The following is a 104,842-nucleotide window of genomic DNA, read 5'->3' on the forward strand; positions in this document are numbered from 1 at the left end:
GTCCTCTTCATGGCAACCCTGGCCGCCACCCGCTGGAACCCCACCATCCAACGCCACTTCCAGCAACTTACCGCCCGAGGCCGACCCAAGAAGGTCGCCCTCGTCGCCTGCATGCGAAAGCTGCTCGGCATCCTCAACGCCATCGTCAGGACCCAACAGCCATGGCGTGCCGCTTGACCCGCAACACGGTCGCTCAGAAGGTGCCGAACAGGCTGTAGAGCACCAGCACCGTCACCAGCCCGAGCAGCGGGATCAGCACCGAGACCATGCCGATATCGGCATAGCTCTCCCGGTGGGTCAGGCCGCAGATCGCCAGCAGGGTGATGACCGCGCCGTTGTGCGGCAGGCTGTCGAAGCCGCCCGAGGCCAGCGCCGAGACGCGGTGCAGGATCTCCGGGCTGATCCCCGCGGCCTGCGCCATCTCGGCATAGGTCGAGCCCAGCGTCTGCAGGGCGATGCTCATGCCGCCCGAGGCCGAGCCGGTGATGCCGGCCAGCACGTTCACCGCGACGGCCAGCGAGATCACCGGATCGCCGCCGCCCGCGCCCAGCACCGCCTCCCGGATGGCGAAGAAGGCCGGCAGGCTGGCGATGACCGCGCCGTAGCCGACCTCGGAGGCGGTGTTGAAGATGGGCAGCAGGGAGCCCATCGTGCCCTCATTCACCGAGCGTTTCACATCGGCAAAGGCGCGCCAGGAGGTCGCCAGGATGAACAGGATGGCGACGACGAGCGCGACGATGATCGACCAGATGCCGCGCACCGAGGCGATGCTGGTCGCGCCGTAGCGCGGCTCAGCGAGGTAGGCCGTGTCCATCGCCGGGATCGCCAGGTTGAGGAAGGCCCAGTTCACCGCGATGACGAGCAGGACGGGCGCGAAGGCCAGCACGATAGGCGGCTCCGGTCGCGCTGCCTCCTCGGCCGGCACGCCGGTCGGCTGGTCGGCGCCTGCCGGCGGCGGCGCCTGCCGCGGCCCGCCGACCTGCGCCGCGCCGACCGTGCTCGGGCCATAGCCATCCCCCGGCGCGGGCCGCGCGGCGAGCGGGCCGGCATAGCCCTCCCCGGCCAGCCGGGCGGAGCGCGCGCGCCAGTTCAGCCAGAGCGTGCCGCCGGCGAACATGATGAGGCCGGCGATGATGCCGAGTCCCGGCGCGGCGAAGGCATCCGTGCCGAAGAAGGGGGAGGGGATGGCGTTCTGGATCGCTGGCGTGCCTGGCAGCGCCGTCATGGTGAAGGTGAAGCTGCCCAGCGCAATGGCGCCCGGGATCAGGCGCTTGGGCGTTCCGCTTTCCCGGAACAGCGCGGCCGCGATCGGGAAGACCGCGAAGGCGACGACGAAGAGGCTGACGCCGCCATAGGTGAGCACGCCGCAGGCCAGCACCACGGCGAGGATCGCGCGCTCCGCCCCCACATGTCCGACGATCCAATGCGAGATGACGCGGGCCGAGCCGCTGTCATCCATCAGCTTGCCGAAGATCGCGCCCAGCATGAAGAGCGGGAAGAACTGCACGACATAGCGGCCGAGCGAGGCCATGAAGACCTGCGTATAGGTGCCGAGGATCGGCAGGTCGCCCTGCGCGAGCACGGCCAGCAGCGCCATCAGGGGCGCAAGCACCAGCACATTGATGCCCCGGTAGGCGAGGTACATCAGCAGGAACAGCGACAGGATGATGCCGGCGAGGCCAATCATCGGCGGAGTCCTCTTGGCAGGAACCGGGCGCCGTCGAGCCTGGGGTCGTCCCCGGCCCATCGGCCCCGGATTGGTGTTGCGCCTTCCCAGGGCACCAGGCCAGAGCGGAAGCGCGGCCGCGCAACGCGCAAGGACGCCCTGGGATGCGTGACGGGACGAGGCAGGGGCAATGTGCCCGAGCCTCGAACCCGGTTCCATCCGCCTTGTGCTGAACCCTTGCCACGAACGAACTGCGGTCTGGCGCGGGTGTTGGGACGAGGTGCTGCCAAACCCCATGGCGCGGCTGCAGCCGCGAGGATGGCGGGCGGCTCCGAAGGCTCACGAGGTATCGAAGCTGAAAATTCCAGGGGAGGGGACGAATGTCCGATTTCTACCCGAACATGTATCGACTGATTGCCGGGATCGTCGTCGTTCTGATTTTCTTCGTCACGGGCAGGCCGTACTTCTCCATGAAGGTGCGAGTTTTCCTGGCCGCCATCACCGCGGGCCTGCTGAATGCCTTTGCCGGCGGCGCGATGCTGGGGACGCCGTTGTCCGACCTCTGGCTGCGTTTCGTCATAGCCTTCGTAGGGGTGGGCGCCGGTGTCGCCCTGCTCGAGATGCTGTTCCCGGAAGGGGGGCGGCGCCGCGGCTGAGCTGCCCGGTCATGGGGACCGGCAGGCGGGTCCGGGGGCGTCCTGCCAGCGATCCCCCGGCCGTCCCGGATACCTCCGCACGGCCCGCCGGAGACCGACCGTCACGGAATTTCCGGCACGGCTTGCCCCGCCACCCAGCCACGGCATGCAGGGCAGCCCGCGTCCGGGTCCTCAGCCCGCGAGGCGGGCCAGCGCCTGCCCGAGATCGGCGATCAGGTCGGCCGGCTCCTCCAGCCCCACATGGATGCGGCACATCGGCCCGCCGAACTCGCCCGTGCCGGCGGTGCGGGTGATGTTGCCGGTGGTGGCGATCGCCAGGCTCTCATAGCCGCCCCAGCTCGCCCCGATGCCGAACAGCGCCAGGCTGTCGATGAAGCGGTAGAGGTCCTGCAAGGCGTATTGCGGCTGGAAGACCACCCCGAAGAGGCTGCAGGCACCGCTGAAGTCGCGCTTCCAGAGGGCGTGCTGCGGGTGCTCCGGCAGCGCCGGATGCAGGACGCGCAGCACTTCAGGCCGGCCGGAGAGCCAGCGCGCGACCTCGAGGCCACTCCGTTCCTGGTGCTTCAGCCGGACCGCCATGGTGCGGACGCCGCGCAGCGCCAGCCAGCAGTCATCGGGGGAGGCATACTGGCCGAGCTGCGAGCCGGCGACGCGCAGGGTCTTCCAGTCCTCCTCGTTGTTCACCGTCACGCTGCCGAGCAGCACGTCGGAATGGCCACCGACATATTTCGTCAGCGCCTGGATGGAGACGTCCACGCCCTTCTCGAAGGGCCGGAAGTGATGGATGCCCCAGGTATTGTCCATCATCACCTTGGCCCCGCGGGCATGCGCGGCGCGGGCGATGGCGGGGATGTCCTGGATCTCGAAGGTGTGGCTGCCGGGACTCTCGGTGTAGACCACCTTGGTGTTGGGGCGGATCAGGGCGGCCATGCCCGCCTCATCCACGCAGGGATCGTAATAGGTCGTCTCGATGCCCCAGCCCTTCAGCAGCCCGTCGCACAGGGTGCGCGCGGGCCCATAGGCGCTGTCCGGCATCAGGCAGTGGTCGCCGGCCTTCAGCCAGGCCATGAGTGGCACCGCAACGGCGGCGAGGCCGGTGCCGAGGATCAGGCAGCGCGTGCCGCCCTCGATCTCGGCGATCACATCCTCCAGCGCGTAGTGGGTCGGCCCGCCCTGCGTGCCGTAGGTCATGTACTGCTCGAAGCGGTGCTTCGCGCCGTCGCGCCGTGCCTCGCAATTGGGAAAGAGCACGGTGGAGCCGCGATGCACGGGCGGGTTCACGAAGCCATGCACATGCGTGCCGGCGCGGCCCGCATGGCTCATCCGCGTGGAGAAGCCGTAGCTCTTCGTCTTGGTAGTCACGTCATCCGGCATCAGCTGTGCACCTTCGGCGTCTCGGGGCGGGAGGCCCATTCGGTCCAGGACCCGTCATACACCGCCGCTTCCGGGAAGCCCGCGCGCTTCAGGCCGAGGGCGAGGATGCAGGCGGTGACGCCGGTGCCGCAGGAGGTGACCACGGGCCTTTCCGCCGTCACGCCCGCCGCGGCGAAAAGGGCGTGCAGCGCGGCCGGGTCCTTCATGGTCTGGTCGGGGTTCAGCAGCTCGGTATACGGCAGGTTCGCCGCGCCCGGCATGTGGCCGGAAGGCAGTCCGGGCCGCGGCTCCGGCGCGGTGCCGTCGAAGCGGCCCTTGGCACGGGCATCGAGAATCAACGCCCCGCCGCCGCCCTGCCGCACGATGCGCTTCACATCGCCGATGCCCTTCACCAGCTCCGCCTGGAAATCGGCGGTGTAGCTGGCCGGCGCCGGAGCAGGAGGCTCGCCCGCCTCGGTCGGGCGGCCCTCCTTGAGCCATTTCGGCAGGCCGCCATCGAGGACGGCGGCGTGATGGTGCCCGAACAGGTGCATCAGCCACCAGCCGCGCGCGGCGCTGGCCAGGCCCTTCTGGTCGTAGAAGACCACGCGCGTGGCATTGGAGACGCCGAGCGCGCCCAGCAGTCTCTCGAACCGCGCCGCGGTAGGGATCATGTGCGGCAGGCTGCTCTCGGGATCCGCCAGCACGTCGATGTCGAAGTAGCGTGCCCCCGGGATATGGGCGCCGGCGTATTTCGCGCGGCCGTCCATATTCTCGTTCGGCAGGTATTTCGTGGCGTCGAAGACGACCAGGTCGGGCTTGCCGAGCTCAGCCGCGAGCCATTCCGTGCTGACCAGATCCTCCATGTCTCACTCCCCTGCCAGCACGAGATACACGCGCCGGTTCTGCTTGCCCTTGTTCTCGAGCCTGGTGACCTCCAGCCGGCCGATCTCCGCGGTGCGGCGCACATGCGTGCCGCCGCAGGGCTGCAGATCGACCGGTGCCTCCTCCGCGCCGATGCGCACCAGGCGGATGCGGCCGGCGCCACGCGGCGGCTGGACCGAGAGGGTGCGGACCAGGCCGGGATTGGCGTCCAGCTCCTCCTCGCTGATCCAGCGCTCGCCGACTGCATGGTCCTCGGCGGCCAGGGCGTTCAGCCTTTCGGTCAGCCATTCCTTGGCGGGCGGCGCGGCCAGGTCGAAGTCGAGCCGGGAGCGATCGGGGCCGATCTGCCCGCCCGTCACGCCGGCGCCGGGGATCAGGCTGCAGAGCAGGTGCAGCGCGGTGTGCATGCGCATGTGGCGGTGGCGCAGGGACCAGTCGAGCGAGGCGGTGACGGTCATGCCGATCGGGGGCAGCGGGGCGCCCTCGGCGGGCAGGTGCAGCACCGTATCGTCGGGCCCCTTCACGGCCTTCAGGATCGGCGTCTCGCCGACCTGCTCCCCCTGGCTCCAGCGCAGCAGCCCGGCATCGCCCGGCTGCCCGCCCGCCTGGGCGTAGAAGGGGGTGCGATCCAGCAGCACGCCGTCCGGCCCGGCGGCCAGCACGGTCGCGCTTGCCTCGCGCAGATAGGCGTCGTCCCGGTACAGCAGGTCGGTCGGCATCAGGCCCATTCCTGGCGCAGCCGGGCGCGGTGGTGGCGCAGCCACCACAGGCACACCATGGCCGTCGCGTTCATGATGCGGTTGGCATCGAGCATGGCGAAGGCTTCCTCCGCCGGCAGGATGATCACGCGGGTGTTCTCGTGCTCTTCCACCAGGCCATGCGTGCCGGCCTTCCCGGGCTCGGGCAGGTGCACGCGCGCGGCGTAGTAGTGCATCAGCTCGTCGCAACCGCCCTGCATCAGCATGGTGCGGCAGATCAGCTCGAAGCGGTCGGGCCGGAGCGAGGTTTCCTCCTGCGTCTCCCGCCGCGCGACATCCTCGGGTGCCTCGCCGATCTCGCGCAGTCCGGCCGGGCACTCGATCATCACGGGATCGAGGCCGGCCGCCAGCGCGGGCAGGCGGAACTGCTCGATGAGGGCAACGGCATCGGCCTTCGGGTCATAGGGCAGCACCGCGACGCCGGCATGTCGGCGCCACAGCTCCCAGGTCAGCGCGCCGGACTGGCTGCCATCGAACCGGGTATAGGTGAAGCGCACGCGCTGCAGCGGGAAGCGGCCGTCCCAGACGACCTCGTCCTCCAGCACCGTCACGCCGGGATGCGCCGGAATCGGCGGCGCCTTCGCTGGTCTGGCTTTCATGCGGGCGGGACCCTACCCTTGGGGCCGAACGCCGTCCATGGACCCCGGAATGCCCGAAGCGCCCGCCGCCACCCCGTCCGGGACGGCGCCGCCCACGACCGACCGCGCCCGCCGCTCCGCCGCCCGCCGGCGGGCGGTGCTGATGATCCTGGGCGCGGCCGGCATCTTCTCGGTGGCCGGTGCCCTGGTGAAGGCGCTGGGCGGGCAGATGCCGCTGGCCCAGGTGGTGCTGTTCCGCAACCTCTTCGCGATCCCGGCGCTGCTGCCCCTGCTCTGGCAGGCCGGCGGGATCACCGCGCTGCGCACCCGCAATCCCGGGCTGCACGCCGCGCGGCTGGCGGGCGGCCTGATGGGGATGGTGGGAGCCTTCTACGGCTATGCGGTGCTGCCATTGGCAACCGTCACCGCGCTCGGCTTCACCATGCCGCTCTTCCTGACGCTGCTCTCCATCCCGCTGCTGGGGGAGAGGGTAGGGCCGCGCCGCGGCGCCGCGGTGCTGGCGGGCTTCGGTGGCGTGCTGCTGATGACCCTGCCGGCCGGGGCGTCGGGGGGCGATCCCCTCGGCATCCTGGCCGTGCTGCTGGGCGCGCTCGGCTGGGCGTTGGCCATGATCACCATCCGCCGCATGGGCGATGCGGGGGAGAGCAATGCGACCATCGTGCTGTGGTTCGCGATCGGTGCCACGCTGGTCTCCGCCCTGGCCAGCCTGCCGGGCTGGGTCTGGCCAAGCCCGGGGCAATGGGCCCTGCTGGCCGGAATCGGCCTGGTCTCCGCCCTGGCGCAGGTGATGATGACGGAGGGCTATCGCCGCGGCGAGGCGACGCTGCTCGCGCCCTTCGAGTACTCGGCAATTCTCTGGACCACCGCGCTGGGGGCCGTTGTCTGGGCGGAACTGCCGGATGGCTGGGACTTCGCCGGCATCGCGGTGCTGGTGGCGAGCGGCCTGTATATCTGGCACCGGGAGGTGACGCTGGGCCTGAAGCGCTGAGCGGAGCCGATCCCGAAGGGGTGGGAATGCCCCGGCGCGCCAACCGGCGCCACGGCCCGACACCGGCCGCGGATGGTCGCTACAGCGGATTGCGTTCACACCTGAACGCCCATCCGCTGGTGCTACTTGTTTTTCGAGCAGCCTCACGCACCTGGGCGTTCACGCCCTCCCGCAATCTGCTCTGGTGCCGAAGGCAATCCGTTCTGAGGCCGGTTCCGGTCAGAGTGTGGCTTCGTGGAGGGATCCGGGGGCGGGCAAGGCCCACCCGGCGCATCAGGCGCTGCCACGCGCGCCCAGCAGCGCCGCGACTTGGTCCGTTAGCTGCGCCCCGGTCACCGGCTTGCGCAGCAGGGTGAAGCTTCCCTCCACCGATTGCCCGACAGCCAGCGCCGCCGCGTCGCCGGCATAGCCCGTGACGAGAATGGCAGGCAGTCCGGGCCGCAGGCGGTGCGCCTCGCGGATCAGGGTGACGCCGTCGATGCCTTCCATGGCGAGGTCGGACACCAGCAGGTCGCAGCCCAGCCCCTGTTCGAGCCGGGCAAGGGCCATTCCGCCATCCGCCAGGTCGGTCACGCTGTAGCCGGCATCCCGGAGCTGGGCGGCCAGCACCTCCCGCACCGCCGGTTCGTCATCCACCAGCAGCACCCGGGCGGATGGTACCGCACTGCCCGGCTCGGCTCTTCGCGGCTGTGGCGCCACCAGGCCGGGCTCGGCTGCCGTGGCCGGCAGCCAGAGGCAGATCCGCGTGCCCTGCCCGGGCTCGCTCTCGATGGTCATCCGGCCGCCCGACCCTTCGGCGAAGCTGCGCGCCATGGCCAGGCCGAGGCCGGTACCCTTGCCGGCCGGCTTGGTGGTGAAGAAGGGTTCGCCGGCGCGGGCCAGCGTCGCGGCATCCATGCCTGTCCCGGTATCGGCCACCATCACGCGGACATAGTCGCCCGGGTGGAGCCCATTGGCCTCTTCGGGCCCGATGGTCACCAACCGGGCCGCGAGGGTGAGCCGGCCACCCTCCTCCATCGCATCGCGCGCATTGGTGGCCAGGTTGACCAGCACCGTCTCCAACTGGCCCCGGTCAGCGAGCACGGGCGGCAGGCCCGCGGGGGCCTCCACCTCCACCCGGATGCGGACGCCGAGCGTCGCCGCCAGCACCTCCCGCAGCCCCGTCAGCAGGGCGCCGACATCCAGCCGGTCCGCCCGCAACTCCTCGCGTCGGGAGAAGGCGAGCAACCGGCGGGTGATGGACTCGCCACGCCGCGCCGCCTCCTCGACCATCCCGGTCAGCCGGGCCACCGCGGCCGGGTCGCCGGCCCGGCGGGAGATCAGGGCGACGCCGCCCAGCACCGCCTGCAGGACATTGTTGAAATCATGCGCGATGCCGCCGGCGAGCTGGCCGACCGCCTGCAGCTTCTGCGCCTGCAGCAGCTGCGCCTCGGTGTTGCGCCGCTCCTGCATCTCGGCCTCCAGCCGCGCATTGGCCTGCCGCAGCGCGCGGGTGCGCTCGGCCACGCGGTGTTCCAGCACCTGGGCATGGTGGCGCAACTCGTCCTCCCGCTGCTGCAGCGCCGAGGCCATGCCGTTGAAGGCGGCGGCAAGCTGGCCGAATTCGGCATGGGCATCCGCGCCGGGCGCGCGGGCCGCCAGATCCCCGCTGCGCCAGCGCCGCGCCGCCGCCAACAGGGCCTTGGTGGGATCGGTGATGAAGCGCCGCGCGATCAGCAGGGTGAGCCCGAAGGCCAGCAGGCTGCCGCTGCCGAGGATCAGCACGCCCTGCAGCAGCGCGCGCTCGATGTCGCGCAGCAGCTCCTTTTCCTCGAAGCCGACCACGGCCGCGATGCGGTGGTTCTCCGCGACCGGCGGCGCATAGCCGATGAGGCGGGTCGCACCGTCGATGCTGCGCAGCCGGAGGGTACCCGGTGCCTCGGCGCCCAGGAGGGGCGCGGCGGCAGGCGGGAAGGAGCGGCCGACGAACTCGTCATGGCGGATATCGCGCGCCAGGATGATGCCCTCGGCATCCGCCAGTGTGAGAACCCCGTTCGCCAGGAAGGGCGAGCCGGCGCGCTTCATGCGGTGGAGCGCCTGTTCGAGCCAGCCGAGCTCGATCGCCGCGACCAGCGTGCTGCCGCTGACCGGCCCGGCTGCCTCCAGCGGCAGGTAGAAAGGCAGCACGCCCGCCGGCGTGGCGGCGGTGCGGGTGTGGCGTCCCGCGACGAAGCGTTGTGCCGCCCGGGCCGCGGTGACCCAGGCAGCGCCGGCTTCCTGGGCAGCGAGACCTGGCTCGGAGGCGCAGGCAATACGCCCTGCCGCATCCACCAGGGCGATGAAGGCATAACCGGGCGCATGACGGCGCAGATCGGCGAGGTGTCGGTCGCAGCCGGGTGCCAGCAGCCGCACCTCCGGGCTTTCGGTGGCGGCGCCGAGCAGGATGCGCGCGCCCTGCGCAATGCCGTCGAGATTGCCGGCCAGGAGCTGCGCCTGCTGGATGGCGAGGTCGTTGAGCTGCGCCTTGCGGTCCGCCCACTGGCTCCAGGCGATCGCGACCTGCATGGCCAGGATCGGCAGGAGGGAGGTGGCGATGATCAACAGCAGCCGCGTTGACAGCCGCACGCCTCCGCGCCGCAAGCACCAGCGCCGGAGCAGCGGGCGGCGCACCGCAGGCCGGGCGGGCACGCCCTGGTCGGTGACGGTGAACGCCTGACGCATGCGGACTCATGACCTTGAAGTTAATAACGGACGACAAACTACCTTTTTCGTTGAGGGATTGGTTTCACGCCGCCGAGAGCCTCGCCCGGGCCCGCACGGCCCGCCTGTCTCTTGCGGGGCATGCAATCGAGTGACGGCCGTGCCGCTTGCCAGAGCACCGGCGGATGTTATGTAATAACGTCATGCCTTGGCCTTTTCCCGATCCGCTCGCCCTCTCCTCGGGCGCCGGTGCCCGCCTGGTGCTGGCCGGGCTGGTTGCGGCCGCGCTCTGGGGGGCCGTGGCCTGGGCAATGGCAGCATGAATCCGGCCGAGATCCGCCTGACCGACCTGACGCTGACCCATGCGCGGCGGCCGGCGGTGCATCACGTCTCCGGCCGCTTCGCGCCGGGCAGCCTGACCGCCGTGGTGGGGCCGAACGGGGCAGGCAAGTCCACCCTCCTGCGGGCCCTGGCCGGCCTGCACCGGCCGGAGACCGGCCGGATCGAGGGGGCGGCCGGCCAGATCGCGCTGCTGCCGCAGGCCGCGGCGGTGGACCGGGCCTTCCCTATCGCCTGCCTTGATGTCGTGCTCTTCGGCCTCTGGGGTGAGACGGGGGCCTTCCGCGCCATCGGCCGGGCGGGGCGGGAGCGGGCGCGGGCGGCGCTGGCTGCGGTCGGCCTTGCGGGCTTCGAGGCCCGGCCGGCCGGCAGCCTTTCCGCCGGGCAGTTCCAGCGGCTGCTCTTCGCCCGCCTGCTGCTGCAGGACGCGCCGGTAATCCTGCTGGACGAGCCCTTTAACGCGCTTGATGCCCGGACCGCCGCCGATCTGCTGGCCATGGTGCATCGCTGGCATGGCGAGGGGCGCACCGTGGTCGCGGTGCTGCACGACCTGGACCTGGTGCGGCGCGAATTCCCGCTGAGCCTGCTGCTGGCGCGCGACTGCCTGGGCTGGGGCCCGACTGCCGAGGTGCTGACCGCGGCCAACCGGCTGCGCGCCCGCATGATGGCGGAGGCCTGGGCCGCGGAGCCCGAGCCCTGCGAACGGCGGGACGCGGCCTGATCCTCGATTTCCTCCTCGGCCCGTTCGTCGATTACGGCTTCCTGCGGCGCGCGCTGGTGGGCTGCCTGGCGCTGGCGGCCGCCGCGCCGCCGCTCGGCCTCTTCCTCATGCTGCGGCGAATGAGCCTGACGGCCGATGTGCTGGCGCATGGCATCCTGCCGGGCGTGGCGGCCGGTTTCCTGCTGGCCGGGCTTTCGCTGCCGGTCATGGCGGCGGGGGGCTTGGTCGCGGGGCTGGCCGTTGCCGTCGGGGCGGGCGCGCTCTCCCGGGCGACGGGCGGGCGGGAAGACGCGTCGCTCGCCGCGCTCTATCTGGTCGCGCTGGCGACAGGCGTCGCGCTGGTCTCCTGGCGGGGCAGCGCGGTCGAGCTCACCACCTTGCTCTTCGGCAGCGTGCTGGGCGTGGACGATGCGGCGCTGCTGCTGATGGCGGGCAGCTCGACCGTGACGCTGGTGGCGCTGGCCTTCGCCTGGCGGCCGCTGGTGCTGGAATGCTTCGACCCCGGCTTCGCCCAGGCGGTCGGCGCGCGCGGCGCCTGGTGGCATGCGGGCTTCCTGGCGCTGGTGGTGCTGAACCTGATCGCGGCCTTCCAGGCGCTGGGGACATTGATGGCCGTCGGGCTGATGATGTTGCCGGCGATCGCGGCGCGGCACTGGGCGCGGCAGGTGGGTGGGATGACCTATGCCGCCGTCGCGATCGCCGCGGCCAGCGCCTATGGCGGCCTGCTGTTTTCCTTCCATGCGGATGTGCCGAGCGGGCCCGCGGTGGTGCTGGCAGCGGGCTTCGCCTGGCTGCTCTCGGTCTTGTGTGGGCCGGTGGACGGGCTGCTGCCGCGGCTGCTGCGCCGGCCGCATCTGGCCGGGTGAAGCGCCGGCGGCGGCTGCGGTAGCCTTTCCCGCCTCGGGAGGAACCGCACATGTCCGAAACCAGCCCCGCCTTCGCCCCCGTCCTGCGTGCGCCCGGGGAGGGAGCGCGGAACCACGCCTTCGGCGAGCGCCTGATCCGCATCCGGAGCGCCGAGACCGCCGGCCGCTTCGCCTTGTGGGAGGAGCCGGTGCCGCCCGGCATGGGCCCGCCCTTGCATGTCCACCACAGGGAAGACGAGTTCTTCCAGGTGCTGTCCGGCCGCTTCCGCTTCCGCTGCGGCGCGACGGTCGGGGAAGGCGGGGAGGGGACCGCCGCCTTCCTGCCACGGGGCGTGCCGCATGCCTTCCGCAATATCGGAACCACGCCCGGACTGCTGCTGATCGGCGTGACGCCCGGTGGGTTCGAGGAGTTCTTCCTGGAGGTGGCGGATGCGGGCGTCACCGACCCTGCCGCCGCGGCGGCGATCGGCGCGCGCTATGGGCTGGACTTCGTCGGCCCGCCGCTGGAGGAGTGAGCGGCGCGGCCGACCGGCATGCACCTTCGCCAGGGCTGACCTGGCTCTCTGCCGCCATCCCCTGGGGCGCGCAGCGGAAAAGGATTGCTCGGCTGAGGGCCGGGCAATCCCCTGCTGTCCGTGTCCGGCGGTGCTTACCGCGCCCGCTCGATGTTCCACATCACGGGGAAGCCGAAATCGATCACGCCCTTCAGCTCGGCACGCCAGACCGCCGGGCTGCGGAACTGGCCGCTGATCGGGAAGGTGACGTTCTCGATCGCCAGCCTCTGCAACTCGGCCGCCAGCGCCTTGCGCTTCGCCGGGTCGCTCTCGGCCGCATAGGCCTCCAGCACCGGCTTCATCGCCTCCACGCAATAGCCCCAGGGCTGGTTGTTGGTGCAGTTGTAGCCGATGCCGACATTGGACAGCGGGTCGGACATGTCGAAGCCGGTATAGACCACTGGCACTAGGTTCCAGCCGCCGCGCTCGATCGGCTCCCGCGCCACCCAGCGGCCGGCGATGGAGGACCAGTCGGAAGCCTGGACATCCAGGTTGATGCCGGCGCGCTTCAGCCGGTCGATCACCACCAGCGCCATCGGGTTGATCAGCGCGGAATCCGCGGGCTGCAGGATGACGACGCGCTCATTGTTGTAGCCGGCTTCCTGCAGGAGGGCCCGGGCGCGCTCCAGGCTGGGCTGGCGGATGATGTCGCCGCCGGCCTCGTTCGTATAGGTCGTGCCGCACATGAAGATGGAGACGCAGTCGGGGGAGGCCATGCCCTCTGGCAGGCCGTGCGCCGCCACGATCTCGGTGCGGTCGAGCGCCGCCTGCACGGCGCGGCGCATGGCGAGATTGTTGAAGGGCGGCAGGTGGTGGTTGATCGAGACGCCGCCCATGATCTGGGAGATGCCGCCGGCCTGGGACAGCACCAGGTTCCGGTCGCGTCGGAAGCGCGGCAGGTAGTCGAAGGGCGCGTATTCCAGGTAATCGACCTCGCCCTGCGTCAGGGCCGCGGCGCGCAGGGAAACGTCTGTCATGGTCAGGAACTCGACGCGCTCGGCCAGCGGCCGCTTGCCGCCGGCGAGCCCGTCCGCCGCTTCCTCCCGCGGCTTGTAGGCGGGGTTGCGGCGGAAATGGGTGCGCTCGCCGGGAACCCAGGCATCCCGGTCGAAGAGGAAGGGGCCGCTGCCCATGATCTCCCGCACCGGCGTGGTGGGCGGCGTCGCATTGGCGATACGCGCCGGCATGACGAAGGGCACATGCACGCTCGGCTTGCCCAGCGCCTCGATGACATGGCCGAAGGGCTGCGAGAGTTCGAGCACGAAGGTGGCGGGATCGACGACCTTGATGTCCCGGGTCGCGGCCATCATGCGGCGGCCGATCGAATCGCGCTGGCCCCAGCGGCGGATGGAGGCGACGGCATCCTCCGCCGTCACCGCCGTGCCGTCATGGAATTCGAGGCCGGAGCGCAGCCGGAAGGTCCAGACCATGCGGTCCGGGCTGGCCTGCCAGGACTCCAGCATCTGCGGCCGGTACTCGCCCTTGCTGTCCATGGCGACGAGCGTGTCGAAGACCATGTAGGCGAAATTGCGCGTGACGAAGCTGGGGCTGGCAATCGGGTCGAGATTCTGCAGCCCGACATTGACCACCAGCCGGATCGGCCGGTCGCGCTGCTGCGCATCGGCATGGCCGGCGGAAAGGGCAAGGCCCAGGGCGAGGGGCGTGGCGGCCAGCAGGCCGCGCCAGATGCGAAGCATGATCGGGTCCCTTCTCAGCGCGTCTCGTGATGAGCCGCCCAGGCCTCGGCGACCTCCGTGCAGGTGGCGAACCAGACGCTCGGGAAATCGCGGATCCAGGCGATCATCTCGCGCAGCAGCGCGATGCGGCTGGGCCGGCCGGAGACCTGCGGGTGCATGACCAGGTTGTAGAGCCCGCCCCAGCGATGGATTTCCTGGAACTCGGTCTGGAAGATCTCCTTGATGTGGCTGTTGGTGAAGATCGGGCGCGGGCTCTTGATGGAGAAGAGCGCATAGGGCGCGTCGTCCAGGCTCCAGTGCCAGGGCAACTCGATCGGCCCCGGCCGGCCATCCGGCATGACGTGCCGGTAGGGGTTGATGTCATCGAGCAGGGAGGAATCGTAGAGGAAGCCGTGCTTGTCGAGCAGGCGGATCAGGTTGTCGCTGGTCTCCCCGGCCGGTGAGCGATAGCCCTTCGGCACCACGCCGAGCACACGCTTCAGGCTGTCCAGCCCGCGCTCCATCTCCTCCACCTCCTTGTCGGGATGGGCGGGGTCGATCCAGGCATGGCTGTAGCTGTGGTGGCCGATCTCATGGCCTTCCTTCAGCACCATCTCGCAGCGATCAGTGTGGTTCTCCACCGTCCAACCGGGGATGAAGAAGGTGGCGGGGACGCCGGCATCCTTCAGGGTCTCGAGGATCTTCGGCACGCCGACCTTCGCGCCGTATTTGCCCTGGCTGAGGATGCCGGGGCGGCGGATGTTGTCCGGATCCCGCGCCATCCAGAGCGTCTCGGCATCGAAGTCGAAGGTCAGCGTGACGGCAACCCTCGCGCCCTCCGGCCAACGCACACGCATGTCGATCATCGGCTCACTCCCCATCCCGTGGCAGGTGTCGTCCCGCCAGCCAGCCGCCATCCACGCCGATCACCTGGCCGGTGACATAGGAGGCATCCTCCGAGGCCAGGAAGGCGATCACCGCCGCCACCTCCTCCGGCTTCGCCGCGCGCCGCAGCGGCGTCGGCTCCAGCACGGCGCGGCGGTAGTAGTCCTTCTGCAGGTGTCCCTCGGTCATCGCCGTCTCGATCACGCCGGGCGCCACGGCATTCACCAGGATGCCTGTCGGGCCGAGCTCGGCGGCGAGCTGGCGGGTGAGTTGGGCGATGCCGGCCTTGGCCACGGCATAGGCGGTGGTGCCCGGCACGCCGGCGATGCCGAAGACGGAGGAGACGGAGACGATCCGCCCGCCCGGCCGCGGAAGGTGCGGCAGCACGGCGCGTGTCACCCGCAGCACCGACGTCAGGTTGGTGTCGATGAAGCGCTCGATCAGCGCGTCATCGGACTCGGCGAGAGCCCGGGAGCCGCCGATGCCGGCATTGTTCACCAGGATGTCGATGCGACCGAAGGAATCGAGCGCAACGCGGGCCAGCCGCTCCCCCGCGCCGCGCTCCGCCAGGTCGATCGCCAGCGCCCTGCCGCCGATCGCGGCCGCGGCGTCCGTGACGGCGGGCAGGCGGTCCGCCAGCAGTACCTGCGCGCCCTCCCGCGCCAGCCGGGCCGCGGTGGCGGCGCCGATGCCGCGCGCCGCGCCTGTCACGATGGCGGCGCGGCCGGTGAAGCGTCCGGGCATGATCCTGGACGCCTGATTCACGGTGCCGGTGCCCGGGCTGGCGCCCTGTGCTCCCTGCCGATCAGGTGTGTCAGGCGCGTCAGGCAAGTCGGCCTCCATCCACGGGCAGGGCGACGCCGGTGATGAAACCGGCGCCATCGGAGAGCAGGAAGAGCACCGTCTCCGCCACCTCCTCGGCCGTGCCGAAGCGGCCCAGCGGGTGGCGGGTGCGGAAGGCCGCCTCCCGTGCCGCCCGTGCCGCCGCGTCGCCGGCCGAGGCGAAGGTCGCTTCCAGCATCGGCGTCTCGATCGAGCCGGGGCAGACGCAGTTGACCCGGATGCCCTCGCCGGCATGGGTCAGCGCCAGGCTGCGCGTCAGCATCACCACCGCGCCCTTGCTGGCGGAATAGGCCGGCAGGGTGGCGGAGCCGGCGAGGCCGGCGGTCGAGGCGAAGAGCACCATGGCGCCGCCGCCCGCGGCCCGCATGGCCGGCAGCACCGCCCGCACCGTCAGCCAGGTCCCCTTCACATTGACCGAGAACAGCCGGTCCCACTCCGCCTCGGTCGCCTGGTCCACCGGTTTGGCCGGGCCGAGCATGCCCGCGGCGGCGACCAGCAGCGAGACGGGGCCGAGCCGTGCTGCCACCCGCGCCGCCTCCTCCAGCGCCGCGGCCGAGGTGACATCGCCCGCGACGGTCAGCGCGCCGGGACAGTGCGATGCCGTCTCCGCCAGGCCCGCTGCGTCCTGGTCAAATAGCAGCAGGCGCGCACCCTCACGCGCCAGCGCCACCGCGCTGGCGCGGCCAAGGCCGGACGCGGCGCCGGTGACGAAGGCGACCCGATCCGCGAACCGGCCAGCCATCCCGTCCTGCGCCATCGCCCGCCTCCGTGCGTCACACCCGCAACCCGCGGAACGGAGTCACGCCTCCGTGCCTTCGTCTCCGCCGATCGGCTTGGGCCGGGATGGTGCGGCGATCCCGCCGGGCCGGCAACCCCGCGCGTCAGTCGCCGCGCGCCGCGGCCCGTTCGCGTGCCCGCACCCGCTCGCGGTGCACGGTATAGAGCCCGCTGCCGATAATCACCGCCGCGCCCAGCACCGTGCCGCCATCCGGCACTGCGGCGAAGATCAGCCAGCCCAGCGTCGTCGAGAAGATGAGTTGCACATAGGAAAAGGGCGCGAGCAGCGAGGCCGCCGCCTGCCGGTAGGCCAGGATCACCAGATACTGCCCGACCGAGGAGCAGACGCCATGCGCAAGGCCGAGGCCGAGCTGCCACAGCGTCGGCATGACGAAGACGAAGGGCACCAGCGCGGTCAGCAGGAGGAGCCCGGTGCCGGCGGACCACAGCACCGTCGTCTCGGTCCGGTCGCCCGCGCCCATCCTGCGGGTGATGACGATGGTCGCAGCCCAGCAGAGGGCAGAGGCAACGGGGAACATCGCCGCGGCGGAAAGCGCGCCGCTTCCGGGCCGGATCACGATCAGGGCGCCCATGAAGCCGACAATGACCGCGGCCCAGCGCCTGATCCCGACCTTCTCGGCGAGGAAGACGATGGAGAGCGCGGTGACGAAGCCCGGCGCGACATAGGTGATGGCGGTCGCTTCGGCGATCGGCAAGAAGCCGAGCCCGGCGACGAAGAGCACGGCGGAGCCGACCAGCGTTAGGCCCCGCAGCAATTGCAGCCGCAGGCGCCTCGGCCGCTGGCGCAGCACCCGGCCGCGTGCTGCGAGGACGAGGGCGAAGGCCATGAAGACGAGGTAGCGCAGCCAGGCGACCTCGACCGCCGGCAGGCCCTCCAGCCGCATCAGCTTCGCCATGGCGTCGGAGACCGAGAAGAGCACGACGGAGGCGAGGATCAGGAGGATGCCCGGCAGCACCCGTTCGGCTGCCGCTTCGGTGGTGGTCGTACTCAACGGGGAATTCCTGCCGGCTTGGCTCCAGCATAGGGGGGCGGGACGGCGGCGTCCCGTGATCATCGCATCACGATGCCTCCCCGCCGGCCCGTGCTATGGCTGCGGTCGGGGAAGGACAACGGCCGCATGACCAGCATCCTGCAGATCTCGGACACGCATCTCTCGCCGCGCACGAGCCTGTTCCGGCGGAACCTGGCGCTGATCGCCGCCTGGGCCGAGGCGGCGCGGCCTGACCTGGTGGTGGTGACGGGCGATCTCTCCCTGGACGGGGCCGACCGGGAGGAGGACCTGGCCTTCGCCATGGGCCTGCTGCGCCCGCTGCCGGCGCCGCTGCTCGTCCTGCCCGGCAACCATGACGTGGGCAGCGATCCGCGCACGATGCCCAAGCAGCCGGTGGATGCGACGCGGCTGGCACGCTTCCGGCGGCTGGCCGGCGAGGATGCCTGGGCGCGGGACCTGCCGGGCTGGCGCCTCATCGGCCTCAACACCGAGATCATGGGCACCGGCCTGCCGGAGGAGGCGGCACAGGCCGGCTTCATCCGCCAGGCTGCCGCCGGTGTCGGGGAGCGGCGGATCGCCCTCTTCCTCCACACCCCCGCCTTCACCAGCATGCCGGAGGATCCGCGTTTCGACTACTGGGCGGTGGCGCCGGAGGCGCGGCCGGCCCTCGCGCCGCTGCTCGGGCATCCCGGCCTGAGCCTGGTCGCGTCCGGCCACCTGCACCTGTACCACCAATTCGCGCGCGGCCCGGTCCGCTATGCCTGGGCGCCGCCCGTCTCCTTCCTCTGCGAGCCGGCGATCCAGCCCGGCATTCCGGGCGAGCGCCTGCCCGGCGCGCTGGTGCACCGGCTGGGCCCGGATGGCGCGGAGACGAGTCTGCTGGCGCCGGACGGGATGGAGCACCACTGGCTGAAATCCGTGGTGCAGGAGATCTATCCGCGCTGAAAGGCGGCGGGTACGAAGAAGGGCGTGCTCTCCAGCTCCGGCTCGGCGAAGGCCTCCAGCCGGCCGCGCATCACGGCGATGTCCTCCCGGAAGAGATGTGCCGCGATGCGCTGCGCCAGCCGCTCCGCCCCGATCGAGGCACCGGGGATGTCGGAAGCGATGGCGCCCAGGCTTGCCATGGCGGCATGGCTGAACAGGTGGATGCGGGAGAGGCCGGGGCAGGCACCGGGCTCGCGCGCCTCCAGCTCGAAGCCCTCGCCCAGCCAGGGGAAGCGCGCCAGTTCGGGCCGCCGCGCCTCGGGCGGCGGGGCATGGCGGTCGCCCCAGCTGGCGATCTGGCCGGCGAGCCCCGCCAGTTCCGGGATGCGCGCGGCATCCACCACGAAGCCGGTGCCGAGGATCAGGAAATCGGCCGAGGCCCTGCCTCCCTCGGGCATGGTCAGCGCCACCGCCCGGCCCTCGCGCCGCGCGCCGGTGATGGGTGTCGAGAAATGAATGCGGAAGCCGTCGTGGCGCAGCGTGCGCAGCACCGTCTCATGCGGCGGCGGCGATTGCAGGTCGGCCATGTAGACCAGCAGCCGCCATTTCTCCTCCGGCGGCAGGCCGGCCCAGCCCTCGAAGAAGCCGGGATGGGCCGAGCCGCGGCCCTTGTTGATCTGCGGCAGGAAGGGCCGGCGGGCATAGATCTCGACGCCGGCCGCGCCCTGTTCCAGCGCCGTCGCGGCATTGTCCCAGGCTGAGGCGCCGGCGCCCAGCACGGCGACGCGCCTGCCGCGCAGCCGGGTGAAGTCGATCGCCTCCGCGCTATGGGCAGCGAGGGCGGGGAAGAGCGACGGGTCGATGCCGGGCGGGATCGCGGCGCCGCCCGTGCCGGCGCGGCCGGTCGCCAGCACCACGCGTCGGGCATGCAGCACCCGCTCGCCTTCCGGCGTCGCCAGCGTCGCGGCGACCATGCCGGCGCCGGGCGACAGGCGCAGGACCGAGACGCCGTTCCGCACCGGCACGTCCAGCATCCGCCGGACCCAGAGGATGTAGTCCTGCCAGTCGGCATTCGGGATCTTGTACAGCCCTTCCCAGGCCGCCATGCCGAAGCGCGCCTCGTACCAGGCGCGGAAGGTCAGGCCGGGGATGCCGAGGGGGATGCCGGGCAGGTGCTTCGGGCTGCGCAGCGTCTCCATCCGCGCATAGGTGATCCAGGGGCCCTCCAGCCCTTCCGGTGCGCGGTCCACCACCTGGATGTTGCGCACGCCCTTTAGCAGCAGCGCCCCGGCCGCCACCACCCCATACATGCCGGCGCCGACGACCAGCACGTCGAGCGCCGGCTCGCCATCCGGGCCCGCGACGGTTGCTGGCCAGTTCGCCGGGGGCAGGCCGAGCAGCGCGAGGTCACGCGCGACGCGGCGCTCATGCACCGCAAGGGAGTCCAGTCCGTCCATGCGGCGCAGCTTGCCAGGGCACGGGCAGGGCGGCCAGCCGGGCTCCGGTGCGGTCGCGGGCGCTTGCCTTGGCCTGTGCCGGCCCGTGCCCACATCCTTTCCGAGAGTCAGGAGGAGCAGGCCGATGACCGCCCTCTCGCCCGTGCTGCCAGGGCCCTTCCTGCCGCCCGCGCCCGTGCCGCGGGAGCAGGACATGTCCTTCTTCGCCCAGCTCCGCGCCTTCCGCAGCGACGTGATCCGCACCTGGCCGCGCCGCGCCTATGAGGAGCCGGTGCTGGAGCGGCTTTTCCTCGGCCGCAACACCCTGCTGGTGAACACGCCCGAGGCGGTGCGGCATGTGCTGGTGGATGCGGCGGAGCGCTATGGCCGCACCCCGGCGACGCTGCGGCTGCTGCGGCCGCTGCTTGGCAACGGGCTGATCCTCAGCGAGGGCGCCGCCTGGAAGCACCAGCGCCGCACCCTCGCGCCGGCCTTCGCCCCGCGCGCCATCGCCCTGCTGGTGCCGCATATGCGGGCGGCGACGGAGGAGGCGCTGGCGGTGCTGCCGACGGACCGGCCGGTGGACCTGCTGGGCTTCGCCCAGGCGCTGGCCCTCGAGATTGCCGGCCGGACCATGGTCTCGCTCGGCATGCGGCGCTACCGCGCCAGCCTGCGCGACCGGCTGGAGCGCTACGGCGCGGCGAGCGGGCTGCATCTGCTCGACCTCATCCTCGCGCCGGATCTGCTGACGCCGCATGACGTGCTGCGCCGCTGGCATGGCCGGCGCTGGATGGCACTGATCGGCCGCATCGTCGCGGCGCGGCAGCGGGAGAGGGGGGCTGGTCAGGCCAGCGCCGTGCCCGGCGGACCGCCGCAGGACCTGCTCGACCTCATCATGGCGGCGCGCGACCCGGAGACGGGGCGCGGCTTCACGCCGGAGGAGGTGGAGGACCAGGTCGCCACCATGCTGCTGGCCGGGCACGAGACCACGGCCCTGACGCTCTTCTGGTCGCTCGTGCTGCTCGCCCAGGCGCCCGCCTGGCAGGAGCGCCTGGCGGAGGAGGCCGGGGCGGCGCAGCAACCGCTGACCCGCGCCGTGCTGGATGAGGCGCTGCGGCTCTACCCGCCCGCCTTCGCCATCGCCCGGCTGGCGCGCGAGCGGGACACCGTTGCCGGAATCAGGCTGAAGCCCGGCGATGCCGTGGTGGTCGCGCCCTGGGTGCTGCACCGCCACAAACGGCTCTGGGAGGCCCCGGAGGCCTTCGATCCGCGCCGCTTCCTGCCCCCCGCGCCACCGCCGGACCGCTTCGCCTATCTGCCCTTCGGCGCCGGGCCGCGGGTCTGCATCGGCGCGCATTTCGCGCTGACCGAGGCGGTACTGGTGCTCTCGGCCCTGTTGCGACGCTTCCGGGTGCAGATGGTCACGCGCCGGCCGGTCCTGCCAGTCGCGGTGATGACGACCGTGCCGGACCATCGGCCGATGTTTCGCCTCGCCCCGCGTTGAGGGCAGGCGGCCAGAAGGGCTGGATGGCGCGGTAGCCGAGCGTCGCCACGCCCGCCTCCCGGCACCAGGCGGCGATCGCACCTTGCTCCAGCAGGGCATGTTCGCGCAGGCGCCAGCCGGCATGGTCCGGTGCGATGGCCTCGATGTCGCCCGGCATGGCGCAGTGCAGGGCGAGATGGGTGACGCCCGGGGGCAGCGTCCCGATCATGCGGTGGTAGCCGGCCTGCGTCTCCTCCGCCGGCACGGCGAGGGTGCCGCGGATCCCGTCCGGCAGCGGCAGCCCGGCCGCCTCCAGCGCCGCGACGGCCCGGGCATAGGCCGCCGGCTCCGGCGCGAAGCCGATCCGGCGGGGCAGGACCGGCACCAGCCCATGCTCGCGCGCGAGGGCGATGTGGCAGCCCAGCAGCTCGGGCAGCATCGCCGCGGCCATATGCGCATCCAGATGCGTCGGCCGCAGCCCGGCGGCCAGCGCGCGCCCGACCTGCGCCCGTAGTTCCGCCTCGGCGGCCTCCGGCACCAGATGCCGGCGGAGCGAAGCGACATCGCGCCAGAGATAACCATCATCGTCGATCAGGCCCGAGGCACGGCTGCGGGTCGAGATGGGACCCCAGCGGTAGTGCCGCCACTCGCTGGTCAGCGTCAGATGGATGCCGAGATCGAGCATGGGGTCGGCCGCGCCGGCCTCGGCGATCTCGCCGAACCAGGGGCAGGGCACCATGACGGAGCCGCAGGTGACCAGACCGCGCGCGGCCAGCGCCAGGAAGGCCTGGTTGCCGGCATGGCACATGCCGAGATCATCCACATGCAGGATGGCGGCGCGCGCGAGGCCGAGCCGCGCCGCCAGCGGCGATGCTTCCGTCATGCTGCCTTATACCACCGCGCCGACATGCCGGCGCATATCGGCGGTCCCAGGCGGCGCCCATTCGGGCGCTCAGCCGCTTTCAGCGGCTGCAGGTCAGGCATGATGCGATCCGGCATCGGATATGGCCGCGGCGCCTCCCCGGAAGCCGCCCTGGCGGAGACGTGCCCGGCATGGCGGCGCCGATGCCGCACCGGTCGCGATCCGCGACGGCGCCGCCGCGTTCCGGGCGCAGGAGGGACCAGCCCATGTCCGACCTGCTTCCCCGCGATGCCGTCCCGCCCGCGAGCGAGGCGGAAATCGGCCAGCTCATCGGCTCGGTCGCCGAGCCGCTGCCGCCGCTGGCAGATCCCGAGGCCTTCGGCGCCGCCTTCGATCGCTTCGCCGGCGCGCGCGTCGTCCTGCTCGGTGAATCGACGCATGGCACCAGTGAGTTCTATCGGGCGCGCGCCGCCATCACCCGTCGCCTGATCGAGCGGCACGGCTTCACCATCATCGCCGTCGAGGCGGACTGGCCCGATGCCGCGCGGATCGACCGCTGGGTGCGCCACCGCGGCCCGCCGCGGGCGGAGGAGGGACCGGCCTTCACCCGCTTCCCCAGCTGGATGTGGCGCAACGCCGAGATGCGCGACTTCGTGCAGTGGCTGCGCGCCCGCAACGCCGGTCTGCCGCTGGAGCGCCGGGCGGAGTTCCGCGGCCTGGATGTCTACAGCCTCGGCGCCTCCATGGCCGCGGTGCTCGCCTATCTCGATGCCCATGACACGGAGGCGGCGAAGGCCGCGCGCCGGCGCTATGCCTGCCTGACGCCCTGGCAGATGGAGCCGGCCGATTACGGCCGCGCCGTGCTGTTCGGCAACCGGGAGCCCTGCGAGGACGCCGCGGTGCAGCAGTTGCAGGACCTGCTGGCGCGGCAGGTGGCGGAGAGGACCGCCGAGGCCGGCGAGGCGCTGTTCGACGCGGCGCAGAATGCCCGCGTGGCGCTGGGCGCGGAACGCTACTACCGGCTGATGTACCGCTCCGGCACCGAGAGCTGGAACCTGCGCGACCGGCACATGTTCGACACGCTGCGCGCCCTGCTGCAGCGGCGCGGGCCGCAGGCCAAGGCCGTGGTCTGGGCCCATAACAGCCATATCGGCAATGCCGCGGCGACCGAGATGGGCTGGTCCGGCGAGTTCAACATCGGCGAGCTCTGCCGCACCGCCTTCGGCGAGGAGGCCGTGCTGATCGGCTTCGGCACCGGTCGCGGCACGGTCGCGGCGGCCGATGACTGGGGCAGCGAGATGCAGATCAAGCGCGTCCGGCCGGTGCGGCCCGACAGCCATGAGGCGCTGTTCCGCGATCATGCCCCGGCCTGCTCCCTGACCGATCTGCGGCCTGCTTCCGCGCCCGAACTCCGCGCGGCCCTGGCCCGGCCGCGTCTGGAACGCGCGATCGGCGTGATCTACCGGCCCGAGACCGAACGGCAGAGCCACTACTTTGAGGCGGTCCTGCCGGAGCAGTTCGACGCTTTCGTCTGGTTCGCGGAGACACAGGCGGTGACGGCCCTGCCGGGTGCCGAGGAGGGCGGCCCCGCCGACGCGGCGGAAACATTCCCCTTCGGCCTGTAGCAGCCATGCCGGCGGATGCGGCGCAACTCGACAGGCCGACCGACTGGTCGGCGGCGGTGCAGCGGATCCTCACGGGCGATGTCCGTCGCGTCCTGGTCCTGGGCGCACGGGATGCCGGCAAGAGCAGCTTCTGCCGCCTGCTGCTGCATCAGGCCGCGGAGGCGGGGCGTGGCGTCGCGCTGCTCGATGTCGATCCGGCGCAGAAGCTGGTGGGGCCGCCTGCCTGCGTCACGCTCGGACAGGGTGTTCCGCTGGCCTGCACCGCGCTTGCGCTGGTCGGCAGCTTCGATCCCCTGCGCGGTTGGGACCGGCTGGTGGCGGGGGCGGGGCGGCTCACCGAGGAGGCTGGCGCGGCGGCGCTGCTGGTGGCGAATACCAGCGGGTTGCTGGCCCGTGCCGGGCGGCGCCTGAAGGCGGCGAAGATCGCCGCGGTGCGGCCGGACCTGCTGGTCGCGCTCGGTGAGGATCCCGGCCTCGACGCGATCCTGGCTGATCATCCCGGGCTTCCGGCGCTGCGGCTCGGCCGCTCGCCGCTGGCCCGGCGCAAGGGGGAGGGGGAGCGGCGCAGCCTGCGCCGCGCAGCCTTCGATGCCTATTTCGCCGGCGCGCCGGTCCGGACGCTCGACCTCTATGGCCTGTGGCGTGAGGGCATGGCGGCCGGCGAGGCGCTGCCCGGGCCGGGGCAGGTCGTGGCTCTGGCCGACATGGCCGGGCGCGACCAGGTCATCGGCCTGGTGCTGGGTGGCGCGCCCGATGGCGGCAGCCTGCTGCTGCGTGCCCCGCCGACGCAGCGGCCGGTCGCCGGGCTGCGCTGGGGCCCGCTGCGGCTGGAGGGCGACCCCGGCACGGCAGCGCTGCAACCGGCTTCGCCGGTTCGCGCTGAGCGCAGGGGCCAGGCTGATCCGGCACGGTCCGATCTCGCAGCGGAAGACCCAGGATGAGCGATTTCGAGCGTCGCCCCTACCCGCAGGCGCTGGCCGCCGATCACGACCAGCCGGCGCCGGGCAGCCAGGCCCGCATGCGGCTGCAGCCGGACAGCGACCTCTCGAACTACCGCCCCGCCGGCAAGCTGCGCGGCAAGGCGGCGCTGATCACCGGCGCCGATTCCGGCATCGGCCGTGCGGTCGCCCTTGCCTATGCCAAGGAAGGGGCCGACATCGCCTTCGCCTTCAACCACAGCGAGGAGGACGCGGCCGCGACGAGGCGCCTGGTCGAGCGCGAGGGGCGCGTCTGCCTCGCCCTCATGGCGGATGTGACGGTCGAGGCGGACCGCGCGCGGCTGGTGGCCGAGACGGTCGGCGCCTTCGGCCGGCTCGACGTGCTGGTGAACAACGCCGCCTATTTCGAGGGCGACGGGACCCTGGAGGAGATCGAGCCCGCCGGCCTGCGCCTGGTCTTCGAGACCAACGTCATCGCCTACATGCTGATGGCCAAGGCCGCGCTGCCGCATCTGGAGAAGGTGGGGGGCTGCATCATCAACACCTCCTCCACCACCTCGATCCGCGGCAAGATGGGGTCGCTCGCCTATTCCAGCAGCAAGGGCGCGGTGAATGTCTTCACCAGATCCCTCGCGCTGGAATTGGCAGAGCGCGGCGTGCGGGTGAATGCCGTGGTGCCGGGGCCCTTCTGGACACCGGCGATCGCCACCTCCTCAGAGGAGACCGTGGCGCGCTTCGGCAGCTTCACCATGCTCGGGCGGGCGGGCCAGCCGGAGGAGATCGCGCCGGCCTATGTCTTCCTCGCCGCGGCCGATGGCAGCTACGTCACCGGCGCGCTGCTGGAGGTGAGCGGCGGGTTCAAGTCCGTGGACTGAACGCCCCCGGCGCTTGCCCGGGCCGTTGCCCGGCCGCTAGACCCGGGGCCAGGGTGACGCCGCGCCGCGCAAAGGGGAGGGGAAGGGCATGGAGAGGGACCTGACGGCACTCGGGGACTGGCTGGCGCGCCATGTCGAAGGTTTCCGGGGGCCCTTCACCCTGAACCGCCTCTCGGGCGGGCAGTCGAACCCGACCTACCGGATCGCCGCGGCTTCGGGCGATTATGTCCTGCGGCGAAAGCCGGACGGCAAGCTGCTGCCCTCCGCCCATGCCGTGGATCGCGAGTTCCGGGTGATCGGCGCGCTGCATGCGGCGGGCCTGCCGGTGCCGCGGGTGCATGGCTATTGCGACGACCCGGCGGTGATGCCGACGCCCTTCTTCGTCATGGAATTCGTCGCCGGCCGCATCTTCTTCGACCCGCGCCTGCCGGAGGTGCGGCGCGAGGAACGCGCCGGGCTGTTCGACGCCATGAACGACACGCTGGCGCGGCTGCACAGTTTGGATCCGGCCGCGATCGGCCTCGGCGACTATGGCCGCCCCGGCAACTACATGGCGCGGCAGATCGAGCGCTGGACGCGGCAGTACCGTGCCTCCGAGACCCAGCGGATCGAGGCCATGGAGCGGCTGATCGCCTGGCTGCCGGAGCGCCTGGCGGCGGCGGACGACCCTTCGGTCTCGGTCGTCCATGGCGATTGCCGGCTGGACAATTTCGTCTTTCACCCGACCGAGCCGCGCGTGGTCGCGGTGCTGGACTGGGAGCTTTCGACCCTCGGCAGCCCCCTGGCGGATTTCGCCTACAACGCCATGACCTGGCGCATCGCGCCGGAGCTGTTCCGTGGCCTCGCGGGCAGCGACCTCGCCGCGCTCGGCATTCCGGCCGAGGCGGACTATGTCGCCGCCTATTGCCGCCGCACCGGGCGCCCCGGTTTCCCGGCGCTCGATTTCTACGTCGCCTTCAACCTTTTCCGGCTGACCGCGATCATGCAGGGGATCGCCAGGCGGGTGCTGGACGGCACGGCGGCGGGCGAGGGCGCCGAGGCGAATGGCCGGCTGGCCGCGCCGATCGCGGAGCTGGGCTGGCAGCAGGCGCAGCGCGCCGGGGGCTGACGGCCCCGCCATGCCGGAGCGGTTCGCCGACGGGCGCGAAGCCGCGCTGCAGTCAATGAAAAGCAGCCGAATCGCGTTCGGCCCTGGCTGGAATTCGCGCTAGGCTGGTGGCCCGGAGCTGCCAGCCGTGACCGCCGCCATCCGCAAGATCTGCCATGTGGACCTCGACGCCTTTTATGCGAGCGTCGAGCAGCGCGACGACCCTTCGCTGCGCGGCCGGCCGGTTGCCGTCGGCGGCTCGCGCGAGCGCGGCGTGGTCGCGGCCGCGAGCTATGAGGCGCGCAAATACGGCGTCCGCTCCGCCATGCCATCGCTGCAGGCGATCCGGCTCTGCCCCGAGCTGGTCTTCGTGCCGCCGCGCTTCGATGCCTACCGCGCCATCTCGCGCCAGATCCGCGCCATCTACGAGGAGTACACGCCGCTGGTCGAGCCGCTCTCGCTCGACGAGGCCTATCTCGATGTCACCGAGAACCTGAAGGGCATCCCCTGGGCCAGCCGGATTGCGACCGAGATCCGGGCAGCGATCCTGGAGCGCACCGGGCTCACCGCCTCGGCCGGGGTGTCCTACAACAAATTCCTCGCCAAGCTCGCCTCGGACCACCGCAAGCCCAACGGGCAGTTCGTCATCACGCCGGAGATGGGGCCGGGCTTCGTCGAGGGGCTGGAGGTCTCCCGCTTCCATGGCATCGGCCCTGCGACCGCGGCCAGGATGCACCAGCTTGGCATCCGGACGGGGCGGGACCTGAAGGCGTGCAGCCTCGGCTTCCTGCAGCAGCATTTCGGCAAGGCCGGGGCGCATTTCCATGCCATCTGCCGCGGCGAGGATGACCGCCCCGTCCGGCCCGACCGGCCACGCAAGTCATCGGGGAGCGAGACGACCTATGCGCGCGACCTGGCGGAGCCGCGGGAGGTCGAGGCGGGGATCGAGGCCCTGGCGGGCGAGGTCTGGGCCTGGTGCGCGCAGCACCGCTGGTTCGGCCGGACCGTGACGGTGAAGCTGCGCTATGCCGATTTCCGTACCCTCACGCGCAGCCGGACACGCGCCGGGCCGGTTGCGAGCCGGGAGGAACTGGCAGGCATCGCACTCGGGCTGGTGCGCGGCCTCTTCCCGCTGGCCAAGCCGGTGCGGTTGCTGGGGGTGACCGTCTCGGGCGGGGAAGCGGCCGGGCCAGGTGACCCGGCGCAGGCGCGGTTCGAGTTCGGGTAGCCAGGCCCGCTTGCGTGCCGGCGGGACGAGGGCTCGGCAAGGCCGCCTGCGCGCTACCCGCCGCGCCGACCGATCACCCGTGCGAGCAGCATCAGCAGCAGGCCCGCCGCGACCACACCATAGGTCTCGGGGTCGCGACGGATCGCCGCGAGGGCGGCCTCCGGAACCCAGAGCAGCGCGTCCCAGCCGAACCAGTGCGCCGCGAGCCCCAGCAGCACCAGCATCGCGCCGATGGCCGAGAGCCAGCGCGCCATGCTCAGCCCGGGCGCCGCGAGCGGTCGCGGGCGAGCGCGTCCTCGACCAGGCGGCGGTCGCGCGCATCCTGCTTCCGGCCGCGCACCACCAGGAAGGCCCAGAGCACGGCAAGCGCCCAGGTCATCAGGCCGGGCACGAAGGGCAGGACCAGCAGCACGAGGCCGGAGAGCCAGAGCAGCGCATTGAAGACCGCCTGGAAGGGGCGGCCGGCGAGCAGGATCGCGAGCGGCGGGACGAGGATGGCGAGCAGATACATCACGCACCGAAACCGTTGGGGCGAAGCATGGTTGCACGTCGCCGGGCACCGCCTGCGCGATATGAAGAAAGCCGCCGGCGCGGGTTGCGCCGGCGGCCCCTCCAGGCCCGGGGGAAGCCCCCGGGCGGCGTCCGAGGCGAAGCCCTCAGACCGAGTAGTACATCTCGAACTCGACGGGGTGCGGGGTGTGCTCGAAACGGTACACCTCGCCCCACTTCAGCTCGATGTAGCTCTCGATCTGGTCCTTCGAGAACACGTCGCCGGCCAGCAGGAACTCGTGGTCGGCCTCGAGCGCGGTCAGCGCCTCGCGGAGCGAGCCGCAGACCGTCGGGATGCCCTTCAGCTCCTCCGGCGGCAGGTCATAAAGGTCCTTATCCATCGGGTCGCCCGGATGGATGCGGTTCTTGATGCCGTCCAGGCCGGCCATCAGCATGGCGGCGAAGGCCAGGTAGGGGTTCGCGCCCGGATCCGGGAAGCGGACCTCGACGCGCTTCGCCTTCGGGCTGGTCGCGTAGGGGATGCGGCAGGAGGCGGAGCGGTTGCGGGCCGAATAGGCCAGCAGCACGGGGGCCTCGAAGCCCGGGATCAGCCGCTTGTAGCTGTTGGTCAGCGGGTTGGTGAAGGCGTTCAGCGCCTTGGCGTGCTTGATGATGCCGCCGATGTAGTAGAGCGCCGTCTCGGACAGGTCGGCATAGCCGTTGCCGGCGAAGACCGGCTTGCCGTCCTTCCAGATGGACTGGTGGACATGCATGCCGCTGCCGTTGTCGCCGTAGATCGGCTTCGGCATGAAGGTCGCGGTCTTGCCGTAGCTGTGCGACACGTTGTGCACGCAGTACTTGTAGATCTGCATGTGGTCGGCCTGCTGCACCAGCGGGCCGAACTTGGTGCCCAGCTCATGCTGCGACTGCGCCACCTCATGGTGGTGCTTCTCGCCAACCACGCCCATCTCGATCATGGTCGAGAGCATCTCGGCGCGCAGGTCCTGCTCGGAATCGACCGGCGGAACCGGGAAGTAGCCGCCCTTGACCACCGGGCGGTGGCCCATATTGCCCTCCGGGTAGTCCTTCAGGCTCGCGCCCGGACCCTCGATGGAGGTCAGCTCGAAGGTGCCGTAATTGCCGCCGGTGCCGAACTTCACGCTGTCGAAGACGAAGAACTCGGCCTCCGGGCCGAAGAACGCCGTGTCACCGATGCCGGTGGCCTTCAGATAGGCCTCGGCGCGCTTCGCGGTGGAGCGCGGGTCACGCGAGTAGAGCTGGCCGGTCGAGGGCTCGACGATGTCGCAGAACAGGATCATCTGCGGCTTCGCGGAGAACGGATCCATGCAGGCCGTCTCGGGGTCCGGCATCAGGATCATGTCCGACTCGTTGATCGCCTTCCAGCCGGCGATGGAGGAGCCGTCGAACATGATGCCGTCGGTGAAGGTGTCCTCCTCGACGGTCGAGACGTGCTGGGCGGTGTGCTGCCACTTGCCACGCGGGTCGGTGAAGCGGAAGTCCACATACTCGACGCTGTGCTCCTTGATCATGTCCATGACCTTGGAGACGGCGGCTGCCTTGTCTGCCATGAGCTGTATCCTGTACCCTGACTGGTCCCGAGATCCCTTGCGGGACCTCCACTTCGCCCCCTAGCGCGGCGCGGGCCGCGACCCGTGCCCCGTGCCGCCTTGCCGGCGGCTTGGAGCACAGGGTTTCCGCCGCGGGCCGTGGGCTCGTCCCGGCCGCGGCGTCATCATCCTGTCCCGCTCCCGGCGGGCACCGCCCTCGGCGGCGACCGGCAGGGCCGGGCAGGCCACTGACACCAGGTCCTAGACCGCGTCCTCGCCCCGTTCGCCGGTGCGGATGCGGATCACCTCCTGGATGTCGGAGATGAAGATCTTGCCGTCGCCGATGCGGCCGGTACGGGCGGCCTGCTGGATCGCCTCCACCGCGCGGTCGACCAGGTCATCGGTGCAGACCACCTCGATCTTCACCTTGGGAAGGAAATCGACGACGTATTCGGCCCCGCGGTAGAGTTCCGTGTGGCCCTTCTGGCGCCCGAAGCCCTTGGCCTCGACCACGGTGAGGCCCTGCAGACCGATCTCATGCAGGGCGTCCTTCACCTCGTCGAGCTTGAAGGGCTTGATGATGGCCTCGATCTTCTTCATCGGCTCCGCTTTGCGTTCCGGGGATGGACTTCGTTCCGAAGCAGTCCCGGCATGACGCTTCCTCCTGACCTTTCCGCCCGTTCCGGCGGTGCCGGCGCGAGGTGTTTTGCACGCCCCGTGCCACGGCTTCAATCGGCCCACGGGGCGAAATCCACGGGATTTTGGCCGAATGCCGCCTGCAGGCTGAGCAATATGTACAAATTGCAGGCAATTCCCGTTCCGTCCCTGGCTTGCGGCGGGGTGAGGTCGAACCCATTATGCGCCCCACCTCCGGGGATTGTTCCGTGGCCTCCGGCCCTGCCGGCACGCGACATCCCGATTCACCGCATCCATCGGGAAGGGCAGGGCGGAATGCAGCCCCAGAACAGCCTGCTGTCGGCCACCGGCACGACCATCTTCACCATCATGAGCGCGCTGGCGCTGGAGCATGGCGCGATCAATCTCGGCCAGGGCTTTCCCGACTATGACGGGCCTGAGGATGTCATCGAGGCCGCGGCGGCCGCGCTGAAGGACGGCCGCAACCAGTACCCGCCGCTGACCGGTGTGCCGGAGCTTCGCCAGGCCGTCTCCGCCCATAACCGCCGCTTCTACGGGATCGAGGCCGATCCGAATGCCGAGGTGGTCGTCACCTCCGGCGCGACGGAAGCGATCACCGCCTGCTTGATGGCCGTCCTGAACCCGGGCGACGAATGCGTGCTGATCGAGCCGCTCTATGACACCTACCTGCCGGTGGTGAAGCTGCTCGGCGCCGTGCCGAAGCTGGTCCGCCTCTCGCCCCCGAAATGGGAGCTGCCGCGGGCCGAACTCGCCGCGGCCTTCGGGCCGAAGACCAAGGCCATCCTCTTCAACACGCCGATGAACCCGACGGGCAAGGTCTTCACCGCCGCCGAGCTCGCCTTCATCGCCGACCTCATAGCGAAGCACGACTGCTACGCCATCTGCGACGAGGTCTATGAGCACCTGACCTTCGATGGCTGGAAGCACATCCCGCTGATGACCCTGCCGGGCATGCGGGAGCGCTGCATGCGCATCGGCAGCGCCGGCAAGACCTTCAGCCTGACCGGCTGGAAGGTCGGCTACATCACCTGCGACCGGTCGCTGGCGCCGAATGTGGCGAAGGCGCACCAGAACCTCACCTTCACCACCGCGCCCAACCTGCAGCGCGGAGTCGCCGTCGGGCTGATGAAGGATGACGACTATTTCGCTGGACTCTCCTCCGGCCTGCAGGCCCGCCGCGACCGGCTGGCCAAGGGGTTGGCCGAGATCGGATTCGGGGTGCTGCCGACCCAGGGCAGCTATTTCATCACCACCGACTTCCGCCCGCTGGGCTTCAACGGCGACGACGTGGCCTTCTGCCGCGCCCTGACCGAGGAGGCGAAGGTCACCGCGATTCCCGTGACGGCCTTCTACGCCTCGGCCGATGCCCCCAGCCACTACGCCCGCTTCGCCTTCTGCAAGGGGGAGGCGGTGATCGACGAGGCGCTGGCCCGGATGCGGAATTGGGTCGCTTCGCGCGGCCGGCAGTTGACGGCGGCCGCCGGGTAGCCCTATCACCCCGCCGCCCGGGCGATGAACCGCCCGGGCCGTGCGGCGGCCATAGCTCAGTTGGTAGAGCGCCAGGTTGTGGTCCTGGATGTCACGGGTTCGAGTCCCGTTGGTCGCCCCACCCTCCCTTTCCCCCGAACCGTCCCGCCGGCAGGATGCGCCCGCAGGAGATGGGGGAAACGACCCGATGCAATTGAGACTGGATGGCCGCGCGGCGCTGATCACTGGCGGCTCGAAGGGGCTGGGCCTGGCCATCGCCAAGGCCTTCGCAGGGGCCGGTGGCCGCGTGGCGATCGTCGCCCGCGATGCCGGGCAACTCGCGAAGGCCGAGGCGGAGATCAAGGCGGCGGCGCCGGAGGCCCGGATCGCCGCCATCCCGGCCGATATCAGCACGGCCGAGGGCTGCGAATCGGCTTTCACCGCCGCCGAGAAGGCCTTCGGGCAGGTGGATATCCTGGTGAACAATGCCGGGACCAGCCAGCGCGGGCCCTTCCTGGAGGTCTCGGACGCACTGTGGCAGAACGACCTCGACCTCAAGCTCTTCGCCGCCATCCGGCTTGGCCGCCTGGTCTGGCCGGGGATGCAGGCGCGGCGCTGGGGGCGGATCATCAACGTGCTCAACACCGGCGCCAAGGCGCCGCCGGCCGAGGGGGCGCCGACCGCGGTGACCCGCGCCGCCGGCATGGCGCTGACCAAGGTGCAGGCGAATGAGGGCGCCAAGCACAACATCCTGGTCAATGCCCTGCTGGTCGGGCTGATCGACAGCGACCAGCACCGCCGCCGCCACGCCGCGAGCGGCACCAATGAGAGCTACGAGGAATGGCTGGCGAAGCTTGGCGCCTCGCTGGCCATGGGCCGTTACGGCCGACCGGAGGAGTTCGCCGCCACCGCCCTGTTCCTCTGCAGCGAGGGCGGCGGCTACATCGCCGGCACGGCGATCAATGTGGATGGCGGCCGCAGCCCGGTCGTCTGAAAACCTCACGGACAGCGAAGGGAGACCGGGGGAGGTGCCTCCCCCGGGCCTTCCCGTCAGCGGTTCCGCGGATTGGCGCCGGAGGTATTGGATCCCGTCGCCCGGTCATAGGCCCTCTCCGCCGCGGTGCCCGGCGGGTTGCCGCGGGTGCCATCGGCCTGGGAGGGATAGGCGCCCGAGGTATTGGTCCCCGCCGTCCGGTCGAGGGCCCGCTCGGCGGCCGTCCCGGACGGGTTGTTGCCGGTGCCGTCGGCGCTGGTGCGCGGGCTCTCGGTCGCCCGGTCATAGGCGCGCTGCAGGGCGGTGCTGGGCGGGTTGCCGCGGGTCCCGTCGCGGGTGTTGTCGCAGGCGGCGAGCGTGGTCAGCACCGCGGCGGCTGCGAGACCGCGCAGCAGGGGGGAGGTGTGCATGAGAGGCGTTCTCCTTCGGACTGTTCCGGGCCTGAGTCAGGGCCGGTCGTTCCGGATAGCGCAGCGGGGCAGCTTGGGTTCCGCCGGGGCCTCGTCCGCGCGCGCGGCATCTGCTAACCGCGGCACTCGGCTCGGATCGGCGGGAGGCAGCGCATGGCGGCGGAAATGAAGGTGGCGATCGGCGGGCTCGGCGCGATCGGCGCGCATCTGGCCCGCGCGCTGGATGCCGGCGTGCAAGGGCTGCGCCTCACGGCGGTCGCGGCGCGGGACCAGGAGAAGGCGAAGCGCACCATCGCCGGCTTCCGCGCGCCGCCGGCAGTGGTGGCGCTGCCCGAACTCGCCGAGCACGCCGATATCGTGGTCGAGGCCGCGCCGGCCGCGGTCTTTGAGCAGATCGCGGAATCGGCCATCGCGCATGGGCGCATCTTCGTGCCGTCCTCGGTGGGCGCGTTGCTGCCGCGCATGCATCTGGTGGATCGGGCACGGGAGACCGGGGCGCGCATCGTGGTGCCGACCGGCGCGCTGCTCGGACTGGATGCGGTGCGCGCCGCGGCCGAGGGCGAGGTCGAGAGCGTGACCATCGAGACCCGCAAGCCGCCGCGCGGGCTGGAGGGCGCGCCCTATCTGATCGAGAACGGGATCGACGTCTTCGCCATCACCGAGCCGAGGATCGTCTTCAAGGGCAATGCCTTCGACGCGGCGCGCGGCTTTCCGGCCAATGTGAACGTCGCCGCCGCGCTGGCGCTGGCCGGGATCGGTCCGGAGCGGACGCAGGTGGAAATCTGGGGCGACCCGACCGTCACCCGCAACACCCACACCATCAAGGTCGAGGCGGCGGCGGCACGCCTGACCATGACCATCGAGAACGTCCCGAGCGAGGAGAATCCGCGCACCGGCAGGATCACCCCGCTTTCGATCCTCGCCTGCCTGCGTGGCCTGACCAGCACGCTGAAGGTCGGCAGCTAGCCCGGCCGGGCGGCGGCCGGTGCCGCTGCTCGTCTTCGCCTATATCGCCTTCATCGGGCTCGGCCTGCCGGACCCGCTGCCTGGCACGCTGTGGCCGGTGCTGCGGCCCGATTATGGCCAGCCGGCGGCGGCGCTGGGTGCGCTGCTGCTTGCGGTCTCGGCCGGGACCATGGCGGCGAGCATCCTCGCCGGGCGCGCCATCGCGACGCTCGGCACGGGCGGTGTGCTGGCGGGCAGCGTGGCGCTGACGGCGATGGCGGCCCTGGGGGCGGCAACGGCGCCGCCCTGGCCCGCGCTGGTCGCGCTGGCGCTGTTGTCGGGCCTCGGCGCCGGGGCGGTGGATGCGGCGATGAATCTCTTCACCTCGGCGCGCTTCGCGCCGCGCCACCTGAACTGGCTGCATGCCTGCTGGGGCGTGGGCGCCACCCTGAGCCCGGCCCTTGCCACCGGCCTGCTGGCCTTCGGCGCCTCCTGGCAGGCGGTCTATCTGACAGTCGGGCTGATGCTGGCGGCGCTCGCGTTGGCCTTCGCGCTGACGCGGGCCCGCTGGGGCGGGCCGGAGAAGGCGGATGGGCCGCGCCTGTCGGCGGTCTCGGTGCTGCGGAACCGGATGGCGCGGCGGCAGATCCTCGCCTTCTTCGTCTATTGCGGGGTGGAGGCTGGCACCGGGCAGTGGCTGGCGACGGTGCTGGTGGAGACGCGCGGCGCCGATCCGGCGATGGCCGGTGCGGCGACCGCGCTGTTCTGGGCGGCGCTGACGCTCGGCCGCGTGGGCCTCGGCTTCGTCGTCGACCGGATGGGGCCGGATCGGCTGCTGCGCCGGGCCGTCCTGGTCGCCGCACTGGCTTCCGTCGGCTTCGCCTTTGCGCCGCCGGGCTTCGACCTGCTGGCGGTCGGGCTGCTCGCCCTTGCGCTTGCGCCACTCTACCCGACGCTGATGGCGCGCACGCCGGCCCGCCTTGGTGCTGCGGCGGCGATACATGCGGTGGGCTTCCAGGTGGCGGCGGCCACCCTCGGGGCCGGGCTGTTGCCCGCCATCCTGGGTCTTGCACCCATTGCTCTGGTGCCCCTGTTGCTGGCAGCCCTGGCCGCTGCGCTGGCGCTGCTGGTGCGCCGCATTGCCGCCTGACAACCCGGGCTGGCAGCACGACCCTGCCTGGGGTCATCATCATCGCCGGTGCGCATAGCTATGGTCGGCAGCGCTGCGGCCCGGCCGGAGCGCCCCGCGCCCGGTGCGGCAGGGTAAAGCCTTGCCTCCCACGCTGCGGGCAGCGGAGGCATGATCCCACCGGGGTGGGGGGGACGAAGCGCCTGGAAGAGGAGTGCTTCCATTCCTCTTCCAGGCGGCAGGTGTCAGCCGCGCGGCAGCAACTGCTCCGCCAGCACCGCCCAGTAGCTGGCGCCGACCGGCAGGATGGCGTCGTTGAAATCGTATTTTGGATGATGGACCTGCGGGTCTGCCGGGCCGCGGCCGGCGCCGAGCATGATGTAGTTCCCATCCTTGGCGTTGAGCATGTAGGAGAAATCCTCGCCGCCCATGGTGGGCACCGGCATCTCCACCACCCGCGCCTCGCCGGCCACGGCCTGCGCCGCCCGGATGGCCAGCTTCGTGCTCTCCGTCTCGTTCACCGTCGCGGGATAGCCGCGGTCGAACACCGCCTCCGCCGTCGCGCCGAAGGCGGCGGCGATGCCGGTGACGAGCGAGGTGAACTTTGCTTCCAGCAGGTCGCCCACCTCCGGCTTGAACCAGCGGGCGGTGCCGCGCAGGGTCACGGTCTGCGGGATGACGTTCCAGGTATCGCCGCCCTGGATATGCCCGATAGTGATGACGCCGGCCTCCACCGGCTCCAGGTTCCGGGCGACGACGCTCTGCAGCGCGGTGACGATCTGGGAGGCGATGACGATCGGGTCATTGCCCTGATGCGGCATGGCGCCATGCGCGCCCTTGCCAGTGATCACGGCCTTGATGTTGGCGGTGGCCGCCATCACCGGGCCGTCGCGCCAGAGGAAGGTGCCCTCCGGCGCGCCCGGCCAATTGTGCATGCCGAAGACGCGCTCCATCGGGAAGCGCTCGAACAGGCCTTCCTGGACCATGACATTGCCGCCGCCGCCGGCCTCCTCGGCCGGCTGGAAGATGACATAGACGGTGCCGTCGAAATTACGGGTCTCGGCCAGGTACTTCGCAGCACCAAGCAGCATGGTGGCATGGCCGTCATGGCCGCAGGCATGCATCTTCCCCGGCACCCTGGAGGCGTGGGGAAGGCCGGTCGCCTCCTCAATCGGCAGGGCGTCGATATCGGCGCGCAGGCCGATGGCGCGGCCGCTCTTGCCCTGGCCGCGGATCACCCCGACGACGCCGGTCCGGGCGATGCCGGTGATCACCTCGTCGCAGCCGAACTCCCGCAGCTTCTCGGCGATGATGCCGCTGGTCCGCACCTCCTCGAAGGCGGTTTCGGGATGGGCGTGAAAGTCCTGCCGCCAGGCGGTGAGCTCGGGGTGGAATTCGGCGATCCGGTTCAGGATGGGCATCGTGCGTGTGTCCGGCTGAGGTTGCCCGGGTATTGGGCGTTGCAGTGCCCGGCGCAAGCCCTGCGCCGACCCGGACCGGTCCAGGGGGCGCCTGCCCCCTGGCGGAGGTGGTCGGAAAAGGGGGCAGCGCCCCCTCCTGCTACTCGCCCTCCGGCCGCAGGAAGGCGAGGTCCGCGCCCTCCGGCGCCTGGAGCACCTGCTCGAACATCAGCTTGTCCCAGCCGCGCTTCGGCTTCTGCGGCGGCTGCCAGGCGGCGCGGCGGCGGGCCAACTCGGCCTCCTCCACCAGCAGGTCGAGCCGGCGTTCCTTCACCGAGAGCCGCACCCGGTCGCCGGTCTCGACCAGGGCAAGCGGCCCGCCGGCCGCGGCTTCCGGCGCGATATGGAGGACGATGGTGCCGAAAGCGGTGCCGGACATGCGGCAATCGCTCATCCGCACCATGTCCTTTACGCCGTGCCGCGCCAGCTTCTTCGGGATCGGCAGGTAGCCGGCCTCCGGCATGCCCGCTGGCGTCAGCGGGCCGGCATTCTTGAGGATGAGGATGTCCTGCGGCGTGACGTCCAGGGTCTCGTCATCTATGCGGTTGGCCAGGTCCTCCAGCCCATCGAAGACCAGGCAGCGCGCCTCGGTCTCGAACAGGGCCGGCGTCGCGGCGCTGCGCTTCAGGATGGCGCCGTCCGGCGCCAGGCTGCCGAAGAGCGAAACCAGGCCGCCGACCGGGCTGACCGGGGCGTTGCGGGCTCGGATATAGGTGCGGTCGACGAAGGGCGTCCCGGCATCGATCTGCTCGGCCAGCGTCTGGCCGTAGAGGTCGATGGTGTCGAGATGGAGCAGGTCGCGCAATTCCCGCAGCAGGGCGACCATGCCGCCGGCGGCGTGGAAATCCTCCATATAACCCTCGCCGGTGGGCTTCAGGTCCACCAGCACCGGCGTCTCCTCCGACAGCGCATCGAGGCGCTTCAGGTCCACCTTCACCCCGGCGCGGCCGGCGATGGCAGCGAGGTGCACGAGCGCATTCGTCGAGCCGCCGAGGGCGAGCAGGACGCGCAGCGCGTTCTCGACGCTCTTCCCGGTGATGAGCTGGCTGGGCTTCACCGGGTGGGTGATGAGGCGGACGGCCAGCGCCCCGGCCTCCTCCGCCATGCGCAGCCGGTCGGAATGCACGGCGGGGGCGGAGGCCGCCATCAGCGGCATGAAGCCGAGGGTCGCGGCGATGCAGGCCATGGTGGAGGCGGTGCCCATGACGCCGCAGGTGCCGCTGGTCGTCGCCAGCTTGCCCTCGATCTCGCCGATCCGCTCCCGGGTGACATCGCCGGCGCGATAGCGGGCCCAGTAGCGGCGGCAATCGGTGCAGGCGGCCAGCCGCTCGCCCTCGAAGCGCTGGGCCAGCATCGGGCCGGTGACCAGCATCACGGAGGGCACGTCGGCGCTGGCGGCGGCCATGAGCTGGGCCGGGACCGTCTTGTCGCAGCCGCCGATCAGCACCGCGGCATCCATGGGCTGGGCCGAGAGCATCGCCTCCGTGTCCAGCGCCATGAGGTTGCGGTAGTGCATGGAGGTCGGCGTCAGCGAGGGCTCGCAGAGACTGACCGTGGGGAAGGCGAGGGGGAGGGCGCCGGCGGCGAGCACGCCGCGCTTCACCGCCTCGACCAGTTCCGGCACGGAGCGATGGCAGTTGTTGTAGTCCGAGGCGGTGTCGGCGATGCCCACAACGGGCTTCTCGAGCATCGTCCGCGAATAGCCCATGGAGGCCGCGAAACTCCGGCGAAGATAGAGCGCGAAGTCGCGGTCGCCGTAATTGGCCGCGTTGCGGCCAAGTCCATGAGGGGGTTTGGTGGTCATCGGGGCGTTCCTCCACGCCTGCCCCGCCATCGCCCGCCCGCCTCAGGCCGGCGGGCGATGGCGGACGCAGCAGGGCTTGTTGCCGTCCAGGTCGCGCATATAGGCGCCGTAATGGTCGGCATGGTAGTGCGGCCGCAGGCCCGGTCCACCCTCCCCCGTCCCGCCGGCAGCGAGCGCCGCGGCATAAGCGGCATCCATCGGGGTGCGGTCGGCGGCCTTGAAGGCAATGGTGACACCGTTCCCGATGCCGTCCGGGCAACCGTCGAGCGGGCGCAGCACCCAGGAATGCGGCGTCGTTCCGGCATGGCCGGCCTGGCCCCGCGCCAGGCCCGCTTCCTGTCGGCCAGGGCCGAGCGGGGCGAGGATGCGGTCGTGGGAGGCGACGGCGCGGGCGATGTCGCTCGTGTCGGAGGTGACGTGGCTGGGCGCGGCAGCGGCTCCCTCCGCTTGCTGGGAAGGCCTCCGTGCCACGGCCGGGCCCGATCCGGGCTGCGGCGCCTGCACGGGCGATGTGGTATCATGATACCGCATCTAAAAAACCCTGCTTTTCCCTTGACCTGCGGCCGATCGGCGGCCATAAGGCGCGCCTCATTCCCAACCGGACCTATCGAGACGATGTCGCTGCAAACGCAGACCCGCTCGCTGAAGCCGGCGGACGTGCAGAAGGCCTGGGTGGTTGTCGATGCGGAGGGCCTCGTGCTCGGCCGGCTCGCCACCATCATCGCCATGCGCCTCCGCGGCAAGCACAAGCCCCAGTTCACCCCGCATGTCGATTGCGGCGACCATGTGATCGTGGTCAACGCCAAGAAGGTGAAGGTGACGGGTCAGAAGGCGGAGCAGTCTGTCTTCTACTGGCACACCGGCTATCCGGGCGGCATCAAGCAGCGCACGGTGCGTGAGCGGCTCGAGGGCAAGCACCCCGAGCGCGTGATCGAGAAGGCGGTGGAGCGGATGATCACCCGCGGCCCGCTCGGCCGGCGGCAGATGAAGAACCTGCACGTCTATGCCGGGCCGGAGCATCCGCATGCCGGCCAGCAGCCCGTCGCGCTCGACGTCGCTGGCATGAACCGCAAGAACAAGGTGGCCTGAGCATGAGCGAGCAGATGACCGGCACGCTCGCCGACCTGAAGACGCTGGTGCAGGGCACGCCCGCCGCCGGCGAGTCGGCCGAGGCCCCGCGCACCCCGAAGCGCGACGAGTTCGGCCGCGCCTATGCCACCGGCCGCCGCAAGGATGCCGTGGCGCGCGTCTGGGTGAAGCCCGGCAAGGGCAATATCGAGGTGAACGGCAAGCCGGTGCTGAAGTATTTCGCCCGGCCGGTGCTGCGGATGCTGCTGAGCCAGCCCTTCCTGGTCGCGGACCGCTACCAGCAGTTCGATGTCTACGCGACCGTCTCCGGCGGCGGCCTCTCCGGCCAGGCCGGCGCGGTGCGCCACGGCATCAGCCGCGCGCTGACGAACTATGAGCCGGAACTGCGGTCGATCCTGAAGAAGGCCGGCTTCCTGACCCGCGATCCGCGCGTGGTCGAGCGGAAGAAGTACGGTAAGGCGAAGGCGCGACGTTCCTTCCAGTTCAGCAAGCGCTGAGCCGGGCGGGCCGGCTCTCGCGCCGGTCCGACAGGACTGTTCATCAGAGAGGGGCGGGCCCGCACAGGGTCCGCCCCTCTTGCTTTTTCGGCCGCCAGATGCGGCAAATGGCACCCAGAGGAGGGCCGAGAGATGGCCAAGGGTAGCATCCCCACCGTGTTCATCGACGGCGAGGCCGGCACCACCGGCCTGCAGATCCGCGAGCGGCTGAACCTGCTGCCGCATGTCGCCGTCCGCAGCATCGACCCCGCCCGCCGCAAGGACCCGGAGGCGCGCCGTGCCCTGATGGCCGAGGTGGACCTGGTCGTCCTCTGCCTGCCCGATGATGCGGCGAAGGAAAGCGCGGCGCTCGCCGCCTCGCTCGGCGCCGATGCCCCGCGGCTGCTCGATGCCAGCACTGCCCACCGGGTGGACCCGGACTGGGCCTATGGCCTCCCGGAACTTTCGTCGGAGCAGGCGAAGCTGATCGCGGCGGCGCCGAGGGTCTCCAACCCCGGCTGCTACCCGACCGGTGCCATCCTCCTGCTGCGGCCGCTGGTCGAGGCGGGGATCCTCCCGGCCGATTGCCCGATCTCGGTGAATGCCGTCTCCGGCTATTCGGGCGGTGGCAACAGCATGATCGCGGCCTATGAGGCCCGCACCGCGCCCGACTTCGAGCTCTATGGGCTCGGCCTCGAGCACAAGCATGTGGCGGAGCTGCAACTCTATGCCGGCCTGACCCGGCGGCCGATCTTCGTGCCCTCCGTCGGCGACTTCCGTCAGGGCATGATCGACAGCATCCCGCTGCATCTCGATCTGCTGCCGGGCAGGCCCTCGCCGGCCGACCTCGAGGCGGCCCTGTCGGCACGCTATGCCGGCAGCGAATACATCCGCGTGGTGAAGGCGGATGCGAAGCTGGAGCCGCAGGCGCTGAACAACACCAACCTGCTGGAACTGCGCGTGCACGGCAACACCGCACGCCACCATGCGGTGCTGACCGCGCGCTACGACAATCTCGGCAAGGGGGCGTCCGGCGCCGCGGTGCAGAATCTCGGCCTGATGCTCGGCGTGCCGGTGGAGACGCGGCTGCCAAACCACCCCGCGGCGGCGGCGGAGTAGGCGGCATGGACCACGACGCGACCGCGGTGCTGCCGCCGCTCTACCCCTTCGAGGGCAAGGTGCCGGTGGTGCATGCCAGCGCCTGGGTTGCGCCCACCGCCGCCATCATCGGCGATGTCGAGATCGGGGAGGGGGTGAATGTCTGGTATCACTGCGTGCTGCGCGGCGACACCAACATCATCCGCATCGGCGCCCGGTCCAACATCCAGGACGGCACGATCGTGCATGTGAATTCCGGCCGTGCCACCTCGGACAATTTCGCCACCATCATCGGCGCGGATGTCACGGTCGGCCATGCCGCCATCATCCATGCCTGCCAGCTCGAGGACCGCGCCTTCGTCGGCATGGGCGCCACGGTGTTGGATGGTGCAGTGATCGAGGAGGGCGGGGTGCTCGCCGCCGGCAGCGTGCTGCCGCCTGGCAAGCGCATCGGCCGGCTGGAGCTCTGGATGGGCAACCCCGCCAAGCTGGTCCGCGTGCTGACGCCCGAGCAACGCGCCGGCTTCGACCGCACTGCGCCGCACTATGTCGAACTGGCCGGGCGGCACCGGGCATCGCTGGGGCGCTGAGGCGACGTGTCGCAGGGGGACACCGTCCCCCTGCCAAGGGCCGAAGGACCCTTGGAACCCAGGCGTCAACGACAACGGGGAGACTCCCGCTGGGGGACTCCCCGTTGTCGTTAAACCCTTACAAGGGCCCGGGGACCGGTTCGGTACCCGGCGGGAGGGTGCAGGGAGGGCAGCGCCCTCCCTGCGAGACCCGGCGTCACGCCGCCCGCGCGCGGCCGAAGCCGCCCGCCAGCGCGCCGCGGGCCCAGGTGAGGACCGGCCAGGCCAGCAGGGCGATGCCGAGGGCCATGATCCCGCCGCTCAGCCAGTTATGGAAGAAGATGCCGATATCGCCGTTGCTGACCAGCAGGGACTGGCGGAAGGCTTCCTCCGTGCGGTCGCCGAGGACGAGGGCCAGCACCAGCGGTGCCAGCGGGTAGTCCAGCTTCTTCATGACATAGCCGATCACGCCGAAGACCAGCATCAGCACGATGTCGAACTCGGCATTGCTGACCGTGTAGGCGCCGATGGCGCAGACCGTCAGGATCAGCGCGGCGATGATCGGGAAGGGCACCCGCAGGATGGCGGCGAACCAGGGCACCGCCACCAGCACCACCAGCAGCCCGGCGACATTGCCGAGATACATGGAGGCGATCAGGCCCCAGACGAACTCCTTCTGTTCGACGAAGAGCATCGGCCCCGGCTGCAGCCCCCACATGATGAGGCCGCCGAGGAGGACGGCAGCGGTGGGGGAGCCGGGCACGCCGAGGGTCAACATGGGCAGCAGGGCGGAGGTGCCGGCGGCATGCGCCGCGGTTTCCGGCGCGACCACCCCCTCCACCTTGCCTCTGCCGAAGCCGTTCGGGTCCTTCGACATGCGCCGGGCGACGCCGTAGGACATGAAGGAGGCCGGGGTCGCGCCCGCCGGGGTGATACCCATCCAGCAGCCGATGACGGCCGAGCGGATCGCCAGGAACCAGTGCTTCGGCAGTTCCGCCCAGGTGCGCAGCACGACCTTGAGGTCGATCTTCGCCCTCTGGCCCTTGAAGCGCAGCCCGTCCTCGATCGAGCAGAGGATCTCGCTGATGCCGAACAGGCCGATGACCGCGACCAGGAAGTCGAAGCCGCGGATCATCTCCTCCGACCCGAAGGTCATGCGGAGCTGGCCGGTGACGGTGTCCATGCCGACGGCGGCCAGCAGGAAGCCGAGCATCATGGCGGCAAGCGTCTTGAGCGGCGAGCCCTTCGCCATGCCGATGAAGCAGGCGAAGGAGAGGAACATCACCGCAAAGAATTCCGGCGGCCCGAAGCGCAGCGCGAAGCCGGCGATGATCGGCGCGACGAAGGTGATCATCACCACCGCGACGAAGGCGCCGAAAAAGGAGGCGGTGAAGGCGGCCGTCAGCGCCTCGCCCGCCTTGCCCTGCTGCGCCATGGGGTAGCCGTCGAAGGTGGTGGCCACGGACCAGGGCTCACCGGGGATGTTGAACAGGATGGAGGTGATGGCCCCGCCGAACAACGCGCCCCAGTAGATGCAGGAGAGCATGATCACCGCCGAGACAGGCGGCATGGCGAAGGTGAGCGGCAGCAGGATGGCGATGCCATTGGCGCCACCGAGGCCGGGGAGCACGCCGATCAGCACGCCAAGCACGACGCCGACCAGCATGAGCAGCATGTTCTCGGGTTGCAGGGCCACGGCGAAGCCCTGCATCAACAGGCCGATTTCTTCCATGGGGGAGGGGGTATCCGGTCAGAAGGTCAGAAACCGAGCAGCTCTTCGACCGGACCCTTGGGCAGACCGACCAGGAACCAGATCTCGAAGGTCATGAAGGCGACCACCGCCGTCGCGGCCGCGGCCGGCAGGGCGCTGCGCCAGGTGAACTCGCCGAGGCGCATCATGAAATAGGCGACCAGCACGGCAGAGGCGGCATAGATGCCACTGACAGGGATGGCGGCGACGTAGAAGACCGTCGGGATCAGCACCGACATCACCAGGCGGAGCTGCGGCCAAGTGACGAACATTTCCTCGGCCGCCGCGCCCTTGGCGCGCAGGACGGGGATGAGGTTGGCAAGGCTGGCGCCGGCCAGGATCATGCCGATCCAGAAGGGGAAATAGCCGGATTGCGGGCCTTCCACGCCCCATCCGGCACCGAGCCGGGCGCTGTCCCATATCGCCGCGGCGCCGACCAGGGCGAGGGTGAGGGAGGTTGCGACTTCCATCGCGGTGCGCCTCACGCCCTGGCTGCTGCGGCCGGCGGCTTGGGCGATGTCGAGAGTCGTCGTGCTCATGATCCCTGTCCCCATCAAGACGGATTTGCCAGGAAGCCGGCTTCCTGCATCAGTGTCCGGTGCCGCTCCTCCTCCCGCGTCAGCCAGCCGCGGAAGGCATCACCAGTCAGGCTGGTCGTGTTGAAGGCGCCCTGCTGCATGAGCTCCTTCCACTCGGGTGTCTCGCGCACCTTCGCCATCAGCCCCTCGTAGAAGGCGACCTGCTCGGGCTTCACGCCGGTCGGCATGAAGATGCCGCGCAGCATCAGGTAATCGACGTCGAGGCCCTGCTCCTTGCAGGTCGGGATGTCCGACCAGGCCTGGGTCTCTGTCATCTTCTCGGTGGCAGTCAGACGCTTCTCGTCGAAGACGCAGAGCGGACGGAGCGCGCCGGAGCGCCAATGGGTGACGGCCTCAATCGGGTTGTTCACCGTGGCATCGATATGGCCGCCGACGAGCTGCACCGCGACCTCTCCGCCGCCGCGGAAGGGCACATAGGTGAAGGGCGCGCCGGTCGCCCTAGTGATGGCGGCGGTGATGATCTGGTCTTCCTGCTTGGAGCCGGTGCCGCCGATCTTCAGGCGCTGCGCCTTCGCCGCCTCGATGAGGTCCTGCGCGGTCTTCCAGGGCGAGTCGGCCTTCACCCACAACACGAACTCGTCCAGCGCCATCATGGTGACCGGGGTGAGATCCTTCCAATTGAAGGGCACGCCGGTGGCGAGCGGGGTCGTAAACAGGTTGGAGAGGGTGATGATGAGCATGTGCGGGTTGCCCCGCGCGCCCTTGGCCTCGAGGAAGCCCTCGGCGCCGGCGCCGCCCGCCTTGTTCACCACCACCATCGGCTGGCGCATCAGGGAGTGCTTCGACACGATGCCCTGGATGACGCGCGCCATCTGGTCGGCGCCGCCGCCGGTGCCGGCCGGAACCACGATCTGGACTGGGCGGTTCGGTTCCCAGCTCCGTGCCTCGGCGCCGCCTGCGATGGTGGCGGCGGCAAGGCCCAGAAGAACCGATCGGCGAGATATCGCTAGCGTCATGCCCTCTCTTCCCGGTGGCGCCAGGGGCGCAAATACCCGCGTCCGAAACACCTCCCGTGCTCCGGCCTTGGCTCGGGCTTCGGACCGAAAGTCACGTAAAGCAACGAAAAGCGTGTAAAACATGCCGAAAATTTCGTGCGGCTTCGCGGCCGGTGGCTTGCCGTCCTGGAATGGCTGATGCAGAGGAACCCCCGCCGAGGCCCGCAAGGGGATAGAGAGTCATGACCGCTGCCAGCACCATCGCCGCATTGCTTGCCGCCGGGGAGGCCGGGCGGCCGGCCATCCGCGCGCCGGAGCGCCCTTCCCTGACCTATGCCGGGCTGCGGGCGCTGGCGGAGCGGACCGTGGGCGCGCTGAATGCCATCGGCATCGGCCGTGGCGACCGGGTTGCCATCGTGCTGCCGAACGGGCCGGAGATGGCGGCGAGCTTCGTCGCGATCGCCTGCGGCGCCACCACCGCGCCGCTGAACCCCGCCTACAAGGATGAGGAGTTCGAGTTCTACCTGACCGACCTGAAGGCCAAGGCGCTGGTCGTGCAGCAGGGCGTGGACAGCCCGGCGCGCGCGGTCGCGGCGCGGCTCGGCGTGCCGGTGGTGGAACTCCTGCCCGGCGAGAAGGCAGGCGAGTTCGCGCTGGTGGGCGGCACGCCCGGCGCGGCCGCACGGCCGGGGATGGCGGAGGCCGAGGATGTCGCGCTGGTGCTGCACACCTCCGGCACCACGGCGCGGCCGAAGATCGTGCCCCTGACCCATACCAATGTCACGGCCTCCGCCGGCAACATCGCGCGCACCCTGCGGCTGACGCCGGAGGATGCCTGCCTCAACGTCATGCCGCTCTTCCACATCCACGGGTTGATCGCGGCGACCCTGGCCTCGCTCGCGGGCGGTGGCGCCGTCATCTGCACGCCGGGCTTCAATGCGCTGAAATTCTACGGCTGGCTCGATGCCGAGCGGCCGAGCTGGTACACGGCGGTGCCGACCATGCACCAGGCGATCCTGCAGCGCGCCGAGCGCAACAAGGAGATCATCGGCCGCGCGCCGCTGCGCTTCATCCGCTCCTCCTCCGCCTCGCTGCCGGCGCAGGCGATGAAGGACCTGGCGGCGGTGTTCGGCGCGCCGGTGATCGAGAGCTACGGCATGACCGAGGCGAGCCATCAGATGTGCAGCAACCCGCTGCCGCCCGGCGCGCAGAAGCCTGGAATCGTCGGCCTGCCGGCGGGCCCCGAGGTCGCCATCATGGACGAGGCGGGCAACATCCTGCCGAAGGGCAGCATCGGCGAGGTGGTGATCCGCGGCCCGAACGTGACCAAGGGCTACGAGGCGAACCCGGAGGCGAACGCCAAGGCCTTCACGAATGGCTGGTTCCGCACCGGCGACCAGGGGATGTTCGACGAGGACGGCTACCTGATGCTGACCGGCCGCCTAAAGGAGCTGATCAAGCGCGGCGGCGAGCAGGTGAGCCCGCTGGAGGTGGATGGCGTGCTCTCCGAGCACCCGGCGGTCGCCCAGGCGCTGACCTTCAGCATCCCGCATCCGATGCTGGGCGAGGAGGTCGGCGCCGCGGTGGTGCTGCGCGAGGGCATGACCTGCACGGAGCGCGAGCTGCGCGACTACGCCGCGAAGCATCTGGCGGATTTCAAGGTGCCGCGGAAGGTGGTCTTCCTGCCGGAGATCCCGAAGGGCGCGACCGGCAAGCTGCAGCGCATCGGCCTCGCCGAGAAGCTGGGCATCACGGCCTGACCTGACTCCCTCCCTCGCCTTGCGGGGGAGGGGACGCATACCGACCGGGACGCTTTCTCATGAAACTCTGCATCTTCGGCGCCGGCGCGATCGGCGGATTGATGGCGGCGAAGCTCGCCGCGAAAGGCGATGTGGACGTCACCGTCATCGCCCGCGGCCCGCACCTGGCCGCCATGCAGGCGAACGGCCTGAAGCTTGTCAGCGACGGGCAGGAGATGGTGGTGCGCCCCCGCTGCGTCGCCAGTGCCGAGGAGGCGGGGCCGCAGGACTACGTCCTCGTCACGCTGAAGGCGCATTCGCTGCCGGGCGCGGCGAAGCAGATGCAGCCGCTGCTCGGCGAGAACACTGCCATCGTCTCCGCCATCAACGGCATTCCCTGGTGGTATTTCCACAAGCTCGCCGGCCCCTACGAGGACCGCCGCGTTGCCAGCGTCGATCCGGATGGCAGCGTGTGGGACCTGCTGCACCCCTCCCGCGTCATCGGCTGCGTCGTCTACCCGGCGGCCGAGGTGCCGGAGCCGGGCGTGATCGAGCACACCTATGGCGACCGCTTCACCCTCGGCGAGCCGGACGGCACCCGCAGTGAGCGGGCGAATGCCCTTTCCGCCGCCCTGGTCGCGGCCGGATTCAAGGCGCCGGTGCGCCCGAAGATCCGCGACGAGATGTGGGTCAAGCTCTGGGGCAACATGGCCTTCAACCCTCTCTCGGCGCTCACCACCGCGACGCTCGACATCATCACCGGCGATCCGGAACTGCGCGCCGTCTGCCGGCAGATGATGCTCGAGGGGCAGGCCATCGCCGAGAGGCTCGGCGTTCGCTTCGCCATCGATGTCGACAAGCGCATCGCCGGCGGCGCGGAGGTGGGGGCGCACAAGACCTCCATGCTGCAGGACCTGGAGCGAGGCCGGCCGATGGAGGTGGATGCGCTGCTCGGCAGCGTGGTCGAACTGGCGGAGATCGTCGAGGTGCCGGCGCCGACCTGCCGCATCGTGCTGGCCTTGCTGCGGACTCGGGCCAGGCTCGCCGGCTGCTACTGAGCCTGCCCGGCGTCCGGGGCCGGGCCCGGACGCCTGCCGCAAGCCGCCGCCGCGTAGCCTGGCCAGGACGAGCTGGTGACGAAACGGACATGCCGGCGCGAATTGTACCGGAAGCCGGAAAAGCCCATTCTCTCCTCCCTGGGAGGCAGGGCGCAGGGATCGGGGTTCGCCCCCGGGCCGGCGCGCTTCGCCGGTACGCCGCATGGAGGTTTCCGCATGACCAAGGCTCTCCTGCCGCTCGCGGCCATTCTGGCGCTCGGCGCCTGCGCACCCTCGGCGTCGCCGGTCAGCGCCAGCCTGCCGCCGGATGCGGTGGTGGGGGCCGGTGATCCGCTGCGCAGCGCCATCGCCAACACCTCCGTTGCCTTCGCCTCCCCGCAGAAGCTCGCCGGCCGGCCCGGCGAGGCGGCGCAGGCAGTGGCGCAGATGGAGTATCTGGCGACCGAATTCCCGAACAATCCGCGCTATCCCGGCCTTTCGCCCACCGTCGCCACGCAGTTCGCGCAGGCTCGCCGGGAGTGGCGCACCGCCCTCGGCATCCCGGAGGCGCTGCCGCCGCAAGCGGTGATCGAGTCGCTCTACGCCGCCTCCCGAGCCTTGCGTGGCGGCCAGACGGAGGCCGCCGCGGCGGCGCTGCCGGCCATGATCTTCCCGCAGGGCGGCCAGACGGCGATGCTGCGCCTGGCCTCGCTGCCCAGCCTGCCGCTCACCAACCAGGCGGCGGTCGCCGCGACCGAGGCCTTGCGGCGGCAGGACGGGACGCCGCTCGGGCGCCTGTGATGCGGCCCGCCATGGTGCTGCTCGCCCTGGCGGCCATCGGCTGCGCGGAGATGAGGCAGGCCCCGCCTGTTGCTCCGCCGGCCGCCCTGGCGCCCGGCACGGCGGACCCGGTGCGTGGTGCGATCGAGGCGCTGGCACCTGCCTTCGCGGACCGCGGCCGGGCGCTGGCCGGCCGGCCTGCCGAGGCGGCACAGGCGGCCGCACAACTGGAATACGTCACCACCGCCATCCCGCGCGACCAGCGCTACGCGCCGATCCCGGAGCCCGTGCGGCGCGAGCTGCTGCTGGCGCGGGAGGAGATGCGCGACGCGCTCGGCGTGGCGGAGGACGCGCCGCCCGAGCGCGTGGTGCCGGCGCTGCTGACCGCCGCCGCGGCGCTGCGGGCGGGCAATGCGGCCCGCGCCGCCGCTGCCCTGCCGGCGCCGCTCTTCCGCCCGGGCGGGCAGCGCAGCGTGGCGCGGCTCGGCGATCTCGGCCCGTTGCCACAGGGCGCGATCGCAACCGCGCTCGCGGCGCAGGAGGTGGCGCGGCTGGATGCGGACGGGCGCTGGCTGGGTGGCCGGCCGGTCGATCCGACCGGCGCGATGTTCACGGTCTTCGGGCTCGAGGGCAGCACCAGCATCGGATACTGAGCCTGTCCGGCATCACGCGGACAGGGGCGAGAAGGGGAGGGGTGGCGCCTGCTGCCCGCTCCGATCAATCGATCGCCATCACCTTCACATAGCTGCCCGGCGCATCCTCGATCGCCGGCAGCCTGCCGCTGCCCGGCATGCGGGCCGGCACCTGTTCCCTGTTGAGCGCCGCCACCCAGCGGTGCCAGTCCGGCCACCAGGATCCGGCGAGTTCGGTCGCGCCGGCGAACCACTCCTCCGGGTCGGGCGGCAGTTGCTCGTTCACCCAGTGGCTGTACTTGCCCGAACCCGGCGGGTTCACCACGCCGGCGATATGGCCGCTGGCAGCCAGCACGAAGCGCACCGGGCCGCTGAAGATCTGCGTCGCGCGATAGGTGCTCTTCCAGGGTGCGATATGGTCCTCCCGCGTCGAGATCAGGTAGCTCGGCACCTTGATCCTGCGCAGGTCGATCTTCTGGCCCAGCAACTCGATCGCGCCCGGCTTCACCAGATCGTTCTGCTGGTACATCCGGCGCAGATAGAAGCTGTGCATGCGCGCGGGCATGCGGGTGGAATCATCGTTCCAGTAGAGCAGGTCGAAGGGAAAGGGCTCCTGCCCCAGCAGGTAGTTGTTCACCACGAAGGACCAGATCAGATCATTGGCGCGGAGCATGTTGAAGGTCGTCGCCATCTCCCGGCCTTCCAGATAGCCGCGCTTCTGCATCGCTTCCTCGAGGCAGTGCAGCTGCTCCTCGTCGATGAAGACGCCGAGCTCGCCTGCCTCCTCGAAATCCGTCATGGTGACGAAGTAGGTCGCGCTCCTGATGCGCGTGTCGCGCCTGGCCGCCATATGGGCCAGAGTCGTCGCCAGCAGCGTCCCGCCCAGGCAGTAGCCGATGGCGTTGACCTGGCGCTCGCCGGTCGCCTTCTCGATGGCGTCGAGGGCGTCGTAGATCCCCTCCTTCATGTAGTCGTCGAAGCCTTTCTGGGCCAGTGTCTCGTCCGGATTGACCCAGGAGACGACGAAGACTGTATGCCCCTGGTCCACCGCCCAGCGGATGAAGGAATTCCGCGGCCTGAGGTCCAGGATGTAGAACTTGTTGATCCAGGGCGGCAGGATCAGCAATGGCCGCATCAGCACCGTCTCGGTGGTCGGGTTGTACTGGATGAGCTGCATCAGGTCGTTCTGGAACACCACCTTGCCCGGCGTCACCGCAATGTTCTCGCCGACCTTGAACTTGCTGTCGTCGCTCATGCGGATGCGGAGCCGCCCCTTGCCCCGCTCGAGATCCGCCAGCAGGTGCGAGAGCCCCTTCAGCAGGTTCTCCCCGCCCGTCTCCGCGGTGCGGCGCAGCACCTCCGGATTGGTCAGCAGGAAGTTGGATGGGCTCATCGCATCGACGAATTGCCGGGTGTAGAAGTCGACCTTCTGGGCGGTCTTCTGGTCCAGCCCCTCCACTCCGCCGACCACGGTCTGGAAGAAGCGCGCGCTCAGCAGATAGGACTGCTTGATGAAGTCGAAGACCTCGTTCTCCCGCCAGGCATCGTCCTTGAAGCGGCGGTCGCGCGGGTCCTCGGCGATCACCGGGGCCGGCGCCTCGCCCAGCATCCGCCGCGCGGTGTTCTGCCAGAGCGTCAGATAGTCCTGCCAGAAGCCGAGCTGCGCCTGCACCAGCCGGGCCGGGTTGGCCATCAACCGGGTGGTCATCTCCAGGAAGGCGCTGCCGATATTCAGCGGATCCGGCGTCGCTTCGGATTCCGCCTGACGCCGGAGGAAGTCCGTGACGATCCGCTGCCCGCGTTCCGCCACCTCCGACATGGTGCGGGTCACCAGCGCCGGGTCTGGCAGGCGGAACTGCGGCTGGTCGGGCGTCTTTTCCTGGTCCATGGGGCATCCTAGACCGCCGGCGCGGCGGCCCTCCAGCCCAGTTCCACCTATGTTCATGTTGAGGCATGCAATAACCCGTGGTGGGGCACGCCTCGATGCGAATTCCCGCCCCGGCGTTTTTGCTCTAACCCTGGAGCGTCAGGGCGGAGTGCGGCGGCCATGCGGGCGAAGCGGCAGGGCGGGGGCGGGGCGGGGCGCCGGGCAGGGGTGATGGCGCCGCTGCTGTGCCTGGCGCTTGCCGCCTGCTCGGTCCCGGACGAGGTGAATCCGGTTTCGATCTACCGGCGGATCTCCGGCGCGGCGGATGCCGACCGCCTCCCGCCGCCCGGCATGGACCGACCGACGCCCAGCCTCCACACCGTGCCGCCACGGCCGGAGCGGCCGGCGCCCGAGGTAAGGGAGGCGATCTCCGCGGCGCTCGCCGATGATCGTGCCCGCTCGCGGGACCCGCTGGTGCTGCGGACCGTCCCGGCTCCTGGCGCCCGCGGCGGCATGACCTTGGGGGAGCCGCCCATGCCCGCCGCCCCGCCACCCCGCCCCGCCCTGGCGGGCGCGCCGCGCATCCCCTGGAACGATGCGCCGGTCGCGCCGCGTGCCCAGCCGCAGGCCGCGCCCGCCGCACCGGGGGCGCCGGCCCCGCCCGCCCTGGCCCCGGCCTTGCCGGAGATGCCCGAGGAGGCGCCGGCGCCTCCGCCGCCCGACCTGCTCGGACCGCCGCCGCGTCCCCGTTAGGCTCCGGGGCAGGAAACCTTCCACGGGCCTGCGCGCCGGCTTCGGGCGGAGGGCAGGGAGTATGTCGCTCGGCCCGAAGAGATGGTTCGCCCAAGGCTTCCAGAGGCCAGTTCATCGACGCGCTGGCGCGACAGGGCGGCGGTCGGCTCGGAGAGGGCGGTACAGGCACGCACGCCGTGCATGGGTTTCTGGTTCGGCTCCCGACGCCCGCCTCGCAGGCCGGCAGGCTGCCGGCCTGCGCCCAAGGCCGCCCGGCGGATTTTCGCGCCCGGACAGCCAGGGCGCTGACACTGCGGTGCAATACGATCTATACCGGCGAGCCGCGCCGCCCCAGCCCGTGAAGCCGCCCTGCCTGCGGACCCCGGGGTGGGAGCGTGGGCCCATGCATACGGACCCGAACCGATGACCGAGGAATTCCACCGCATCCGCCGCCTGCCCCCTTACGTGTTCGCCGAGGTGAACGCGGCGAAGGCGAAGGCACGGGCAGCGGCAGAGGACATCGTGGATCTCGGGATGGGCAACCCGGACAGCCCGACGCCGCCCCATATCGTCGCCAAGCTGGTCGAGGCGGTGCAGGACCCGCGCACCCACCGCTATTCCATGTCGAAGGGCATCCCCGGCCTGCGCCGCGCGCTGGCCAACTATTATGACCGCCGGTTCAAGGTGAAGCTCGACCCGGAGACCGAGGTGGTGGCAACCCTCGGCTCCAAGGAGGGGCTGGCCAATCTGGCGCAGGCCATTGCCTCGCCCGGCGACACCATCCTGGTGCCGAACCCCAGCTACCCCATTCACCAGTTCGGCTTCATCATCGCCGGCGCCACTGCGCGCAGCCTGCCCTGCACGCCGGATGACGAGATGCTGGCGGCGATCGACCGGGCGGTGAAGCATTCCGTGCCGAAGCCGACCGCGGTCATCGTCAACTTTCCCTCCAACCCGACAGCCTATCTCGCCTCGATCGAGTTCTACCGGGAGCTGGTGAAGCTCTGCCGCCGGCACGAGCTCTTCATTCTCTCCGACCTCGCCTATGCCGAGCTCTATTTCGGCGATGTCCCGCCGCCCTCCGTGCTCGAGGTCGAAGGGGCGAAGGACATCACGGTGGAGTTCACCTCGATGTCCAAGACCTACAACATGCCGGGCTGGCGCATGGGCTTCGCCGCGGGCAATCCGCGGCTGATCGCGGCGCTGGCGCGGGTGAAGAGCTATCTGGACTACGGCGCCTTCACGCCGATCCAGGTGGCGGCCGCCGCGGCGCTGAACGGGCCGCAGGACACGGTCGCCGAGATGCGCGTGCTCTACCGGGAGCGCCGCGACCTGCTGGTGAAGGGGCTGCGCCAGGCCGGCTGGGATGTGCCCATGCCGGAAGGCTCCATGTTCCTCTGGGCGCCGATCCCGGAGAAGTTCCGGCATCTCGGCAGCGTCGAGTTCTCCAAGCTGCTGTTGGCACGGGCCAAGGTCGCGGTCGCCCCGGGCCTCGGCTTCGGCGAGCATGGCGACGGCCATGTCCGCATCGCCCTCGTCGAGAACAACCACCGCATCCGCCAGGCGCTGCGCGGCATCCGCGCCTTCCTGCAGGGCGACAATCTCGCGCCCGCCCTGCAGGGCAGTGACACCCGGCCTGGAGTCGAGAACGAGGCTGTTTCCGCATGACCAAGCCCCTTTCCATCGCGGTCGCCGGCCTCGGCACGGTCGGCGGCGGCCTGCTCAAGCTCCTGTCGGAGAATGCCGAGATCGTCGCGGCGAGGGCCGGGCGCCCGGTGGTGGTCGGCGCCGTCTCGGCGCGCGACCGCACGCGGGACCGCGGCGTGCCGCTCTCCACGCTGCGCTGGTACGATGACCCGGTGGCGCTGGCCGCCGACCCTGGCACGGATGTCGTCGTCGAGCTGATCGGCGGCAGCGACGGCCCGGCCCGGGCGCTGGTCGAGGCGGCGCTGAAGGCCGGCAAGCCCGTCGTCACCGCCAACAAGGCGCTGCTCGCGGTGCATGGCGCGGCGATCGCCGAACTGGCCGAGGCGCGCAACCTGCCCCTGGCCTTCGAGGCGGCGGTCGCGGGCGGCATCCCGGCCATCAAGGCGCTGCGCGAGGGGCTGGCGGGCAACCGCATCCGCCGGGTCGCCGGCATCCTGAACGGCACCTGCAACTACATCCTGACCGTGATGCGCGAGCACAAGCGGGAATTCGCCGAGGTGCTGGCGGAGGCGCAAAAGCTCGGCTATGCCGAGGCCGATCCCTCCTTCGACATCGACGGCGTGGATGCCGCCCACAAGCTGGCGATCCTGGCGGCGCTCGCCTTCGGCCGGCCGGTCGATTTCGGCGCGGTGCATGTCGAGGGTATCCGGGAGGTCAGCGCCCTCGACATCGCCCTGGCCGAGGAACTCGGCTATCGCATCAAGCTGCTCGGCCTTGCCGCACGGACCGAGGCGGGCATCTCGGCGCGGGTGCATCCCTGCATGGTGCCGACGGGCGCACCGATCGCGCGCGTCGACGGCGTCTTCAACGCGGTGGTGGCGGAGGGGGACTTCGTCGGCCGCGTGATGCTGGAGGGCCGCGGGGCCGGGGCGGGGCCGACCGCCAGCGCCGTGGTTGCTGACCTGATCGACCTCGCCCGCGGACGGCAAACGCCGGTCTGGGGCGCCGCCGCAGGGTTGCTGGACGGCGCGCCGGCGGTGCCGATGGAGCGGCATGTCGGCGCCTACTACCTGCGCCTCATGGTACTCGACCGGCCGGGCGTGATCGCCGATGTCACGGGGATCCTGCGGGACCACGCCATCAGCCTGGAGGCGATGCTGCAGCGCGGCCGCGCCCCGGGCGAGGCGGTGCCGGTGGTGCTGACCACGCATGATTGCGAGGAGGCGCAGATGCGCGCCGCCCTCGGCCGCATCGCGGCGCTCGATTCGGTGCTGGAGAAGCCGGCGCTGATCCGGATCGAGCCGCTCTGACCCTGGCCGGGCGGCGGCCCCGGCCGCGCCGCCGCCCGCTTCCGGCCGGCGCCTGGCCCGTGTAGTCTGGGGCCCAAGCTCACGGAGGCTCACATGGCGGAGTATGACGCGGCCAGCCTGGTGGTTGACCGTAACCTGGCGCTCGAACTGGTCCGGGTGACGGAGGCGGCGGCGCTGGCCGCCTCCCGCTGGATCGGCCGGGGCGACAAGAACGCGGCGGACGGCGCCGCGGTGGATGCCATGCGCAAGGCCTTCGATACCGTCGCCATCAGCGGCACCGTCGTGATCGGCGAGGGCGAGATGGACGAGGCGCCGATGCTCTATATCGGCGAGAAGATCGGCCTGGGCGGGCCGGAGGTCGATATCGCGGTCGACCCGCTGGAGGGCACCTCCATCACTGCCAAGGGTGGCCCGAACGCCATCGCCACCGTGGCCCTGGCCGAGCGCGGCGGCTTCCTGCATGCGCCCGACATCTACATGGACAAGATCGCGGTGGGCCCCGGCCTGCCGGAGGGCATCGTTCATCTCGACGCCAAGCCGGAGGAGAACCTGCGGGAGCTGGCGCGGGCCAAGAAATGCGATATCGGCGACCTGATGGTCTGCACACTCGACCGCGACCGGCACAAGGAGATGATCGCGGCCTGCCGCAAGGCCGGCGCGCGCATCATGCTGCTGCCGGATGGCGATGTGGCGGGCGTCATCGCCGTCTCCCAGCCGGGCACGGGCGTGGACATCTACATGGGCTCGGGCGGCGCGCCGGAGGGCGTGCTGGCGGCCGCGGCCCTGCGCTGCATTGGCGGCCAGATGCACGGGCGGCTGATGTTCGAGAATGAGGAGCAGGTCGCCCGCGCCCGCGAGATGGGCGTGACCGACCCGAAGAAGATCTACGGCATCTACGAGATGGCGCGCGGCAATGTCATGTTCGCCGCGACCGGAGTGACCGGTGGCCCGATGCTGCACGGCGTGCGGCGCCATGCGGGCGGCGCGACGACGCATTCCATCGTCATGCGCAGCAAGTCCGGCACCGTCCGGTACGTGGAGGGGCACCACAACTTCGCACGCAAGCCTTCGGCCTTCGTGGCCTGACCGCGCCCGGCAGGGACAGGGTGATGGACGCGGGGCCACTGCCCTCGGCCGATGCCGTGCTCGGCGTCGCCCGCAGCGTGACGGGCCGGCGCTGGGTGCGGCGGGAAGGCGATGCGCGCCTCGGCCTCGCCATCGCCCAGCGGGCGGACCTGCCGGAACTGGTGGGGCGCCTCCTTGCCGCCCGCGGCATCGGGCTGGAGGCGGTGACCGACTTCCTGCTCCCGACGCTTCGGGCGCTGCTGCCCGACCCCTCCGTGCTGCGGGACATGGATGTCGCCGCGGCGCGGCTGGCGAGCGCGGTGCGGCAGGGTGAGACGGTTGCCGTCTTCGGCGATTACGACGTGGATGGCGCCTGCGCGGGCGCGCTGATGGTGCGGGTGCTGCGCCAGCTCGGCTGCACCGTCAGCCACTACGTGCCGCACCGGCTGACCGAGGGCTACGGCCCGAACCCTGCCGCCATCCGGGCGCTCTGCGAGCGCGGCGCGACGCTGATCGTCTGCGTCGATTGCGGCATAGCGGCGCATGAGGCGCTGGAAGCGGCACGCGGCGAGGCAGATGTGGTGGTGCTGGACCACCATAAGGCGGAGGGCCCGGTGCCACGCGTCGCGGCGGCGGTCAATCCCAACCGGCTCGATTGCGGCTCCGGTCTCCGGCATCTCTGCGCTGCCGCCGTTGCCTTCCTCGCCTGCATCGCGCTGCATCGCGTTCTGCGGCGGGAGGGCTATTTCCAGCGGCGCCAGGAACCCGCGCTGCTCGATCTGCTGGACCTGGTGGCGCTGGCGACGGTCTGCGACGTGATGCCGCTGACCGGCGTGAACCGTGCCCTGGTCGCGCAGGGGCTGAAGGTGATGGCGCGCCGTGACCATGCCGGTGTTGCCGCCCTGCTGGAGATCGGCCAGGTGCGCGACGTGCCGACCGCGCATTCCCTCGGCTTCGTGCTCGGCCCGCGCATCAACGCGGCGGGGCGGATCGACGAGCCGGATCTCGGCATGCGCCTCCTGCTCTGCGACGACCCGGTCGAGGCGAGGGCGATGGCGGAACGGCTCGATGCGGTGAACCGACGGCGGCAGGAGGTGGAGGCCGAAGTGCTGGGCGCCGCCTTCGCGCAGGCCGAGGCACAGCACGCCACCGGCCATCCGGTGCTGCTGGTGAGCGGGCAGGGCTGGCATCCCGGCGTGGTCGGCATCGTCGCCGGGCGCCTGAAGGAGAAGTTCAACCGCCCGGCCTGCGTCGCCGGCGTGGCGGAGGGGATCGCGAAGGGCTCGGGCCGGTCCGTGCCGGGGCTTGATCTCGGCGGTGCGGTGATCGCGGCCCGGCAGGCCGGGCTGCTGGAGACGGGCGGCGGCCATGCCATGGCGGCCGGCTTCAGCCTGCGCATCGAACGCCTGGCGGAGTTGCACGCCTTCCTCGATGAGCGGCTGTCGCGGGCAGGCGAACTGCCCGGTGCGGCCGACCTGCTGGTGGAGGGCACGGTGATGGTGCCGGCGGCGACCGCCGATCTGGCGAAGCAGGTGGAGCGCCTGGCGCCCTTCGGCGCGGGCAATGAGGAGCCGGTCTTCGCCCTGCCGCGGGCGCGCGTGGTCCGGGCGGACCGTGTGGGCAAGGATGGCAACACGATCCGGGCCTTCATCGAGGGCGAGTCGGGCGGGCGCCTGAAGGCGATCTGCTTCCGTGCGAAGGAAGGGCCGCTGGCCGAGGCGCTGCTGGCCCGCACCGGCGTGCCGCTGCATCTCTGCGGCCAGTTGCGGGCGGAGCGCTGGAATGACGAGGTGAGCGCCTGCCTGCATGTCGTCGACGCCGCAATCGTGCCGCCGGGCGCCGGGGGCTCTTGACCACAAGCGCGCGGACCACTACTCCGCTCCGCGCTGTCCCCATCGTCTAGAGGCCTAGGACACCAGCCTTTCACGTTGGTAACACGGGTTCGAATCCCGTTGGGGACGCCACCGCACCGGCCGCTGTGCCGGTGCCCGCGATACGGTCGGCATCGCGTCGTTGCCTTGCCCGCCACACGCAGGCGGCGCACTCCTCATTCAGGCCTTGGGGCTTTCCGCGCAGCATCCACGAGGCGGGCGCTTCGCAGCCATCCGACAGGATGGGCCGGCAGCGTCAGCTTTCCTCAGCGACTTGGCGCAGGGTCGGCCTGGCCAGCCGGCGGCAGGGGCATGCTCTGGGTCGTTTCGGGGGCCGTGTTGGTGCCGCCGGTGGTCTCGGCTTCCTGCCTGGGCCGGCCATCGCCCAATTCGCTTGGTTGCGGCGCCGGCGGCCCGCCGGGGGTGGTCGGCTGCGGCATCGGCTGGGTAACGCCCTGCGCGGGCGCGGTGCCCTGGGTCAGGGCCGTGCCAGGCAGGGCCAGCAGCCCGGCCAGCGCCATCATGGTTCGGGCAAGCGCCGGCATGGTCGGGCGGATCCTTTTGCGCGGAATGGCCCGGCAACGCCGGCCGGCCGCATCCGGTTGCCACGATTCCTGTGCTCCGCACGCATCCCCGCTGCCGTCCCGCGCGTTGTTGCGGAAGTTTGGGTGGGAAAGGGCTGGCGATGCGGGACAATCCGGACGGCAAGGCGCAGGCGCGCCGGCGGTTCCTCGGCACCTTGGGGTTCGCGGCGGTCGCGGCGCCGGCAGCGGCCTTCGAGGCGGATGGCGGCACGGGCGGCCTGCCGCCCCGGAAGGAAACGGAGGCGGAGCGGCGCGCCCCGCGGTACCGCGAGACTGATCATGTGCGGGCATTCTACCGCACCAACCGCTACTGAGGGCCAGCTGCCATGCTGACCAGGCGCAGCGCGGGGCAGGCGGGCCGCCAGCGGCTCGCCGCCGCCTATCAGGGACTTGCGAGCGGCGGGACGGATCGCCGCGAATTCCTCCGCCAGGCGGGGCTGGGCGGGGTCGGGCTGGCAGCGCTCGGGACGCTCGGGACGCAGGTTGCCCGGGCACAGGTCGCCCATACGGTGCCGGATCGCGCCGTGCCGGCGCGCCGCATCAAGAATGTCTGCACCCATTGCTCCGTCGGCTGTTCGGTCATTGCGGAGGTGCAGAACGGCGTCTGGACCGGGCAGGAGCCGGCCTGGGAATCGCCGATCAACCGCGGCACGCATTGCGCCAAGGGCGCCAGCGTCCGGGAGATCGTGCATGGCGATCGCCGGCTGAAATACCCGATGAAGCTGGCGGGCGGGCAGTGGCAGCGCCTCTCCTGGGACCAGGCACTGGACGAGATCTCGGAGAAATTGCTGCAGATCCGCGAGAAATCCTCGCCCGAGGCGGTGTTCTGGCTCGGTAGCGCCAAATTCACCAATGAAGCCGCCTACCTCTTCCGGAAGTTCGGTGCCTTCTGGGGCACCAACAACATCGATCACCAGGCCCGCATCTGCCACAGCACCACGGTTGCCGGTGTCGCCAATACCTTCGGCTACGGCGCCCAGACCAACAGCTACAACGATATCCGCAATTCCAAGACGATGATCGTGATGGGCGGCAATCCGGCCGAATCCCATCCCATCGCCACCCAGCACCTGCTGGCGGGGCGGGAGCTCAACCGCTCCAATTTCTTCGTCGTCGATCCGCGCTTCACCCGCACGGCGGCCCATGCCACGGATTATGTCCGCATCCGCCCCGGCACCGACATCCCCGTGATCTGGGGTATGCTCTGGCACATCTTCGAGAATGGCTGGGAGGACAAGGAGTTCATCCGCCAGCGCGTCTACGGCATGGACGAGGTCCGGCGCGAGGTGACGAAGTGGAACCCGGAGGAGGTGCTGCGGGTGACCGGCGTGCCGGAGGCGCAGATCAAGCGCATGGCGCAGGTCTTCGCCACGCAGAAGCCGGCGACGCTGATCTGGTGCATGGGCGCGACGCAGAAGACGGTCGGCACCGCCAATGTCCGCGCTTTCTCCATCCTCTGCATGGCGACCGGCAATGTCGGCTCGGCCGGGACCGGCTGCAACATCTTCCGCGGCCATACCAACGTCCAGGGCGCGACCGATCTCGGCCTCGATATCGCGACCCTGCCGGCCTATTACGGGCTGGATGAGGCCGCCTGGCGGCATTGGTGCCGCGTCTGGCAGGTGGACTATGAGTGGATGCAGGGCCGCTTCGCCAGCAAGAAGCTGATGGAGACGCCCGGCATCCCGAGCACCCGCTGGTTCGACGCCGTGGTGCTGCCGCGCGACCAGGTCGACCAGCCTTCGAACTTCAAGGCCATGTTCGTCATGGGGCATGGCGGCAACACCGTCACCCGCATGCCGGAGATGGTGAAGGCGCTCGAGAAGCTGGACCTGCTGGTGGTGTGCGACCCGCACCCGACCACCTATGCGCAGGTCTCCGACCGGCAGGACGGGACCTACCTGCTGCCGATCTGCACGAATTTCGAGACGGTCGGCAGCCGCACCGCCTCCAACCGCTCGCTGCAATGGGGCGAGAAGATCGTCGAGCCGATCTTCGAGAGCCGCAACGACTACGACGTGATGTATGCTCTGGCGAAGCGGCTCGGCTTCGCCGACGAGTTGTTCAAGAACATCGGCGTCAAGGACGGCGTCGTCGTGGTCGAGGACATCCTGCGGGAGATCAACCGCGGCACCTGGGCGCTGGGCTATACTGGCCAGTCGCCGGAGCGGCTCAGGCTGCACATGGCGAACCAGCAGCATTTCGACATCACCACGCTGCGGGGCGCCAAGGGCACGCCGGTGGAGGGCGAGGTCTATGGCCTGCCCTGGCCCTGCTGGGGCACGCCGGAGATGAAGCATCCCGGCACGCACATCCTTTATGACAACTCCCTGCATGTGAAGGAGGGGGGCGGCACCTTCCGCGCCCGTTTCGGGGTGGAGCGGAACGGCGAGACCCTGCTGGCCGAGGGGAGCTACTCCAAGGGCTCGGAGATCCAGGACGGCTATCCGGAATTCACCGTCGCCGTCCTCAAGCGCCTCGGCTGGTTCGACGATCTCTCGGCGCATGAGAAGGAGATCATCGGCCGCGTCGGCGGAGAGAATATCGACCGCGTCTCCTGGTCGACGGACCTCTCGGGCGGCATCATCCGCGTTGCCATGGACCATGGCTGCCTGCCCTACGGCAATGCCAAGGCCCGTGCCCTCGCCTGGAACCTGCCCGATCCGGTGCCGATGCACCGGGAGCCGCTCTATACCCCGCGCACCGACCTGATCCCTTCGCTCGACCAGGCCGCGGTGCTGGCGGCGGACCCGAACGCGCCGGCCCCCGCCGGCACCTACCCGGCGCTGCGCGATCGCCGCGGCTTCCGCATGCCGCATCTCGGCCTCACGGTGCAGATGCGCTCCCACACCGTGGCGCGCGAGTTCCCCATCATCCTGACCAGCGGCCGATTGGTGGAGTACGAGGGCGGCGGCGAGGAGACCCGATCCAACAAGTGGCTGGCCGAGTTGCAGCAGGACATGTTCGTCGAGATCAACCCGGCCGATGCGGCGGAGCGGGGCATCCGGAACGCGCAGTATGTCTGGGTGCTGGGGCCGGAGAACGACGCGCGCGTCAAGGTCAAGGCCATGATCACGGAGCGGGTCGGCAAGGGGGTCGCCTTCATGCCCTTCCACTTCGGCGGCTGGTTCCAGGGCGAGGACCGCCGGCGCTTCTATCCGCCCGGCACCGATCCCGTCGTACTGGGCGAGAGCGTCAATACCGTGACCACCTATGGCTACGACCCCGTGACCTTCATGCAGGAGACCAAGGTCACCCTCTGCCAGATCAGGAGCGCCTGAGCATGGCTGCGATCGAGGAGCGCCGAATGGCGCGGAGCGTGAATCGTAGCCACTCCCGAAGGGAGACACACGCATGGCCCGCCTGAAATTCCTCTGCGACAGCGATCGCTGCATCGAGTGCAATGCCTGCGTCACCGCCTGCAAGAACGAGCACGAGGTGCCCTGGGGCATCAACCGCCGGCGGGTGGTGACGCTGAACGACGGTAAGCCCGGGGAGCGCAGCATCTCCATGGCCTGCATGCACTGCACCGACGCGCCCTGTGCCGCGGTCTGCCCCACCTCCTGCTTCTACGGCACGGCGGATGCGCTCGTGCTGCACGACAAGGACCTGTGCATCGGCTGCGGCTACTGCTTCTACGCCTGCCCCTTCGGCGCGCCGCAATATCCGCGTGTCGGCAATTTCGGCGGGCGCGGCAAGATGGATAAATGCACTTACTGCGCCGGCGGCCCGCAGCAGGACAACACCGCCGTCGAGTACATGCAGTACGGCAGCAACCGCATCGCCGAAGGCAAGCTGCCGCTCTGCGCCGAGATGTGCTCGACCAAGGCGCTGCTCGCCGGCGATGGCGAGATCATCGCCGCGATCTACCGCGAGAGGGTGCAGCAGCGCGGTTTCGGCTCCGGCGCCTGGGGCTGGCGCACCGCCTACAAGCAGGAGCTGACGGTATGAGGGCGCTTCCTGTCGCAGCTTGCGTGCTGGCGCTTTCCCTCGTCGGCACGGCCCTGGCGCAGCAGCAGGAGCAGGCACCCGGCCTGCCCGCCGGCTCGGCCGAGGTGCAGTCCGCCGCGCCGGAGGTCGGCGCCGGCCGCGGCGGGCCGAACAGCACCCAGCCCAATTCCTCCGAACCGTCGCTGCCGACGGGCCAGCCGCGCAGCGCGGCGCCGGAGGGGATCGCGCCCCGGCCGCCCAGGCCGGTCACGCCCATCCCCGCGCCGCCGCCGATGACGGCGCGGGGCGGCCCTGATGCGGCGGAGGTCGAACTGCAGCACGCGCTCCGCGGTGGCGTCATCCAGGGCATGGTCAGCATCCCTAACCAGTCGGCCGGCATCCTGATCCAGCCGGAAGGGCGGGACTGGCGCGGCTTCCGCACCCGGACGCTGACCATCGCCGGCGCCGCCCTCGTGCTCGGCATGGTTGTGCTTCTCGGCATCCTGTACTTCTGGAAGGGGCCGCAGCGCATCGAGGCCGGACGCTCCGGCCGCAGCATCGAGCGCTACGGCCCGCTCGAGCGGGTCAATCACTGGATGGTCGCATCCAGCTTCGTCATCCTCGGCCTCAGCGGGCTCAACATCACCTTCGGCGCCTATGTGCTGCGCCCGGTGATCGGGGCGGAGGCCTTCACCACCTTCACCCTCTGGACCCAGGCGGCGCACCACTTCCTGTCCTTCCCCTTCACCTTCGGCATCATTGTCATGCTGCTGATCTGGGCACGGGACAACCTGCCGGCGCGCGTCGACCTCGCCTGGATCCGCGCGGGCGGACCCTTCGCCAAGGGGCACCCGCCGGCCGGCCGGTTCAACCCCGCGCAGAAGGGGCTCTACTGGTTCACCATCCTCGGCGGGCTGGTGGCGGCGGTCAGCGGCTACCTGCTGATGGCGCCGGCGCTCCTCGACAACATCAGCAGCCAGCAGGTGGCGCATGTCGTCCATGCCGGCATGGCCATGCTGATGATTGCCGCCATCCTGGTGCACATCTATGTCGGCACGATCGGTGCCGAGGGCGCCTTCGAGGCGATGTCCACCGGCCGCGTCGATTTCAACTACGCGCGGGAGCATAACAGCCTCTGGGTGGAGGAACGTCTGACCGAGGCGCGGCGGAGCGTGGCCCCCGCCGATGCCAGGACGGCCGGAGCGGATTGAGAGAGGGCCTCAGCCGGTGGCGTCGCGGATGCGGTCCAGGTGCAGCTCGGCCCTGGCGCCCCAGCCGCTGACGCCTTCCGGCACCTCCGGCCGGAAGGCCTCGTAGAGCCGGAAGCCCGTGCGGTTCAGCTCCTCGGGCGGCAGCCGGGCGGCGAGGCTTTCCATCGCCGCCCGCACCCCCGGGAGCCGCTCGCCGAAGGCGCGTGCGACATAGGCCTGCACGGCACCCGGCCCGGCGGGCCTGCCATCCGGCTCGGCGGCGAGCAACTGGCCATCGCTCTCGGTCACCGGGATCTCGCGCCCGAGCAGGCGCACCGTCCGGCGCGCCTGTGCCAGGCGGCGCGCCTTCGGGTCGGCGTCACCCTCCTCGGCAAGGCCCAGCCGCCTCGCCTTGGCGCGCGCCGCCGTGCCGGCCACCGCGCTGGCCAGGCTGAGCGCCGTGCCGGGCGGGTGGCCGAGCCGCTCGGCAACCACCGCCGCCCAGAGGGTGAGGACAGGGGCGCGGTTCACGCGGATCGGGCGGTTCGTCATGTCGGGGATCTGGGGCTCCGCCGCCGGGCTCGCATCGGCCATGACCCGGCAACGGAATCGCTACTGTTTGAGATGTACCTCCCGGGCCGCTGGCGCTTTGTCATTCCTGGGCGGCCAGGAAGGCCGGAGGATGGTGCGCGACGGCCCCTGGCAGGCCGGCGCCGGAGATGCAGGGGAAAGGTGAAGTCGATGGCGGAGCGGGGTGTGGGTCGGGGCAGGGGCGGCGGAGCCGTGCCGTGCCGGCCGGGCGGGGCAATGGAGAATGGCCGATGATGCCGCTCGTGCTCGCGTCTCGCTCCGTTGCGCCGGCGCCGCTGCACAGCTTCATCTCGGGCATCGGGGAGCGGGCGGCGCCGGAGGACCTGGCCGGCCTGCGGATCGGCCTGCCGCTTCGCCTGCGCTGCGCGGCACGGCCGAGCCGTGGTTGCACGCTGGAGATCCTGGCGCCGTCGGGGCGACCGCTCGGCTGGCTGCCGCGGGAGGATGCGGCGGTGCTGGAGGCGCTCGGCTGCGATCCGGATGCGACCGCGGTGCGGGTCAGTGGCATCGTCCCGGCCTTCCAGCGCCCCCGGGTGCAGATCGAGATCGCATTGCCGGCCTGGCCTGAGGAGGTCGCGCCGGCCGCCTGAGGAGGAGCCTCCGCCCGCTGGCGCCGCAAAGGCTGCGGCCACCGGCGGATCGGGGCTGGCCAGGACGCCAGGGCAGGCTATCACCGCATCCGGCAATGACGGGGAGGATGCGATGGCGATCCGGCGTTTGGCGGAAGAGGGGCGGCTCTCCGGCGCGGTGGTGCATGGCGAGCTGGTCTATCTGGCCGGGCAGGTGGCCGACGACTCGAGCCTGGATGCCGAGGGGCAGACCGCCGACATCCTGGCCCAGATCGACGCGCTGCTGGCCGAGGCCGGTACCTCCAAGCGCAACCTGCTCAGCGTGACCGTGGTCCTGGCCGACATCGCCGATGCGCCGGCGATGAACCGCGCCTGGGACCGCTGGCTCGACCCCTCGGCCAAGCCGGCCCGCATGACCATCCAGGCGCCGCTGGTCGATCCTGCCTGGAAGGTGGAGATCACTGGCATCGCCGCGCTGGACGGGGGAATGCCGGGGGCGTGACTTCACGGGTGCCAGGGCATCGCCCGTCCAGGCGATCCGGCACCGCGGCCGGCCTGCCCTTTGCCCTGCCCCTGCTGCCCTTCGGCTCCGAGGAGATCATGCGGTGCAGGCGGGCCGGACGCGTCGGCGGGCGAGGGTGGGGGCACGTCCGCCCCGCATGCGACGGTCACGCCATCGGCGCTCCGCCCCGGCACCGCCGGCGATTGTGCATGGTTCCGCCGTAATCTTTGGCGATCATTGTTCATGTGGACCGGGCGGCAAGGTTGTGCCCGCTTCCCCTGGAGGATGCAGGATCGATGACCGACGCGGAGCGGGCCGCCTTCTGGCGCGGCAAGCGCGTTCTGGTGACCGGAGGCGCCGGGTTCCTCGGCAGCGCGCTGTGCCACCGCCTGGCCGCGCTCGGGGCGCGTGTCACCGCCATCGATGCGATGGTGGAGGACGGCGGCGCCAATATCGCCAATCTGGAGGGTGCCTCGGTCCTTCTGGTCCGCGGCGACATCCGCGATGTGGAACTCCACTCGCTCGCCAGGGATGCGGACATCCTGTTCAACATGGCGGCGCAGACCAGCCATATGGGCGGCCAGCGCGACCCGGTCGCGGATATCGCGATCAATGCCGTCGCCCAGGTCCGCCTGATCCAGGTGATGCGGGAGGCGGCGCCGAAGGCGACGGTGGTCCATGCCTCCACCCGGCAGTTCTACGGCAAGCCGCTGCGCCTGCCGGTCGATGAGCTGCACCCGGTCCAGCCGCCGGACGCCAATGGCGTCTCGAAATTCGCCGGCGAGCAGTACTGGCTGCTGGAGCAGCGGGTGCATGGCCGGCCGGTCGTCGCGCTCCGGCTGACCAATTGCTACGGCCCGCGGCTGCGCATCCGCGACGCCCGCCAGACCTTCCTCGGCATCTGGATCCGTCAGGTGCTGAAGGGCGAGCCCTTCGAGGTCTGGGGCGGCGAGCAGCTCCGCGACCTCACCTATGTGGACGACGTGGTCCGGGCCTTCCTGCTGGCGGCGGAGAACGCCCCGCAGCCGGGGGTGGCCGGCCGGGTCTTCAATCTTGGCGGTTCGCCGCCGGCCTCCCTGATCGAACTCGCCGACCGGCTGATCGCGGCCAATGGCGGGCAGGGACACTATGTCGTGAAGAGCTTCCCGGCCGATCGTGCCCCCATCGACATCGGCAGCTACCACGCCGATGACCGCGCCTTCCGCGCCGCCACCGGCTGGGCGCCGCTGGTGGGGCTGGATGAGGGCCTGGCGCGTTCGCTGGAATGGTACCGTGCGCGGCTGGCCGACTATACCTGAGGGGGGCGATCCGGGACCGCTGCCATGAATGCTCCACAGACCATGATTCCTCAGGCCAATCCCGGCGCCGGCTACCAGGCGCAGAAGGGGGCCATCGACGCTGCGGTGCAGCGTGCCCTTGGTTCGGGCTGGTATATCCTGGGCCAGGAGGGCGAGGCCTTCGAGCGGGAATTCGCCGCCTGGCTCGGCACCACCCGCGCGGTCGGCTGCGCCAACGGCACGGATGCGCTGGCGCTGATCCTGCGGGGCCTCGGGATCGGGGAGGGGATGGCGGTCGCCACCGTCTCCCACACCGCGGTCGCGACCGTCGCGGCCATCGAGATGGTCGGCGCCGTGCCGCTGCTGCTCGATATCGACCCCGACACCTACACCATGGATGCCGAGGAACTCGCCTCGGTGCTGGAGGACCCGCCGCCCGGCCTGCCGCCGATCCGCGCCGCCATCGCCGTGCATCTCTATGGCCAGGCCTGCGAGCTCGACCCGATGCTGGAGGCCGCCGCGACCGCCGGCGTCGCGCTGATCGAGGATTGCGCGCAATGCCATGGCGCGACCCTGCATGGCCGCAAGCTCGGCACCTTCGGCGCGGCCTCGGCCTTCTCGCTCTACCCCACCAAGAATCTGGGCGCGCTCGGCGATGGCGGGGTGCTGGCGACCGATGATTTCGAACTCGCCGACCGCATCGCCGCCATCCGGCAATATGGCTGGAAGGAGCGCTACATCTCCTCCCTGGTCGGGGTGAACAGCCGGCTCGATGAGGTGCAGGCGGCGATCCTCAGGGTGAAGCTCACGGCGCTCGACGCCGGCAATGCCCGGCGGCGGGAGATCGCGGCGGCCTATGACGCGGCGCTCGCCGGCGGGCCGCTCGCGCCGCCGGTCCGGCGGGAGGATGCCGAGCATGTCTTCCACCAGTATGTGCTGCGCAGCCCGCACCGCAACGATCTGATGGCGCGGCTGAAGGGGATGGGGATTGGCACCGGCATCCATTATCCGGTGCCGGTCCATCTGCAATCCGCCTACAGGGACCGCGTGCCGCTGGGGCCCGCGGGCTGCGCCGAGACGGCGCGGGCCGCGCAGGAGGTCTTCAGCCTGCCGATGTATCCCGAATTGACGGATCCCCAGGTGGAGCAGATCTGCGCGGCCCTGCGGAGCCTGGCGGGGTAGGGCGCGGCCCACGCGTCCTGGATGGCGCGCGCCGGGGGCCTGAGGCCGGGCCGCCCGGCGAGCCTGGCATGATACGCTGGCCGGCGCTGCGCGGCGGGCCCGGCCGCTACCTGTTGCTCTTCCTGGCGCTCTATCTCGGCTGGGGCGTGCTCACCCCCTTCCTGCCGGCGGTTCTGGCGGGGCAGGGGCTCGGGGCCGAGGCGATCGGCCTCATCCTCGGCGCCGGCATGGCCCTGCGGCTGCTGGCGACGCCGCTGGTCGGGGCGCTGGCGGATCGACGGGCCGCGCCGCGGGCGGCGCTGGCCGCCATGCTCCTGCTCGCCGCCCTGGCCGCACCCGGCTTCACGGTTTTCGGCAGCTTTGCCCCGCTGCTGGCAATCGGCCTGCTGCATGCCGCGGCCACCGGGCCGGTCGGCGCCCTGCCGGATGCGCTCGCCCTGCGCGCCGCCGCGCCGGCTGGGCGCCTCGACTACGGCCTGGTGCGCGGGGCCGGGGCGGCCGCCTTCGTGGCCGGCACCGTGCTCGCCGGCCTCGCCGTAGGGGCGGCCGGTGGCCCGGGCGCGGCGATCTGGCTGCACGCCGCCTGCTTCCTGCTGGCAGCTTGCATCACCCTCGCCCTGCCGCCGCCGGTGCTGCCCACGCTCGCGGTCGCGGCGCCCCGCGCCGGCACCCTCCGGCCGCTCCTCGCCCTGCCGGCCTTCCGCCTGCTGCTGCTGGCGACAGCGCTGATCTCGGGCAGCCATGCCCTCCATGCCGGCTATGCCACGCTCTACTGGCAGGCGGCCGGGCTCGGGCCGGAGGCGATCGGCCTGCTCTGGTCCCTGGCGGTGGGGGCGGAGGTGGGGGTCTTCCTCCTGCTCGGCCGCCGCCTGCTGGCGCGGCTGGGACCCGGCGGCCTCTGCGCGCTCGCCGCCGCGGCCGGCCTGCTGCGCTGGTCGATCATGGCGACCACCGCCGCCCTGCCCGCGATGCTGCTTGCCCAGCCGCTGCACGGGCTGACCTTCGCGGCGCAGCACCTGGCGGCCATGGCGGTGATCCAGCGCGTCGTGCCGCCGGCGCTCGGGGCCTCGGCGCAGTCGCTCTATGCCGCGCTCGGCGTAGGATTGTCCGGCGCCTTGCTCACCATTGCCTCCGGCGCGCTTTATGGGAGCTTCGGCGCCGCGGCCTTCTGGGCCATGGCGCTGCTCTGCCTCGCCGCCCTGCCATCGGCATGGGCCTTGCAGAGCCGTCTGGCGTGACCGCGCATCCGGCCGGTCATGCTCCCCCGCTCGCCGGAGGGCGGCCCGAGGAAGGGCTAGCCTCCGGGCTCTTCGCAGGTGCAACATCGCCCCATGCCGGACATCGCGCCCGATCCCCTCCAGGAACTCCTCGCCCGCCTGCGGGAGGCGCGCGACGCCGCCGCGCAGGACCCCTTCGGCGATCCCGTCCTGCTCGTCGCCCTTGCCATCAGCCGGCGGATGGATGACGGGCTGCTCGACCTCGATGGTCTCGCGGACCTGGTCCAGCGCCTCTCCGACCTGGCCGCGACCGACCGCGCCCGGCGCCTCGCCGCCTATGTCGGGCTTGGGGGCGGCGAGCCCTCCCTCCCGGCGCTGGCCGAACGGCTGGTCCGGCCGGATCCGGAGGACAGCCCGATCCCCTTCGCGCGCTACCGCGCCCTGATCGAGACGCCGCGCTTCGCCGCGGTCTTCACCGCCCACCCGACCTTCTCCCTGCCGCCCGAGACCGGCACCGCGCTGGCCGAGGCGGCGAGCGGGGCGGAGTTCCCGGCCGGCCTCACCCACCGCCCATCGCCGCCGACGCTCGCCGAGGAGTTCCGCCAGGCGGTCGCCGCCATCCAGCGCGGGCGCGATGCCCTGGACGGCCTGGCCGCCGCGCTGCTCTCGGCCGCCAGGGGCGTGTGGGGCGATCGCTGGACGACGCTCATCCCGCGCCCGGTCCTGCTCGCCTCCTGGGTCGGCTACGACACGGACGGCCGGACCGATATCGGCTGGTGGGACACGCTCAGGCTCCGCCTGACCATGAAGCGGCTGCAGCTGGAGCGGCTGTCGGGGCAGTTGGCCCCGCTCGGCGACTGCGCCGCCACGCTTGCCGGGCGCGTCGGTGCGGCGCTGGAGGCGGTCGAGGCCCAGATCGCCGCGGTTCCCGACAAGCCGGAGCCGGAGGCCGTGCAGCGCCTCGCGGCCGAGATGCTCGAGCGGCGTGATGCCGCGCTGACCGGCATCGACCCACTGCTGGCGCTGTTCCCCGCTGCCATCGCCGCCGCGCCGGACGATGCGACCCGGCTGGCCCTGGCTGTCGCCCGTGGCGGCCTCGCCGCCCATGGGCTGGCGCTGGCCCATACCCATGTCCGGCTGAACGCCGCGCAGGTGCACAATGCCGCCCGCCAGCGCCTGGGCTTCATGGCCTTGCCGGATGACATGGCGCAGCGGCGCGGGCTGCTCGCCGCCATCAATACCGCGCTCGGCGAGGTCCAGGCGCAGCCGGTCGATTTCGGCGCCCTGCTCGCCGAGCAGGCCTCCGCCGTGCGGCTGATGCTGACCTGCGCGCAGATCTCGAAGCATGTGGACGGCTCCGCCCCCATTCGCTTCCTGATCGCCGAGACCGAGACGGGTTATACGCTGCTCGCCGCGCTCTGGCTGGCCAGGCGCTTCGGCGTGGAGCACGCGGTCGAGCTCTCGCCGCTCTTCGAGACGGCCGAGGCGCTGGACCGGGGCGAGCGGGTGCTGGAGGAGGCGCTGCGCAGCCCGCATTACCGCGACTACCTGCGCCGGCACGGCCGCATCTGCCTGCAATTCGGCTATTCGGATTCCGGGCGCTATGTCGGCCAGCTCGCCGGCAGCTACCTGGCCGAGCGGCTGAAGCTCCGCCTCGTCGAGCTGCTGCGGCGGCACAAGCTCGACGGCATCGAGGTGGTGCTGTTCGACACCCATGGCGAGAGCGTCGGCCGCGGGGGGCATCCGGACAGCCTGGCCGACCGCCTGGCCTATCTCTCCCCGCCGCAGGCGCGCGCCGCGCTCGACGGCGCCGGGCTGAGGCTGCGGGAGGAGACGGCCTTCCAGGGCGGCGATGGCTACCTGCTGTTCGGTACGCCGCAGCTTGCCTCGGCCACCATCGCCGGCATCGCCGCGCATGCTTTCACGCCGATCGGGCCGGTGGATGACCCGGTCTACCACGAGGCCGATTACGTCGCGGATTTCTTCGCGACCGTCCGGCGGGAGATGCAGGCGCTGGTCGCCGACCCCGGCTATGCCGCGCTGCTCGGCGCCTTCGGGCCGGGGCTGCTGGACCGCACCGGCTCCCGCCCCGCGGTTCGGCAGTCGGACGGCATGGGCGGGCCGATGCGCATCACCCATCCCTCCCAGCTCCGCGCCATTCCGAACAACGCCATCCTGCAGCAGCTCGGCTGGATGGCGAATTCCATCCACGGCCTCGGCATGGCGGCGACCGCCAATCCGGATGCCTTCAACGACCTGCGCGACCGCTCGCCGCGATTCAAGCGGGCACTCGCCCTGGCGGGGCGCGCCGCCGCCTGCTCCGATCTAGGCGTGCTGCGGGCGGTGGTGGATACGCTCGATCCCGGTCCTTGGCTGGACCGCGCCGGCTTCACCCGCCGCCCCGGCCGCCGGGAGGAGTTGTTGTCGGTTGCCGGCGCGGTGGAGCGGCTCGACCTTGATGCGCCGACCCGACGGCTGTTCCGCCGCCTGCAGGCCGACCACCTGGCGCTGCGCCATGCCTGGCCGGACCTGCCGACCATGCCGGACCGGCTGGTGCTGCTGCATGCGCTGCGCCTTACCCTGATCCACCGGATCTGGCTGCTGGCCGCCGACCTGCCGGAGTTCAGCCCGCGCCACGGCGCGACGCGGGAGACGCTAGTGCTGCGCATCCTCCAGCTCGACATCGAACCCTCCCTGCGGCTGCTGGACGAGGTCTTCCCGGCCGCGCCGGGTGCCGTGGTCGGGCTCGATTTCCACGAGCCCGCGCCGCCACGCGAGGGGCTGAGCTATGCCAAGGAACACGCGGCGATCTTCCAGCCCATGGCGCGGCTCTTCGCCCTGGTCCGCGGCTGCGGCGCCGCCATCACGCATGAGGTCGGGGCCTTCGGCTGAGGACGAGCACGGACGGGGGCGCCTTCCGGGGCCGGGCGGCGCGGCAGGCGCATCCGGCCGGGGGCAGTGCCTGGCCAACCCAGGCCGGCGATGTGGGCAGCCGGGCTTGCGGCGACCGCGAACCGCGGCACAATCCTGCGGAGATGGAGGCCGGGACCGGCGCGCCAGCGGGGCGGGCGGGCCGAGAGGCCCCGCGGGAGGGACACTCCAGCATGTCGGCGCTGCTCTTCGCCCCCTACACCATGCGGGATCTGCGGCTCGTCAACCGCATCGTTGTCTCGCCGATGGCGCAGTACTCCGCCACGCCGGAGGGCCATGCGACGCCCTGGCACCTGATGCATGTCGGCAACCTCTGTGTCTCGGGCGCCGGGCTCGTCATCATGGAGGCGACGGCGGTGGAGCCGCGCGGCCGCGTCTCGCCGCGCTGCCTCGGCCTCTGGACCGATGCCCAGGCCGAGGCGCTGCGGCCGGTCCTGGCGTTCTGCCGTGCCCATGGCACGGCCGCGCTCGGGATCCAGCTGGCGCATGCCGGGCGCAAGGGCTCGGTCGCCCGCCCCTGGGAAGGGCAGGAGACGGTGGCGCCGGCGGATGGGGGGTGGCAGCCGGTATCCTCCTGCGACCTCGCCTATCCGGGGCGCCCAGCGCCGCACCCGCTCTCGGTCGAGGAACTGGCCGGGATGAAGGAGGCTTTCGTCGCCGCGGCGCGCCGGGCCGATGCGCTGGGCTTCGACCTGATCGAGTTGCATGCCGCACATGGCTATCTGCTGAACAGTTTCCTCTCGCCGCTCGCCAACCGCCGCAACGATGCCTATGGCGGCGACCTGCCGGGCCGCATGCGCTACCCGCTCGAGGTCTTCGCCGCCATCCGGGCCGTCTGGCCGCCGGGGAAGCCGCTCGGCGTGCGGATCTCGGCGACCGACTGGGTGGAAGGCGGCTGGACCGGCGATGACAGCCTGGCCTTCGCCCGGGCGCTGAAAGCGCTGGGCTGCGACTATGTCACCGCCTCTTCCGGCGGGATCAGCCCGTCGCAGACGATCTCGCCTGGCCCGGGCTACCAAGTGCCCTATGCGCGCCGCATCCAGCAGGAGGCCGGGATGCCCGCCATGGCGGTCGGGCTGCTGCATGACCCTGACCTGGCCGAGCAGGTGCTGCAGGATGGCGCGGCGGAGTTGATCGCGCTCGGGCGCGGGATGATGTGGGAGCCGCGCTGGCCCTGGCATGCCGCCGAGACGCTGGGCGCGAGCGCGCCCTTCCCGCCGCAATATGCCCGCAGCCATCCTTCCATGCGGTTCGGCGACCCGGCCAAGCCCTTCCTGGAGCGGCCGGCGGGGTGAGGCCGGCCCCCTCCGGCGGGACCTTCAGCCCTGCGGGCGCCAGGCCGACATGGCCCGCGCGCCCAGCAGGCAGCCGAGCGCGATGCCCGCCCAGTCCTGGCCGGCGAAGAGGCAGGCGGCCAGCCCGGCCACGCCGAGGCCGAGCAGGATGTGGCTGCGCGTCATCCCGACGAGGTGATCGAACCAGAAGCCCATGACGACGCCGCCGATGATGGTGGCCAGGAGGAAAGGGGTCATGCCGCCCATCCTCGCCCCGCATGGTCGCCAGACTCTTGCCGCTCCCGCCTGCCCGGGGGGCCGTCGGGTGGCGCGCGGCGCATCACCGCTGCCGGGCATGGAGCGGCCCTTCCTGCCCTGCGGCCGAAGCGAGGCGCAGGGCCGCCATCCATCGCCCGGGGCGACCTGCCCGGGTGGCCTGCCGTTCGGGACAGCGCGGCTCGTCTCGGCTCCCTCCCATGCCATGCTGCTGCATTGCACCGCGCCGGTGATCCGGCCGATGCCTGCCTCCGGCGGGGCAGGGCGCGGTGCCTTGGGCAGGGTATCAACCCACCGCCGGCGGAATCCCGAGCCGCGCCGTCGCCGCCCCGCGCGCCGCCGGATCCAGCAGGTCCGCCAGCGTCATGCCGTCCAGCACGCCGAGGAAGGCCGCCAGGGCCTGCCCCAGTGCCATCTGCAGCCGGCAGGCGCCGGCGAGCGCGCAGCGCTCCCCGGTGACATCGCCGCAGGGATCGCCGCCGGGGCCGAAGCAGGCGACCAGCCCGAGGTCCTCCTCCATCCGCCGCACCACCTCGCCCAGCCGGATCGCCTCCGGCGGCCGCGCCAGCACCATGCCGCCACCGCGGCCGCGCCGCGTCTCGACGAAGCCGGCAGCCGCCAAGCGCTGCACCACCTTGTCCAGGTGGTTGGCCGAGATCCGCCAGGCGGTGGCGATCTCCTCGGTCTGCACCCGCGCGCCCGGCCGCAGGCCGAGATGCATCAGGGTGCGGAAGGCAAGGTCGGTGTGCAGCGTGAGGCGCATGGCTCATTCGTATACAGGGCATGGCCGGCGGGCCGGCAGGCTGATAAGTGGTGTTTGTTATACCACATTCGGAGACGGCCCATGCCCCTCAGCGATACGACCATCGCCCTGGTGAAGGCCACCATTCCCGCGCTGGAGCAGCACGGGATCGCCATCACCCGCCGGATGTATGAGCGGATGTTCCGGAATGAGGAGATCCGCGACCTCTTCAACCAGTCCCACCATGGCGAGACCGGCGCCCAGCCCAAGGCGCTGGCCGGGGCGGTACTGGCCTATGCGCGGAACATCGACAACCTCGCCGTGCTCGGCGCTGCGGTGGAGCGGATCGCCCAGAAGCATGTCGGCCTGCTGATCCGGCCGGAACACTACCCGCATGTGGCGGAGGCGCTGCTGGGCGCGATCGGCGACGTGCTGGGGGAGGCGGCGACGCCCGAGATCCTGGCCGCCTGGGGAGAGGCCTACTGGGCCCTGGCGGACATCCTGATCGGCCGGGAGGCGCAGATCTACCGCGCCATCGCAACGGCGCCCGGCGGCTGGGAAGGCTGGCGGCGCTTCGTGGTGGCGGAGAAGGTGCGGGAGAGCGACCTCATCACCTCCTTCCATCTCCGGCCCCAGGATGGCGGCCGGGTGCTGCGCCACCGCCCCGGCCAGTACCTGACCTTCCGGCTGTCACTGCCGGGGCATACGCTGCTGAAGCGCAACTACAGCATTTCCTCGGCGCCGGAGGATGCCGGCTACCGGATCAGCGTGAAGCGGGAAGGGCAGGGGGCGGTTTCCAATTGGCTGCACGATCAGGCCGGGCCGGGCACGGTGCTGGACGTGGCGGCGCCGGCCGGTGAATTCGTCCTGCCGGAGCGGCCGGAGCGGCCGGTGGTGCTGCTCTCGGGCGGCGTCGGGCTGACCCCGCTGCTCTCCATGCTGGAGACCATCGGCCGGCTGCATCCGGGGCTGGAGACGCATTGGGTGCATGGCGCCCTGAACGGCGCCACCCAGGCCTTCGGTCCCCGGGTGCGGGAACTGGCCGGGCGGCTGCCCTCCCTCACGGCCACCACCTTCCACGAGGCGCCGCGGCCGGCGGACAATGGCCAGGCGGAGCAGGGCCGGATCACCCCGGACTGGCTGCGCGCCAACACCCCGCTGGACTCGGCGGACTACTTCCTGTGCGGACCGAAGCCCTTCCTGCGCAGCCTGGTCGGCGGCCTGGCCGCGGCGGGCGTGCCGGCCCAGCGGATCCATTACGAGTTCTTCGGCCCGGCCGACGAGATGTTGGCGGCCTGACAGAGTTCTAGGCGGCGGGACCCTGTGTTCGTTGCGCGGCAGACCGGCGTCACGCCTGAGCCTGCGACGCAAGCGCCCGCAGAGTCCTGATGCGGTCACGCATCCGGGCCAGTGGTTTGAGCGGGCCTTGGCATCCCGGCCCATGTCCGGTGTGGGTCAGGCCACCGGCGGAAGCCGGGTCAGGCACGCCCTGGCGTCCAGGCCTCCTGTGGTGCGCGTGGCGGGGAGATGGGGGCAGGGGCGGCGGCAATCCTGTCCCCGCTCCGGCCGGCCTGCTAAACCCCCGCCACCATGACCGACCACGACATCTTCGCCGCGCTCCGCGCCCGGACCATCGCGGCCCTCGCCGAACTTCTGCCCGATCTGCCCGGCGAGACCTTCGCCCGCGTGCTGATGGAGCCGCCGCGCGACCCCAGCCATGGCGACATGGCGACCAACGGCGCGCTGGTGGTGGCGAAGCAGGCCAGGCAGGCGCCGCCGAAGCTGGCTGCCGTGCTGGCCGAGAAGCTGGCGGCGCTGCCTGAGATCGAGAGCGCCACGCCGGCCGGGCCCGGCTTCGTCAACCTCCGGCTGCGCGAATCCGTCCTGCGGGCGCAGGTCCCGGTTATCCTGGCCGAAGGCGAGCGCTACGGCGACGGCCGCACGGGCGGGGGCCGCCGGATCGATGTGGAATACGTCTCCGCCAATCCCACCGGCCCGATGCATGTCGGCCATTGCCGCGGCGCGGTGGTGGGCGATGCGCTGGCGAACCTGCTGGCCAAGGCCGGCTGGGACGTGACCAAGGAATACTACATCAACGATGCCGGGGCGCAGGTGCAGGCGCTCGCCTATGCCGCCTACTGGCGTTACCTGCAGGCCCTCGGCACCACCATGACCGAGGACCAGTACGCGCAGCTCCTCCCTGGCGGGCTGCAGTACCGGGGCGAGTATCTGATCCCGGTCGGCCAGGCGCTGCGCGACCGCTTCGGCACCGCGCTCGCCTCGGAGGATCCCGAGCACAGGCATGGCATGCTCGGCCCCGACCACTGGCTGGAGATCGTGCGCGAATTCACCGTCGAGCGGATGATGGAGGCGATCCGCGAGGATCTCGCGGCGCTCGGCGTGGTGCAGGACGTCTTCGTCTCCGAGGCACAGCTCGTCCGCGAGGGCAAGCTCGAGCAGGCGGAGAAGCTTCTCTTCGACAAGGGGCTGATCTATCGCGGCGTGCTGGAGCCGCCGAAGGGCAAGGCGCCGGAGGACTGGGAGCCGCGCGAGCAGACGCTGTTCCGCGCCACGCAATTCGGCGACGAGGTCGATCGGCCGCTGCGCAAATCCGACGGCTCCGGCACCTACTTCGCCAACGACATCGCCAACCACCTGCACAAGATCGAGCGCGGCTTCGCCGAACTCGTGCATGTCTGGGGCGCCGACCATGGCGGCTATGTCAAGCGCATGCAGGCGGCCGTCGCCGCGCTCTCGGGCAACACCGTGCCGCTCGATGTCGTGCTGGCGCAGATCGTGCACGTGGTGAAGGACGGCCAGCCCGTGCGCATGAGCAAGCGCGCCGGCACCTATGTGACGCTGCGCGACCTGATCGACGAGGTCGGGCGGGATGCCGTGCGCTTCACCATGCTGACGCGCAAGGCCGATGCGCAGATGGAGTTCGACCTGAACAAGGTGGTCGAGCAATCGCGAGACAACCCGGTCTTCTATGTGCAATATGCGCATGCCCGCTGCCGCTCGGTTCTGCGCTCGGCCGGCGACCCGCCGCCGGGCGACCTGGCGCTGGCGCCGCTCGACAGCCTGACCGACCCTGCCGAGCTTGCCCTCCTGCGGCGCCTGACCACCTGGCCGCGCACGGTGGAGGCGGCCGCCCTGGCCCGCGAGCCGCATCGAATCGCGTTTTTTCTCCATGACTTGGCCGGCGACTTTCATGTACTGTGGAACAAGGGTCGCGATGACGCGACCCTGCGATTCATCCGGGCGGATGAGCCGGAGGCGACGCGGGCAAGGCTTGCCCTGGTCGCCGCCACGGGGACGGTCATCCGCTCGGGCCTCGCGGTGATGGGGGTGACACCCGTCGAGGAGATGCGGTGAGCGATCTGGCTGTACCCTCCTGGCGCCTGCGCCCGGAGAAGCAGGCTCCGTCCTGGCGCATGCTCGCGGTGGCCGGGGGGCTGCTGGGCGCGGTGGCCGTGGCCGGCGCCGTGACCTGGGGCCTCTCGCGCATGGGGCCGCGCACGGTCCCGGTGATCGAGCCCGACGCGCGGCCCTTGAAGGTGCGGCCGGAGAATCCCGGCGGCCTCATCGTGCCGAACCAGGACCAGCTGGTGCTGGAGCCGCCGCAGGTGCGGCGCGACGCCGAGCGCCGCAGCGGCAGTGCGCTGCTGGATTCCGGGCCGGAGGCGCCTGCGCTCGACCAGTTGCGGCAGCATGCGGCACCGCCCGCGCCGCCCCAGGTTGCGGCGCCGCCCGTGCCGCCGCAGGCCGCGCCGGCACCGGTGCCGCAGGCGCCCTCCGCCCTGGCGAATGCCGCGCCGCTGGCGCCGCCCGTCGCGGCCCCGGCAGTGGTGGCGGCGCCAGCCGCCGGTCCGGCACCCCCGGCAGCGCCTCCGGCCGCCCTGGCCGGCGCGCCGCGGCCGGTGCCGAATGGCCGCGCCATGGTGCAGCTCGGCGCCCTGGTATCGGAGGAGGCGGCGCGTGCCGAATGGGACCGGCTGGTCCGCCGCGTGCCCGAGCTGGCCGGCTTCCAGCCGCGCGTCTTCCGGCTGGAGCGGGAGGGGCAGGCGCCGCTCTTCCGCCTGCGCACCGGCGGGCTCGCCGATGCCGCCGCGGCCAAGGCGCTCTGCGAGGCCGTGAGGGCCAAGGGCGGGGCCTGCAACCCCGTCGGGGGCTGACGCCGTGGCGGATCGCCCGCGCGCGGCCATCGTCGGGATCTCCGGCCCACGGCTGACGCCGGCGGAGGCGGCGCTGTTCCGCGCCACCCCGCCGCTCGGTGCCATCCTCTTCGCGCGCAACGTTGTGGAGCCCGAGCAGCTCCGCACCCTGACCGGCGAGCTGCGCGAGTTGCTGGGCGCCGAGGCGCCGATCCTGGTGGACCAGGAGGGCGGCCGGGTCGCCCGGCTGCGCCCGCCGCACTGGCCTGCCTTCCCGGCCGCCGCCGCCTTCACCGGCGGGCCGGAGGAGGCGGCGCGCGCCAATGCCGCGCTGCTCGGCCTCGCCTGCGCCGAGGTCGGGTTCGACGTGGTCTGCGCCCCGGTGCTCGACCTGCGGATCCCCGGGGCACATGGCATCATCGGTGACCGTGCCTTCGGCGAGGAACCGGCGGAGGTCGCGCGGCTCGGCCGCGCCACCGCCGAGGGGCTGCAGGAGGCCGGCTGCATCCCGGTCATCAAGCATATTCCCGGCCATGGCCGCGCCCTGGTGGACAGCCATCTCGACCTGCCGCGGGTGGCCGCGAGCCGGGAGGCGCTGGCGCTGGACTGCGCCCCCTTCGCCGCGCTGGCCGATGCCGGCGCCTGGGCCATGACGGCGCATATCCTCTATGAGGCGCTGGATGCCGAGCGGCCCGCGACCCTCTCGCCCGCCGTCATCGGCCGGGTGATCCGCGGCGCCATCGGCTTCGATGGGGTGCTCGTCAGCGACGATCTCTGCATGAAGGCGCTGCGCGGCGAAGCGGGCGCGCTGGCGGCCGCGGCCATCGCGGCGGGCTGCGACCTGGTGCTGCATTGCAGCGGCGTGCTGGAGGAGACCGCCCCGGCGCTTGCCGGCTGCCCGGTGCTGTCCGATGCCGCCGAGGCGCGGCTGGCGGCGACGCGGGCGGCCATGCTGGCGCGGCGCCGGCTGCTCGACCCGGTGGCGCTGGCCGCGGCGCGCGATGGCTGGCTGGCGGCGGCGTGAGCTTCGAGCATGGTTGGCTCCCCGAGCTGCTCGCCGCCATCCTTGCCGCGGTCCTGGCGATCACGCTGCATGAGGCGGCGCATGGCTATGCCGCGCTCGGGCTCGGCGACGATACGGCGAAGCGGATGGGGCGGCTCAGCCTCAACCCGATCCGGCATGTGGACCGGGTCGGCACGGTGCTGGTGCCGGGCATCCTGCTGGTCATGCAGTTGCTGACCGTCGGGCGGGTGGAGTTCATGTTCGGCTGGGCCAAGCCGGTGCCGGTGAACATCCTGGCGCTGCGCAACCCGCGCCAGGGCATGATGCTGGTGGCGGCGGCAGGGCCGGCAATGAATTTCGGCCTGGCCTGGCTGGCCGGGCTGCTGGTCCACCCGGTGGAGAGCTGGGGCATGCTCCTCTCGCCCGAATCGCTGGGCATCGCCTATCGCTTCCTCGGGCTCTGCATCCTGGCAAATCTGGTCCTCGGCCTGTTTAACCTGCTGCCCATCCCGCCGCTCGACGGCGGCCGCATCGTGGCGGGAGTGCTGCCGCGGTCGCTGGCACTGCCCTATATGCAGCTCGAGCGCTGGGGCATCCTGATCGTCCTGGTCGGAGTCTTTCTGCTGCCACGGCTGGTCGAGGGTTTCGATCCGATCGGCTGGGCCCTGCGCAATGTCATCGCGGAGGCCTTCGACCTGGTTCTGCTGCTGTCCGGGAACGGGGGCGGGCCATGAGCGAGCCGGCGACGCCGACGCTGCATCTGCGGCTGGAAGGATTCGAGGGGCCGCTCGACCTGTTGCTGGACCTGGCGCGGGCGCAGAAGGTGGACCTTGCCCGGATTTCCATCATCGCCCTGGTGGACCAGTTCCTGGCGGTGCTGGAACAGGCGCGCCGGGTCCGGCTGGAATTGGCGGCGGACTGGCTGGTGATGGCCGCCTGGCTCGCCTGGCTGAAATCCCGCCTGCTGGTGCCGGAGGACCCGGAAGCCGAGCAGGATGCCGAGGCGCTGGCCCTCGCGCTCACCGACCGCCTGGCCGAACTGGCGCGCATGCGCGCCGCCGCCGCCTGGCTGGGGGAGCGGCTGCAACTGGGCCGTGACGTCTTCGCCCGCGGTGCGCCGGAATCCCTGAAGGTGGAGGATCGCACCGGCATCTCGGCCGACCTGCCGGCGCTGCTGCAGGCCTATGCGGCGGCGCGCCGCCGGGCGCTGGCGCGCCGGCCCTATACGCCGAAGCCGCGCAAGCTCTGGACGGTGCAGGAGGCACTGGCGCGGCTCGGCCGGCTGGTGGGCGCCCTGCCGGACTGGGCGGTGCTGCAGCGCTTCCTGCCGGAGGGGATCAGCGACCCGGTGGAGCGCCGCGCCGCCATGGCCAGCACGCTGGTCGCCGCGCTGGAGACCGCCCGCGGCGGCGCGATCGAGTTGCGGCAGGAGCAGAGCTTCGGCCCGATCCTGGTCCGCCGCCGCGCCGCATCCGAGGACATGCCCGATGCAAGAGCCGCCTGAGACGGCAGAGGGGGCCGCGGTTGCGCCCGATGCGAGCCGCGCGCCCAGTGGCCACCAACCCGACCTGGCGGAGGCGACGCCGGCTGCCGGCGAGGCCGCGCAGGTGGCTGCGCGTGACACGGAGGACGTGCCGCAGCGTGGCGCTGCGGGGCCGGAGGGCTCCATCGGCGGCATGGCCTCCGCGGTCCCGGTGGACGCAGCGCCCGGATCGGCAGGGGAGGCGGCGCCGCCCTCCGCCGCCGAGGCCGCGGCCGCGCCGCAGCAGCCTTCCCCGGCCGGCGAGCCCGGTCCGGGTGCCGAAGCGATCCCCGATCCCGCCCTCTTCGCCCATGCCTTGCGCCTCGCCGAAGCCCTCGTCTTCGCCAGTGACCGCCCCATCACGCCGCAGCGCCTGCAGCAGGCCCTGCCGCCGGGGGTGGAGGCACGGGCCGTGCTGACCGCGCTCGCCGCGCAATGCGCCGACCGCCCGGTGCAACTGGTCGAGGTCGCCGGCGGCTTCGCCTTCCGCACCGCCCCGGAACTCGCCCCGGCGCTCACCCGCGTCGTGGAGGTGCCGCGTCGCCTCCCGCGCGCCGCCATGGAGACGCTGGCGATCATTGCCTATCACCAGCCGGTGACGCGCGCTGAGGTGGAGGAGATCCGCGGCGCCAGCCTGTCCCAGACCACGCTGGAGACGCTGCTCGAGATGGGGCTGATCGCCCCGCGCGGCCGCAAGGAGGTTCCCGGCCGGCCCAGCCTCTGGGGCACCACGCCGAAATTCCTGGAGCAGTTCGGCCTGCGCGCCCTCACCGACCTGCCGCGTCGGGAGGAGTTGGTGAACGAGCCGGGCAGCCCCCTGCTGGCGCCCGCCGCCCCGGCCGAGGCCCCGCCACCCGCATGAGCCTCCGGCTGACCGGCATCCGCCACGCCTATGGCGCGCGGGAGATCCTGCGCGGCGTGGACCTGCATGTCCGCCCGGGCGAGATCCTCTGCCTGCTCGGCCCTTCCGGCTGCGGCAAGACCACCCTGCTGCGGCTGGTGGCGGGGCTCGAACCATTGCAGGCCGGCCGGATCGAACTGGGCGGCGTCATGGTGGCCGAGCCGGGGCGCGAGCTGCCGCCGGAGCAGCGCCATGTCGGCTTCGTCTTCCAGGACTATGCCCTATTTCCCCACCTGACGGTCGCCGAGAATGTCGCCTTCGGCCTGACCCGCATCCCGCGCGGAGAGCGGGGCTGGGCGGTGACGGAAGCGCTGGCCCGCGTCGGCCTCGAGACCTATGCCAGCGCCTATCCGCACATGCTCTCGGGGGGGCAGCAGCAGCGGGTGGCGCTCGCCCGGGCGCTGGCTCCCCGACCGCAGGTGGTGCTGCTGGATGAGGCCTTTGCCTCCCTCGACGCCCGGCTGCGGGAACAGGTGCGGGACGACACCCTGCATGTGCTGCAGACCGCCGGCATCCCGGCCATGATCGTCACCCATGATGCCGAGGAGGCGATGTTCCTCGCCGACCGGATCGCCCTGATGCAGGAGGGGCGGGTCATCCAGCTCGGCCCGCCGGAGGAGCTCTATCTCAACCCGATCGCCCCCTTCGTCGCCACCTTCCTCGGCGAGGTGAACCGCCTGCCGGCCCTGGTCCGCGGCAGCCGGGCGGAGACCGCTATCGGCCCGCTGCCGCTCCGCCCCGGCGCCGATCTGGGTGAGGGCCCGGCCGAGGTGCTGCTGCGGCCGGAGGGCCTGCGGGTCCAGGAGGAGGGCGGGACCCCGGCCGAGGTCCAGGCCTGCCGGCTGCTCGGCGCCACGACCTTGGTCCATCTGTCCGTTCCGGACGGGGCAGGCGGGCTGCTGCACCTGCATGCCCGGCTGCCACCCGGGATCCGGCTGGCGCGTGGCCAGCGCGTTACGGTTGCGATGGATCCGGAGCGCGCCTTCGTATTCCCGCCCCTGGCTTCCTAGATACCTGGGCGCAGATTGTTGGAACCCCGGGTTCCTGCTAACGGAGGCGACCTTGCGGTGCCGGGACTCCCCGACCCGGCCTCGCAGTCGGAGACGTCATGTTAGACCTAGCCTGGTCCGAGATTGCGCTGATCGGCGTCGTGGCGCTTGTCGTCATCGGCCCCAAGGACCTGCCCGAGGCCATCCGTGGCCTCGCGCGCGGGGTGCAGAAGCTGCGCCGCATGGCCGGCGAGTTCCAGAGCCAGGCGGATGAGCTGGTGCGCGAGGCCAAGCTCGAGGAGGTGCGGAGCTCCATCAATGAGATCCGCAGCTTCAACATCAAGGACACCATCGAGAAGGCGGTCGATAGCGACGGCACGATCCGCAAGACCTTCACTGAGGATCCGCTGAAGACCGACTACGCTTCCTCCTACACGCCGCCGGCGGGCGCGATGGAGGGGGCCGGCGCCGCCGCGGGCAGCGCGGAGCCGCCCAAACCCGTGCCCGCCTTCATTCCGCCAGCCTATGCGCCGCCGCCGCCGCTCCCGCCGGCAGCCGCCGGGCCGGAGCCGGTGCCCGCGCCCGCCTTCGTGCCGCCGGCTACCGCCGCGCCCCTGCCTCCGGCCCCCGAGCCGGCCCCGAACCCGAAGACCTGAGCACCCACGCCCGTGCCGCGCGACCCGGAAGACTCCATCGACGACAAGCCGATGCCGCTGCTCGACCACCTGATGGAGCTGCGCCAGCGGCTTCTCTGGTCGGTCGGTGCCTTCGTGCTCGCCTTCGCCGTCTGCTACTATTTCTCCTCGCAGATCTACGGCTTCCTGGCGCGGCCCCTCGCCGACATCCTGCAGGCCCAGGGCGGCGGCGAGCGGCGGATGATCTTCACCGCGCTCTACGAGGCCTTCTTCACCTATCTGAAGGTGGCCTTCTTCGGCGCCATCTTCTTCAGCTTCCCGATGTGGGCCACGCAGCTCTGGCTCTTCGTGGCGCCGGGGCTCTACCGCAGCGAGAAGAAGGCGCTCTATCCCTTCCTGATCGCCTCGCCCTTCCTCTTCGTGCTGGGCGCGGCGCTGGCCTATTACTTCATCTTCCCGCTGGCCTGGCATTTCTTCATCACCTTCGAGACGCCGCCGGGCGAGGGCGCGCTGCCGATCCAGCTGGAGGCGAAGGTCAGCGAGTATCTCTCGCTGGTCATGCAGATGATCCTGGCCTTCGGCGTCGCCTTCCAGTTGCCGGTGCTGCTGACGCTGCTCTGCCGCGTCGGCATCCTGAGTGTGGACACGCTGCGGAAGGGACGGCGCTACGCCATCGTCGGGATGTTCGTCTTCGCCGCCATCATCACGCCGCCGGACGTCATCAGCCAGGTCGGCCTCGCGCTGCCCATGATCCTGCTCTACGAGATCTCGATCTGGGCCGCCGTGTGGATGGCACCGAAGCCGCCGAAGAACTCCACCACCACCTAGCGGGGAGCCGGGCTCCCCATCGCGTTCTGCGCGACGGGATGCCCCCTGTCCCCCGCGCCCCAGCCGGGGCCGAAGGCCTGGCCCCGGACCACGCCTTCCGTTTCCGGGATCCGACCGCCATGCATGACATCCGTATTGTCCGCGCCGATCCGGCGGCCTTCGACGCGGCCATGGCGCGGCGCGGCCTGCCGCCCATCGCCGGGCAGGTGCTGGCGCAGGACACCGCCCGCCGCGCGGCGCAGCAGGCGCTGCAGGAGAAACAGGCGAGGCGCAACGCCCTGGCCAGGGAGATCGGCCAGGCGAAGCGCAATGGCACCAACAGCGTGGCACTGGAAGCCGAGGGCGCCGCGCTGCGTGAGGAGATGGCGGCGCTGGAAGCCCAGGCGGCCGAGGCCGACCGGACGCAGACCGCGCTGCTGGAGGCGCTGCCGAACATCCTCGACGCCGAGGTGCCGGACGGGCGGGACGAGACCGACAATGTCGTGCTGCACCAGCACGGCAAGCCGCCGGTCCTCGGCTTCACGCCGAAGCAGCATTTCGAGATCGGCGAGGCGCTCGGCCAGATGGATTTCGCGGCCGCCGCCAGGCTGGCCGGGGCGCGCTTCACCCTGCTCTCCGGCCCGCTGGCGCGGCTGGAGCGGGCGCTCGGCCAATGGATGATCACCCTGCACACGGAGGAGCACGGCTATACCGAGGTGTCCGTGCCGCTGCTGGTCAACGGCGCCACGCTCTACGGCACCGGCCAGTTGCCGAAATTCGGCGAGGACCTGTTCCGCACCACCGATGACCGCTACCTGATCCCGACCGCCGAGGTGCCGCTGACGAATATCGTGGCCGGGGAGATCGTGCCGGAAGGCTCTCTGCCGCGCCGCTACACCGCGCTGACGCCCTGCTTCCGCTCGGAAGCCGGCAGCGCCGGGCGCGACACCCGCGGCATGCTCCGCCAGCACCAGTTCCAGAAGGTGGAGATGGTCAGCATCACTCGCCCCGAGGACAGCGAGGCGGAGCATGAGCGCATGACGCGCTGCGCCGAGCGGGTGCTGACCGAACTCGGCCTGGTCTGGCGGCGGGTCGTGCTCTGCGCCGGCGATACCGGCTTCAGCGCGGCGAAGACCTATGACCTGGAGGTCTGGCTGCCGGGCCAGCAGGCCTGGCGCGAGATCTCCTCCTGCTCCAACTGCCGGGACTTCCAGGCGCGCCGGATGAATGCCCGCATGAGGCCGGCCGAGGGCAAGGGCAATGTCTTCCTGCACAGCCTGAACGGCAGCGGCGTCGCGGTCGGCCGCGCCCTGATAGCGGTGCTGGAGGTGCACCAGCAAGCCGATGGCAGCATCCTGGTGCCGGAGGTGCTGCGCCCCTGGATGGGTGGCCTGGACCGGATCGTGGCGAACTGAGGGTGCCGTCCGGGGCCAAGCTCTGGCCCCGGCGGAGACCGGACACACTGCGTCCGATGGGGGCAGCACCCCCCGGCTGCCATACCGGGCAGCGTAAAGTCCTGGCTTGCAGCAACCATCGGCGGCTGAGGCCGCAGACATGCGTGGGCATGTCTGCGGTGCAGTATCAGATCGCGACACCCATCCGCCCAGCCAGGTCCTGGATGAACTGCCAGGCCACGCGCCCCGACCGGCCGCCGCGCGTGACGGACCACTCATTGGCCTGCCGCCGCAGCTCCTCCTCCGGCAGTTCGATCCCGAGCGCCCGCGCATAGCCCTCGACCATGGCGAAATAGGTCGGCTGGTCGCAATTGTGGAAGCCGATCCACAACCCGAAGCGGTCGCTCAGCGAGACCTTCTCCTCCACCGCCTCGGCCGGGTTGATGGCCGTGCTGCGCTCGTTCTCGATCATGTCGCGCGGCATCAGGTGGCGGCGGTTGGAGGTCGCGTAGAACAGCACATTGGGCGGCCGGCCCTCGATGCCGCCGTCCAGCACGCTCTTCAGCGCCTTGTAGTCGGCATCCTCCTTCTCGAAGGAGAGGTCGTCGCAGAAGACCAGCGCGCGGCGGTCCTGCGCGCGCAAGATGTTCAGCAGCTCCGGCAGGGTGCGGATGTCCTCCCGGTGGATTTCGATGAGCGCCAGGCTGCCCGGTATCTCCGCATTGGCTGCGGCGTGGGCGGCCTTCACCAGAGAGGACTTGCCCATGCCGCGGGCGCCCCAGAGCATGACGTTGTTGGCTGGGAAGCCGCGGGCGAAACGCAGCGTATTGGCCAGCAACAGATCCTTCTGCCGGTCGATGCCTTGCAGCAGGGCGATCTCGACGCGGGAGACGCGCGGCACCGGCGAGAGGCGCGGGGCAGGCGATGGGTGCCAGACGAAGGCATCGGCGCCCTCCAGGCGGGGGGGCGCCGGCGGCGGCGGCGCCAGGCGCTCCAGCGCCTCGGCGATGCGGGTGAGCAGGGCGATATCCATGGCAGGTTCCGGGGATGGGGCCGCACTTGACGGGAAGGGGGCGGAAGCTAGTTTGCGCCCGCCTTGCACGGCAAGCCGGAACCACGAGGAAATCGCCGAAGATGCTGATCTCTCCCGCCTATGCGCAGGATGCCGCCGGTGGCGGGCTGGCGCTCATCACCCAGCTGGCGCCCCTCATCCTCATCTTCGCGGTCTTCTACTTCCTGCTGATCCGCCCGCAGCAGAAGAAGCAGAAGGAGCATCGCGAGATGCTCAAGCAGCTGAAGCGCGGCGACCGCGTGCTGACCGCGGGCGGCATCTTCGCCAAGGTCACCACCGTGAAGGAGGGCGTGGACGAGGTCGAGGTGGAGATCGCTCCGAATGTCCGTGTCAGCGTGCTGCGCCAGACCATCGGCGACGTGCTGAAGCCGGTCGGCGCGAACGACGCAGGCACCAAGACCTGACCCGGCACGGGCGCCGGCAGGTCGCCCGCCGCGCCGCGATCCCGCCGGCCCTCGTCCGATGAGGCGGCGGCACGCGGTCCTCGCCCTGGGCCTGTTGCTGTCGGCACCAGCGGGCGCCGCCTCGCCTGAAGCCGATTCCCTCCGTGCCCTCGCGGGCGGCACCATGGTGCAGCTCGCCGGCCACCCGGTCGTCTCCCTGCCGCTGCGCGGTGCCGTCCGCGGCCGCCAGCAGATGGTCTATGAGGGGTTGCGGTTGCCGGGCCCGCCGCTCCTGCTGCATGAGGGGCGCTGGCTGGTCGGCTGGGGCTGTGCCGACCCGGAGCCGCGCCAGGGCTGCGCGGATCGTGGCCTCTTCCTCGCCTTCGATGCAGAGGGCGAGCGGTTGTTCCTGCTGCTGCTCGAGAATGGCGCGCCGATCCATCTGGCGCCACCGAGGGCCGGGCGCTGGCCCGGCGCCCTCGCCGGGCCCTTCTCGATCTTCGCCCCTGGCCTGGCCCGTGGCCCGGTCTTCGATCCGGACTGAGCCCCGTGCAGGGCGCGGGGCGCGGACTGCGTCCCGCGCGCATCACGGGGCGGCCTGGATAGGGCATCATGGCCAGCGAATCGAGGGAGACGAGCATGGCTGACCCCAGGACCCTGCTGCAGATGGCCGGCGCGCCGGCGCATCCCGCGCCTCTGGATGCGGCCGCCCTGATCATCGTCGATGCCCAGGGCGAGTACCGGGAGGGCAGGCTGCCGCTGGAGGGCATCGGGCCAGCCGTCGAACGCCTCGCCGTGCTGCTGGCGGCCGCGCGCAAGGCGGGCATGCCGGTAATCCATATCGCCCATAAGGGGCGCCCTGGCGGGCTGTTCGACCGCGAGGGGGCAGGCGGCGCCATCCTGCCGGAACTCGCGCCCGCGGCTGGTGAGCCGGTGGTGGAGAAGGGGCTGCCAAACGCCTTCGCCGGCACCGACCTGCAGGACCGGCTGGCGGCGCTCGGCCGTAAGGAATTGCTGCTGGCCGGCTTCCAGACGCATATGTGCATCAGTTCGACGGCGCGCGCGGCGCTCGATCTCGGCTATCGCGTGACCATTGCGGGCGATGCCTGCGCGACCCGCGCGCTGCCGGACGCGCTGGGCGGTGCGCCGATCAGCGGTGCGGAGATCCACCGCATCGCGCTGGCGGAACTGGCCGACCGCTTCGCGGTCGTCGCGCCGGTTGCGGCGATCATCGGCTAAACAGAAGACGGTGCCGCCAGGATGGAGACCACGCCTGGTTTTCATTTCCGGCCGGTCGATCCTGCCGGTGGTGCACCAGAGCGGATTGCGGACGGGGATGAACGCCCGGGAGCGTATGAAATGAAAAAGGCGCCCGGTTGCCCGGGCGCCCCTTCCGTTCGGCCGGTCCGCAGCTTCAGGCGCTCTGGCCGGACTTCAGTCCGCCCTGCTGCAGCAGGGTGTTCACCACTTCCCAATCCACCAGCTTGTTCAGGAAGTTGTCGAGATAGTTCGGGCGCACGTTGCGGAAGTCCAGGTAGTAGGCGTGCTCCCACACATCGACGCCGAGGATCGGGGTGCCCTCGCCGGTCGAGATCGGGTTGGCGCCGTTCGGGGTCTTGGTGACCTTCAGCTTCCCATCGGGCGCGATGATCAGCCAGGCCCAGCCGGAGCCGAACTGGGTCACGCCGGCCTGCTTGAAGGCCTCCTTGAACTGGGCGAGGCCGCCGAGATCCTGGTCGATCTTCGCGGCGAGCGTGGCCGGCAGCTTGTCCCCGCCGCCCTTGGGCGACATCACCTGCCAGAACAGGATGTGGTTCCAGTGCTGGCCGGCCTGGTTGAGCACGGGCAGGCCGTCCGTGCCGGCCTTGCCGGCTTCGGCCACGATCTGCTCCAGGCTCTTGCCCTGGAGGCCCTTGCTCTCGATCAGCCCGTTCAGCGCGGTGACATAGGCGTTGTGGTGCTTGCCGTGATGGAGCTCGAGCGTCTCCTGGCACATGCCCTGACCGGCGAGCGCGTCGGGGGAATAGGGCAGCGGCGGCAGGCTGAAGGCCATGGGCTGTCTCTCCTGATTCTTGGTGGAGTGCGCCCGGACCATGCCCGGGAGCCGCGCCAACAGCTAGGAGGGGTGCCGTGGCGCGTCAAGCAAGGGGCGGGCATAAGGCGCGCATGGCGAAACAGCACACCCTGTCCGGCATCGCGGAATTCGCGCGGCGGCACGACCCGGACCGCTTCCTCTGTGCGCTCTTCGCGCCCGCAGCACAACGGGAGGCATTGTTCGCGCTGATCGCCTACAACCATGAGCTTGCCCGTGCGCGGGAGGCGGCGAAGACGCCCCTGATTGCCCTGATGCGCCTGCAATGGTGGCGGGAAGTGGTGGAGCACGCGGCCGAGGGCCGGCCGCCCCGGCGGCATGAGGTGGCGGCGCCGCTGCATGCCGCGGTCGCGGCGGGGGCGATCGATCCTGCCGACCTGCTGGCCATGGCTGATGCGCGGGAGATCGAGGCGGAGGAGGAGGGCATCCCGACGCGGGAGGCTTTTTCCGCCTATCTGCGTGGCACCGCGGGCGGCGTCGCGGTCGCGGCCGGGCGGTTGCTCGGCGCGCCGCCGTCGCTGTTGCCGGCCTTGCAGCAGGCAGGCCTGGCCTATGGACTCGCAGGCGTGCTGCGCAGCGTGCCGGCGCTGGCGGGGCAGGGGCGCTGCCTGCTGCCGCTGGATGCGCTGGCAGAGGCTGGGCTGACGCCGGAGGCGGTGGTGCAGGAACCCGGCGCCGCCCGGCCTGTCGTCGCGGCGCTCGCCGAGGCCGGTCTCGCTGCGCAGGCGGCGCCACGGGCCGCGCTGCGCCGGCTCGGTCGTTCCCCGATCGCCGCCGCGCTGCCGGCGGTGCTGGCGCGGCGCGACCTGCGGCGGCTCACGCGCGGCCCGGTCGCCGCCGGCCCGCGCAGCTTCGGCGACCGCCTGGCGGTCACGCTGGCGGGCCTGACGGCGCGCATCTGATGCTTGGCGCAGGAAGCCCCGGCCCGCGGCCCATGCCGCGAAGCCGGGGCCCGGAGGGCCGCCGGTGTCTGAGGCAGGACATGCGCCAGCCTGTCATGCGCCAGATATGATCCGTCAGGCCCGCTTGCGCTTCTTCGCCGGCGTCGCCTGCACGGCCAGCAGCGGCGCGAGGAACCGGCCGGTATGGCTGCCGTCGGTCGCGGCCACCTCCTCCGGCGTGCCGGCGGCGACGATCCGCCCGCCGCCATCGCCGCCTTCCGGGCCGAGATCGAGGATCCAGTCGGCGGTCTTGATGACCTCCAGATTGTGCTCGATCACCACCACCGTGTTGCCGGCCTCGACCAGCGCGTGCAGCACTTCCAGCAGCTTGCGCACGTCCTCGAAATGCAGCCCCGTCGTCGGCTCGTCCAGGATGTAGAGCGTGCGTCCCGTGGCGCGGCGCGACAACTCCTTGCTGAGCTTGATGCGCTGCGCCTCGCCGCCCGAGAGGGTGGTCGCCTGCTGGCCGAGATGGATGTAGCCGAGGCCCACCTCCTTCAGCACCTTGAGCTTGTCGTGGATGGCCGGCACGGCGGAGAAGAACTCGACACCCTCCTCCACCGTCATCTCCAGCACGTCAGCGATGCTCTTGCCGCGGAACTTCACCTCCAGCGTCTCGCGGTTGTAGCGCTTGCCCTTGCAGGCATCGCAGGTGACGTAGACATCGGGCAGGAAGTGCATCTCGATCTTGATGACGCCGTCGCCCTGGCAGGCCTCGCAGCGGCCGCCCTTGACGTTGAAGCTGAAGCGCCCGGGCTTGTAGCCGCGGGCGCGACTCTCCGGCAGTTCGGAGAACCAGTCGCGGATCGGGGCAAACAGGCCCGTATAGGTCGCGGGGTTGGAGCGCGGGGTGCGGCCGATCGGCGACTGGTCGATATCGATGATCTTGTCGAGCAGCTCCAGCCCCTCGATCCGGTCATGCGGCGCGGGCACGGTGCCGGCGCCCATCAGGCGGCGCGCCGCCGCCTTGTAGAGCGTCTCGATCACCAGGGTGGACTTGCCGCCGCCGGAGACGCCGGTGACGCAGGTGAAGGTGCCGAGCGGGAATTCCGCCGCGACCTCCTTCAGGTTGTTGCCGCGCGCGCCGACGACCCTCAGCATGCGCTTCCTGTCCACCTTGCGGCGCGTCGCCGGCACCTCGATGCGGCGGCGGCCGGAGAGGTAGTCGCCGGTCAGGCTGGCCGGGTTGGCTGCGACCTCCGCCGGTGTGCCCTGGGCCACCACCCGGCCGCCGCCGGCGCCGGCCGCGGGGCCGATATCCACCAGGTGGTCGGCGGCGCGGATCGCATCCTCGTCATGCTCCACCACCAGCACGGTGTTGCCGATATCGCGCAATCGGCGGAGCGTCGCCAGCAGCCGCTCGTTGTCCCGCTGGTGCAGGCCGATCGAGGGCTCGTCCAGCACATAGAGCACGCCCGTCAACCCGCTGCCGATCTGGGAGGCGAGGCGGATGCGCTGGCTCTCGCCACCCGAAAGGGTGGCGGAGGACCGGCCGAGGGAGAGGTAGTCGAGCCCGACATCCACCAGGAATTGCAGCCGCTCCTCGATCTCCCGCAGGATCCGCCGCGCGATCTCCTGCCGCTGCGGCGTCAGCGTCGCCATGACGCCGGCGAACCACTCCCGCGACTTCCGGATGGAGAGTTCGGAGGCTTCGCCGATATGCCGGCCGGCGACCTTCACCGAGAGCGCCTCGGGCTTCAGGCGGTGGCCCTTGCAGGCCTCGCAGGGCTTCTCCGCCTGGTAGCGGGTCAGGTCCTCGCGGACCCAGGGATTGTCCGTCTCGCGGAAGCGCCGCTCCAGATTCGGCACCACGCCCTCGAAGGGCTTCTTCACGTCATAGGCGCGCAGGCCGTCCTTGTAGCGCAGCGTCACCACCTCCTCGGCGGTGCCGTGCAGGATGGCGTTGCGCACCTTGGCCGGAAGGTCGGCCCAGGGCGTGCTGGTCTGCACCTTGTAGTGCCGCGCGAGGCTCTCCAGCGTCTGGTCGTAATAGGGCGACTGCGCGCTGGCCCAGGGCGCGACGGCGCCTTCCGCCAGGCTGCGCTGCTCGTCCGGCACCACCAGGTCGGGGTCGAAGAAGCTCTGGGTGCCGAGCCCGTCGCAGGTGGGGCAGGCACCCTGCGGGCTGTTGAAGGAGAAGAGCCGCGGCTCGATCTCCTCGATGGTGAAGCCGGATTCGGGGCAGGCGAATTTTGCGCTGAAGACCGTCCGCTCGCCGGTATCGGCATTCTCGGCATAGGCGATCCCCTCGGCGAGGGCGAGCGCGGTCTCGAAGCTGTCGGCGAGGCGCGGCGCGATGCCGTCGCGGACCACGATGCGGTCCACCACGATTTCGATGTCGTGCTTGAACTTCTTGTCGAGCTTCGGCGCCTCCGAGATCAGCACCAGCTTGCCGTCGATCTTCACCCGTTCGAAGCCGCGGCGCTGCCACTCCGCCAGTTCCTTCCTGTACTCGCCCTTCTTGCCACGCACGACGGGGGCGAGCAGCAGCAGCCGCGTGCCCTCCGGCATGGCGAGCACGCGGTCCACCATCTGGCTGACCGTCTGCGCCTCGATCGGCAGGCCGGTGGCGGGCGAATAGGGCACGCCGACCCGCGCCCAGAGCAGGCGCATGTAGTCGTGGATCTCGGTGACCGTGCCGACCGTCGAGCGCGGGTTGTGGCTGGTGGTCTTCTGCTCGATGGAGATGGCCGGGGACAGCCCCTCGATCGAATCCACGTCCGGCTTCTGCATCAGTTGCAGGAACTGCCGGGCATAGGCCGAGAGCGACTCCACATAGCGCCGCTGCCCTTCGGCATAGATGGTGTCGAAGGCGAGGGAGGACTTGCCCGAGCCCGACAGGCCGGTGATCACCGTCAGGGTCCCGCGCGGGATGTCGAGGTCGAGATCCTTGAGGTTGTGGGTGCGGGCCCCCCGGATGCGGATCTGGCCGGCATTCAGGGGGGCGGCCAAGGGGATGGGGGGGCTGGCCATGCGATCGCTCCGCGGGCCTCGGGCTGGCCCAGGTTCACATTGTGTTCTTGGGTGAATGCCACCATATTGGGGTGGCGGGAAGGGGCCTCGACGGGCTCCGGGGCATCTCGCCGGGCTGGCTCAGGGCCTGCCCGGCCGGTATGCTATGCGCTCGATTCCAGGGGTTTGGACGGCATGGCCGGCAGCGTGAACAAGGTGATCCTGGTGGGCAATCTGGGGCGCGACCCCGAAGCCCGCAACATGCAGTCCGGCGGCAAGGTGGTGTCCTTTTCCGTCGCAACGTCGGAGACCTGGAACGACCGCGCCTCCGGCGAGCGGAAGGAGAAGACGCAGTGGCACCGCGTCGCCATCTTCAATGAGCGGCTGGGCGAGATCGCGGAGAAGTACCTGCGCAAGGGCAGCAAGGTCTATATCGAAGGCTCGCTCGAGAGCCGGAAATACACCGACAAGGACGGGCAGGAGCGCGAGACTTTCGAGGTCGTGATCAGCCGCTTCAAGGGCGAACTGACCCTGCTCGACAGCCGCGGCGGTGGCGGCGGGGAGATGGGCGAAGGCGGTGGCGGCGGCTATGGCGGCGGTGGCCGCTCCTCCGGCGGCTATGGCGGCGGGGACCGTTCGGGCGGCGGCAGTCGGGGCGGCGGTGGCGGCTGGGACAGCAAGCCGAAGGGCGGCTCCGACCTGGACGACGACATCCCGTTCTGACGGGGTGCAGCGGGTGCTCAACCCGCCGCGATATCCTCCATGATCCGGCTGGCCGGGCGGTTGAGCAGCCCGGCAAACTCCGCATCGCCCGGCACCGGGACTTGCGTATCCTGCCAGTCCGGCCCGATCGGCTGCAGCAATTGCCGGCGGAGCGCCGCTGGCATGCCGGAATCGAGGTCCAGCCTGCGCAGCGGCCCGGGCCGGGCCCGCACCAGGCTGTCGATCAGGCAGAGCGCCATCCAGCAGATCGGTGCCAGGATCTTGTAGACGAAGGCCCGCGGTTCCCGGACCAGCCGCCCCGCCGCATCGGCGAGATTGATCGGGGCGGAGCGGCCGATCACCGGCCCGGCATCCACCTCCTCCGTCATCCGGTGCACCGACCAGACAGTGTGGGTCACGCCCCGCGCCTCCATATCCGCCCAGGGGGATGGGCCGGCGCCATGGCCATTGGCCAGGTCGGTCGGGTGGCAGTTATAGGCACCCTGCGGGGCGGTATCGAGGATGGCCCGGTCCAGCACCTGCCCGAAGCCGCAGGTGATGATGGCGTCCGGCTGCCAGGCGGCCAGCACCCGGCGGAAGCCCGGTGTCTTGACCTCCCCCGTATAGACCGGGATTCCGGCCTCCAGCGCCGTGCGGACCAGCCGCAGTTTCACCGCCAGCCGCTCTTCCTCCGACATCAGGGACCATGCGCGCTTGCGCAGGCTGATGCGGGCCTGCGGGCTGATCGGGTCGTCGGTGACCACCCCGACCACACGGATCCGGCCGGGCAGGCGCCGCAGATAGGCAAGCGCCGCATGCAGCGTCGCCTGGCCGATCCAGAAGCTGACGAACAGGACCAGGCGAAGCTCGGCCTGCTCCTGGGGTTGCTGCGAGTTCGGGGGATGCAGCAGGACGCCCCAGCGCGCGCCCTCCGGCACCTGGCACACGCAGCCGGGCGGAAGGCCCCGCAGCCACCCCGGAGGGTCAGAATTCTCGATACCGGCTGTCATTTCCGGGTCCTCGGTGCGCATTGTCCTACCCGCTTCGCGGCGCGAGACGGCCCCGGTTTCGCCGGGGACAGCGCTCTGACCGGCGGGTCATGGCCGGCCCGGCCGGAGGACGCTCGCGGCCCGTGGGACAGGGACTTAGGAGTTCACCATAAGGATTACGCTTGTTTTAATCAACTTTTGGTTTTTGTTATCGGGGGATTTACAAACTTATCGGGCAAGACGCCAGAGCGCGGCGGTACCGGAACACTCGCATTCGGGCGCGCGCGGTTTGCCGCCGGGCCGCGGAATCACTATCTTTCGGGAGAAATGCGGGGGGCTCGACGACGCCCCCCGCGTCAACCCGCGCGATGCCGCAGCAGGGTGCCCCGGGGTGCCCGCCGGCCAGGAAAGTAGGACAGCGTGAGCGATACGACAGACGGCGGCAGCGGCGGCATCCGCCCCGAGGACGCCGTGCCCGTGACCCTCGAGGAGGAGATGCGCCGCTCCTACCTCGATTACGCGATGAGCGTGATCGTCGCGCGCGCCCTGCCGGATGCGCGCGACGGCCTCAAGCCCGTGCATCGCCGCATCCTCTACGCCATGCAGGAGAGCGGCTACACCGCCGACAAGCCGCACCGCAAATCGGCCCGCGTGGTCGGCGACGTCATGGGTAAGTACCACCCGCATGGCGATGCCGCGATCTACGACGCCATGGTCCGCATGGCGCAGTCCTTCTCGCTGCGCGTCCCGCTGATCGATGGCCAGGGCAATTTCGGCAGCATGGACGGCGATCCGCCGGCCCAGATGCGCTACACCGAGGTCCGCCTGGCGCGCTCCGCCTCCGCCCTGCTGGAGGGCATCGAGGAGGACACGGTCGAGTTCCAGCCGAACTACGACGAGTCGGAGCAGGAGCCGCGCGTCCTGCCCGCCGCCTTCCCGAACCTGCTGGTCAACGGTGCACAGGGCATCGCCGTCGGCATGGCAACGAACATCCCGACGCACAATCCGGGCGAGGTCATCGACGCGACGCTGGCGCTGATCGCCGATCCCGATACCTCGCTCATCGACCTGATGAAGATCATCCCCGGTCCGGACTTCCCGACCGGCGCGCTGATCCTCGGCCGCTCCGGCATCCGTGCCGCCTTCGAAACCGGGCGCGGCTCCGTCCCGCTGCGCGCGAGGTGCGAGATCGAGGAGATGCGCGGCGGCCGGCAGGCCATCGTCGCGACCGAGATCCCCTTCCAGGTCAACAAGGCGAACCTGATCGAGAAGATCGCCGAGCTGGTCCGCGCCAAGGCGATCGAGGGCATCTCGGACCTCAGGGACGAGAGCGACCGCGAGGGCATGCGGATCGTCATCGAGCTGAAGCGCGACGCGACGGCGGAGGTGGTGCTGAACCAGCTCTACCGGATGACGCAGCTGCAGACCTCCTTCCCCGTCAACTTCCTCGCGCTCGACAATGGCCGGCCGCGGCAGATGGGGCTGATCGACGCGCTGCGCGCCTTCATCGCCTTCCGCGAGGATGTCATCCTGCGCCGGTCGCGCTTCCGCCTGGCCAAGGCGCGGGAGCGGGGGCACCTGCTGATCGGCCTCGCCATCGCGGTTGCCAATATCGACGAGGTCATCCGCCTGATCCGCGCCAGCCGCGACCCGGCCGAGGCGCGCGCCGCCCTGATGGCGCGGGACTGGCCCGCCGGCGATGTCGGCACCCTGCTGGCCCTGATCGAGGATGCCGGCAATGTCGTGACGCCCGAGAACACCGTTCGCCTGACCGAGGCGCAGGCCCGCGGCATCCTGGCGCTGACCCTGAACCGCCTCACGGGCCTTGAGCGCGAGAAGATCACCGCCGAGCTCGAGGAGATCGGTGGCAGGATCCGCGAGTTGCTGGAGATCCTCGGCAGCCATCCTCGCCGCATGGAGGTGATGACCGAGGAGCTGCGCGCCGTCCGCGCCCAGATCGCCTCCCCGCGCCTGACCCAGATCGTCGACGGCATCGCCGATGTGGACGATGAGAGCCTGATCGAGCCGGGCACCATGGTGGTGACCCTGACGCGCGATGGTTACGTCAAGCGCACGGGCCTCGATACCTTCCGCGCGCAGAATCGCGGCGGCCGCGGCCGCAGCGCGGCGGCGACGCGGCAGGACGACGTGGTGATGCGCAGCTTCATCGCGCATACCCACCAGTGGGTGCTGTTCTTCACGAGCCGCGGCATCGCCTTCCGCGAGAAGGTCTGGCAACTGCCGGAGGGCGGCGCCCAGGGCAAGGGTCGCTCGCTCCGCCAGGTGCTGGCGCTGCAGGAGGGCGAGCAGGTGACCGCCGTGCTGCCCCTGCCGCAGGACGAGAGCCTGTGGGAGGGGCTGCACCTGGTCTTCGCCACGGCCTCCGGCAATGTCCGCCGCAACCGCCTCTCCGACTTCCGCAATGTCCGCTCCGCCGGGCTGATCGCGATGAAGCTGGAGGAGGGCGATTCGCTGATCGGCGTGCAGACCTGCCGGGAGGGGGATGACGTGCTGCTCGCCACCCGTCGCGGCCGCGCCATCCGCTTCCAGGCGAGCGAGGACGTGCTTCGCGTCTTCGCCGGCCGCGACAGCAGCGGCGTGCGCGGCATCCGCCTGGGCAAGGAGGACGAGGTCATCGCGCTCTCCGTGCTGCGCCATGTCGAGGCGACGCCGGCCGAGCGCGAGGCGGCCATCCGCAATGCCGCCCAGCGCCGCCGCAACGGCAACGGGAACGGCGCCGAGGAGGCCGAGGCCGTGCCGGTGGCCGCCGAGGACGGCGAGGAGGGCGCCGGGGAGGAAATCACCCTCTCGCCCGAGCGGGCCCGGGAGTTGGAGGAGCAGGAGGAGATCATTCTCGCCATCACCGATGGCGGCTTTGGCAAGCGCAGCCTGGCCTATGACTACCGGATCACCGGCCGGGGCGGGCAGGGGCTTGAGGCCATGCTGTTCAGCCGCCGCACCGGCCGGGAGGTGGTCGCCACCTTCCCGGTCCGGCCGGGCGACGATGTGATGCTGGTGACGGATACCGGGCGGCTGATCCGCCTGCCGGCCGACCAGGTGCGCTTGACGCGCCGCCGCAGCCTGGGCGTGATGCTCCTCCGACTGAACGAGGGGGAACGCGTGACCAGTTGCTTCCCGGTCGTGGACGACCAGGGCGAGGCCGGGCCAGACTCCGGCGCGGCGCAGACCGGCGCCCTGGCGGCCACCGAGCCGCCGGCCGAGGCCGGATCCGCTTCCGATGCCTGAGCGGATTGGCCTCTACCCCGGCACCTTCGACCCGGTGACCAACGGCCATCTGGACGTGATCGGCCGGGCGGCCCGCATCCTCGACCGGCTGGTGATCGGCGTCGCCATCAATACCGGCAAGGGACCGCTCTTTCCGCTGGAGGAACGGGCGGAGCTGGTCCGGGCGGAGACCGATGCCATCGCCGCGCGCACCGGCTGCGTGATTGAGGTGCGGCCCTTCAAGGGGCTGCTGGTCGGCTTCGCGCAGGAGGTCGGCGCCAGCATGATCATCCGCGGCCTGCGGGCCGTGACCGATTTCGACTACGAGTTCCAGATGGCCGGCATGAACCGTCGCCTGGACCAGCAGATCGAGACGGTCTTCTTGATGGCGAGCGAGACGAACCAGTTCATCTCCTCGCGTTTCGTGAAGGAGATCGCGCGGCTCGGCGGCGATGTCTCCTCCTTCGTGCCGAAGCTGACGCTGGAGCGGACGCTCGCCCGCGTCCGGAACCCGGTGCAGGACTGAGCCGGACCGCCTTCAAGACGGAAAGATACCCATGCTGCGACGACATCTCGCGGGCCTCGCCCTGCTCGGCGCCCCCGCCCTGATCCGCCCCGCCCGCGCGCAGGCTGCGGAGCGGCTGGTGCTGGAGCTGAAGGACGGCCCGGTCACCATCCAGTTGCTGCCGGACGTGGCGCCGCGCCATGTCGAGCGGATCAAGACGCTGGTCGGCCGCGGCTTCTATGATGGCACGCCCTTCCACCGGGTGATCGAGGGTTTCATGGCCCAGGGCGGCGACCCGACCGGCACGGGCACCGGCGGGGCGCGCGACCTGCCCGATCTGCCGGCCGAGTTCACCAACAAGTACCGCTTCCTCCGCGGCGTCTGCGGCATGGCGCGCAGCCAGAACCCGAACAGTGCGAGCAGCCAGTTCTTCATCATGTTCGCGCCGGCGCCGAGCCTGGATGGCCAGTACACCATCTGGGGTCGCGTGGTTGCCGGCATGGAGGCGGTGGACAAGATCAAGCGTGGCGACCCGACCCGCAACGGCGTGGTGCAGAACCCGGACAAGCTGCTCCGGGCTCGCATCACCAGCGCCTGACCCTGATTTCAACAAGGATCCATCCCGATGAGCGACGAAGCCGGCACCCCGCAGGAGATTCCGGGCGAGCCCCCGATCGAGGTCCCCGCCACGGCCGCCCCCGAGGCCAAGCCAACCGAGCCGGACCCCAAGCTCGAGAACACGCTGATCCTTGAGCTGAAGGACGGCGCCGTGACGATCGAGCTGCTACCCGAGCTCGCGCCGCAGCATGTCGAGCGCATCAAGACGCTGGCCCGCGCCGGCTTCTACGACAACACGCCCTTCCACCGGGTGATCGAGGGCTTCATGGCCCAGGGCGGCGACCCGACCGGCACCGGCACGGGCGGCGCGCGGGAGCAGGGCTATGCCGACCTGCCCGCCGAATTCGCCCCGCCCAACAAGGCGCGCTTCGTGCGCGGCACCTGCGGCATGGCGCGGACCATGAATCCGAACAGCGCGAACAGCCAGTTCTTCATCATGTTCGCGCCGGCGCCGAGCCTGGATGGCCAGTACACCATCTGGGGTCGCGTGGTCGCCGGCATGGAGGCGGTGGACAAGATCAAGCGCGGCACCGGCGGCAACGGCATCGTCCAGGGCCCCGACCGGCTGATCAAGGCACGCATCGCCGCCGACGACGCCACCGCGGCGGCCTGACCGCCATGCGCGTGGCGGAGCCGGTCCACGCCATTGGGCCGCTGGCGGCAGTGCCGCCGGTCCGGCCGGCGATCGGCTCCGGCAGTTGACATTATCGCCGCCGCGCGCTTTTCCCCGCGCGCGGCGGTGCCGTGTGAGCCGGTAGCTCAGTTGGTAGAGCACGGGACTTTTAATCTCGTGGCCGTGGGTTCGAGTCCCACCCGGCTCACCACACCTAACCGCCTGATCTTCTTGAATTTTTCAGCGAATCGCTGCTGCCATGCGGCCAACCCCGCTTTCGGCTGACCGGACATTGACCGGACATTCGGGCGAAACGCCCTCGATCGGGTTCCTGCTCCCTGTTCTTTCTTTCGGCCTGTGGCTCGGCCACGACCCAGCTGGCCCATGGCCGATGCCTGTCCTGCCGCGAGTGGCTACCATGTGTCTGACGGGGCTCTGGCCCATCCATCGCGGTAGCCGGCCCAGGACGGCAGCTCGGGGACCGGAATGGCAAACGAAGGCGAGGGAAAGCGGCGAGGCGGGCAACCGGGCAACAGGAACGCCCTCCGCCATGGCAAGCGGAGTGCGCTCACCACCAAGCGGAGGAAGCTCACGGCTGCGACGCTGAAGGTCTGCGTGGCTGTGCTGCTCGCCAACGGTGGCCTGGCCGGTAGCGACGTGCGGCACCGGCCTCGAAAACTCCGGCCGGATCAGCTCCGGCTCCTGGAAGCCCACGATCCAGAGGGCGCTGCGCTTGCAATGGCGGTGGGGCTGGACCGCCTACCGCCGCGTTCCTAGGGGCGGTGGCTCCGACTGCCCCAGGCAGCCCCGACTTCGCGTCAAACGAGAGGGGGGGGGCCGTCGAAGATCAGTCCCGCCGGAACCCTACCCATCCCGGCCCCTCCCTTTGTGCGAAGGGACCCCCGCGCGTCCATGCATCCTATTTTGGACGGTCAGTCCTCGTCTTCGTCATCTGCCCGGTCCCCGTGAATGATCGCGGAACCAGCGCGCGCAAGATTGAGGGTGAGGAGCCTGGCGATTGCATCGCCCTGGGTCAGGTCAGCCGGCCAGCCATATGCGGCGGCCACGGCCGCATCCAGGTCGGCATGGAGCAGGTCGAGCCACGCCCCATCGGGCGTGCCCCGGGCATTGTAGAGGTTGGTTAGCGTCCGAGCCTTCAGGGCCACTGCTGCCTTGACGTTGCGCGGCATCCGCCGTGGTGGGAGCCCTGGGATCGTCTCGGCCACTTCTTCCACCCATTCGGGCGGGTTCAGCCAGCGGTCGCGGGCTTCTACGAGCGCCCGTGCTGCCTGGGCGATCGCTGCGGCATGGGGATGGTGGGATTGGCTACTGGCGGGCTGGTCGAGGGTCAGACCTTCAGGGAAGGGGAAGGTCTCAAAACAGGTTTGGTTGTTGTAGGTGGGATCGTTCCCGACTCCGTGCCGGGAGGCCAGCGCCAGTGCCCACGCCTCATGGAAGCGGGAGTGCAGAATGCCGAAGGTGCAATCGTCGTCGCGGGCGACCGCATAGACACGGCTATCGGGCAGCGTGGTGGCGGGGCACCAGACGAAGAGCCTGTGCTTTGCAACGCGCGGGGTTGCGATGAAGCGGGAGAGGGGAGCCACAGCAGCTCTCAGTTCCCCGCCGCTGCGGCCAAGGCGCCACCAACGTTCGCGCCGCTGCGCATCCCTGTTGCGGTCACGCGCCGGCTTCACGTTGACGATGACATGCGCGAATGGGCGCAGGTAGAAGGACGCCTGCCGCTCAGGCATATCGGCGAAGTCGATGATCCAGCGGTCGGATGGCCGGCGGGTAATGTCCTGCCCATTGATCCACGGACGAAGGACGTCGGTATTCGGCCGACCATTTGGATTGGGCGGCTCCGCCAGCCAGGTCCGGGCGGTCTCACCCGGCACATCGAAGGCTCCCACCTTCACCGGACCCTGTAGGCAGAGCCCCCGGTTCGCAGCCAGGCGCCGGGCCTGTGTTAGGTCACTGCCTCCGGCAGTCAGATCGGCCCGAACCTCCGCCACCGGCACCCCGTCCAGATGCGGAACGTCATCCGAGTCGGTCCGGCCGAAGCAGACCAGTGCGACGCGCACGGCAGCACCTTCAATCGTCCAGGGTTCATCGTCCCAGGCATCGAAGATGCGCCCGGTTGTCCGGATGGCCTCCAGCACTTGGCGGCTGGCGCCGTTGCGGATGGACTGGGTCGCCACCAACCCAACCCTTTCCGCCGTTCCTGCTGTCAGCGCCTCGCGCGCCTTCTCGAACCAAAAGCAGACCAGGTCGGCGGCACCTGGAACGCGCCCGGCGAACGCAGTCCGGAGGCGGGATGTGTAGTCGTCACCCAATCCCGCCCGCATTACCTTGTCACCGAGAAACGGGGGATTTCCCACGATGGCGTTGGCCGCCGGCCAAGCTGCCGGAACCGGGGCGCCATTGGCATCAGTCGCCAGCACGGCATCGCGGCACTCGACCGTGTCCAGGTTGCGCAGCACTGGATCGTGCGGAACGGGGTAGCCGTTCCGGCGTGCCCACTGAATATGGCCGATCCAGACCGAGACCCGCGCCAGCTCCGCCGCGTAGGGGTTCAGTTCGATGCCGAGAACCGCTTCAGGCCCAACCTCGCACATGCGTCCTGGCAGGCCGAGTGCCGCCGCCTCCGCGATTGCGTCGCCCTCCAGGTCCTTCAGGGTCAGCAGCGCCACATACAGGAAGTTGCCGCTGCCGCAGGCCGGATCGAGCACCCGATATTGTCTTAGGCGCCTCAGGTAGGCGCCCAGGATCGCTTCTGCCTCCTCCAGCAGAGCGATGTCGCGGCGGCGTCGCCGTTCGGCTTCTCGCGCCAACGACTTGCGCTTCGCCACGCTTTCGGCGGTAACCACTGCGCCGGACAACGCCTTAAGGTCTTCGGCTGCTCCCGCGCCGGCTTCAGCACGCAGAGCAGCGCGCTCCGTCAGGAGCGCCTGGATACGATCCCGCGCCTTGGCCCATTCGGCTTGCAGCGGGCGTCGGACCACCGGCCCGACGATGCGCTCAATGGTATTGCGGTCGGTGTAATGGGCGCCAAGCTGGCCCCGCTTGCTGGGATCCAGGCCCCGCTCAAACAGGGTGCCCATGATCGACGGGTCAATGTCCGACCACTCCAGGGCGGAAAGCCGGTCGAGAAGGCTCATATCGGCTGCCACGAGTGGCAGAGCCATCGCGTCCTCGAAAAGGCCGCCGTTGAACCAGGGAACCGCCGTGAAGCCGATCTCGCTGCCGCGCTCCGCCATGGCGGCGAAGAGGGTTCCTGCATACTCGGCAAAGCGGCCGGGATTGCGCCGGCCGGCGTTCAGCATCCCTTCCAGCAGTTGGCGTGGCAGCAGCTTCACATCCGCAGCGAAGAAGCAGAAGGCCAGCCGACAAACGAAGTGCGCGACTGCCTGGGGGTCGTGGCCCCGGAATCGGAGCCGCTGTGCCAGTTCACCGAGTTCGCCGGCGGCTTCCTCTGTGAGGGCGGCTCTGGTCTTGCGAGGGCGCCAAGCCTCCGGCGGCGCTGTCCACATCTGCCGCAGCAGATCGACACGCGCCGGGTCATACAGGTCCTGGAGGCCGAAGGTGTCCTCGCGGGTGACCTCATTCGTCCAAGCGGTGCGGACGACAATCCGCCGCATGTCGCAGGCCACCAGCAGGGGCGGATTGCCGAGATTGCCGGCGTAACGCAGCAGCTGGAGATGAGCGGCGCCTAGGTCGGCACCGGGCCGCTTGTATTCCCAGGCGAAGCAGTCGCGCTTCCAGACATCGGCGAAGCCATGGCGGCCATTGGCCTCAGCCGCGATCTTCTCGAAGGCGTAGTTGATGCCCCGGTTGTCCTCCTGGGGCTTCGGCACGCCCAGTAACTCGCAGAGGTCGTTGAAGTGGGGCTTGGCGCCGGCAGCCTCCGTGAGGGTCGCCGTTCCCCAGCGTTCGATGAAGCGGTCCGGTGTCATGACACCGGACCGTTACCGAGTCAGCAGAAGCGGGCAATACCTAAAACGAGAACAAGATTACGGACAATCTACCGGATAGTTTATACCATCCTCCTTGGGGCATGGCAGTTCGGGCAAACTACCAAGACTGCCATGGTGTCTTGCTCGATCACGGTGCGGCGGCAATCAACGCCCGCTCGTGAGCAAGGTCAGGATCGGGAGTAGCCAGCGCGTAGAAGGCATCGGCGGCTGCTTGTGCAAGCCATGCCGCCGTCCTCAGCTGGTTGGTCGGCGTTGCTGCCGACCTTCCAAGACCAGCACTTATCGGTTCCCGTGGTGGGCAGCAGCGATCGAGCCGGGCTATCGCTGTCTCCCGAGAACCCTGAAAACCCCGAAAATCCGGCTGGCGGGCTGGGCTACTGTTGCCTGCAAGAAGGTTTTCGCCTTTTTCGGGGTTTTCGGGCTTCGTCCCAGCGATTGAGGCAGCGATGCTCCCTGATCCCGTGCGGAATGCGGCGAGCCATCGGCTCACCGCACCGCTTCCCAAATCTTAGGGTTCACACGCCAGTCGCCGCGCGGCCGGCCGCCGGAGCCAGTGCGGACCGGTTCCTGTAGCCATCCAGCTTCTGCTAGGAAGCGGCAGGCGGCCTTCACTGGCTCAGTCTCTCGAAGCCCCGGCAGCCGGGCATCGTCACGGATACTGGAGACATTTACCAGCTCCGGGCGGGTATCCACGATGTGCTGCGCCAGCGTTCGGGCATTGCGCTCGGCTTCCGGGATGGATGCGTCGCTAAGGACGCGCGCCGCCATGGGCAGGAAGTAGGCGTCCATCAGACCGGCAGCGGCCTGCATCGCCTGCACGCTCACCACCGCTGGCTCAGGCGCTGCCGGATTGGCTGTCCACCAAAGATACTCCAAGATCAGTGCCAGCCGGAGCGCCTGGCCTCGTGCCTTCCCAAGCGAGGATTTCATCAACCCATGTGCGCCGTGCTCACGGCGCTGCATCTCGCTTGCGAAGTCGGTCAGCACCTCCCGGCCTTCCGCGACCAGGGGCACATAGGATGGCGTAGGGTTGCCTTCGGCATCCTGCGCCATGGCAAGATCGGCCAGCCGTTGTAGCCGCTCTACCGCAAGCTCGGCATCGCCTGCGATGCGCGGCTGAGAGAATGGCCGTGGATCCGGCCAGGTCCATAGTCTTACTGTGTCAAAGCTTTCCGGTCTTCCTATATGTGGGGGATGGTAGAGAGGCAGACAAGGCGGCCGAGGACGGGCGAGGCGCGGTTCGCGGCCTATCTGGGGGCGATCACGGCGGG

General features: G+C 70.8%; 95 protein-coding genes, 3 tRNA genes and 1 pseudogene. 64 read left to right on the forward strand and 35 right to left on the reverse strand.

The annotated features are described in order from the left end of the window. Positions 1–177, forward strand: a pseudogene (locus LHA35_RS14100) (IS110 family transposase); the annotation flags it as partial. Between the two features lie 16 nt (positions 178–193). Here LHA35_RS14100 and LHA35_RS14105 read toward each other — a convergent pair. Further along, positions 194–1,687, reverse strand: coding sequence for a GntP family permease (locus tag LHA35_RS14105; RefSeq protein WP_226608917.1), 1,494 nt, complete (start codon positions 1,685–1,687; stop codon positions 194–196). A gap of 359 nt (positions 1,688–2,046) precedes the next feature. On the opposite strand from LHA35_RS14105, the gene LHA35_RS14110 reads away from it, so the two are divergent. Continuing rightward, complete coding sequence (locus tag LHA35_RS14110) at positions 2,047–2,322, forward strand: hypothetical protein (RefSeq protein WP_226608918.1); 276 nt, start codon at positions 2,047–2,049, stop codon at positions 2,320–2,322. Between the two features lie 171 nt (positions 2,323–2,493). On the opposite strand, the gene metC is transcribed toward LHA35_RS14110, so the two are convergent. Genes metC through LHA35_RS14130 form a run of 4 tightly spaced genes read right to left on the reverse strand, consistent with a single transcriptional unit; the run spans position 2,494 to position 5,917 of the window. After that, on the reverse strand, positions 2,494–3,696 hold the full coding sequence (metC, locus tag LHA35_RS14115) for a cystathionine beta-lyase (protein ID WP_226608919.1): 1,203 nt from the start codon (positions 3,694–3,696) through the stop codon (positions 2,494–2,496). Next, positions 3,696–4,541: a sulfurtransferase gene (locus LHA35_RS14120; protein ID WP_226608920.1), complete on the reverse strand. Its 846-nt coding sequence runs from the start codon at positions 4,539–4,541 to the stop codon at positions 3,696–3,698. Before LHA35_RS14120 ends, metC begins: the two co-directional genes overlap by 1 nt. A 3-nt stretch (positions 4,542–4,544) precedes the next feature. Next, the gene (locus LHA35_RS14125) at positions 4,545–5,279 is read right to left on the reverse strand and encodes an alanyl-tRNA editing protein (protein WP_226608921.1); all 735 of its coding nucleotides are present in this window, start codon (positions 5,277–5,279) and stop codon (positions 4,545–4,547) included. Then, positions 5,279–5,917, reverse strand: a complete 639-nt coding sequence (locus LHA35_RS14130) for an NUDIX domain-containing protein (protein ID WP_226608922.1) — start codon at positions 5,915–5,917, stop codon at positions 5,279–5,281. Before LHA35_RS14130 ends, LHA35_RS14125 begins: the two co-directional genes overlap by 1 nt. 49 nt (positions 5,918–5,966) lie before the next feature. On the opposite strand from LHA35_RS14130, the gene LHA35_RS14135 reads away from it, so the two are divergent. Beyond that, positions 5,967–6,905 carry a DMT family transporter gene (locus LHA35_RS14135; protein ID WP_226608923.1) on the forward strand — a complete coding sequence of 313 codons (939 nt, stop codon included), beginning with the start codon at positions 5,967–5,969 and terminating at the stop codon, positions 6,903–6,905. Between the two features lie 273 nt (positions 6,906–7,178). Here the strand turns inward: LHA35_RS14135 and LHA35_RS14140 are convergent, their stop codons facing one another. After that, the gene (locus tag LHA35_RS14140; protein WP_226608924.1) at positions 7,179–9,605 is read right to left on the reverse strand and encodes an ATP-binding protein; all 2,427 of its coding nucleotides are present in this window, start codon (positions 9,603–9,605) and stop codon (positions 7,179–7,181) included. Positions 9,606–9,903: 298 nt separating this feature from the next. On the opposite strand from LHA35_RS14140, the gene LHA35_RS14145 reads away from it, so the two are divergent. From LHA35_RS14145 to LHA35_RS14155, 3 genes are read left to right on the forward strand one after another with little or no spacing between them, the layout of a single operon-like run. After that, entirely contained in the window at positions 9,904–10,644 is a 741-nt protein-coding gene (locus LHA35_RS14145) for a metal ABC transporter ATP-binding protein (protein ID WP_226608925.1), read from the forward strand. After that, positions 10,641–11,510, forward strand: coding sequence for a metal ABC transporter permease (locus LHA35_RS14150; protein WP_226609010.1), 870 nt, complete (start codon positions 10,641–10,643; stop codon positions 11,508–11,510). Before LHA35_RS14145 ends, LHA35_RS14150 begins: the two co-directional genes overlap by 4 nt. 50 nt (positions 11,511–11,560) lie before the next feature. Then, complete coding sequence (locus LHA35_RS14155) at positions 11,561–12,025, forward strand: cupin domain-containing protein (protein WP_226608926.1); 465 nt, start codon at positions 11,561–11,563, stop codon at positions 12,023–12,025. A gap of 134 nt (positions 12,026–12,159) precedes the next feature. Here the strand turns inward: LHA35_RS14155 and LHA35_RS14160 are convergent, their stop codons facing one another. The 5 genes from LHA35_RS14160 to LHA35_RS14180 all read right to left on the reverse strand — a co-directional run bounded on the left by LHA35_RS14160 (position 12,160) and on the right by LHA35_RS14180 (position 17,258). Further along, the gene (locus LHA35_RS14160; protein WP_226608927.1) at positions 12,160–13,761 is read right to left on the reverse strand and encodes an ABC transporter substrate-binding protein; all 1,602 of its coding nucleotides are present in this window, start codon (positions 13,759–13,761) and stop codon (positions 12,160–12,162) included. Between the two features lie 14 nt (positions 13,762–13,775). Beyond that, entirely contained in the window at positions 13,776–14,606 is an 831-nt protein-coding gene (locus LHA35_RS14165; protein ID WP_226608928.1) for a polysaccharide deacetylase family protein, read from the reverse strand. Between the two features lie 4 nt (positions 14,607–14,610). Further along, entirely contained in the window at positions 14,611–15,369 is a 759-nt protein-coding gene (locus LHA35_RS14170) for an SDR family NAD(P)-dependent oxidoreductase (RefSeq protein ID WP_226608929.1), read from the reverse strand. Positions 15,370–15,448: 79 nt separating this feature from the next. Continuing rightward, on the reverse strand, positions 15,449–16,225 hold the full coding sequence (locus tag LHA35_RS14175; protein ID WP_226608930.1) for an SDR family NAD(P)-dependent oxidoreductase: 777 nt from the start codon (positions 16,223–16,225) through the stop codon (positions 15,449–15,451). Positions 16,226–16,349: 124 nt separating this feature from the next. Continuing rightward, positions 16,350–17,258 carry a DMT family transporter gene (locus LHA35_RS14180; protein ID WP_226608931.1) on the reverse strand — a complete coding sequence of 303 codons (909 nt, stop codon included), beginning with the start codon at positions 17,256–17,258 and terminating at the stop codon, positions 16,350–16,352. A 126-nt stretch (positions 17,259–17,384) separates the two neighbouring features. On the opposite strand from LHA35_RS14180, the gene LHA35_RS14185 reads away from it, so the two are divergent. After that, a complete protein-coding gene (locus LHA35_RS14185) occupies positions 17,385–18,203 on the forward strand; it encodes a metallophosphoesterase family protein (RefSeq protein WP_226608932.1) in 819 nt (272 codons plus the stop codon). Here the strand turns inward: LHA35_RS14185 and LHA35_RS14190 are convergent. Next, on the reverse strand, positions 18,191–19,639 hold the full coding sequence (locus LHA35_RS14190; protein ID WP_226608933.1) for an FAD-dependent oxidoreductase: 1,449 nt from the start codon (positions 19,637–19,639) through the stop codon (positions 18,191–18,193). The two genes, LHA35_RS14185 and LHA35_RS14190, sit on opposite strands and share 13 nt — an antisense overlap. Positions 19,640–19,763: 124 nt before the next feature. On the opposite strand from LHA35_RS14190, the gene LHA35_RS14195 reads away from it, so the two are divergent. Further along, positions 19,764–21,122 carry a cytochrome P450 gene (locus LHA35_RS14195; RefSeq protein ID WP_226608934.1) on the forward strand — a complete coding sequence of 453 codons (1,359 nt, stop codon included), beginning with the start codon at positions 19,764–19,766 and terminating at the stop codon, positions 21,120–21,122. On the opposite strand, the gene LHA35_RS14200 is transcribed toward LHA35_RS14195, so the two are convergent. After that, complete coding sequence (locus tag LHA35_RS14200; protein WP_226608935.1) at positions 21,040–21,984, reverse strand: polysaccharide deacetylase family protein; 945 nt, start codon at positions 21,982–21,984, stop codon at positions 21,040–21,042. The two genes, LHA35_RS14195 and LHA35_RS14200, sit on opposite strands and share 83 nt — an antisense overlap. A gap of 245 nt (positions 21,985–22,229) precedes the next feature. Between LHA35_RS14200 and LHA35_RS14205 the strand changes: the two genes are divergently transcribed. From LHA35_RS14205 to dinB, 5 genes are all read left to right on the forward strand, one after another. Next, positions 22,230–23,588: an erythromycin esterase family protein gene (locus LHA35_RS14205; protein WP_226608936.1), complete on the forward strand. Its 1,359-nt coding sequence runs from the start codon at positions 22,230–22,232 to the stop codon at positions 23,586–23,588. A gap of 5 nt (positions 23,589–23,593) precedes the next feature. Beyond that, complete coding sequence (locus LHA35_RS14210; protein WP_226608937.1) at positions 23,594–24,529, forward strand: Clp1/GlmU family protein; 936 nt, start codon at positions 23,594–23,596, stop codon at positions 24,527–24,529. After that, on the forward strand, positions 24,526–25,401 hold the full coding sequence (locus LHA35_RS14215) for an SDR family oxidoreductase (protein ID WP_226608938.1): 876 nt from the start codon (positions 24,526–24,528) through the stop codon (positions 25,399–25,401). Before LHA35_RS14210 ends, LHA35_RS14215 begins: the two co-directional genes overlap by 4 nt. Positions 25,402–25,489: 88 nt before the next feature. Then, positions 25,490–26,509 carry a phosphotransferase gene (locus LHA35_RS14220; RefSeq protein WP_226608939.1) on the forward strand — a complete coding sequence of 340 codons (1,020 nt, stop codon included), beginning with the start codon at positions 25,490–25,492 and terminating at the stop codon, positions 26,507–26,509. 127 nt (positions 26,510–26,636) lie between these two features. After that, the gene (gene dinB / locus LHA35_RS14225; protein ID WP_226608940.1) at positions 26,637–27,716 is read left to right on the forward strand and encodes a DNA polymerase IV; all 1,080 of its coding nucleotides are present in this window, start codon (positions 26,637–26,639) and stop codon (positions 27,714–27,716) included. Between the two features lie 53 nt (positions 27,717–27,769). Here the strand turns inward: dinB and LHA35_RS14230 are convergent, their stop codons facing one another. From LHA35_RS14230 to LHA35_RS14245, 4 genes are all read right to left on the reverse strand, one after another. Next, a complete protein-coding gene (locus LHA35_RS14230; RefSeq protein WP_226608941.1) occupies positions 27,770–27,970 on the reverse strand; it encodes a hypothetical protein in 201 nt (66 codons plus the stop codon). Positions 27,971–27,972: 2 nt separating this feature from the next. Next, positions 27,973–28,227 (reverse strand): hypothetical protein, encoded by a 255-nt coding sequence (locus LHA35_RS14235; RefSeq protein ID WP_226608942.1) that lies wholly within the window; start codon positions 28,225–28,227, stop codon positions 27,973–27,975. A gap of 145 nt (positions 28,228–28,372) precedes the next feature. Beyond that, positions 28,373–29,794, reverse strand: coding sequence for a type I glutamate--ammonia ligase (glnA, locus tag LHA35_RS14240; RefSeq protein WP_226608943.1), 1,422 nt, complete (start codon positions 29,792–29,794; stop codon positions 28,373–28,375). Positions 29,795–30,034: 240 nt separating this feature from the next. Next, positions 30,035–30,373 (reverse strand): P-II family nitrogen regulator, encoded by a 339-nt coding sequence (locus tag LHA35_RS14245; RefSeq protein WP_133218417.1) that lies wholly within the window; start codon positions 30,371–30,373, stop codon positions 30,035–30,037. A 351-nt stretch (positions 30,374–30,724) separates the two neighbouring features. Here LHA35_RS14245 and LHA35_RS14250 point away from each other — a divergent pair, with 351 nt between their 5' ends. The 3 genes from LHA35_RS14250 (at position 30,725) to LHA35_RS14260 (ending at position 32,891) form a co-directional block, all read left to right on the forward strand. Next, positions 30,725–31,918, forward strand: coding sequence for an aminotransferase (locus LHA35_RS14250; RefSeq protein WP_226608944.1), 1,194 nt, complete (start codon positions 30,725–30,727; stop codon positions 31,916–31,918). Between the two features lie 45 nt (positions 31,919–31,963). Then, positions 31,964–32,039 (forward strand) — tRNA-His (locus LHA35_RS14255). A gap of 66 nt (positions 32,040–32,105) precedes the next feature. Further along, positions 32,106–32,891 carry an SDR family oxidoreductase gene (locus LHA35_RS14260; RefSeq protein ID WP_226608945.1) on the forward strand — a complete coding sequence of 262 codons (786 nt, stop codon included), beginning with the start codon at positions 32,106–32,108 and terminating at the stop codon, positions 32,889–32,891. A 56-nt stretch (positions 32,892–32,947) separates the two neighbouring features. Here LHA35_RS14260 and LHA35_RS14265 read toward each other — a convergent pair whose 3' ends face one another. After that, on the reverse strand, positions 32,948–33,301 hold the full coding sequence (locus LHA35_RS14265) for a hypothetical protein (RefSeq protein ID WP_226608946.1): 354 nt from the start codon (positions 33,299–33,301) through the stop codon (positions 32,948–32,950). A gap of 153 nt (positions 33,302–33,454) precedes the next feature. Between LHA35_RS14265 and LHA35_RS14270 the strand changes: the two genes are divergently transcribed. Together LHA35_RS14270 and LHA35_RS14275 are read left to right on the forward strand one after the other, a co-directional pair. Further along, positions 33,455–34,267 (forward strand): aspartate dehydrogenase, encoded by an 813-nt coding sequence (locus LHA35_RS14270; RefSeq protein WP_226608947.1) that lies wholly within the window; start codon positions 33,455–33,457, stop codon positions 34,265–34,267. A gap of 19 nt (positions 34,268–34,286) precedes the next feature. Next, positions 34,287–35,396, forward strand: a complete 1,110-nt coding sequence (locus LHA35_RS14275) for an MFS transporter (RefSeq protein ID WP_226608948.1) — start codon at positions 34,287–34,289, stop codon at positions 35,394–35,396. Between the two features lie 224 nt (positions 35,397–35,620). On the opposite strand, the gene LHA35_RS14280 is transcribed toward LHA35_RS14275, so the two are convergent. The 3 genes from LHA35_RS14280 to LHA35_RS14290 all read right to left on the reverse strand — a co-directional run bounded on the left by LHA35_RS14280 (position 35,621) and on the right by LHA35_RS14290 (position 39,110). Further along, positions 35,621–36,796, reverse strand: a complete 1,176-nt coding sequence (locus LHA35_RS14280; RefSeq protein WP_226608949.1) for a M20 aminoacylase family protein — start codon at positions 36,794–36,796, stop codon at positions 35,621–35,623. Between the two features lie 139 nt (positions 36,797–36,935). Continuing rightward, a complete protein-coding gene (locus LHA35_RS14285; protein ID WP_226608950.1) occupies positions 36,936–38,639 on the reverse strand; it encodes a dihydroxy-acid dehydratase in 1,704 nt (567 codons plus the stop codon). A gap of 42 nt (positions 38,640–38,681) precedes the next feature. Continuing rightward, entirely contained in the window at positions 38,682–39,110 is a 429-nt protein-coding gene (locus LHA35_RS14290) for a VOC family protein (protein WP_226608951.1), read from the reverse strand. A 144-nt stretch (positions 39,111–39,254) separates the two neighbouring features. Between LHA35_RS14290 and rplM the strand changes: the two genes are divergently transcribed. From rplM to LHA35_RS14310, 4 genes are all read left to right on the forward strand, one after another. Then, a complete protein-coding gene (rplM, locus tag LHA35_RS14295; RefSeq protein WP_226608952.1) occupies positions 39,255–39,728 on the forward strand; it encodes a 50S ribosomal protein L13 in 474 nt (157 codons plus the stop codon). 2 nt (positions 39,729–39,730) lie between these two features. Further along, positions 39,731–40,225 (forward strand): 30S ribosomal protein S9, encoded by a 495-nt coding sequence (rpsI, locus tag LHA35_RS14300; protein ID WP_408902324.1) that lies wholly within the window; start codon positions 39,731–39,733, stop codon positions 40,223–40,225. A 132-nt stretch (positions 40,226–40,357) separates the two neighbouring features. After that, the gene (gene argC, locus LHA35_RS14305) at positions 40,358–41,323 is read left to right on the forward strand and encodes an N-acetyl-gamma-glutamyl-phosphate reductase (RefSeq protein WP_226608953.1); all 966 of its coding nucleotides are present in this window, start codon (positions 40,358–40,360) and stop codon (positions 41,321–41,323) included. 5 nt (positions 41,324–41,328) lie between these two features. Beyond that, complete coding sequence (locus LHA35_RS14310; protein WP_226608954.1) at positions 41,329–41,892, forward strand: gamma carbonic anhydrase family protein; 564 nt, start codon at positions 41,329–41,331, stop codon at positions 41,890–41,892. A gap of 196 nt (positions 41,893–42,088) precedes the next feature. Here LHA35_RS14310 and LHA35_RS14315 read toward each other — a convergent pair whose 3' ends face one another. From LHA35_RS14315 to LHA35_RS14325, 3 genes are read right to left on the reverse strand one after another with little or no spacing between them, the layout of a single operon-like run. Then, the gene (locus LHA35_RS14315; RefSeq protein ID WP_226608955.1) at positions 42,089–43,603 is read right to left on the reverse strand and encodes a tripartite tricarboxylate transporter permease; all 1,515 of its coding nucleotides are present in this window, start codon (positions 43,601–43,603) and stop codon (positions 42,089–42,091) included. Between the two features lie 26 nt (positions 43,604–43,629). After that, positions 43,630–44,160, reverse strand: a complete 531-nt coding sequence (locus LHA35_RS14320; RefSeq protein ID WP_226608956.1) for a tripartite tricarboxylate transporter TctB family protein — start codon at positions 44,158–44,160, stop codon at positions 43,630–43,632. 14 nt (positions 44,161–44,174) lie between these two features. Continuing rightward, positions 44,175–45,176 carry a Bug family tripartite tricarboxylate transporter substrate binding protein gene (locus tag LHA35_RS14325; RefSeq protein ID WP_226608957.1) on the reverse strand — a complete coding sequence of 334 codons (1,002 nt, stop codon included), beginning with the start codon at positions 45,174–45,176 and terminating at the stop codon, positions 44,175–44,177. A 221-nt stretch (positions 45,177–45,397) separates the two neighbouring features. Here LHA35_RS14325 and LHA35_RS14330 point away from each other — a divergent pair, with 221 nt between their 5' ends. The 4 genes from LHA35_RS14330 to LHA35_RS14345 all read left to right on the forward strand — a co-directional run bounded on the left by LHA35_RS14330 (position 45,398) and on the right by LHA35_RS14345 (position 49,364). Continuing rightward, positions 45,398–46,915, forward strand: a complete 1,518-nt coding sequence (locus LHA35_RS14330) for an acyl--CoA ligase (RefSeq protein ID WP_226608958.1) — start codon at positions 45,398–45,400, stop codon at positions 46,913–46,915. A gap of 59 nt (positions 46,916–46,974) precedes the next feature. Continuing rightward, positions 46,975–47,952 (forward strand): 2-dehydropantoate 2-reductase, encoded by a 978-nt coding sequence (locus LHA35_RS14335; RefSeq protein ID WP_226608959.1) that lies wholly within the window; start codon positions 46,975–46,977, stop codon positions 47,950–47,952. A 216-nt stretch (positions 47,953–48,168) separates the two neighbouring features. Next, on the forward strand, positions 48,169–48,732 hold the full coding sequence (locus LHA35_RS14340; protein WP_226608960.1) for a hypothetical protein: 564 nt from the start codon (positions 48,169–48,171) through the stop codon (positions 48,730–48,732). A gap of 11 nt (positions 48,733–48,743) precedes the next feature. Then, entirely contained in the window at positions 48,744–49,364 is a 621-nt protein-coding gene (locus LHA35_RS14345; RefSeq protein WP_226608961.1) for a hypothetical protein, read from the forward strand. Between the two features lie 64 nt (positions 49,365–49,428). On the opposite strand, the gene LHA35_RS14350 is transcribed toward LHA35_RS14345, so the two are convergent. Continuing rightward, positions 49,429–51,231, reverse strand: a complete 1,803-nt coding sequence (locus LHA35_RS14350) for a PHA/PHB synthase family protein (protein WP_226608962.1) — start codon at positions 51,229–51,231, stop codon at positions 49,429–49,431. 159 nt (positions 51,232–51,390) lie between these two features. On the opposite strand from LHA35_RS14350, the gene LHA35_RS14355 reads away from it, so the two are divergent. The 6 genes from LHA35_RS14355 (at position 51,391) to LHA35_RS14380 (ending at position 57,928) form a co-directional block, all read left to right on the forward strand. After that, the gene (locus tag LHA35_RS14355; RefSeq protein ID WP_226608963.1) at positions 51,391–51,963 is read left to right on the forward strand and encodes a hypothetical protein; all 573 of its coding nucleotides are present in this window, start codon (positions 51,391–51,393) and stop codon (positions 51,961–51,963) included. 402 nt (positions 51,964–52,365) lie between these two features. Continuing rightward, on the forward strand, positions 52,366–53,610 hold the full coding sequence (locus tag LHA35_RS14360; protein WP_226608964.1) for an LL-diaminopimelate aminotransferase: 1,245 nt from the start codon (positions 52,366–52,368) through the stop codon (positions 53,608–53,610). After that, positions 53,607–54,899: a homoserine dehydrogenase gene (locus LHA35_RS14365; RefSeq protein WP_226608965.1), complete on the forward strand. Its 1,293-nt coding sequence runs from the start codon at positions 53,607–53,609 to the stop codon at positions 54,897–54,899. Before LHA35_RS14360 ends, LHA35_RS14365 begins: the two co-directional genes overlap by 4 nt. Positions 54,900–54,992: 93 nt before the next feature. Continuing rightward, on the forward strand, positions 54,993–55,985 hold the full coding sequence (glpX, locus tag LHA35_RS14370; RefSeq protein WP_226608966.1) for a class II fructose-bisphosphatase: 993 nt from the start codon (positions 54,993–54,995) through the stop codon (positions 55,983–55,985). Between the two features lie 23 nt (positions 55,986–56,008). Then, positions 56,009–57,817: a single-stranded-DNA-specific exonuclease RecJ gene (recJ, locus tag LHA35_RS14375; RefSeq protein WP_226608967.1), complete on the forward strand. Its 1,809-nt coding sequence runs from the start codon at positions 56,009–56,011 to the stop codon at positions 57,815–57,817. Positions 57,818–57,852: 35 nt separating this feature from the next. After that, a tRNA-Glu gene (locus LHA35_RS14380) sits at positions 57,853–57,928 on the forward strand. A gap of 173 nt (positions 57,929–58,101) precedes the next feature. On the opposite strand, the gene LHA35_RS14385 is transcribed toward LHA35_RS14380, so the two are convergent. Beyond that, positions 58,102–58,380 carry a hypothetical protein gene (locus tag LHA35_RS14385; RefSeq protein ID WP_226608968.1) on the reverse strand — a complete coding sequence of 93 codons (279 nt, stop codon included), beginning with the start codon at positions 58,378–58,380 and terminating at the stop codon, positions 58,102–58,104. 140 nt (positions 58,381–58,520) lie between these two features. Between LHA35_RS14385 and LHA35_RS14390 the strand changes: the two genes are divergently transcribed. The 4 genes from LHA35_RS14390 to LHA35_RS14405 all read left to right on the forward strand — a co-directional run bounded on the left by LHA35_RS14390 (position 58,521) and on the right by LHA35_RS14405 (position 63,560). Further along, positions 58,521–58,733 carry a formate dehydrogenase gene (locus LHA35_RS14390; protein WP_226608969.1) on the forward strand — a complete coding sequence of 71 codons (213 nt, stop codon included), beginning with the start codon at positions 58,521–58,523 and terminating at the stop codon, positions 58,731–58,733. 12 nt (positions 58,734–58,745) lie between these two features. Beyond that, positions 58,746–61,700, forward strand: coding sequence for a formate dehydrogenase subunit alpha (locus LHA35_RS14395; protein WP_226608970.1), 2,955 nt, complete (start codon positions 58,746–58,748; stop codon positions 61,698–61,700). Between the two features lie 73 nt (positions 61,701–61,773). Next, positions 61,774–62,370: a formate dehydrogenase FDH3 subunit beta gene (fdh3B, locus tag LHA35_RS14400; protein WP_226608971.1), complete on the forward strand. Its 597-nt coding sequence runs from the start codon at positions 61,774–61,776 to the stop codon at positions 62,368–62,370. Continuing rightward, positions 62,367–63,560 carry a formate dehydrogenase subunit gamma gene (locus LHA35_RS14405; protein WP_226608972.1) on the forward strand — a complete coding sequence of 398 codons (1,194 nt, stop codon included), beginning with the start codon at positions 62,367–62,369 and terminating at the stop codon, positions 63,558–63,560. Before fdh3B ends, LHA35_RS14405 begins: the two co-directional genes overlap by 4 nt. Positions 63,561–63,569: 9 nt before the next feature. Here the strand turns inward: LHA35_RS14405 and LHA35_RS14410 are convergent, their stop codons facing one another. Beyond that, complete coding sequence (locus tag LHA35_RS14410) at positions 63,570–64,133, reverse strand: hypothetical protein (RefSeq protein ID WP_226608973.1); 564 nt, start codon at positions 64,131–64,133, stop codon at positions 63,570–63,572. Positions 64,134–64,360: 227 nt separating this feature from the next. On the opposite strand from LHA35_RS14410, the gene LHA35_RS14415 reads away from it, so the two are divergent. The 7 genes from LHA35_RS14415 (at position 64,361) to LHA35_RS14445 (ending at position 73,103) form a co-directional block, all read left to right on the forward strand. Then, entirely contained in the window at positions 64,361–64,720 is a 360-nt protein-coding gene (locus tag LHA35_RS14415; RefSeq protein ID WP_226608974.1) for a hypothetical protein, read from the forward strand. 112 nt (positions 64,721–64,832) lie between these two features. After that, positions 64,833–65,201, forward strand: coding sequence for a RidA family protein (locus LHA35_RS14420; RefSeq protein WP_226608975.1), 369 nt, complete (start codon positions 64,833–64,835; stop codon positions 65,199–65,201). Positions 65,202–65,497: 296 nt separating this feature from the next. After that, positions 65,498–66,499: an NAD-dependent epimerase/dehydratase family protein gene (locus tag LHA35_RS14425; RefSeq protein ID WP_226608976.1), complete on the forward strand. Its 1,002-nt coding sequence runs from the start codon at positions 65,498–65,500 to the stop codon at positions 66,497–66,499. 42 nt (positions 66,500–66,541) lie between these two features. Beyond that, complete coding sequence (locus LHA35_RS14430; RefSeq protein WP_226608977.1) at positions 66,542–67,660, forward strand: DegT/DnrJ/EryC1/StrS family aminotransferase; 1,119 nt, start codon at positions 66,542–66,544, stop codon at positions 67,658–67,660. Between the two features lie 68 nt (positions 67,661–67,728). Further along, on the forward strand, positions 67,729–68,898 hold the full coding sequence (locus LHA35_RS14435; RefSeq protein WP_226608978.1) for an MFS transporter: 1,170 nt from the start codon (positions 67,729–67,731) through the stop codon (positions 68,896–68,898). Positions 68,899–68,991: 93 nt separating this feature from the next. After that, the gene (locus tag LHA35_RS14440) at positions 68,992–71,769 is read left to right on the forward strand and encodes a phosphoenolpyruvate carboxylase (protein ID WP_226608979.1); all 2,778 of its coding nucleotides are present in this window, start codon (positions 68,992–68,994) and stop codon (positions 71,767–71,769) included. 212 nt (positions 71,770–71,981) lie between these two features. Continuing rightward, positions 71,982–73,103 (forward strand): NADH:flavin oxidoreductase/NADH oxidase, encoded by a 1,122-nt coding sequence (locus LHA35_RS14445; RefSeq protein ID WP_226608980.1) that lies wholly within the window; start codon positions 71,982–71,984, stop codon positions 73,101–73,103. 24 nt (positions 73,104–73,127) lie between these two features. Here the strand turns inward: LHA35_RS14445 and LHA35_RS14450 are convergent, their stop codons facing one another. Together LHA35_RS14450 and LHA35_RS14455 are read right to left on the reverse strand one after the other, a co-directional pair. Further along, positions 73,128–73,340, reverse strand: a complete 213-nt coding sequence (locus LHA35_RS14450) for a hypothetical protein (RefSeq protein ID WP_226608981.1) — start codon at positions 73,338–73,340, stop codon at positions 73,128–73,130. Between the two features lie 304 nt (positions 73,341–73,644). Then, positions 73,645–74,121, reverse strand: coding sequence for an RrF2 family transcriptional regulator (locus LHA35_RS14455; RefSeq protein ID WP_226608982.1), 477 nt, complete (start codon positions 74,119–74,121; stop codon positions 73,645–73,647). A gap of 81 nt (positions 74,122–74,202) precedes the next feature. Between LHA35_RS14455 and hmpA the strand changes: the two genes are divergently transcribed. The 11 genes from hmpA to serS all read left to right on the forward strand — a co-directional run bounded on the left by hmpA (position 74,203) and on the right by serS (position 85,526). Continuing rightward, a complete protein-coding gene (gene hmpA / locus LHA35_RS14460) occupies positions 74,203–75,399 on the forward strand; it encodes an NO-inducible flavohemoprotein (protein ID WP_226608983.1) in 1,197 nt (398 codons plus the stop codon). A 291-nt stretch (positions 75,400–75,690) separates the two neighbouring features. Continuing rightward, positions 75,691–77,475 carry an arginine--tRNA ligase gene (gene argS, locus LHA35_RS14465; protein WP_226608984.1) on the forward strand — a complete coding sequence of 595 codons (1,785 nt, stop codon included), beginning with the start codon at positions 75,691–75,693 and terminating at the stop codon, positions 77,473–77,475. Then, entirely contained in the window at positions 77,472–78,275 is an 804-nt protein-coding gene (locus tag LHA35_RS14470) for an SPOR domain-containing protein (protein WP_226608985.1), read from the forward strand. Before argS ends, LHA35_RS14470 begins: the two co-directional genes overlap by 4 nt. 4 nt (positions 78,276–78,279) lie before the next feature. Continuing rightward, positions 78,280–79,278 carry a glycoside hydrolase family 3 N-terminal domain-containing protein gene (locus tag LHA35_RS14475; RefSeq protein WP_226608986.1) on the forward strand — a complete coding sequence of 333 codons (999 nt, stop codon included), beginning with the start codon at positions 78,280–78,282 and terminating at the stop codon, positions 79,276–79,278. Continuing rightward, complete coding sequence (locus LHA35_RS14480; protein ID WP_226608987.1) at positions 79,275–79,991, forward strand: site-2 protease family protein; 717 nt, start codon at positions 79,275–79,277, stop codon at positions 79,989–79,991. The genes LHA35_RS14475 and LHA35_RS14480 overlap by 4 nt, the downstream gene beginning before the upstream one ends. Then, on the forward strand, positions 79,988–80,761 hold the full coding sequence (locus LHA35_RS14485) for a segregation and condensation protein A (RefSeq protein WP_226608988.1): 774 nt from the start codon (positions 79,988–79,990) through the stop codon (positions 80,759–80,761). The genes LHA35_RS14480 and LHA35_RS14485 overlap by 4 nt, the downstream gene beginning before the upstream one ends. Next, on the forward strand, positions 80,745–81,641 hold the full coding sequence (scpB, locus tag LHA35_RS14490; protein WP_226608989.1) for an SMC-Scp complex subunit ScpB: 897 nt from the start codon (positions 80,745–80,747) through the stop codon (positions 81,639–81,641). The genes LHA35_RS14485 and scpB overlap by 17 nt, the downstream gene beginning before the upstream one ends. Continuing rightward, a complete protein-coding gene (locus tag LHA35_RS14495) occupies positions 81,638–82,690 on the forward strand; it encodes an ABC transporter ATP-binding protein (protein ID WP_226608990.1) in 1,053 nt (350 codons plus the stop codon). Before scpB ends, LHA35_RS14495 begins: the two co-directional genes overlap by 4 nt. A 98-nt stretch (positions 82,691–82,788) precedes the next feature. Beyond that, positions 82,789–83,325: a Sec-independent protein translocase protein TatB gene (gene tatB / locus LHA35_RS14500; protein WP_226608991.1), complete on the forward strand. Its 537-nt coding sequence runs from the start codon at positions 82,789–82,791 to the stop codon at positions 83,323–83,325. 51 nt (positions 83,326–83,376) lie between these two features. Then, positions 83,377–84,132, forward strand: a complete 756-nt coding sequence (gene tatC / locus LHA35_RS14505; RefSeq protein ID WP_264185547.1) for a twin-arginine translocase subunit TatC — start codon at positions 83,377–83,379, stop codon at positions 84,130–84,132. Between the two features lie 119 nt (positions 84,133–84,251). Further along, positions 84,252–85,526: a serine--tRNA ligase gene (gene serS, locus LHA35_RS14510; RefSeq protein ID WP_226608993.1), complete on the forward strand. Its 1,275-nt coding sequence runs from the start codon at positions 84,252–84,254 to the stop codon at positions 85,524–85,526. Positions 85,527–85,692: 166 nt separating this feature from the next. Here serS and LHA35_RS14515 read toward each other — a convergent pair whose 3' ends face one another. Further along, a complete protein-coding gene (locus LHA35_RS14515) occupies positions 85,693–86,538 on the reverse strand; it encodes an ATP-binding protein (RefSeq protein WP_226608994.1) in 846 nt (281 codons plus the stop codon). A gap of 101 nt (positions 86,539–86,639) precedes the next feature. Between LHA35_RS14515 and yajC the strand changes: the two genes are divergently transcribed. The 3 genes from yajC (at position 86,640) to LHA35_RS14530 (ending at position 88,199) form a co-directional block, all read left to right on the forward strand. Continuing rightward, complete coding sequence (yajC, locus tag LHA35_RS14520) at positions 86,640–86,981, forward strand: preprotein translocase subunit YajC (protein ID WP_226608995.1); 342 nt, start codon at positions 86,640–86,642, stop codon at positions 86,979–86,981. Positions 86,982–87,039: 58 nt separating this feature from the next. Continuing rightward, on the forward strand, positions 87,040–87,504 hold the full coding sequence (locus tag LHA35_RS14525; RefSeq protein WP_226608996.1) for a hypothetical protein: 465 nt from the start codon (positions 87,040–87,042) through the stop codon (positions 87,502–87,504). Positions 87,505–87,599: 95 nt separating this feature from the next. Further along, positions 87,600–88,199 (forward strand): cysteine hydrolase family protein, encoded by a 600-nt coding sequence (locus LHA35_RS14530; RefSeq protein ID WP_226608997.1) that lies wholly within the window; start codon positions 87,600–87,602, stop codon positions 88,197–88,199. Positions 88,200–88,374: 175 nt separating this feature from the next. On the opposite strand, the gene LHA35_RS14535 is transcribed toward LHA35_RS14530, so the two are convergent. After that, positions 88,375–89,013, reverse strand: a complete 639-nt coding sequence (locus LHA35_RS14535) for a superoxide dismutase (protein WP_226608998.1) — start codon at positions 89,011–89,013, stop codon at positions 88,375–88,377. Between the two features lie 113 nt (positions 89,014–89,126). Here LHA35_RS14535 and LHA35_RS14540 point away from each other — a divergent pair, with 113 nt between their 5' ends. Next, the gene (locus tag LHA35_RS14540) at positions 89,127–89,954 is read left to right on the forward strand and encodes a squalene/phytoene synthase family protein (protein ID WP_226608999.1); all 828 of its coding nucleotides are present in this window, start codon (positions 89,127–89,129) and stop codon (positions 89,952–89,954) included. A 114-nt stretch (positions 89,955–90,068) separates the two neighbouring features. Here the strand turns inward: LHA35_RS14540 and uvrA are convergent, their stop codons facing one another. Beyond that, positions 90,069–92,966 (reverse strand): excinuclease ABC subunit UvrA, encoded by a 2,898-nt coding sequence (uvrA, locus tag LHA35_RS14545; RefSeq protein ID WP_226609000.1) that lies wholly within the window; start codon positions 92,964–92,966, stop codon positions 90,069–90,071. A gap of 174 nt (positions 92,967–93,140) precedes the next feature. Here uvrA and ssb point away from each other — a divergent pair, with 174 nt between their 5' ends. Beyond that, complete coding sequence (gene ssb, locus LHA35_RS14550; protein ID WP_226609001.1) at positions 93,141–93,668, forward strand: single-stranded DNA-binding protein; 528 nt, start codon at positions 93,141–93,143, stop codon at positions 93,666–93,668. A 17-nt stretch (positions 93,669–93,685) separates the two neighbouring features. Here the strand turns inward: ssb and LHA35_RS14555 are convergent, their stop codons facing one another. Further along, positions 93,686–94,594, reverse strand: a complete 909-nt coding sequence (locus tag LHA35_RS14555) for a formyltransferase family protein (protein ID WP_226609002.1) — start codon at positions 94,592–94,594, stop codon at positions 93,686–93,688. A gap of 462 nt (positions 94,595–95,056) precedes the next feature. Between LHA35_RS14555 and gyrA the strand changes: the two genes are divergently transcribed. The 5 genes from gyrA to LHA35_RS14580 all read left to right on the forward strand — a co-directional run bounded on the left by gyrA (position 95,057) and on the right by LHA35_RS14580 (position 99,808). After that, the gene (gyrA, locus tag LHA35_RS14560; protein WP_226609003.1) at positions 95,057–97,882 is read left to right on the forward strand and encodes a DNA gyrase subunit A; all 2,826 of its coding nucleotides are present in this window, start codon (positions 95,057–95,059) and stop codon (positions 97,880–97,882) included. Beyond that, on the forward strand, positions 97,875–98,387 hold the full coding sequence (coaD, locus tag LHA35_RS14565; RefSeq protein ID WP_226609004.1) for a pantetheine-phosphate adenylyltransferase: 513 nt from the start codon (positions 97,875–97,877) through the stop codon (positions 98,385–98,387). Before gyrA ends, coaD begins: the two co-directional genes overlap by 8 nt. Before the next feature lie 31 nt (positions 98,388–98,418). After that, a complete protein-coding gene (locus tag LHA35_RS14570; RefSeq protein ID WP_226609005.1) occupies positions 98,419–98,964 on the forward strand; it encodes a peptidylprolyl isomerase in 546 nt (181 codons plus the stop codon). 27 nt (positions 98,965–98,991) lie between these two features. After that, entirely contained in the window at positions 98,992–99,597 is a 606-nt protein-coding gene (locus LHA35_RS14575; protein ID WP_226609006.1) for a peptidylprolyl isomerase, read from the forward strand. A gap of 135 nt (positions 99,598–99,732) precedes the next feature. After that, positions 99,733–99,808, forward strand: a tRNA-Lys gene (locus LHA35_RS14580). Between the two features lie 721 nt (positions 99,809–100,529). Here LHA35_RS14580 and LHA35_RS14585 read toward each other — a convergent pair. Both LHA35_RS14585 and LHA35_RS14590 read right to left on the reverse strand, forming a co-directional pair. After that, positions 100,530–103,550, reverse strand: a complete 3,021-nt coding sequence (locus LHA35_RS14585; RefSeq protein WP_226609007.1) for a class I SAM-dependent DNA methyltransferase — start codon at positions 103,548–103,550, stop codon at positions 100,530–100,532. Positions 103,551–104,057: 507 nt separating this feature from the next. Next, positions 104,058–104,822 carry a DUF3987 domain-containing protein gene (locus LHA35_RS14590; protein ID WP_338050883.1) on the reverse strand — a complete coding sequence of 255 codons (765 nt, stop codon included), beginning with the start codon at positions 104,820–104,822 and terminating at the stop codon, positions 104,058–104,060. Positions 104,823–104,842: the final 20 nt, after the last annotated feature.

The sequence above is a fragment of the Roseicella aerolata genome (genome assembly GCF_020523605.1).
Classification (GTDB): domain Bacteria; phylum Pseudomonadota; class Alphaproteobacteria; order Acetobacterales; family Acetobacteraceae; genus Paracraurococcus; species Paracraurococcus aerolatus.

What these genes read in the sequence shown, in the direction of transcription:
- LHA35_RS14105 (WP_226608917.1), bottom strand. Translation starts at nt 1,687, where the DNA reads ATGATTGGCCTCGCCGGCATCATCCTGTCGCTGTTCCTGCTGATGTAC.
- LHA35_RS14110 (WP_226608918.1), top strand. Translation starts at nt 2,047, where the DNA reads ATGTCCGATTTCTACCCGAACATGTATCGACTGATTGCCGGGATCGTC.
- metC (WP_226608919.1), bottom strand. Translation starts at nt 3,696, where the DNA reads ATGCCGGATGACGTGACTACCAAGACGAAGAGCTACGGCTTCTCCACG.
- LHA35_RS14120 (WP_226608920.1), bottom strand. Translation starts at nt 4,541, where the DNA reads ATGGAGGATCTGGTCAGCACGGAATGGCTCGCGGCTGAGCTCGGCAAG.
- LHA35_RS14125 (WP_226608921.1), bottom strand. Translation starts at nt 5,279, where the DNA reads ATGCCGACCGACCTGCTGTACCGGGACGACGCCTATCTGCGCGAGGCA.
- LHA35_RS14130 (WP_226608922.1), bottom strand. Translation starts at nt 5,917, where the DNA reads ATGAAAGCCAGACCAGCGAAGGCGCCGCCGATTCCGGCGCATCCCGGC.
- LHA35_RS14135 (WP_226608923.1), top strand. Translation starts at nt 5,967, where the DNA reads ATGCCCGAAGCGCCCGCCGCCACCCCGTCCGGGACGGCGCCGCCCACG.
- LHA35_RS14140 (WP_226608924.1), bottom strand. Translation starts at nt 9,605, where the DNA reads ATGCGTCAGGCGTTCACCGTCACCGACCAGGGCGTGCCCGCCCGGCCT.
- LHA35_RS14145 (WP_226608925.1), top strand. Translation starts at nt 9,904, where the DNA reads ATGAATCCGGCCGAGATCCGCCTGACCGACCTGACGCTGACCCATGCG.
- LHA35_RS14155 (WP_226608926.1), top strand. Translation starts at nt 11,561, where the DNA reads ATGTCCGAAACCAGCCCCGCCTTCGCCCCCGTCCTGCGTGCGCCCGGG.
- LHA35_RS14160 (WP_226608927.1), bottom strand. Translation starts at nt 13,761, where the DNA reads ATGCTTCGCATCTGGCGCGGCCTGCTGGCCGCCACGCCCCTCGCCCTG.
- LHA35_RS14165 (WP_226608928.1), bottom strand. Translation starts at nt 14,606, where the DNA reads ATGATCGACATGCGTGTGCGTTGGCCGGAGGGCGCGAGGGTTGCCGTC.
- LHA35_RS14170 (WP_226608929.1), bottom strand. Translation starts at nt 15,369, where the DNA reads ATGCCCGGACGCTTCACCGGCCGCGCCGCCATCGTGACAGGCGCGGCG.
- LHA35_RS14175 (WP_226608930.1), bottom strand. Translation starts at nt 16,225, where the DNA reads ATGGCGCAGGACGGGATGGCTGGCCGGTTCGCGGATCGGGTCGCCTTC.
- LHA35_RS14185 (WP_226608932.1), top strand. Translation starts at nt 17,385, where the DNA reads ATGACCAGCATCCTGCAGATCTCGGACACGCATCTCTCGCCGCGCACG.
- LHA35_RS14190 (WP_226608933.1), bottom strand. Translation starts at nt 19,639, where the DNA reads ATGGACGGACTGGACTCCCTTGCGGTGCATGAGCGCCGCGTCGCGCGT.
- LHA35_RS14195 (WP_226608934.1), top strand. Translation starts at nt 19,764, where the DNA reads ATGACCGCCCTCTCGCCCGTGCTGCCAGGGCCCTTCCTGCCGCCCGCG.
- LHA35_RS14200 (WP_226608935.1), bottom strand. Translation starts at nt 21,984, where the DNA reads ATGACGGAAGCATCGCCGCTGGCGGCGCGGCTCGGCCTCGCGCGCGCC.
- LHA35_RS14205 (WP_226608936.1), top strand. Translation starts at nt 22,230, where the DNA reads ATGTCCGACCTGCTTCCCCGCGATGCCGTCCCGCCCGCGAGCGAGGCG.
- LHA35_RS14210 (WP_226608937.1), top strand. Translation starts at nt 23,594, where the DNA reads ATGCCGGCGGATGCGGCGCAACTCGACAGGCCGACCGACTGGTCGGCG.
- LHA35_RS14215 (WP_226608938.1), top strand. Translation starts at nt 24,526, where the DNA reads ATGAGCGATTTCGAGCGTCGCCCCTACCCGCAGGCGCTGGCCGCCGAT.
- LHA35_RS14220 (WP_226608939.1), top strand. Translation starts at nt 25,490, where the DNA reads ATGGAGAGGGACCTGACGGCACTCGGGGACTGGCTGGCGCGCCATGTC.
- LHA35_RS14230 (WP_226608941.1), bottom strand. Translation starts at nt 27,970, where the DNA reads ATGGCGCGCTGGCTCTCGGCCATCGGCGCGATGCTGGTGCTGCTGGGG.
- LHA35_RS14235 (WP_226608942.1), bottom strand. Translation starts at nt 28,227, where the DNA reads ATGTATCTGCTCGCCATCCTCGTCCCGCCGCTCGCGATCCTGCTCGCC.
- glnA (WP_226608943.1), bottom strand. Translation starts at nt 29,794, where the DNA reads ATGGCAGACAAGGCAGCCGCCGTCTCCAAGGTCATGGACATGATCAAG.
- LHA35_RS14245 (WP_133218417.1), bottom strand. Translation starts at nt 30,373, where the DNA reads ATGAAGAAGATCGAGGCCATCATCAAGCCCTTCAAGCTCGACGAGGTG.
- LHA35_RS14250 (WP_226608944.1), top strand. Translation starts at nt 30,725, where the DNA reads ATGCAGCCCCAGAACAGCCTGCTGTCGGCCACCGGCACGACCATCTTC.
- LHA35_RS14260 (WP_226608945.1), top strand. Translation starts at nt 32,106, where the DNA reads ATGCAATTGAGACTGGATGGCCGCGCGGCGCTGATCACTGGCGGCTCG.
- LHA35_RS14265 (WP_226608946.1), bottom strand. Translation starts at nt 33,301, where the DNA reads ATGCACACCTCCCCCCTGCTGCGCGGTCTCGCAGCCGCCGCGGTGCTG.
- LHA35_RS14270 (WP_226608947.1), top strand. Translation starts at nt 33,455, where the DNA reads ATGGCGGCGGAAATGAAGGTGGCGATCGGCGGGCTCGGCGCGATCGGC.
- LHA35_RS14280 (WP_226608949.1), bottom strand. Translation starts at nt 36,796, where the DNA reads ATGCCCATCCTGAACCGGATCGCCGAATTCCACCCCGAGCTCACCGCC.
- LHA35_RS14285 (WP_226608950.1), bottom strand. Translation starts at nt 38,639, where the DNA reads ATGACCACCAAACCCCCTCATGGACTTGGCCGCAACGCGGCCAATTAC.
- rplM (WP_226608952.1), top strand. Translation starts at nt 39,255, where the DNA reads ATGTCGCTGCAAACGCAGACCCGCTCGCTGAAGCCGGCGGACGTGCAG.
- rpsI (WP_408902324.1), top strand. Translation starts at nt 39,731, where the DNA reads ATGAGCGAGCAGATGACCGGCACGCTCGCCGACCTGAAGACGCTGGTG.
- argC (WP_226608953.1), top strand. Translation starts at nt 40,358, where the DNA reads ATGGCCAAGGGTAGCATCCCCACCGTGTTCATCGACGGCGAGGCCGGC.
- LHA35_RS14310 (WP_226608954.1), top strand. Translation starts at nt 41,329, where the DNA reads ATGGACCACGACGCGACCGCGGTGCTGCCGCCGCTCTACCCCTTCGAG.
- LHA35_RS14315 (WP_226608955.1), bottom strand. Translation starts at nt 43,603, where the DNA reads ATGGAAGAAATCGGCCTGTTGATGCAGGGCTTCGCCGTGGCCCTGCAA.
- LHA35_RS14320 (WP_226608956.1), bottom strand. Translation starts at nt 44,160, where the DNA reads ATGAGCACGACGACTCTCGACATCGCCCAAGCCGCCGGCCGCAGCAGC.
- LHA35_RS14325 (WP_226608957.1), bottom strand. Translation starts at nt 45,176, where the DNA reads ATGACGCTAGCGATATCTCGCCGATCGGTTCTTCTGGGCCTTGCCGCC.
- LHA35_RS14330 (WP_226608958.1), top strand. Translation starts at nt 45,398, where the DNA reads ATGACCGCTGCCAGCACCATCGCCGCATTGCTTGCCGCCGGGGAGGCC.
- LHA35_RS14335 (WP_226608959.1), top strand. Translation starts at nt 46,975, where the DNA reads ATGAAACTCTGCATCTTCGGCGCCGGCGCGATCGGCGGATTGATGGCG.
- LHA35_RS14340 (WP_226608960.1), top strand. Translation starts at nt 48,169, where the DNA reads ATGACCAAGGCTCTCCTGCCGCTCGCGGCCATTCTGGCGCTCGGCGCC.
- LHA35_RS14345 (WP_226608961.1), top strand. Translation starts at nt 48,744, where the DNA reads ATGGTGCTGCTCGCCCTGGCGGCCATCGGCTGCGCGGAGATGAGGCAG.
- LHA35_RS14350 (WP_226608962.1), bottom strand. Translation starts at nt 51,231, where the DNA reads ATGGACCAGGAAAAGACGCCCGACCAGCCGCAGTTCCGCCTGCCAGAC.
- LHA35_RS14355 (WP_226608963.1), top strand. Translation starts at nt 51,391, where the DNA reads ATGCGGGCGAAGCGGCAGGGCGGGGGCGGGGCGGGGCGCCGGGCAGGG.
- LHA35_RS14360 (WP_226608964.1), top strand. Translation starts at nt 52,366, where the DNA reads ATGACCGAGGAATTCCACCGCATCCGCCGCCTGCCCCCTTACGTGTTC.
- LHA35_RS14365 (WP_226608965.1), top strand. Translation starts at nt 53,607, where the DNA reads ATGACCAAGCCCCTTTCCATCGCGGTCGCCGGCCTCGGCACGGTCGGC.
- glpX (WP_226608966.1), top strand. Translation starts at nt 54,993, where the DNA reads ATGGCGGAGTATGACGCGGCCAGCCTGGTGGTTGACCGTAACCTGGCG.
- recJ (WP_226608967.1), top strand. Translation starts at nt 56,009, where the DNA reads ATGGACGCGGGGCCACTGCCCTCGGCCGATGCCGTGCTCGGCGTCGCC.
- LHA35_RS14385 (WP_226608968.1), bottom strand. Translation starts at nt 58,380, where the DNA reads ATGCCGGCGCTTGCCCGAACCATGATGGCGCTGGCCGGGCTGCTGGCC.
- LHA35_RS14390 (WP_226608969.1), top strand. Translation starts at nt 58,521, where the DNA reads ATGCGGGACAATCCGGACGGCAAGGCGCAGGCGCGCCGGCGGTTCCTC.
- LHA35_RS14395 (WP_226608970.1), top strand. Translation starts at nt 58,746, where the DNA reads ATGCTGACCAGGCGCAGCGCGGGGCAGGCGGGCCGCCAGCGGCTCGCC.
- fdh3B (WP_226608971.1), top strand. Translation starts at nt 61,774, where the DNA reads ATGGCCCGCCTGAAATTCCTCTGCGACAGCGATCGCTGCATCGAGTGC.
- LHA35_RS14405 (WP_226608972.1), top strand. Translation starts at nt 62,367, where the DNA reads ATGAGGGCGCTTCCTGTCGCAGCTTGCGTGCTGGCGCTTTCCCTCGTC.
- LHA35_RS14410 (WP_226608973.1), bottom strand. Translation starts at nt 64,133, where the DNA reads ATGGCCGATGCGAGCCCGGCGGCGGAGCCCCAGATCCCCGACATGACG.
- LHA35_RS14415 (WP_226608974.1), top strand. Translation starts at nt 64,361, where the DNA reads ATGATGCCGCTCGTGCTCGCGTCTCGCTCCGTTGCGCCGGCGCCGCTG.
- LHA35_RS14420 (WP_226608975.1), top strand. Translation starts at nt 64,833, where the DNA reads ATGGCGATCCGGCGTTTGGCGGAAGAGGGGCGGCTCTCCGGCGCGGTG.
- LHA35_RS14425 (WP_226608976.1), top strand. Translation starts at nt 65,498, where the DNA reads ATGACCGACGCGGAGCGGGCCGCCTTCTGGCGCGGCAAGCGCGTTCTG.
- LHA35_RS14430 (WP_226608977.1), top strand. Translation starts at nt 66,542, where the DNA reads ATGATTCCTCAGGCCAATCCCGGCGCCGGCTACCAGGCGCAGAAGGGG.
- LHA35_RS14435 (WP_226608978.1), top strand. Translation starts at nt 67,729, where the DNA reads ATGATACGCTGGCCGGCGCTGCGCGGCGGGCCCGGCCGCTACCTGTTG.
- LHA35_RS14440 (WP_226608979.1), top strand. Translation starts at nt 68,992, where the DNA reads ATGCCGGACATCGCGCCCGATCCCCTCCAGGAACTCCTCGCCCGCCTG.
- LHA35_RS14445 (WP_226608980.1), top strand. Translation starts at nt 71,982, where the DNA reads ATGTCGGCGCTGCTCTTCGCCCCCTACACCATGCGGGATCTGCGGCTC.
- LHA35_RS14450 (WP_226608981.1), bottom strand. Translation starts at nt 73,340, where the DNA reads ATGACCCCTTTCCTCCTGGCCACCATCATCGGCGGCGTCGTCATGGGC.
- LHA35_RS14455 (WP_226608982.1), bottom strand. Translation starts at nt 74,121, where the DNA reads ATGCGCCTCACGCTGCACACCGACCTTGCCTTCCGCACCCTGATGCAT.
- hmpA (WP_226608983.1), top strand. Translation starts at nt 74,203, where the DNA reads ATGCCCCTCAGCGATACGACCATCGCCCTGGTGAAGGCCACCATTCCC.
- argS (WP_226608984.1), top strand. Translation starts at nt 75,691, where the DNA reads ATGACCGACCACGACATCTTCGCCGCGCTCCGCGCCCGGACCATCGCG.
- LHA35_RS14485 (WP_226608988.1), top strand. Translation starts at nt 79,988, where the DNA reads ATGAGCGAGCCGGCGACGCCGACGCTGCATCTGCGGCTGGAAGGATTC.
- scpB (WP_226608989.1), top strand. Translation starts at nt 80,745, where the DNA reads ATGCAAGAGCCGCCTGAGACGGCAGAGGGGGCCGCGGTTGCGCCCGAT.
- LHA35_RS14495 (WP_226608990.1), top strand. Translation starts at nt 81,638, where the DNA reads ATGAGCCTCCGGCTGACCGGCATCCGCCACGCCTATGGCGCGCGGGAG.
- tatB (WP_226608991.1), top strand. Translation starts at nt 82,789, where the DNA reads ATGTTAGACCTAGCCTGGTCCGAGATTGCGCTGATCGGCGTCGTGGCG.
- tatC (WP_264185547.1), top strand. Translation starts at nt 83,377, where the DNA reads ATGCCGCTGCTCGACCACCTGATGGAGCTGCGCCAGCGGCTTCTCTGG.
- serS (WP_226608993.1), top strand. Translation starts at nt 84,252, where the DNA reads ATGCATGACATCCGTATTGTCCGCGCCGATCCGGCGGCCTTCGACGCG.
- LHA35_RS14515 (WP_226608994.1), bottom strand. Translation starts at nt 86,538, where the DNA reads ATGGATATCGCCCTGCTCACCCGCATCGCCGAGGCGCTGGAGCGCCTG.
- yajC (WP_226608995.1), top strand. Translation starts at nt 86,640, where the DNA reads ATGCTGATCTCTCCCGCCTATGCGCAGGATGCCGCCGGTGGCGGGCTG.
- LHA35_RS14525 (WP_226608996.1), top strand. Translation starts at nt 87,040, where the DNA reads ATGAGGCGGCGGCACGCGGTCCTCGCCCTGGGCCTGTTGCTGTCGGCA.
- LHA35_RS14530 (WP_226608997.1), top strand. Translation starts at nt 87,600, where the DNA reads ATGGCTGACCCCAGGACCCTGCTGCAGATGGCCGGCGCGCCGGCGCAT.
- LHA35_RS14535 (WP_226608998.1), bottom strand. Translation starts at nt 89,013, where the DNA reads ATGGCCTTCAGCCTGCCGCCGCTGCCCTATTCCCCCGACGCGCTCGCC.
- LHA35_RS14540 (WP_226608999.1), top strand. Translation starts at nt 89,127, where the DNA reads ATGGCGAAACAGCACACCCTGTCCGGCATCGCGGAATTCGCGCGGCGG.
- uvrA (WP_226609000.1), bottom strand. Translation starts at nt 92,966, where the DNA reads ATGGCCAGCCCCCCCATCCCCTTGGCCGCCCCCCTGAATGCCGGCCAG.
- ssb (WP_226609001.1), top strand. Translation starts at nt 93,141, where the DNA reads ATGGCCGGCAGCGTGAACAAGGTGATCCTGGTGGGCAATCTGGGGCGC.
- coaD (WP_226609004.1), top strand. Translation starts at nt 97,875, where the DNA reads ATGCCTGAGCGGATTGGCCTCTACCCCGGCACCTTCGACCCGGTGACC.
- LHA35_RS14570 (WP_226609005.1), top strand. Translation starts at nt 98,419, where the DNA reads ATGCTGCGACGACATCTCGCGGGCCTCGCCCTGCTCGGCGCCCCCGCC.
- LHA35_RS14575 (WP_226609006.1), top strand. Translation starts at nt 98,992, where the DNA reads ATGAGCGACGAAGCCGGCACCCCGCAGGAGATTCCGGGCGAGCCCCCG.
- LHA35_RS14585 (WP_226609007.1), bottom strand. Translation starts at nt 103,550, where the DNA reads ATGACACCGGACCGCTTCATCGAACGCTGGGGAACGGCGACCCTCACG.